Annotated in this window: 119 protein-coding genes (2 of these 119 cut by a window edge); 55 read left to right on the top strand and 64 right to left on the bottom strand. The window is 73.7% G+C overall.

Translation table 11 applies throughout. The annotated features are described in order from the left end of the window. On the bottom strand, positions 1–687 hold the 5' portion of the coding sequence (locus tag C229_RS31560; protein ID WP_018657526.1) for a hypothetical protein. It extends 282 nt beyond the left edge of the window; only the first 687 of its 969 coding nucleotides appear in the window; the start codon lies at positions 685–687; the stop codon falls past the left edge of the window. A 59-nt stretch (positions 688–746) separates the two neighbouring features. Further along, complete coding sequence (locus tag C229_RS0123295; RefSeq protein WP_018657525.1) at positions 747–2237, bottom strand: MFS transporter; 1491 nt, start codon at positions 2235–2237, stop codon at positions 747–749. Positions 2238–2308: 71 nt separating this feature from the next. On the opposite strand from C229_RS0123295, the gene C229_RS0123290 reads away from it, so the two are divergent. Next, entirely contained in the window at positions 2309–5389 is a 3081-nt protein-coding gene (locus tag C229_RS0123290) for an AfsR/SARP family transcriptional regulator (protein ID WP_051109065.1), read from the top strand. On the opposite strand, the gene C229_RS0123285 is transcribed toward C229_RS0123290, so the two are convergent. Next, complete coding sequence (locus C229_RS0123285; protein WP_018657523.1) at positions 5341–5730, bottom strand: DUF5319 domain-containing protein; 390 nt, start codon at positions 5728–5730, stop codon at positions 5341–5343. The genes C229_RS0123290 and C229_RS0123285 overlap by 49 nt on opposite strands. A 270-nt stretch (positions 5731–6000) precedes the next feature. Here C229_RS0123285 and guaB point away from each other — a divergent pair, with 270 nt between their 5' ends. Then, positions 6001–7500 (top strand): IMP dehydrogenase, encoded by a 1500-nt coding sequence (guaB, locus tag C229_RS0123280; RefSeq protein WP_026314085.1) that lies wholly within the window; start codon positions 6001–6003, stop codon positions 7498–7500. A 124-nt stretch (positions 7501–7624) separates the two neighbouring features. After that, the gene (locus C229_RS0123275; protein ID WP_018657521.1) at positions 7625–8749 is read left to right on the top strand and encodes a GuaB3 family IMP dehydrogenase-related protein; all 1125 of its coding nucleotides are present in this window, start codon (positions 7625–7627) and stop codon (positions 8747–8749) included. Between the two features lie 56 nt (positions 8750–8805). Here the strand turns inward: C229_RS0123275 and C229_RS31555 are convergent, their stop codons facing one another. The 3 genes from C229_RS31555 to C229_RS0123260 form a co-directional block, all read right to left on the bottom strand. Beyond that, entirely contained in the window at positions 8806–9021 is a 216-nt protein-coding gene (locus C229_RS31555; RefSeq protein ID WP_018657520.1) for a hypothetical protein, read from the bottom strand. Positions 9022–9052: 31 nt separating this feature from the next. Next, on the bottom strand, positions 9053–9892 hold the full coding sequence (locus C229_RS0123265; protein ID WP_018657519.1) for a hypothetical protein: 840 nt from the start codon (positions 9890–9892) through the stop codon (positions 9053–9055). Between the two features lie 118 nt (positions 9893–10010). After that, positions 10011–10505 (bottom strand): hypothetical protein, encoded by a 495-nt coding sequence (locus C229_RS0123260; RefSeq protein WP_018657518.1) that lies wholly within the window; start codon positions 10503–10505, stop codon positions 10011–10013. A 376-nt stretch (positions 10506–10881) separates the two neighbouring features. On the opposite strand from C229_RS0123260, the gene C229_RS0123255 reads away from it, so the two are divergent. After that, complete coding sequence (locus tag C229_RS0123255) at positions 10882–13833, top strand: ATP-binding protein (protein WP_018657517.1); 2952 nt, start codon at positions 10882–10884, stop codon at positions 13831–13833. On the opposite strand, the gene C229_RS0123250 is transcribed toward C229_RS0123255, so the two are convergent. Continuing rightward, a complete protein-coding gene (locus tag C229_RS0123250; protein WP_026314084.1) occupies positions 13830–14723 on the bottom strand; it encodes a hypothetical protein in 894 nt (297 codons plus the stop codon). The two genes, C229_RS0123255 and C229_RS0123250, sit on opposite strands and share 4 nt — an antisense overlap. 91 nt (positions 14724–14814) lie before the next feature. Beyond that, complete coding sequence (locus C229_RS0123245; RefSeq protein ID WP_026314083.1) at positions 14815–16089, bottom strand: hypothetical protein; 1275 nt, start codon at positions 16087–16089, stop codon at positions 14815–14817. A gap of 370 nt (positions 16090–16459) precedes the next feature. On the opposite strand from C229_RS0123245, the gene C229_RS0123240 reads away from it, so the two are divergent. Together C229_RS0123240 and C229_RS0123235 are read left to right on the top strand one after the other, a co-directional pair. Next, positions 16460–17710, top strand: a complete 1251-nt coding sequence (locus tag C229_RS0123240) for a Mur ligase family protein (protein ID WP_018657516.1) — start codon at positions 16460–16462, stop codon at positions 17708–17710. Beyond that, complete coding sequence (locus tag C229_RS0123235; protein WP_018657515.1) at positions 17700–18422, top strand: type 1 glutamine amidotransferase; 723 nt, start codon at positions 17700–17702, stop codon at positions 18420–18422. The genes C229_RS0123240 and C229_RS0123235 overlap by 11 nt, the downstream gene beginning before the upstream one ends. A gap of 37 nt (positions 18423–18459) precedes the next feature. Here C229_RS0123235 and C229_RS0123230 read toward each other — a convergent pair whose 3' ends face one another. Further along, positions 18460–18822 carry a DsrE family protein gene (locus tag C229_RS0123230; RefSeq protein ID WP_026314082.1) on the bottom strand — a complete coding sequence of 121 codons (363 nt, stop codon included), beginning with the start codon at positions 18820–18822 and terminating at the stop codon, positions 18460–18462. Positions 18823–18998: 176 nt separating this feature from the next. On the opposite strand from C229_RS0123230, the gene C229_RS0123220 reads away from it, so the two are divergent. The 4 genes from C229_RS0123220 to C229_RS0123205 all read left to right on the top strand — a co-directional run bounded on the left by C229_RS0123220 (position 18999) and on the right by C229_RS0123205 (position 21794). After that, positions 18999–19517: a heme-binding beta-barrel domain-containing protein gene (locus C229_RS0123220; RefSeq protein WP_033424696.1), complete on the top strand. Its 519-nt coding sequence runs from the start codon at positions 18999–19001 to the stop codon at positions 19515–19517. Between the two features lie 293 nt (positions 19518–19810). Next, complete coding sequence (locus C229_RS0123215) at positions 19811–20230, top strand: Fur family transcriptional regulator (RefSeq protein ID WP_018657511.1); 420 nt, start codon at positions 19811–19813, stop codon at positions 20228–20230. Positions 20231–20239: 9 nt separating this feature from the next. Further along, entirely contained in the window at positions 20240–21226 is a 987-nt protein-coding gene (ygfZ, locus tag C229_RS0123210; protein ID WP_018657510.1) for a CAF17-like 4Fe-4S cluster assembly/insertion protein YgfZ, read from the top strand. 76 nt (positions 21227–21302) lie between these two features. After that, a complete protein-coding gene (locus tag C229_RS0123205) occupies positions 21303–21794 on the top strand; it encodes a hypothetical protein (protein ID WP_018657509.1) in 492 nt (163 codons plus the stop codon). On the opposite strand, the gene C229_RS0123200 is transcribed toward C229_RS0123205, so the two are convergent. Then, positions 21787–22377 carry a TetR/AcrR family transcriptional regulator gene (locus tag C229_RS0123200; RefSeq protein WP_018657508.1) on the bottom strand — a complete coding sequence of 197 codons (591 nt, stop codon included), beginning with the start codon at positions 22375–22377 and terminating at the stop codon, positions 21787–21789. The two genes, C229_RS0123205 and C229_RS0123200, sit on opposite strands and share 8 nt — an antisense overlap. An 83-nt stretch (positions 22378–22460) precedes the next feature. Between C229_RS0123200 and C229_RS0123195 the strand changes: the two genes are divergently transcribed. Continuing rightward, positions 22461–22874, top strand: coding sequence for a VOC family protein (locus C229_RS0123195; protein WP_026314081.1), 414 nt, complete (start codon positions 22461–22463; stop codon positions 22872–22874). A 41-nt stretch (positions 22875–22915) separates the two neighbouring features. After that, the gene (locus tag C229_RS0123190; RefSeq protein WP_018657506.1) at positions 22916–24310 is read left to right on the top strand and encodes a tetratricopeptide repeat protein; all 1395 of its coding nucleotides are present in this window, start codon (positions 22916–22918) and stop codon (positions 24308–24310) included. On the opposite strand, the gene dtd is transcribed toward C229_RS0123190, so the two are convergent. Then, positions 24307–24732 (bottom strand): D-aminoacyl-tRNA deacylase, encoded by a 426-nt coding sequence (gene dtd / locus C229_RS0123185; protein WP_026314080.1) that lies wholly within the window; start codon positions 24730–24732, stop codon positions 24307–24309. The genes C229_RS0123190 and dtd overlap by 4 nt on opposite strands. Before the next feature lie 44 nt (positions 24733–24776). Between dtd and C229_RS0123180 the strand changes: the two genes are divergently transcribed. Beyond that, positions 24777–25580 (top strand): beta-keto acid cleavage family enzyme, encoded by an 804-nt coding sequence (locus tag C229_RS0123180; protein WP_018657504.1) that lies wholly within the window; start codon positions 24777–24779, stop codon positions 25578–25580. Positions 25581–25608: 28 nt separating this feature from the next. After that, positions 25609–26577: an asparaginase gene (locus C229_RS0123175; RefSeq protein ID WP_018657503.1), complete on the top strand. Its 969-nt coding sequence runs from the start codon at positions 25609–25611 to the stop codon at positions 26575–26577. 9 nt (positions 26578–26586) lie between these two features. Here C229_RS0123175 and C229_RS0123170 read toward each other — a convergent pair whose 3' ends face one another. The 4 genes from C229_RS0123170 to C229_RS0123155 form a co-directional block, all read right to left on the bottom strand. Then, positions 26587–26850, bottom strand: a complete 264-nt coding sequence (locus tag C229_RS0123170; RefSeq protein ID WP_018657502.1) for a hypothetical protein — start codon at positions 26848–26850, stop codon at positions 26587–26589. Positions 26851–26926: 76 nt separating this feature from the next. Then, a complete protein-coding gene (locus C229_RS31550) occupies positions 26927–28129 on the bottom strand; it encodes a CynX/NimT family MFS transporter (protein ID WP_081640009.1) in 1203 nt (400 codons plus the stop codon). Between the two features lie 62 nt (positions 28130–28191). Next, entirely contained in the window at positions 28192–28497 is a 306-nt protein-coding gene (locus tag C229_RS0123160; RefSeq protein ID WP_018657500.1) for a hypothetical protein, read from the bottom strand. A gap of 47 nt (positions 28498–28544) precedes the next feature. Next, positions 28545–30284, bottom strand: coding sequence for a DUF2207 domain-containing protein (locus tag C229_RS0123155; protein WP_018657499.1), 1740 nt, complete (start codon positions 30282–30284; stop codon positions 28545–28547). 63 nt (positions 30285–30347) lie between these two features. Between C229_RS0123155 and C229_RS0123150 the strand changes: the two genes are divergently transcribed. The 4 genes from C229_RS0123150 to C229_RS0123135 all read left to right on the top strand — a co-directional run bounded on the left by C229_RS0123150 (position 30348) and on the right by C229_RS0123135 (position 32898). After that, on the top strand, positions 30348–31280 hold the full coding sequence (locus C229_RS0123150; protein ID WP_018657498.1) for a neutral zinc metallopeptidase: 933 nt from the start codon (positions 30348–30350) through the stop codon (positions 31278–31280). A gap of 88 nt (positions 31281–31368) precedes the next feature. Next, on the top strand, positions 31369–31800 hold the full coding sequence (locus tag C229_RS31545) for a helix-turn-helix domain-containing protein (protein WP_018657497.1): 432 nt from the start codon (positions 31369–31371) through the stop codon (positions 31798–31800). Next, a complete protein-coding gene (locus C229_RS0123140) occupies positions 31797–32342 on the top strand; it encodes a hypothetical protein (RefSeq protein WP_018657496.1) in 546 nt (181 codons plus the stop codon). The genes C229_RS31545 and C229_RS0123140 overlap by 4 nt, the downstream gene beginning before the upstream one ends. 202 nt (positions 32343–32544) lie before the next feature. Then, complete coding sequence (locus C229_RS0123135; RefSeq protein WP_240487373.1) at positions 32545–32898, top strand: DUF2516 family protein; 354 nt, start codon at positions 32545–32547, stop codon at positions 32896–32898. 4 nt (positions 32899–32902) lie between these two features. Here C229_RS0123135 and C229_RS0123130 read toward each other — a convergent pair whose 3' ends face one another. Further along, entirely contained in the window at positions 32903–33619 is a 717-nt protein-coding gene (locus C229_RS0123130; RefSeq protein ID WP_018657494.1) for an SGNH/GDSL hydrolase family protein, read from the bottom strand. Positions 33620–33710: 91 nt separating this feature from the next. After that, complete coding sequence (locus C229_RS0123125; RefSeq protein ID WP_018657493.1) at positions 33711–34853, bottom strand: alanine racemase; 1143 nt, start codon at positions 34851–34853, stop codon at positions 33711–33713. Positions 34854–35038: 185 nt separating this feature from the next. On the opposite strand from C229_RS0123125, the gene C229_RS0123120 reads away from it, so the two are divergent. Further along, positions 35039–36412, top strand: coding sequence for a hemolysin family protein (locus tag C229_RS0123120; protein ID WP_018657492.1), 1374 nt, complete (start codon positions 35039–35041; stop codon positions 36410–36412). Beyond that, the gene (locus tag C229_RS0123115) at positions 36412–37437 is read left to right on the top strand and encodes a hemolysin family protein (RefSeq protein WP_018657491.1); all 1026 of its coding nucleotides are present in this window, start codon (positions 36412–36414) and stop codon (positions 37435–37437) included. The genes C229_RS0123120 and C229_RS0123115 overlap by 1 nt, the downstream gene beginning before the upstream one ends. 103 nt (positions 37438–37540) lie before the next feature. Here the strand turns inward: C229_RS0123115 and C229_RS0123110 are convergent, their stop codons facing one another. Then, positions 37541–38434, bottom strand: a complete 894-nt coding sequence (locus C229_RS0123110; RefSeq protein ID WP_018657490.1) for a cytochrome d ubiquinol oxidase subunit II — start codon at positions 38432–38434, stop codon at positions 37541–37543. Continuing rightward, positions 38431–39822, bottom strand: a complete 1392-nt coding sequence (locus tag C229_RS0123105; protein ID WP_026314078.1) for a cytochrome ubiquinol oxidase subunit I — start codon at positions 39820–39822, stop codon at positions 38431–38433. Before C229_RS0123105 ends, C229_RS0123110 begins: the two co-directional genes overlap by 4 nt. A 92-nt stretch (positions 39823–39914) precedes the next feature. On the opposite strand from C229_RS0123105, the gene C229_RS0123100 reads away from it, so the two are divergent. Both C229_RS0123100 and C229_RS0123095 read left to right on the top strand, forming a co-directional pair. Then, complete coding sequence (locus C229_RS0123100) at positions 39915–40298, top strand: BlaI/MecI/CopY family transcriptional regulator (RefSeq protein ID WP_205624537.1); 384 nt, start codon at positions 39915–39917, stop codon at positions 40296–40298. After that, positions 40295–41203, top strand: coding sequence for a M56 family metallopeptidase (locus C229_RS0123095; protein WP_018657487.1), 909 nt, complete (start codon positions 40295–40297; stop codon positions 41201–41203). The genes C229_RS0123100 and C229_RS0123095 overlap by 4 nt, the downstream gene beginning before the upstream one ends. Here C229_RS0123095 and C229_RS0123090 read toward each other — a convergent pair. From C229_RS0123090 to C229_RS0123080, 3 genes are all read right to left on the bottom strand, one after another. Further along, entirely contained in the window at positions 41160–42578 is a 1419-nt protein-coding gene (locus C229_RS0123090; protein WP_018657486.1) for a DHA2 family efflux MFS transporter permease subunit, read from the bottom strand. The genes C229_RS0123095 and C229_RS0123090 overlap by 44 nt on opposite strands. 73 nt (positions 42579–42651) lie before the next feature. After that, positions 42652–43131 carry a MarR family winged helix-turn-helix transcriptional regulator gene (locus C229_RS0123085; RefSeq protein WP_240487372.1) on the bottom strand — a complete coding sequence of 160 codons (480 nt, stop codon included), beginning with the start codon at positions 43129–43131 and terminating at the stop codon, positions 42652–42654. A gap of 63 nt (positions 43132–43194) precedes the next feature. Next, on the bottom strand, positions 43195–44322 hold the full coding sequence (locus tag C229_RS0123080) for an RsbRD N-terminal domain-containing protein (RefSeq protein ID WP_018657484.1): 1128 nt from the start codon (positions 44320–44322) through the stop codon (positions 43195–43197). Positions 44323–44386: 64 nt separating this feature from the next. Here C229_RS0123080 and C229_RS0123075 point away from each other — a divergent pair, with 64 nt between their 5' ends. Together C229_RS0123075 and C229_RS0123070 are read left to right on the top strand one after the other, a co-directional pair. Beyond that, positions 44387–44716, top strand: coding sequence for a hypothetical protein (locus C229_RS0123075; protein WP_018657483.1), 330 nt, complete (start codon positions 44387–44389; stop codon positions 44714–44716). Between the two features lie 125 nt (positions 44717–44841). After that, positions 44842–46614: an FAD-binding dehydrogenase gene (locus tag C229_RS0123070; RefSeq protein ID WP_018657482.1), complete on the top strand. Its 1773-nt coding sequence runs from the start codon at positions 44842–44844 to the stop codon at positions 46612–46614. A gap of 95 nt (positions 46615–46709) precedes the next feature. Here C229_RS0123070 and C229_RS35870 read toward each other — a convergent pair whose 3' ends face one another. The 6 genes from C229_RS35870 to C229_RS0123040 form a co-directional block, all read right to left on the bottom strand. Next, complete coding sequence (locus C229_RS35870) at positions 46710–46844, bottom strand: hypothetical protein (RefSeq protein WP_018657481.1); 135 nt, start codon at positions 46842–46844, stop codon at positions 46710–46712. A 26-nt stretch (positions 46845–46870) separates the two neighbouring features. Further along, positions 46871–47482: a TetR/AcrR family transcriptional regulator gene (locus C229_RS0123060; protein WP_018657480.1), complete on the bottom strand. Its 612-nt coding sequence runs from the start codon at positions 47480–47482 to the stop codon at positions 46871–46873. Then, positions 47482–47697 (bottom strand): hypothetical protein, encoded by a 216-nt coding sequence (locus tag C229_RS0123055; protein ID WP_018657479.1) that lies wholly within the window; start codon positions 47695–47697, stop codon positions 47482–47484. The genes C229_RS0123060 and C229_RS0123055 overlap by 1 nt, the downstream gene beginning before the upstream one ends. Before the next feature lie 147 nt (positions 47698–47844). Continuing rightward, positions 47845–48657 carry a class I SAM-dependent methyltransferase gene (locus C229_RS0123050; protein ID WP_018657478.1) on the bottom strand — a complete coding sequence of 271 codons (813 nt, stop codon included), beginning with the start codon at positions 48655–48657 and terminating at the stop codon, positions 47845–47847. Positions 48658–48724: 67 nt separating this feature from the next. Beyond that, positions 48725–48994: a hypothetical protein gene (locus C229_RS0123045; RefSeq protein WP_018657477.1), complete on the bottom strand. Its 270-nt coding sequence runs from the start codon at positions 48992–48994 to the stop codon at positions 48725–48727. After that, entirely contained in the window at positions 48981–49646 is a 666-nt protein-coding gene (locus C229_RS0123040) for a TNT domain-containing protein (RefSeq protein WP_018657476.1), read from the bottom strand. The genes C229_RS0123045 and C229_RS0123040 overlap by 14 nt, the downstream gene beginning before the upstream one ends. 167 nt (positions 49647–49813) lie before the next feature. Between C229_RS0123040 and C229_RS0123035 the strand changes: the two genes are divergently transcribed. Further along, a complete protein-coding gene (locus tag C229_RS0123035; protein ID WP_033424694.1) occupies positions 49814–50884 on the top strand; it encodes a winged helix DNA-binding domain-containing protein in 1071 nt (356 codons plus the stop codon). Here the strand turns inward: C229_RS0123035 and C229_RS0123030 are convergent. The 3 genes from C229_RS0123030 to C229_RS0123020 all read right to left on the bottom strand — a co-directional run bounded on the left by C229_RS0123030 (position 50881) and on the right by C229_RS0123020 (position 53834). Next, the gene (locus tag C229_RS0123030; RefSeq protein ID WP_026314073.1) at positions 50881–51717 is read right to left on the bottom strand and encodes an NAD-dependent epimerase/dehydratase family protein; all 837 of its coding nucleotides are present in this window, start codon (positions 51715–51717) and stop codon (positions 50881–50883) included. The genes C229_RS0123035 and C229_RS0123030 overlap by 4 nt on opposite strands. Positions 51718–51849: 132 nt before the next feature. After that, positions 51850–53166: a sensor histidine kinase gene (locus tag C229_RS0123025; protein ID WP_018657473.1), complete on the bottom strand. Its 1317-nt coding sequence runs from the start codon at positions 53164–53166 to the stop codon at positions 51850–51852. Beyond that, entirely contained in the window at positions 53163–53834 is a 672-nt protein-coding gene (locus tag C229_RS0123020) for a response regulator transcription factor (protein WP_018657472.1), read from the bottom strand. The genes C229_RS0123025 and C229_RS0123020 overlap by 4 nt, the downstream gene beginning before the upstream one ends. An 82-nt stretch (positions 53835–53916) precedes the next feature. Here C229_RS0123020 and C229_RS31540 point away from each other — a divergent pair, with 82 nt between their 5' ends. The 4 genes from C229_RS31540 to C229_RS0123000 all read left to right on the top strand — a co-directional run bounded on the left by C229_RS31540 (position 53917) and on the right by C229_RS0123000 (position 57754). Continuing rightward, on the top strand, positions 53917–54468 hold the full coding sequence (locus tag C229_RS31540) for a PepSY domain-containing protein (protein ID WP_018657471.1): 552 nt from the start codon (positions 53917–53919) through the stop codon (positions 54466–54468). Between the two features lie 89 nt (positions 54469–54557). After that, positions 54558–55520, top strand: coding sequence for a TIGR03885 family FMN-dependent LLM class oxidoreductase (locus C229_RS0123010; protein ID WP_018657470.1), 963 nt, complete (start codon positions 54558–54560; stop codon positions 55518–55520). Between the two features lie 2 nt (positions 55521–55522). Further along, a complete protein-coding gene (locus tag C229_RS0123005) occupies positions 55523–57178 on the top strand; it encodes an alpha-amylase family protein (protein ID WP_018657469.1) in 1656 nt (551 codons plus the stop codon). 66 nt (positions 57179–57244) lie between these two features. Then, the gene (locus C229_RS0123000; protein WP_018657468.1) at positions 57245–57754 is read left to right on the top strand and encodes an O-acetyl-ADP-ribose deacetylase; all 510 of its coding nucleotides are present in this window, start codon (positions 57245–57247) and stop codon (positions 57752–57754) included. A 4-nt stretch (positions 57755–57758) separates the two neighbouring features. On the opposite strand, the gene C229_RS0122995 is transcribed toward C229_RS0123000, so the two are convergent. From C229_RS0122995 to C229_RS0122985, 3 genes are read right to left on the bottom strand one after another with little or no spacing between them, the layout of a single operon-like run. Next, positions 57759–58223, bottom strand: coding sequence for a universal stress protein (locus tag C229_RS0122995; protein WP_018657467.1), 465 nt, complete (start codon positions 58221–58223; stop codon positions 57759–57761). A 29-nt stretch (positions 58224–58252) separates the two neighbouring features. Next, positions 58253–59029 carry a TIGR03084 family metal-binding protein gene (locus C229_RS0122990; protein ID WP_026314072.1) on the bottom strand — a complete coding sequence of 259 codons (777 nt, stop codon included), beginning with the start codon at positions 59027–59029 and terminating at the stop codon, positions 58253–58255. A gap of 10 nt (positions 59030–59039) precedes the next feature. Beyond that, on the bottom strand, positions 59040–60641 hold the full coding sequence (locus tag C229_RS0122985) for an AMP-binding protein (protein ID WP_018657465.1): 1602 nt from the start codon (positions 60639–60641) through the stop codon (positions 59040–59042). A 68-nt stretch (positions 60642–60709) separates the two neighbouring features. Here C229_RS0122985 and C229_RS0122980 point away from each other — a divergent pair, with 68 nt between their 5' ends. Next, complete coding sequence (locus C229_RS0122980; RefSeq protein WP_018657464.1) at positions 60710–61522, top strand: class I SAM-dependent methyltransferase; 813 nt, start codon at positions 60710–60712, stop codon at positions 61520–61522. On the opposite strand, the gene C229_RS35865 is transcribed toward C229_RS0122980, so the two are convergent. Further along, positions 61488–63584, bottom strand: a complete 2097-nt coding sequence (locus C229_RS35865; protein WP_018657463.1) for a PEP/pyruvate-binding domain-containing protein — start codon at positions 63582–63584, stop codon at positions 61488–61490. The genes C229_RS0122980 and C229_RS35865 overlap by 35 nt on opposite strands. Positions 63585–63698: 114 nt before the next feature. Beyond that, positions 63699–64457 (bottom strand): SDR family NAD(P)-dependent oxidoreductase, encoded by a 759-nt coding sequence (locus tag C229_RS0122970; protein WP_026314071.1) that lies wholly within the window; start codon positions 64455–64457, stop codon positions 63699–63701. 103 nt (positions 64458–64560) lie between these two features. Between C229_RS0122970 and mshA the strand changes: the two genes are divergently transcribed. The 4 genes from mshA (at position 64561) to C229_RS0122950 (ending at position 68418) form a co-directional block, all read left to right on the top strand. Then, positions 64561–65850, top strand: a complete 1290-nt coding sequence (gene mshA / locus C229_RS0122965; RefSeq protein ID WP_018657461.1) for a D-inositol-3-phosphate glycosyltransferase — start codon at positions 64561–64563, stop codon at positions 65848–65850. After that, positions 65847–66350, top strand: coding sequence for a type III secretion system chaperone family protein (locus C229_RS0122960; protein WP_018657460.1), 504 nt, complete (start codon positions 65847–65849; stop codon positions 66348–66350). Before mshA ends, C229_RS0122960 begins: the two co-directional genes overlap by 4 nt. A 35-nt stretch (positions 66351–66385) precedes the next feature. After that, positions 66386–67135 (top strand): phosphoglyceromutase, encoded by a 750-nt coding sequence (locus C229_RS0122955; RefSeq protein WP_026314070.1) that lies wholly within the window; start codon positions 66386–66388, stop codon positions 67133–67135. A gap of 182 nt (positions 67136–67317) precedes the next feature. Further along, the gene (locus tag C229_RS0122950; protein WP_018657458.1) at positions 67318–68418 is read left to right on the top strand and encodes a serine hydrolase domain-containing protein; all 1101 of its coding nucleotides are present in this window, start codon (positions 67318–67320) and stop codon (positions 68416–68418) included. On the opposite strand, the gene C229_RS31535 is transcribed toward C229_RS0122950, so the two are convergent. Genes C229_RS31535 through C229_RS31515 form a run of 7 tightly spaced genes read right to left on the bottom strand, consistent with a single transcriptional unit; the run spans position 68405 to position 74909 of the window. Beyond that, positions 68405–69205, bottom strand: a complete 801-nt coding sequence (locus C229_RS31535; RefSeq protein WP_018657457.1) for an enoyl-CoA hydratase/isomerase family protein — start codon at positions 69203–69205, stop codon at positions 68405–68407. The two genes, C229_RS0122950 and C229_RS31535, sit on opposite strands and share 14 nt — an antisense overlap. After that, positions 69202–70026 carry an alpha/beta fold hydrolase gene (locus tag C229_RS31530; protein WP_018657456.1) on the bottom strand — a complete coding sequence of 275 codons (825 nt, stop codon included), beginning with the start codon at positions 70024–70026 and terminating at the stop codon, positions 69202–69204. Before C229_RS31530 ends, C229_RS31535 begins: the two co-directional genes overlap by 4 nt. After that, positions 70023–71630, bottom strand: a complete 1608-nt coding sequence (locus tag C229_RS31525; RefSeq protein WP_018657455.1) for a CocE/NonD family hydrolase — start codon at positions 71628–71630, stop codon at positions 70023–70025. Before C229_RS31525 ends, C229_RS31530 begins: the two co-directional genes overlap by 4 nt. After that, positions 71627–72406: an SDR family NAD(P)-dependent oxidoreductase gene (locus tag C229_RS31520; RefSeq protein ID WP_018657454.1), complete on the bottom strand. Its 780-nt coding sequence runs from the start codon at positions 72404–72406 to the stop codon at positions 71627–71629. Before C229_RS31520 ends, C229_RS31525 begins: the two co-directional genes overlap by 4 nt. Before the next feature lie 9 nt (positions 72407–72415). Beyond that, positions 72416–73225, bottom strand: coding sequence for an enoyl-CoA hydratase-related protein (locus C229_RS0122925; RefSeq protein ID WP_018657453.1), 810 nt, complete (start codon positions 73223–73225; stop codon positions 72416–72418). Next, the gene (locus C229_RS0122920) at positions 73222–73953 is read right to left on the bottom strand and encodes an SDR family NAD(P)-dependent oxidoreductase (protein WP_018657452.1); all 732 of its coding nucleotides are present in this window, start codon (positions 73951–73953) and stop codon (positions 73222–73224) included. The genes C229_RS0122925 and C229_RS0122920 overlap by 4 nt, the downstream gene beginning before the upstream one ends. After that, the gene (locus tag C229_RS31515) at positions 73950–74909 is read right to left on the bottom strand and encodes an amidohydrolase family protein (protein ID WP_018657451.1); all 960 of its coding nucleotides are present in this window, start codon (positions 74907–74909) and stop codon (positions 73950–73952) included. Before C229_RS31515 ends, C229_RS0122920 begins: the two co-directional genes overlap by 4 nt. Positions 74910–75000: 91 nt before the next feature. Here C229_RS31515 and C229_RS0122910 point away from each other — a divergent pair, with 91 nt between their 5' ends. Then, positions 75001–75633 carry a TetR/AcrR family transcriptional regulator gene (locus C229_RS0122910; protein ID WP_018657450.1) on the top strand — a complete coding sequence of 211 codons (633 nt, stop codon included), beginning with the start codon at positions 75001–75003 and terminating at the stop codon, positions 75631–75633. 6 nt (positions 75634–75639) lie between these two features. On the opposite strand, the gene C229_RS0122905 is transcribed toward C229_RS0122910, so the two are convergent. From C229_RS0122905 to C229_RS0122885, 5 genes are read right to left on the bottom strand one after another with little or no spacing between them, the layout of a single operon-like run. Continuing rightward, positions 75640–77244 (bottom strand): AMP-binding protein, encoded by a 1605-nt coding sequence (locus tag C229_RS0122905; RefSeq protein ID WP_018657449.1) that lies wholly within the window; start codon positions 77242–77244, stop codon positions 75640–75642. Continuing rightward, positions 77241–77987, bottom strand: a complete 747-nt coding sequence (locus C229_RS0122900; RefSeq protein WP_018657448.1) for an ABC transporter ATP-binding protein — start codon at positions 77985–77987, stop codon at positions 77241–77243. Before C229_RS0122900 ends, C229_RS0122905 begins: the two co-directional genes overlap by 4 nt. Beyond that, positions 77984–79759, bottom strand: coding sequence for a branched-chain amino acid ABC transporter ATP-binding protein/permease (locus C229_RS0122895; protein WP_018657447.1), 1776 nt, complete (start codon positions 79757–79759; stop codon positions 77984–77986). The genes C229_RS0122900 and C229_RS0122895 overlap by 4 nt, the downstream gene beginning before the upstream one ends. Next, positions 79752–80627 (bottom strand): branched-chain amino acid ABC transporter permease, encoded by an 876-nt coding sequence (locus C229_RS33135; RefSeq protein WP_018657446.1) that lies wholly within the window; start codon positions 80625–80627, stop codon positions 79752–79754. Before C229_RS33135 ends, C229_RS0122895 begins: the two co-directional genes overlap by 8 nt. A 7-nt stretch (positions 80628–80634) precedes the next feature. Next, the gene (locus C229_RS0122885) at positions 80635–81807 is read right to left on the bottom strand and encodes an ABC transporter substrate-binding protein (RefSeq protein WP_018657445.1); all 1173 of its coding nucleotides are present in this window, start codon (positions 81805–81807) and stop codon (positions 80635–80637) included. Positions 81808–82190: 383 nt separating this feature from the next. Between C229_RS0122885 and C229_RS32370 the strand changes: the two genes are divergently transcribed. Then, entirely contained in the window at positions 82191–82670 is a 480-nt protein-coding gene (locus tag C229_RS32370; protein WP_018657444.1) for a dihydrofolate reductase family protein, read from the top strand. A gap of 88 nt (positions 82671–82758) precedes the next feature. Here C229_RS32370 and C229_RS0122875 read toward each other — a convergent pair whose 3' ends face one another. Then, positions 82759–83430, bottom strand: a complete 672-nt coding sequence (locus C229_RS0122875) for a TetR/AcrR family transcriptional regulator (protein WP_018657443.1) — start codon at positions 83428–83430, stop codon at positions 82759–82761. Positions 83431–83562: 132 nt separating this feature from the next. Here C229_RS0122875 and C229_RS0122870 point away from each other — a divergent pair, with 132 nt between their 5' ends. Continuing rightward, the gene (locus C229_RS0122870; RefSeq protein ID WP_018657442.1) at positions 83563–84804 is read left to right on the top strand and encodes an oxygenase MpaB family protein; all 1242 of its coding nucleotides are present in this window, start codon (positions 83563–83565) and stop codon (positions 84802–84804) included. Between the two features lie 208 nt (positions 84805–85012). On the opposite strand, the gene C229_RS0122865 is transcribed toward C229_RS0122870, so the two are convergent. After that, complete coding sequence (locus C229_RS0122865) at positions 85013–85489, bottom strand: MarR family winged helix-turn-helix transcriptional regulator (protein ID WP_018657441.1); 477 nt, start codon at positions 85487–85489, stop codon at positions 85013–85015. A 49-nt stretch (positions 85490–85538) separates the two neighbouring features. On the opposite strand from C229_RS0122865, the gene C229_RS0122860 reads away from it, so the two are divergent. Next, positions 85539–85955: a hypothetical protein gene (locus C229_RS0122860; RefSeq protein ID WP_018657440.1), complete on the top strand. Its 417-nt coding sequence runs from the start codon at positions 85539–85541 to the stop codon at positions 85953–85955. A 1296-nt stretch (positions 85956–87251) separates the two neighbouring features. On the opposite strand, the gene phoU is transcribed toward C229_RS0122860, so the two are convergent. Then, on the bottom strand, positions 87252–87917 hold the full coding sequence (phoU, locus tag C229_RS0122855) for a phosphate signaling complex protein PhoU (protein WP_018657439.1): 666 nt from the start codon (positions 87915–87917) through the stop codon (positions 87252–87254). A 187-nt stretch (positions 87918–88104) separates the two neighbouring features. Between phoU and C229_RS0122850 the strand changes: the two genes are divergently transcribed. Together C229_RS0122850 and C229_RS0122845 are read left to right on the top strand one after the other, a co-directional pair. Next, a complete protein-coding gene (locus C229_RS0122850; protein ID WP_018657438.1) occupies positions 88105–89301 on the top strand; it encodes a sensor histidine kinase in 1197 nt (398 codons plus the stop codon). Between the two features lie 12 nt (positions 89302–89313). Next, the gene (locus C229_RS0122845; RefSeq protein WP_018657437.1) at positions 89314–89994 is read left to right on the top strand and encodes a response regulator transcription factor; all 681 of its coding nucleotides are present in this window, start codon (positions 89314–89316) and stop codon (positions 89992–89994) included. 414 nt (positions 89995–90408) lie between these two features. On the opposite strand, the gene C229_RS33805 is transcribed toward C229_RS0122845, so the two are convergent. Together C229_RS33805 and C229_RS31500 are read right to left on the bottom strand one after the other, a co-directional pair. Continuing rightward, a complete protein-coding gene (locus C229_RS33805) occupies positions 90409–90603 on the bottom strand; it encodes a helix-turn-helix domain-containing protein (protein WP_026314069.1) in 195 nt (64 codons plus the stop codon). Next, positions 90579–91019 (bottom strand): ATP-binding protein, encoded by a 441-nt coding sequence (locus C229_RS31500; protein WP_018657435.1) that lies wholly within the window; start codon positions 91017–91019, stop codon positions 90579–90581. Before C229_RS31500 ends, C229_RS33805 begins: the two co-directional genes overlap by 25 nt. Positions 91020–91202: 183 nt before the next feature. Between C229_RS31500 and C229_RS0122830 the strand changes: the two genes are divergently transcribed. From C229_RS0122830 to C229_RS0122825, 3 genes are read left to right on the top strand one after another with little or no spacing between them, the layout of a single operon-like run. Continuing rightward, positions 91203–92033 carry a DUF5753 domain-containing protein gene (locus C229_RS0122830; RefSeq protein WP_155885006.1) on the top strand — a complete coding sequence of 277 codons (831 nt, stop codon included), beginning with the start codon at positions 91203–91205 and terminating at the stop codon, positions 92031–92033. Next, positions 92020–92214: a DUF397 domain-containing protein gene (locus C229_RS33800; RefSeq protein ID WP_081640003.1), complete on the top strand. Its 195-nt coding sequence runs from the start codon at positions 92020–92022 to the stop codon at positions 92212–92214. Before C229_RS0122830 ends, C229_RS33800 begins: the two co-directional genes overlap by 14 nt. Next, complete coding sequence (locus C229_RS0122825) at positions 92201–92383, top strand: DUF397 domain-containing protein (protein WP_018657433.1); 183 nt, start codon at positions 92201–92203, stop codon at positions 92381–92383. Before C229_RS33800 ends, C229_RS0122825 begins: the two co-directional genes overlap by 14 nt. 107 nt (positions 92384–92490) lie before the next feature. On the opposite strand, the gene C229_RS0122820 is transcribed toward C229_RS0122825, so the two are convergent. Together C229_RS0122820 and C229_RS0122815 are read right to left on the bottom strand one after the other, a co-directional pair. After that, complete coding sequence (locus C229_RS0122820) at positions 92491–93357, bottom strand: copper chaperone PCu(A)C (protein ID WP_155885005.1); 867 nt, start codon at positions 93355–93357, stop codon at positions 92491–92493. A 104-nt stretch (positions 93358–93461) separates the two neighbouring features. Beyond that, positions 93462–94217, bottom strand: coding sequence for a hypothetical protein (locus C229_RS0122815; RefSeq protein ID WP_051109061.1), 756 nt, complete (start codon positions 94215–94217; stop codon positions 93462–93464). A gap of 296 nt (positions 94218–94513) precedes the next feature. Between C229_RS0122815 and C229_RS0122810 the strand changes: the two genes are divergently transcribed. Both C229_RS0122810 and ispF read left to right on the top strand, forming a co-directional pair. After that, positions 94514–94996: a CarD family transcriptional regulator gene (locus tag C229_RS0122810; protein ID WP_018657431.1), complete on the top strand. Its 483-nt coding sequence runs from the start codon at positions 94514–94516 to the stop codon at positions 94994–94996. A 28-nt stretch (positions 94997–95024) separates the two neighbouring features. Beyond that, positions 95025–95495 (top strand): 2-C-methyl-D-erythritol 2,4-cyclodiphosphate synthase, encoded by a 471-nt coding sequence (gene ispF / locus C229_RS0122805; RefSeq protein WP_026314066.1) that lies wholly within the window; start codon positions 95025–95027, stop codon positions 95493–95495. Between the two features lie 7 nt (positions 95496–95502). On the opposite strand, the gene C229_RS0122800 is transcribed toward ispF, so the two are convergent. Continuing rightward, a complete protein-coding gene (locus C229_RS0122800; protein ID WP_018657429.1) occupies positions 95503–96468 on the bottom strand; it encodes a DUF2637 domain-containing protein in 966 nt (321 codons plus the stop codon). Positions 96469–96616: 148 nt separating this feature from the next. Between C229_RS0122800 and C229_RS0122795 the strand changes: the two genes are divergently transcribed. The 3 genes from C229_RS0122795 to rlmB all read left to right on the top strand — a co-directional run bounded on the left by C229_RS0122795 (position 96617) and on the right by rlmB (position 99802). Further along, positions 96617–97360 (top strand): DUF6585 family protein, encoded by a 744-nt coding sequence (locus C229_RS0122795; RefSeq protein ID WP_018657428.1) that lies wholly within the window; start codon positions 96617–96619, stop codon positions 97358–97360. A gap of 10 nt (positions 97361–97370) precedes the next feature. Further along, positions 97371–98765 carry a cysteine--tRNA ligase gene (gene cysS / locus C229_RS0122790; protein ID WP_018657427.1) on the top strand — a complete coding sequence of 465 codons (1395 nt, stop codon included), beginning with the start codon at positions 97371–97373 and terminating at the stop codon, positions 98763–98765. 116 nt (positions 98766–98881) lie between these two features. After that, on the top strand, positions 98882–99802 hold the full coding sequence (gene rlmB / locus C229_RS0122785) for a 23S rRNA (guanosine(2251)-2'-O)-methyltransferase RlmB (RefSeq protein WP_018657426.1): 921 nt from the start codon (positions 98882–98884) through the stop codon (positions 99800–99802). On the opposite strand, the gene C229_RS33130 is transcribed toward rlmB, so the two are convergent. Both C229_RS33130 and C229_RS0122775 read right to left on the bottom strand, forming a co-directional pair. Continuing rightward, complete coding sequence (locus C229_RS33130) at positions 99772–100917, bottom strand: hypothetical protein (protein WP_051109060.1); 1146 nt, start codon at positions 100915–100917, stop codon at positions 99772–99774. The genes rlmB and C229_RS33130 overlap by 31 nt on opposite strands. A gap of 39 nt (positions 100918–100956) precedes the next feature. Next, positions 100957–101409 (bottom strand): hypothetical protein, encoded by a 453-nt coding sequence (locus C229_RS0122775; protein WP_018657425.1) that lies wholly within the window; start codon positions 101407–101409, stop codon positions 100957–100959. A 63-nt stretch (positions 101410–101472) separates the two neighbouring features. Between C229_RS0122775 and C229_RS0122770 the strand changes: the two genes are divergently transcribed. From C229_RS0122770 to C229_RS0122755, 4 genes are read left to right on the top strand one after another with little or no spacing between them, the layout of a single operon-like run. Further along, positions 101473–101664, top strand: a complete 192-nt coding sequence (locus C229_RS0122770; protein WP_018657424.1) for a hypothetical protein — start codon at positions 101473–101475, stop codon at positions 101662–101664. Between the two features lie 32 nt (positions 101665–101696). Further along, entirely contained in the window at positions 101697–102359 is a 663-nt protein-coding gene (locus C229_RS0122765) for an HAD family hydrolase (protein WP_018657423.1), read from the top strand. Between the two features lie 10 nt (positions 102360–102369). Continuing rightward, entirely contained in the window at positions 102370–103551 is a 1182-nt protein-coding gene (locus C229_RS0122760) for a zinc-dependent alcohol dehydrogenase (RefSeq protein WP_018657422.1), read from the top strand. A gap of 40 nt (positions 103552–103591) precedes the next feature. After that, positions 103592–104257 carry a hypothetical protein gene (locus C229_RS0122755; RefSeq protein ID WP_018657421.1) on the top strand — a complete coding sequence of 222 codons (666 nt, stop codon included), beginning with the start codon at positions 103592–103594 and terminating at the stop codon, positions 104255–104257. Positions 104258–104259: 2 nt separating this feature from the next. Here C229_RS0122755 and C229_RS0122750 read toward each other — a convergent pair whose 3' ends face one another. The 5 genes from C229_RS0122750 to C229_RS0122730 all read right to left on the bottom strand — a co-directional run bounded on the left by C229_RS0122750 (position 104260) and on the right by C229_RS0122730 (position 107215). After that, a complete protein-coding gene (locus C229_RS0122750) occupies positions 104260–104604 on the bottom strand; it encodes a DUF6572 domain-containing protein (protein WP_018657420.1) in 345 nt (114 codons plus the stop codon). Between the two features lie 25 nt (positions 104605–104629). Beyond that, positions 104630–105298, bottom strand: a complete 669-nt coding sequence (locus C229_RS0122745; protein ID WP_155885004.1) for a hypothetical protein — start codon at positions 105296–105298, stop codon at positions 104630–104632. Further along, positions 105291–105785 (bottom strand): WXG100-like domain-containing protein, encoded by a 495-nt coding sequence (locus C229_RS0122740; RefSeq protein ID WP_018657418.1) that lies wholly within the window; start codon positions 105783–105785, stop codon positions 105291–105293. The genes C229_RS0122745 and C229_RS0122740 overlap by 8 nt, the downstream gene beginning before the upstream one ends. Further along, on the bottom strand, positions 105785–106108 hold the full coding sequence (locus C229_RS0122735) for a PE domain-containing protein (protein ID WP_018657417.1): 324 nt from the start codon (positions 106106–106108) through the stop codon (positions 105785–105787). The genes C229_RS0122740 and C229_RS0122735 overlap by 1 nt, the downstream gene beginning before the upstream one ends. Positions 106109–106201: 93 nt before the next feature. Beyond that, a complete protein-coding gene (locus tag C229_RS0122730; RefSeq protein ID WP_026314065.1) occupies positions 106202–107215 on the bottom strand; it encodes a DNA topoisomerase IB in 1014 nt (337 codons plus the stop codon). 317 nt (positions 107216–107532) lie between these two features. On the opposite strand from C229_RS0122730, the gene C229_RS0122725 reads away from it, so the two are divergent. Continuing rightward, positions 107533–108117 (top strand): TMEM165/GDT1 family protein, encoded by a 585-nt coding sequence (locus tag C229_RS0122725; RefSeq protein ID WP_018657415.1) that lies wholly within the window; start codon positions 107533–107535, stop codon positions 108115–108117. Positions 108118–108252: 135 nt separating this feature from the next. Then, positions 108253–108549: an STAS domain-containing protein gene (locus C229_RS0122720; RefSeq protein WP_169513862.1), complete on the top strand. Its 297-nt coding sequence runs from the start codon at positions 108253–108255 to the stop codon at positions 108547–108549. A gap of 2 nt (positions 108550–108551) precedes the next feature. Here C229_RS0122720 and C229_RS0122715 read toward each other — a convergent pair whose 3' ends face one another. Then, entirely contained in the window at positions 108552–109106 is a 555-nt protein-coding gene (locus C229_RS0122715; RefSeq protein WP_018657413.1) for a hypothetical protein, read from the bottom strand. A gap of 183 nt (positions 109107–109289) precedes the next feature. On the opposite strand from C229_RS0122715, the gene helR reads away from it, so the two are divergent. After that, a protein-coding gene (gene helR / locus C229_RS0122710; RefSeq protein WP_018657412.1) for an RNA polymerase recycling motor ATPase HelR crosses the window boundary here: on the top strand, positions 109290–109907 show its start. It continues 1530 nt past the right edge of the window; the window shows 618 of its 2148 coding nt (coding positions 1–618); its start codon is at positions 109290–109292; the stop codon falls past the right edge of the window.

Raw genomic sequence — 109907 nt, 5'->3', positions numbered from 1 at the left:
CGCGGCGCGCTGCGGCGCGACGGCCTCCCGGACGCGTTCGCCGGTCGCCCCGTCCGACACTCGCGCCACCTCCCGGGCGAGGCGGGTCAGTTCCGCGAGGGCCTGCGCGATCTCCCACTCCTGCCGGGGCAGGGCGACGGCGTTGGCGGTGTCGTCGAGCAGCCCGGCGGCGTTGACGTCCGACTCCAGGACGTCCGCGACGGCGCGCTGCGTCCGCTTCATCAGGCGTTGCAGCGAGACGCCGAACCAGGACGTCAGTGACCCGTCGGCGAAGTCGTCCGGCACGAGGTAGCGGCCGTGGTGGCGGCGGGCCAGGGCGGCGTGCTCGTCCTCGCCGGTGGCGACGCCGACGAGCACCGCGAGCAGCAGCAGTTGCAGGGCCGTGGCCGCCGCGAACATCGTGCCGATGCCGCTGAACCACCAGGCCGCGATCAGCCCGGCCTGGGCGGCGGCGCCGACGGCCAGCCCGCGTCCGCCCTGGAGCAGCGGCCCGACGGCGACCGGCAGGAAGCCGCCGATGGTCGCCATCGGCAGTGCCGCGAGCACGTCGCCGAGGGTGCGCCCGCCCCACGACGACGGGGCGGGGGCCGGGGCGGTCGCCGGGGCGAGCCGCGCCGGTTCGGCCGACAGCAGCGCCCGTTCGGACGCCGGGACGTCCGGGTCGATGACCGGCCGCAGATCGACCATCCCGCCACCCCCTCAGTGATCATCGGAAATCCTGGCATACCGGCCGGTCCGGCGACAGGTCACGCGTCGGCGGTCACCGGTTCGGGCGCGTCCCGCAGCGTGGTGAGGGCGACGACGGCCAGCGCGAGCGTGACGGCCGCGCAGATCCACGCCGCCGTGACGAGCCCGGACGTGAACGCCTCCCGGGCCGGGACGAGCACGGCGTCCCCGAGCCCGGACGCGACCGCGCCCGCCAGCCCGTCGGACGCGGGCGTCCCGGCGGGCACCTCGGACGCCATCGCCGCCCGGTACAGGGCGGTGCCGACGCTGCCGAGCACGGCGATGCCGATCGCGCCGCCGATCTCGGTGCTCGTCTCGCTGACGGCCGACGCGGCGCCCGCCCGCTCGGGGGGAGCGGCGCCGACGACGAGGTCGGTGCCGAGCGCGAGCAGCGGCCCGATGCCCGCGTACGCCAGGACCATCCCGGTCACGACCGGCGCCAGGCCGCCCGCCGGACCCGCCTGCGTCAGCACGAGGAACCCGGCGGTCATGACGACCAGCGTCACCGCCAGCACGGGCCCGGCCGCGACCCGCCGGACGACGACGGGCGCCGCCATCGACGTCGCGACGAGCGCGACGGCGGCGGGCAGCAGCCACAGCCCGGTCCGCAGCGGCGACAGCCCCTCGACCATCTGGAGGTACTGGTTGACGAACAGGTAGCTGCCGCCGATGACGGCCGTGCCGAACAGCAGCAGCACGAGCGCGCCGGTGAACCGGCGTTCGCGGAACAGCGCGAGGTCGAGCAGCGGGTCGGGGAGCCGCCGCTGCCGCCGCACGAACACGACCCCCGCCAGGACGCCGACGGCGAGCGCGGCGAGCGGCACGGCGCCGAGGCCGTGCTTGGCCGTCTCCTTGATGCCGTAGGTGGCGGGCAGCATCGCGGCGAGGGACAGCAGCACGCTGGGCAGGTCGAGCCGCCCGCCGGGGCTGCGGAACTCGGGCAGCAGGAACGGCGCGGCGACCAGCAGGACGACCATGACGGGCACGCCGAGCAGGAGCACCGACCCCCACCAGAAGTGCTCCAGCAGGACGCCGCCGACGACGGGCCCGACCGCGATCCCGGCGGAGAACATCGTCGCCCACACCCCGATCGCCAGCCCGCGCTGCTGCGGATCGCGGAACATGTTGCTGATCAGGGACAGCGTGGACGGCATGAGCGTCGCCCCGGCGATGCCGAGCAGGGTCCGCGCCGCGATGAGCATCTCCGGCGACGTCGCGTAGGCGGCCAGGGCGGAAGCGGCGCCGAACGCGGTCGCGCCGATCAGCAGCAGGCGGCGGCGGCCGATGCGGTCACCGAGCGTCCCCATCGTCACCAGGAAACCGGCGATCATGAAGGCGTAGATGTCGATCGTCCACAGGAGCTGGGTGCTGCTGGGTGCCAGCGCGGCGCTCAGGTGCGGGACCGCCAGGTGCAGGACGGTGATGTCGAGGGCGAGCAACAGCGTGGGCAGCGCGAGGACGGCCAGGCCGAGCCATTCGCGCAGCCCGGCACGGGTTTGGGTGGGGTTCATGGCTCCACGGTGCCGGGGGCCGCGCACGTTCGGCTGACGGTCCGCTGACGCCGGGCCGTAGGGTGGGCGGCGTGCGTTTCGGAGTGCTGGGGCCGCTCGCGGTGTGGACGTCGGACGGCGTTCCCGCGCCGGTGCCCGAGCCGAAGGTCCGGGCGCTGCTGGCGAGCCTGCTGGTCCGGCCGGGGCGCCCGGTCTCGGTGGACCGGCTCGCGGACGATCTCTGGGGCGCCGACCTTCCCGGCAATCCGGCCAACTCGGTGCAGTCGAAGGTGTCGCAGCTCCGCCGCGCGCTGGAACGTGCCGAGCCGGGCGGGCGCGACCTGGTGGAGCACGGCCCGGCCGGATACCGGCTCCGCGTCGAGCCCGGCGCGGTCGATGCCGGGCGTTTCGCCGTCCTGCTCGCCGAGGCGCGCGCCGCGTCCGACCCGCGCGCCCGCGCCGTCCGGCTCGCGGACGCGCTGGCGCTGTGGCGCGGCGACCCGTTCGCCGGACTGGACGACTACGCGTTCACCCGCGCCGCCGCCGAGGCGCTGACCGAGCAGCGGCTCACCGCGCTGGAGGAACAGGCCGAAACCGGGCTCGAACTGGGCGAACACGCGCGTCTCGCCGACGAGCTGGGCGCGCTCGTCGCGCGCCACCCGCTGCGCGAGCGGCTGCGCGCCGTCCACCTGCGCGCCCTGTACCGCGCCGGACGGCAGAGCGAGGCCCTCGACGGCTACACCGACCTGCGCCGCCGTCTCGCCGACGACCTCGGCCTCGACCCCGGCCCCGAGCTGACCGCGCTGCACCGGGCGATCCTCCGGCAGGACCCCGCGCTGGCCGCGCCGCGCCCGGCGCCCCGGCTGCCGCTGCCCCCCACCGAACTGATCGGCCGCGACGCCACGGTCGCGGCGGTCGGCGCCGCGCTGGGCACGTCCCGGCTCGTCACGCTGACCGGGCCGGGCGGCGTCGGGAAGACGCGCGTCGCGCTGGAGGCCGCGCGCCGGTTCCCGGGCGGTGCCCTGTTCGTCGAGCTGGCCGGACGGCGCGGCGAGGTGCCCGAGGCGGTCGCGGCCGTGCTCGGCGTCCGGGACGCGGCGCGCGCTCCGGAGACCGACCTGGTGGAGCGGCTGGCCGGGGCGCTGCGCTCGCGCCGCGCGCTGCTCGTGCTGGACAACTGCGAGCACGTGATCGAGCCCGTCGCGCGGCTGGCCGCCGCCCTGCTGGCGCGCGCCCCCGAACTGCACATCTTGGCGACGAGCCGCGAGCCGCTGGCGCTGGCGGCCGAGACGCTGGTCGCCGTCCCGCCGCTCGGCGCGGACGCCGCCGCCCGGCTGTTCGCCGCGCGGGCGTCGGCGGCGGCGCCCGGCTTCGAGCCCGACGAGGCGGGCCGCGCGGCCGTCGCCGTGATCTGCCGCCGCCTCGACGGCCTCCCGCTCGCGCTGGAACTGGCCGCGACGCGGGTCCGGGCGCTCGGCGTCCACCGGCTCGCCGAACGGCTCGACGACCGGTTCCGCCTGCTCGCTGCCGGGCACCGCGACGCCCCCGCCCGGCAGCGCACGCTGCGCGCGGTGATCGACTGGAGCTGGGAACCGCTCGGCGCGCCCGAACGCGCGGTGCTGCGCAGGCTCGCCGTCCATCCGGGCGGCTGCTCGCTGGAGGCCGCCGAGGCGGTCTGCGGCGACGACGTCCCGGACGTGTTCGACGTGCTCGCGCGGCTCGTGGACCGCTCGCTCGTCGTCGCCGTCCAGGACGCCTGCGGCGTGCGCTACCGGCTCCTGGAGTCGGTGGCGGCCTACTGCGCCGAACGACTGACCGAGGCGGGCGAGGACGCGGCCGTCCGGCGCCGCCGCGACGCCTACTACCGCGACCTCGCCGAGGAGGCCGAACCGCACCTCACCGGCCCGCGACAGCAGTGGTGGCTGGACGTGCTCGACGCCGAGGACGTCAACGTCCGCGCCGCCCTCGACCACGCCACCCGAGGCGGCGACGCCGCGACCGCGCTGCGGCTCGCCAACGCGCTGACCTGGTACTGGTTCCTGCGGGGCCGCCGCCGCGAGGCGCACCGCGCGCTCTCCGCCGCGCTCGCGCTCGACGGCCCGGCCGCGCCCCGCGCCCGCGCGGCGGCCTGGCACGCCGGGTTCGCGCTGCTCACCGGCGAGGACTCCGTGCCGCCGCCGGAGATCGACGACGGCGCGGACGCCGCCCGCGCCCGCTGGTTCCTCGGCTACGCGCACCTGTACTTCGGCACGTCGGCGGCCGCCGTCGCGCTGGTCGACCGCGCGCTCGACGGGTTCCGCGCGTCCGGCGACGCGTGGGGCGAGGCCGCCGCGCTCGCGACGCGCGCCGTCCGGTACCTGTTCGAGGGCCGCCTGGACGCCATGGCCCGCGACGCCCGCGCCGCCGCCGACGGCTTCGCCCGTCTCGGCGACCGGTGGGGACGGCTGGAGGCGGCGGGCGCGCTCGCCCTGCACGCCGAGATCCGCGGCGACTACGCCGAGGCCGCCCGGCTGCGCGAGGAGAACGTCCGGATCGCCGAGGAACTGGGGCTGTGGGGCGAGGTGTCGCACCAGACGGCGGGCGCCGGGCGCATCGCCCTGCTCACCGGCGACCTCGACCGCGCCGAGGCGCTGCACCGCGACGCGCTGCGGCTCGCCGTCGAGCACTCCGACCAGATCCACCAGGAGTACGCCGAGGTCGGGCTCGGCATGGTCGCCCGCCGCCAGGGCCGTTTCGACGCCGCCGACGACCACCTGCTGCGCTGGCTCGACTGGAACCGCCGCCTCGGCTCGGCCTACGGCATCGCGCTGATCAGCGCTCAGCTCGGCTTCACCGCCGAGCAGCGCGGCGACGCCCGCGCCGCCCTGGCCCACCACGAGACGGGCCTGACCGCCGCCCGCGCGACCGGCGACCCCCGCGCGCTCGCGCTCGCCCTGGAAGGCCGGGCGGGGGCGCTCGCGCTGGCGGGGGAGCACGTGGAGGCGGCGGAGTCGCTGGGGCGGGCCGCCGCGCTGCGCGCGTCCGTCGGCGCCCCGCTGCCGTCCGGCGAACGCCACGACGTCGACCGCATCAGCGCCCGCCTGCGCGCCGCCCTCGGCGCGGACGCCTACGCGGACGCGTTCGATCAGGGACTGTCGCGGCCCTCTTCGCTGTCGATGACGCCGTCGACGTAGCCGCGCGCGTACTCCCAGCTCACGTAGTCGACCGGGTCGGGGGAGAGGGCCGGTTCGTGGACGCGGGGCAGGCCCTCGTCGAGCAGGTGGCGCAGGTTGCCGTGCAGCAGTTCCCAGTCGATGTAGTGCAACCGGCCGCAGTCGCCGCAGTCGACGCAGAGGCCGCGCACGCCGAGCGGTTCGAGCAGGGCGCGGAAGACCTCCAGATCGGCGAGGTCGGCCAGCACGTCCTCCCGCTCGGTGACGCTGAGCGGCGCGGAGTCGTCGCCCGGGTCGCCGAGGGAGGCGGCCGGGTCTTCCGGGTCGCCGGCGAACGGGTCGGGCGGGGCGTCGTCGTGCACCCTCCCACGCTAACGCGGGTCACCCCGTGCGGTGCACCCCCGGGGGCAAGGTCCGTTCCAAGTGGCATCGCCGGATCGGGAGGAATGCGGGCGTTTCGTGACGTGTTACCGGTACCACGGTGCTGCGGCGGCGGACGGCGTCCGGGCGGGATGTCGGGAACGCCACGTCCGGGCTGTGGATAACGGGCCACCCGCCGGGCGCCTACGCCCTACCATGGGCGAAGGTCCGCTGTGACCTGGTCGGATGCCGCCACCACCGGGAAGGTCGTCATGAACCCCGCAGCCGAGCCCACCAAGATCCTCCCCCCGGGTCTGACGTTCGACGACGTCCTGCTGCTGCCGGGCTACTCCGATCTGTCGCCGGGCGAGGCCGACACCACCACCCGCCTCACCCGCGACGTCGAACTGCGCATCCCGCTCGTCTCCGCCGCCATGGACACCGTCACCGAGGCCCGCACCGCCGTCGCCATGGCCCGCCAGGGCGGCCTCGGCGTGCTGCACCGCAACATGTCCATCGAGGAGCAGGCCGCCCACGCCGACCGCGTCAAGCGCTCCGAGGCCGGCATGATCACCAACCCGGTCACCTGCCTGCCCGACGCCACCCTCGCCGACGTCGAGGAACTGTGCGCCCGGTACCGCATCTCCGGCGTCCCGGTCACCGACGTGCGGGGGCTGCTCGTCGGCATCGTCACCAACCGCGACATCCGCTTCGAGAACGACCTGACCCGCCCGGTGCGCGAGGTCATGACGAAGATGCCGCTCGTCACCGCGCCCGTGGACGTCCCCCGCGACGAGGCGTTCGCGCTGCTGGCGGGCAACAAGATCGAGAAGCTGCCCCTGGTCGACCCCGACGGGCGCCTGCGCGGCCTCATCACCGTCAAGGACTTCACCAAGTCCGAGCAGTACCCCTACTCCACCAAGGACGCCGACGGCCGCCTGCTCGTCGCCGCCGCCGTGGGCGTCGGCGACGACGCGCTCGCCCGCGCCCGCGCGCTCGTCGAGGCCGGCACCGACGTCATCATGGTCGACACCGCGCACGGCCACTCCAAGGGCGTCGCCGACACCATCGCCGCCATCAAGGCCGGGGCGAACGTGCAGGTCGTCGGCGGCAACGTCGCCACGTACGCGGGCGCCAAGGCGCTCGTCGAGGCCGGGGCCGACGCCGTCAAGGTCGGCGTGGGGCCGGGCTCCATCTGCACGACGCGGGTCATCGCGGGCGTCGGCGTCCCGCAGATCACCGCCATCCTGGAGGCGTCGCGCGCCGCCCGCGAGGGCGGGGTGCCGGTCATCGGCGACGGCGGCCTCCAGTACTCCGGCGACATCGCCAAGGCCATCGTCGCGGGCGCCGACACCGTCATGCTCGGCAGCCTGCTCGCGGGCGTCGAGGAGTCGCCCGGCGAGCTGATCTTCGTGCACGGCAAGCAGTACAAGTCGTACCGGGGCATGGGCTCGCTCGGCGCCATGCGCAACCGCGAGCGCGGCGGGCTGTCCTTCTCCAAGGACCGCTACGCCCAGGCCGACGTCGCCACCGAGGAGAAGCTGATCCCCGAGGGCATCGAGGGCCAGGTCCCCTACCGGGGCCCGCTGTCCAACATGGCCCACCAGCTCGTCGGCGGCCTCCACCAGTCGATGTGGTACGCGGGCACCCGCACCGTCCCGGAGCTGAAGGAGCGCGGCCGCCTCATGCAGATCACCACGGCCGGGCTCAAGGAGAGCCACCCCCACGACATCCAGATGACGGTCGAGGCCCCCAACTACCAGGGCCGCTGACCCGGCCGACGCCGAGGTGAGGGGGTTCTCCGGCCGCGGCCGCGGGCAGCACGTCAAGTAGGCTCTGCGGGGCGAGTTCTTCAGGGCTTGTCCGCACGCCTGAGACGAGTGAGGAAACATCGCAGTGGCTGCTGAGGTTGAGATCGGTCGGGGCAAGAGCGGTCGCCGGGCGTACGCGTTCGACGACATCGGCATCGTCCCGTCCCGCCGCACGCGCGACCCCGAGGAGGTCAGCGTCGCCTGGCAGATCGACGCCTACCGGTTCGAGATCCCGCTGCTCGTCGCCCCGATGGACAGCGTCGTCAGCCCCGCGTCCGCCATCGCCGTCGGCGGCCACGGCGGGCTCGGCGTCCTCGACCTCGAAGGGCTGTGGACGCGGTACGAGAACCCCGAGCCGCTGCTCGCCGAGATCGCGTCGCTGGACGACATCCGCGCCACCGAACGGCTCCAGGAGATCTACCGGGCGCCGATCCAGGAGGAGCTGATCGGCCGCCGCATCGAGGAGATCCGCGCGGCGGGCGTGACGGTCGCGGCGCGGCTGTCGCCGCAGCGCACGGCGCAGTTCCACAAGGCCGTCATCGACGCCGGCGTCGACCTGTTCGTCATCCGGGGCACGACGGTGTCGGCCGAGCACGTGTCGGGACGGGCCGAGCCGCTGAACCTCAAGCAGTTCATCTACGAGCTGGACGTGCCCGTCATCGTCGGCGGCTGCTCGACGTACACGGCGGCGCTGCACCTGATGCGCACCGGCGCGGCCGGGGTGCTCGTCGGGTTCGGCGGCGGCTCGGGGCACACGACCCGCACGGTCCTCGGCGTCGCGGTGCCGATGGCGACGGCCGTCGCCGACGTCGCCGCCGCCCGGCGCGACTACATGGACGAGTCCGGCGGACGGTACGTCCACGTCATCGCGGACGGCGGCATGACCAACTCGGGCGACATCGCCAAGGCGTTCGCGTGCGGCTCCGACGCCGTCATGGTCGGCTCCCCGTTCGCCCGCTCCACCGAGGCCCCCGGCCGCGGCTACCACTGGGGCAGCGAGGCCCACCACCCCGACGTCCCGCGCGGCACCCGCCTCGACCTCGGCACCATCGGCAACCTGGAGCAGATCCTGCACGGCCCGTCCCGCGTGGCCGACGGCTCCATGAACCTCATCGGCTCCCTCCGCCGCGCCATGGCCACCTCGGGCTACACCGAACTCAAGGAGTTCCAGCGCGTCCAGGTCGTCGTGGCCCCCCACGTAGGCACCTGACCCCAGCACAACGAACCCCGGGCCTCCGCGAAGGAGAACCCGGGGTTCGCCGCGTCTCAGCCGAAGATGTCCTCGGCGTCCGCCGCCGTGAACGCCCGGTCGAACCAGGTGTCGAGCTGGTCGGTGTCGTGGCAGGTGAGAATCCGCTGCCGCTGCTCCTCGGTGAGGCAGATCTCCCGCCTCTTGATGATCTTCAGCACGGTCTCCGCGATGCCCTCGGCACGAATGGCCTTGGCCTGCGGGGTGTTGGCGAGGACGGGGCGGGTCTGCATGATCTTGCTCCAGAGGGCGGGGCTGTGAAGATCAGCCGAAGATGTCGTCGGCGTTCGTCGCCGTGGAGGCGCGGTCGAGCCACGTGTCGAGCTGGTCGGTGTCGTGGCAGGTGAGGACCCGCTGCCGCTGCTCCTCGGTGAGGCAGATTCCGCGGCTCTTGATGACCTTCAGCACGGCCTGCGCGAGGCTCTGCTCGGCGATGGCCTTGGCCTGCGGGGTGTTGGCGAGGACGGGGCGGGTCTGCATGATCTTGCTCCAGAGGTGGCGGTTGCGGGGCTGGATGAAGCCGTAGACGTATTCACGATAATACGGAGCGTCGCTGTCGGGGGCGCGGAGTTCGGCGTCGGTGAAGGCTTCGACGACGGCCGGGTTGTCCTGGTGGACGACGAGGGAGATGGCGGCGAGTTCGAGGTTGCGGACGACCTGCTCGGGGTCGGTGATGGCGGGGACCTCGCGCGGGCCGAGGACGACGCACTCGCACGCGTAGGTGGGCAGGTCGGTCGGGATGGGGCGGGCGTAGTAGTCGGCGACGTCCGGCTTGGTGCACAGGACCAGCGTCGTGACGCTGCGGTCGAGGGCGAGCCACAGCGCGGCCTGGTAGCGGGGGAGCTGCTTGCGCTTGGCCTCGCTCTTCTCCTTCTGGATTTCCACGATGATGCCGTGGCGGGGGTTGTGGGGGGAGCCGACGACGATCGCCTTGTCCGGGGTGAAGTTGCGGGACGGGCGGTCGTTGAAGTCGTTGCTCGTGACGGTGGCGGCGAGGTCGGTGGGGACGTCGCGGCGGCCGAAGACGTCGGTCAGGATCTCGACGGCCAGGCGGGGGCGGGTCTCGAAGAGGCCCGTCAGGAAGTCGTGTTCCGAGGTCGGCATAGAGCGTTACGTTACTGAGAGATGGCTTTGGGTGACGGCGGGGAGATAAAGATCTACCTTTCTGTGGGCACGCCGCTACGCGGCCCCGTGCGGGTGGGGCCGCGGAAGCGGGGTCGTGTCAGCGGCCGAAGATGCCCCGGACGACGGTGAGGGCGTTGCGGATGTCCTCGGGTGAGGCGTTCGTGGTGGTCGTGTTGGTGTTGAGTTCGCACTTGCCGTTGCGGATGCTGGTGCCGCCGGTGGCGGAGTAGGTGACGGTCGACTTGGCGGTCTCGCCGTCGGACGTGGTCGTGGAGCAGATCGACTTGTAGCGGCCGTCGCTGCCCTGCCGGGTGACGAGCTGGGCGCCGCCGCCGCGCACGAGGCCGCCCTCGCTGTGGATGCAGTCGCGGGCGCGGTTCGTGCGGGCGCCGCCGGAGGCGTGCGTCCCGATGACGCAGTCGCCGGCGTCGATCACCAGTGCGTCGCCGTCGCCGAAGGCGATGCAACTGGTCGCGTCGCAGACGTCGGCGGAGGCGGGAGCGGGCGCGGCGACGAGGCCGGACACGGCCACGGCCGCCGCGACGACGGTGACCGTGCGGCGGCCGGGGATACGGGTGCGCGGTCGAATCATGAGCATCCTTTCACGGAGCGTAGCGAGTCACACAAAGTAACTTTCCGATTCCCATGAGTGACACACTGTCGCTCGGGTGAGGAAAGCGCCGGAACTACGCCAGCCATCTGTGTCCTCGCGGTTAGGTATGGACAGGAAAGAGCACGTCAGGAAGCGGCCACCGGACGCCGGGAACGGCGACCCGCGGCGGAGACGGCCCCGCATGGCGCCGCCTCACCTCGGCCCACCGCCCGGACGAAGGCGGTCACGAGATCACTTTCCGTGACCGTCCCACGCCGCGCCGGTCACCCGGCCAAGATCACGTCAAGGATCGGCGGCCGTCGGGCCCGGGCCGCCCCGGTGGCGCGACCCCGCCGTGGGCGTGAAGGATGCTGGGATGACGCAGCCGCCGGGCCACCTCCCGTCCGACCCTCCGCCCCCGGGCGTGCGCCCGAGCGTCCCGCGCCAGGCCCGGGCGGTGCTGCCCGGCCCCTGGTACCGCATCCAGGCCGTCCCCGCCCCCGACCGCCCGGCGTCGGCGGACGGCGACTTCGTCAGCGTGCTGCCCGCCGCGCTGTCGGCCGCCCGGCGGCTGGAGCCGTTCGTCGTCGGCTGGCTCAGCGCGGGCGGCGGCGCCCCGCTGGAGCTGATCACCAACGCGGGCCCGGTGGGCGAGGCGGGCCAGGCGCTGCTGTTCCCGTCCGGGGCGCGCGGCGCCCCGGTCGACGACGGCTGGCTCCAGCAGGCGCAGCGCATGGTGTGGACGCGCTGCCCGGGACGGCTGGCGCCGACGTCGCCGAACGCGCCGCAGGCGGGCGCGGGCCTGTTCGAGTCGACGCTGGCGACGCTGATGGAGCGCCCGTTCGGCTGGTTCGTCGTCGCGGAGCCGTGCGACGAACGCGTCCTGGACACCGAGATGCGCGAACTGCACCACGACCTGCACATGCTGCGGCGCGGCGAGGACGAGCGCGCCCGGCTCGCCGTCGCCCGCGCCGACCAGCGCCTCGCCGAGCTGGACGCCTACCGCGAGGCGGGCCTGTGGGAGGTGCGGGTGCTGGCGGGCGCGCGCGGCGAGGAGGAGCTGCGGCAGATCGCGCCGGTGCTCGTCGGCTCGCTGGAGCTGGGCCATCACCCGTACCGGCTGCGGTCGGGGCACGATCTGGGCACGTTCGCGGAGATGCTGCGTCCGGGCCCGGCGCCGCTGCGGCCGGGCGGCGACGAGCAGCGCCACCCGTTCACCGCGACGGCGGGCGCCCTGGCGGCGCTGGCGGGCCTGCCGCGCCGGGAGGTGCCGGGCGTCCGCGTGCTGGACGTGGGTCACTTCGACGTCACGTCCGAGACGGCCGACGACGCGTCCCCGGGCGAGCCCCGTATCGACCTCGGCGCCATCCTGGACGACCAGGACCGCCGCGTCGGCGACTTCACCGTGCCGCGCTCGACGATCAACCGGCACGTGTTCGTGACGGGTGCGACGGGTGCGGGCAAGTCGCAGACGGTCCGGCACCTGCTGGAGCAGCTCACCCGCGCGGGCGTGCCGTGGCTGGCGATCGAGCCGGCCAAGTCGGAGTACGCGGCGATGGCAGGCCGTATCCGCGACCTGGGCGGCCAGGTGACGGTGGTGAACCCGTCGGACCCGGTGGCGGTGCCGCTGTCGGTGAACCCGCTGGCCCCCGAGCCGGGCTATCCGGTGCAGGCGCACATCGACATGGTGCGGGCGCTGTTCCAGGCGGCGTTCGACGCCGAGGAGCCGTTCCCGCAGATCATGGCGCAGGCGTTGCAGCGCGTGTACGAGACGAACGGCTGGGACGTGGTGACGGGCGGCGGCGTGCCGGGGTCGCTGATCGAGCCGACGGTGCCGACGCTGGAACAGCTCCAGGACGCGGCGCTCCAGGTCATCAGGGACGTCGGCTACGGCCGCGAGCTGATGGCCGACGTGCAGGGCTTCGTGGACGTCCGGCTGCGCAGCCTGCGGATCGGGTCGGCGGGCCGGTTCTTCGAGGGCGGCCATCCGGCCGACATCGGCGGGATGCTGCGCGAGAACATCGTGCTGGCGATCGAGGACGTCGCCAACGACGAGGACAAGGCGTTCCTCATGGGCACGCTGATCATCCGCATCGTGGAGCACCTGCGGATGCGGCAGCGCGGCGGGGTCCGGGACGCGGCGCTGCGGCACGTGATCGTCATCGAGGAGGCGCACCGGTTGCTCCGGAACCGCCCCGAGCGCACCAGTTCGCACGCCGTCGAGCTGTTCGCGGGGATGCTTGCGGAGATCCGGGCGTATGGCGAGGGCATCATCGTGGCCGAGCAGATCCCGACCAAGCTCGTCCCGGACGTCATCAAGAACACGGCGCTGAAGGTCGTGCACCGGCTGCCCGCGCACGACGACCGGCACCAGGTGGGCTCGGCGATGAACCTGGACGAGGACCAGTCCCGCGAGGTCGTGTCGCTGCGGCCGGGCGTCGCGGCGGTGTTCGCGGACGGGATGGACCGCCCGCTGCGCGTCCGCGTCCCGCTGGGGGAGGGCCGCGAACAGGAGCTGGCGGGTCCACCGCCGCCGGTGGACGGCCGCCGGTCGGCGGCGTGCGGCTGCGAGTGCCGCAACGGCCGTGCCTGCACGCTGTACGAGCTGCGCGAGGCGGACCTGCTGGCCGGGCACGCCGACTGGGCGTGGCTGCGGCTGTGGACGGAGACGCTGGTGCTGGCGCACGTGGTGAACCGGCCGCTGCCGGGCGTCCCGGCGGAGCTGTTCCGGGCGTGGTCGCGGCTGCCGGTGCGGCTGCGCGAGTGCACGCTGGCGACGCTGGTGGAGCGCGCGGTGACGCGCCGGTCGCGGGCGCTGCGGACGCAGTACCCGCCGTCGGACCTGACGCTGGCCGTGGCGGGAACGGCGGAACGGCTGCTGGCCGGGAAGGGCGACGCGGACGCGGCGGCGCCGCCCGGCGCGCACTGGGTGATCCCGCAGCTCCGCTGGCTGCACGAGTTCGGCCGCATCTTCCCCTACGGTGCGGGCGACCCCGATCCCGACGCGCCCGCGCCGCCGCTGGACTACCAGCTCCCGGGCCTGCGCCAGGCGCCCGACGCCCGGCTCGGCCACCGGCTGCGCGCCCTGCGCCGCCATCCGCTGTCGATGGAGGTCGCCCGCAACCGTCCTCCGGCGATCACGGCGCTGTCCGGCGAGGACGACAACGCCGCCTACTTCGCGGACCTGTCCCTGGTGACGATCGGCGTCCCCGAGGACGAGCAGATCGCCGAGGTCGCCGCGACGATGAACGTCACCGCCTGGCTCGAACCCGTGCTGAGCTGGCCCGACCTGCTCGTCCGGCCGTTCGAGCCGCCCGCGGCGGACTAGATCGTCGCCTCCGACCGCGTCGTGAGCCCCTGTTCCTGCGCGATGGGGTTCCACAGGCCGAGGAAGGTGCGCTTGGCCGCGCTGGCGCGGTCGTTGGCGGACGCGATGACGGAGTCGCCGTCGGAGGGGCAGCCGGGCGCGTAGGTGAGGTAGCGGTCGTTGGAGTCGACGGACGCCTGGAGCGCGCTGGTGAGCGCCTCGCGGAGCGCCGTGCCCTCGGGCAGGCCGGAGACCTCCAGGGACTGGGCCCGGCCGAGCTGTTCCTGACGGGCCGAGCGGATGTCGCGCAGTTCGCCGGGAAGGCAGCCGCGCTGCACTACTCCGCCCAGGTCGGCGCGGGTCGTGGCCATCTCGGTGAGCAGGGCGTCGACGGCGCGGGCCTGCGCGGCGTCCCCGCCGGGGCTCTCCTCCGTCGACGGCTCGGGTTCGCCCGATTCGCCCGGTGACGTGGCGGGCGCGGACGCCGCGCCCGGGCTCGGCGCGGAGCGGTCCCCGGCGGGCCAGAACACGATCAGCAGCGCGACGACGGTGAGGAACGCGACGCCCGCCGCGATCAGCAGGTACGGGGGACCGCGCCGGGCGGGCGGAGGCGGCGGCTGCCAGATCGGCGGGTCGTTCCACGGTTCCTGCGACAGCGACATGGTCCGCTCGCCGGGCGTCTCGGGCGGCGCGTCCGGAACCGGGACGGAACCGGGCGCGGCGCCCCACGGCGGCGCCACGGGCTCCCACGGACGCGGCCCGGACCCCGGGTCACGCGCGGTCATCGCGCCGTCCGCGCCCCACGCCGGGGGATCGTGGCTGGTGGCGTCGTCGAGCGGCGCGCCGCAGTGCGTACACCGCGACAGCGCCGGAGTCGTCTCCCTGCCGCACGCCGGGCACCGCATCGCCACCTCCGGTCCTCCGTCCGCCGTCAACATAACGCGGCGGGCACTCCCGCGGCCGGTCGATCGACCGGCCGCAACACGCTCGTGACTCAGGCGGTCACAGGGCGTTCCAGGGCCGGGGCGGATGCCCGGTCTTGCGGGCGACGGGGTTCCACAGCGTCACGAACCGCTTCTTGGACACCGTGGCGCGCTGCTCGGCGGCGGCCCGGCCGGGCGCCTGCCCGGCGGCCGGACGCGGCTTGCCCTTGCACTTGCGGTTCTTCTGCGCCCACGCCAGCAGCGCCTGGTCGACCTCCAGGGACGCCTTGTAGGACTGCTCCAGGTACGAGCGCATCCGCTCCCCGTTGGGCAGCTTGTCCACCTTGAGGGTGCGGGTGCGGTCGAACTGGGCGCTGCGCCGCTGCGCGACCTTCTGGTAGCGGTCGATGGCGCGCGGCAGCGTCTTGCACGCGTTGCTCGCGTTGAGGCCGAGCGTGAGGTTGCGCCGCGCGTCGCCGCTGGTGTTGAGGAGCGCGTTGATCTGGGCGGCCTGCTGCCGCGTCGCGGCCGGGATCGGGTTCTTCTCCGCGACGGGCCGGCTCGGCTGCGACGTGCTCGGCTGCGCCTGCGGCGCGGCGTTGCGCTCCTTGCCGTCCGGGCGGAGGGCGATGACGACCGAGACCAGCGCGACCGTGACGAGCGCGGCCACGCCGCCGATCAGCACCTTGGGCGGCCCCTTGCGCCGCGGGGCCGCCGGTGCGCCGGGGCCGAGCGGCTCGCTCGGCCCGTAGTGCGGGTCGAACGGGTTGCCGGGCGGCGGACCCATCGGGCCGCCCATCGGCGGCGCGGCGCGGGTGACGTCGGAGGGCTGCGGCGACCAGCCGGGCGGACCCTGCGGCGGGCCCTGCGGCGCCCAGTCCTGCGGGTTCTGCGGCGTCCAGGCGGGCTGCTCGGGCGCCGGGGGAGGGACGTGCCGGGTGCGGTCGTCGTCGGCGGGGCGGCGCGGCTTGGCGTACCAGTCCTCGGGGACGATCGACTCGGTCGGGTCGGGCTCGGGTTCGGCCCAGGTGGGCGGCGGCGGGGGCGGCCCGGACGCGGCGGCGGGCATGCCGTGCAGCCCGTAGGTGCCGTTGACGGACGGCGCGGGCCCGGTCCTGCGGGTGACGTCCTCGTCCCGGTCGGCGTCGGGGTCGAACGTCCACGCGGCGGTGGACTCGGCGTCGCGCGGCGGCGCGGGCGCGGACGCCCAGGAGGGCGGTGGCGGGACGAGGACCGTCCCCTCGGCGACCGGTGCGCCGAGCGGCTGTCCCGCGGTGCCGGTGAGCCGGGTGCCGCAGGTCGAACACGTGCCGAGCGTCCCGGGCGTGTTCGTACCGCACGTCGGACACAGCATCAGTTCAGAACCTCGCCTTGGTCGCCGAGTTCGCCCGCGGTCGCGCGGCGGCCGCGGTGCTCCCCGCGAAGCAGCAGGGACCCCGACAAAGTACTGGGTGGAGCCGCTCGCGGGCGCCCCGATGGGAATCTGCCGGCCGGAGCCCCCTGGCCGATCGGAGCTTCGCACGCAATCACGAACGACCGATACAGGTCAAGAACGACATGTGTGGTTTACCCGGTCGGGCGTGACGCTCGTCGCATTTTCCCGCGATTCATGGCGAGTTGCTCGGACGCGGCGCCGCGACCTCGCGACCCGTCCGCGCGCCAGCGGCTAGGCTGCGGGAATCTGAGGCGCCCGACGCACGAAACATCCGGAGAAGACGGAGTCCATGAGCGATCTTCCGCTGCGGTCGCAGCTCGCCGTCGCCCTCGGTCGAACGGCCGCGAAGATGTCCCGCCTCGCGGGCAAGGGCGACGGCTCGGTCATCGGAGGGCGGATCGGCCTCCGCCTCGACCCCGAGCTGCTGACCCGCCTGGCCAAGGACCGCAAGCTCGTCCTCGTCAGCGCCACCAACGGCAAGACGACGACGACCCGGCTGATCACCTCGGCGATGACACCGCTGGGCGAGGTCGCCACCAACGCCTTCGGCGCGAACATGCCCACCGGGCACGTGTCCGCGCTCGCCTCCCAGCGCGGCGCCCGCTACGGCGTGCTGGAGTGCGACGAGAAGTACGTCCCGATGGTGCTCGCCGAGACCGGCGCCAACGTCGTCGCGCTGATGAACCTCAGCCGCGACCAGATGGACCGTGCCGCCGAGATCTGGCTGCTGGCGGGCAAGTGGCGGCGCGCCCTGGAGGCGTCCCCGCAGAGCCACGTCATCGCCAACTGCGACGACCCGCTCGTCACCTGGGGCGCGTCCACCGCCAAGAGCGTCACGTGGGTCGCGGCGGGCCAGCACTGGCGCGAGGACTCCTGGTGCTGCCCCGAGTGCGGCGGCCCTCTCGACCGGCAGGACACCGAGGAGAACAGCGACTGGCGCTGCCGCCAGTGCCATTTCTCCCGTCCCCGGCCCGACTGGGTGCTGCGCGGCGAGGAGATCGTCGCGCCGGACGGCCGCGCGTTCTCGCTCAACACCGTCCGGCTGCCCGGCCGCGCCAACCGCTCCAACGCGGCCATCGCGCTGGCCGTCGTCGCGCAGTTCGGCGTCCCGCCCGAGCAGGCGCTGCCGCTGCTGTCGGAGGTCACCTCCGTCGCCGGGCGCTACACCACCGTCGAGAGCCAGGGCCGCGCGATCCGGCTGCTGCTGTCGAAGAACCCGGCGGGCTGGCTGGAGGCGTTCGACGTCCTGGCGCCCGCGCCCGGCCCGGTCGCGCTGTCGATCAACGCGCAGGGCCCCGACGGCCGCGACACCTCCTGGCTGTGGGACGTCGACTTCCGCATCCTGCGCGGCCGTCCCGTGTGGGTCGCCGGAGAGCGCCGCATCGACCTGGCCGCCCGGCTGGAGGCCGCCGAGGTGCCGTTCACGCTCGTGGACGACATCGACCAGGCCGTCATGGCGGTGCCGCCCGGCAACATCGACGTGATCGCCAACTACACCGCCTTCCAGGACATCCGAACGAGGTACGGCCGTGTCGTCTGACCACATCAAGATCGTCTGGATCTACCCGGACCTGCTCAGCACCTACGGTGACCAGGGCAACACGATCATGCTGGAGCGGCGCGCGGCGCTGCGCGGCATCCCCACGCGGACCGTCCACCTCCGCTCGGACGAGCACGTCCCCGACGACGGCGACATCTACCTGCTCGGCGGCGGCGAGGACCGCCCGCAGATCCTCGCCGCGCAGCGCTTGCGCAAGGACGGCGGGCTGCACGCCGCCGTCCAGGCGGGCAAGGCGGTCTTCGCGGTGTGCGCGGGCTACCAGATCCTCGGGCACGAGTTCGGCGGCGAGGAAGGACAGCCGCTGCCCGGACTCGGCCTGCTCGACATCCGCAGCGGACGCGGCGAGCGGCGCGCCGTCGGCGAGGTCGTCGGCGACGTCGCGGCCGAGCTGAACGTCCCGCGCATCACCGGCTTCGAGAACCACCAGGGCGTCACGAGCATCGGCCCGAACGCCAAGCCGCTGGCCAAGGTCGTCGCCGGGGTCGGCAACGGCGACGGCCAGGGCTTCGAGGGCGCCTACGCCGGGCACGTCCTCGGCACCTACATGCACGGCCCGGCACTGGTCCGCAACCCGGCGCTGGCCGACCTGCTGCTCTACTGGGCCCTCGGCGTCGAGATCCCGCCGCTGGACTACTCCTGGGCGGGCCGCCTGCGCGAGGAACGCCTGAACGCGGTCCTCCCCGCGACCTGACACCGGTGGAGGCCCCGGGATTCCGGGGCCTTCGCCGTCAGTAGACGAGGGCCTGCGCGCCGTCGGCCGTGGCCTCTTCCACGAACGTCGGGGCGCCCGCGATGCGGACGCCCGGCAGGACATCGCCGGGGCCTATGTCGCGGCGGGCGGCGCACTGCGTGCACACCGTCACCGTCCCCCCGTCGAGGACGATGGCGAGCAGGTCGGACAGGGGGCTGGCGTGGGGCAGCTCGAACTGTTCCGCGCGGCCCGGCAGGCCGTACCAGGACGCCTCGCCCGTCAGCCACAGCGACACCGGCACCCCGCTCGCCACCGCCGCCGCCGCGACCGTGAACGCCTGGTTGCATCGCTCCGGGCCGTCCTCGCCCGCCGTCGCCTTGATCACCAATGCTCTCGCCATGACGGAGCACTCTACGCCGCGCCCCGCCGCGTCCGGGAGGGCCGGGGACTAGGGTGCGGGACGTGGGCATGGTGAACGCGATCCTCTTGGTCCTGGCGTGCGCGGCGGTCGTCGTCGGCGCGGCGCTGCTCGTCGTCCGGCTGTCGCGGCTGGGGTAGGCGCTACGCTCGGTGGACATGGAGCCCGAACTGCACCCCGACCTGAAACCGCTGGAATTCCTGCTCGGTACGTGGGAGGGCGCCGGCGTCGGCGACTACCCGACGATCGAGGCGTTCCAGTTCGGGCAGGAGGTCACGTTCTCCCACAACGGGAAGCCGTTCCTGATCTACCAGAGCCGCACCTGGCTGCTGGAGGAGGACGGCTCGATCGGCCGTCCGCTCGGCACTGAGACGGGTTACTGGCGGGCCCGGCCGGACAACGAGCTGGAAGTGACGCTCGCCCACCCGACCGGCATCGTGGAGATCTACGTCGGCCGCGTCGCGTTCCACCGCATCGACCTCCAGACCGACGTCGTCGCCCGGACGGAGTCGGCCAAGGAGGTCACGGCGGGCACGCGGATGTACGGGCTGCTGCCGGAGAAGAACGGGGTGCGCGACCTCGGCTGGGTGTACGAGATGGCCGCGATGGGCCAGCCCCTCCAGGTGCACCTGTCGGCGCAACTGCGCCACGTGACCCCGGTCGCCTCCGGGGAATGAGAAGTCCCCGGACGTTCCCGCGTGGGCGGGACGATGGGAGGACTCGCCCATCACGTCCGGGGACCGGTGTCTGCCTTGGATTCGCCGGTCGCGTCACGACCGGACGCCCCCTCCGACGGCTAGCACGTCAAGCGGAGGCAGTTCCCTTGGCGCACGGCGACTAGCGGACAGCCACCTCGCACAGAGTCCTACTGTCACTCATACTTAGGACCACCTCCTTTCCTGCGTGACCGCAACGTATGCGACGCGTGCGGTGCGAGGCAAACGTTTTCTCCGGGACGTACACTGCCCGCATGACCGAGACGTGGCAGGAGGAGCTGCGGGCCAAGGGATACCGGGTCACGCCGCAGCGGCAGCTCGTGCTGGAGGCGGTCACGAACCTGGAGCACGCGACGCCGGAGGAGATCTGCACCGAGGTGCAGCGCACGGCCAAGGGCGTGAACATCTCGACCGTCTACCGGACGCTCGAACTGCTCGAAGAACTCGGCCTGGTCAAGCACGCCCATCTCGGACACGGGCCGCCGAACTACCACCTGGCGTCCGACGCCGAGCACATCCATCTCGTCTGCCGCCGCTGCGGGTCCGCGCAGGACGCCGATCCGGCCGCCGCGACCGGGCTCGCCGACGAGCTGGCCGCCCGGTTCGGGTTCGTCACCGACGTGCACCACCTCACGGTGTACGGGGAGTGCCGGGAGTGCCGTCCCGGCGCATAGCCTGGGGGCATGAGCAGCCCGCTGTTGCAGACGCAAGGGGCCGTCGCGGCCGACGCGCCCGACCAGGACATCGCCCTCCACTACGGCGAACCGGCGCAGGAGCAGCGCGCGCTGGAGGCGGGCACCGCGTTCGTCGACCGGAGCAACCGGGGCGTGGTCACGGTGACGGGGCCGGACCGCCTGTCGTGGCTGCACAGCCTCCTCAGCCAGCACCTCACCGCGCTGGCCCCGCACACGCCGACGCAGGCGCTGCTGCTGGACGCCAACGGCCGCATCGAGCACCACCTGCACCTGCTGGACGACGGCGCGACCGTGTGGGCGCACGTCGAGACGGGCACCGCCCCGGCGCTGGCGGCGTTCCTCGACCGGATGCGGTTCATGCTGCGCGTCGAGGTGGCCGACGTGTCCGACGCGTACGCCGTCGTGACCGGCCCGCCGCGCGGTGAGCTGACGTTTCCCGACGTCGCCGGTCTCACCACGTCGATCATCCCGCGCGCCGACCTGCCCGCCCTCGCCGCCGAGCTGCGCCCGGCGGGCATGTGGGCGTACGAGGCGCTGCGCGTCGCCGCGCACGTCCCGCGTCTGAACCTCGACACCGACGCCCGCGCGATCCCGCACGAGATGGGGTGGATCGAGGACGCGGTGCACCTGAACAAGGGCTGCTACCGGGGCCAGGAGACGGTCGCGCGCGTGCACAACCTGGGCCGCCCGCCCCGGCGGCTGACGTTCCTGCACCTGGACGGCAGCGTCGACCGGCTGCCCGCGCCGGGCGACCCGGTGGAGATTCCCGGGGGGCGCGCGGTGGGCGTCGTGGGGTCGGCGGCGCGGCATCACGAGCTGGGGCCGATCGCGCTGGCGCTGGTGAAGCGGAACGTCCCGGTGGACGCGGAGCTGCTGGCCGGGGGCGTGGCGGCGTCCCAGGAGGTGATCGTGTCACCGGACACTGGCGCGAACGCGCAGATCGCGTTGCGGCGGCAGCCCGCAAACCGGGGGTAAAACGGGGCCGACCCGGGCAAAATCGGCGGGGAAGGATTTCTTCGTCCGCCGCCCGGGAGAGGTTGGGTCCTGACCGATGGTCGCGAACCTGGGGAACGAGGGGCCGTCGGTCGTCCGGCGCGGTGCGGCGGGCCGCCGCCGACGGCGCCGCCGGGAGTCGGCGCTCGTCTGGTGGGCGCTGTTCGCGGCCCTGGCGGGCGCGGCCGCGTGGCGGGCGTCCTGGCGGCTCGCGCTGCTGGCGCTGCTGCTGTGGTGCCTGTACGAGTTCCTCTTGGTTCCGACGATCTGCCGGGTGCTGACCCGGCAGGGCTACGCGTGCCGCGAACCCGTCCGGGGGCGGCTCTTCGCGTGCCGCGTCGAGCACCAGAGCGTGAAGGGCGACGCGCTGTGGCGGCTGGTCGGACGGCGGCGGCGCCGCCCGCCGAGTGACCCGAACCGCGACACCGGCGTCGTCGTCTACTCCCCGAAGCTGCGCGGACGCCTGGCGCGGACGGACCTGCTGCTCGTCGTGCTGGCGGGCGCGGGGACGGTGGTGCTGGTCGCCGGGGCCGTCTACGGGCTCACCTGAGCCCGCCCAGCAGCCGGTCGAGCGCGGCCGTGGTGGCGCCGACGTCGGCGGCGTCGCCCTCCTGCGCGAGCCACAGCGCGGCCTCGTTGAGCGCCCCCGAGATCAGCCGCGCCAGCGGTGCGACGGGCTGCGGCGCGATGGTGCCCGCCGCGACCAGTTCCTCCAGCGCCTCGACGAGGTGACGGCCGGACGCCGCCTCGTCCATCCGGCGCCACTCGTCCCAGCCGAGGACGGCGGGGCCGTCGATGAGCATGATGCGGCGGACGGCCGGGTCGGCGCCCGCCTCCAGGAAGGCGTGGCAGCCCGCGGTGAAGCGGTCCCACGGGTCGGTGCGGGCGTCGGCGGCGGCGGCGACGCGGGCGCCGACCTCCTCCTGGACCTGTTCGAGGATCGCGCGGAAGACCGCCGCCTTGCCCGTGAAGTGGTGGTAGATCGCGCCCTTGGTGACGTCGGCGGTGGCGGCCAGCTCACCGACGCCGACGTCGGCGTAGCCGTAGCGGGCGAACAGGCGGCGGCCGCGGTCGAGCAGGAGGCGGCGGGTCTGCTCGCGCTGGGCGATCCTGCGGGCCGTTGCGCTCTCCATGGGCCTCCTTGACGTACCGGCGGTATGCGAACTAGCGTAGTGGACATACCAGCGGTATGTGAGTCTTTCGGAGAGGTCCCGCCATGAGGTTGTCCAGCCTGTATCCCGTCATCGCCACCGACCGCGTCGCCGAGACGGCCGCGTTCTACACCGACCTGTTCGGCTTCGAGACCACCTTCGCGGCCGACTGGTACGTGAGCCTGCGCCGCACCGAGGCGCCGCACCAGGAGCTGGCGATCCTGCGCTACGACCACCCGACGGTGCCCGAGGGGTTCCGCCGCCGGGTGTCGGGCGTCCTGCTCAACTTCGAGGTGGACGACGTGGACGCGCAGTGGAGCCGTCTCGTCGAGAGGGCGGGCCTGGAGGCGCACCTGGCGATCCGCACCGAGGAGTTCGGCCAGCGCCACTTCATCGTCTCCGACCCGGCGGGCACGCTCATCGACGTCATCACCGAGGTGCCGCCCGGCGACGGCTACGCGGCGAACTTCGTCGGCTGAGTGCCTACGCTGGCAGCCGGAGCGAACCACCGGGAGGCACCATGCGGCGGGACGAACACGGCCTTGCGGTCGCGGCGGCGAGCGACGCGGCGCTCCGGCACTTCGACCAGGCGCTGCACGAGCTGCTGCACTTCCGCATCGAGGTCGACGCGCAGGCGCGGGCCGCGCTCGCGGAGGAGCCCGGCTTCCCGCTCGGCAACGTGCTCGCCGCCTATCTCGGGCTGCTGGGCACCGAGGCCGACGCGGCCCGCGAGGCGCGGGAGAACTTCGCGGTATTCCTCGACGGCGCGGACGTCACCCGGCTGCCCGAGCGGGAGCGGGCGCACGTCGAGGCCGTCCGCGCCCTGCTCGGCGGCGACTTCCTGCGCTGCGGGGCGCTGCTCGCGCTGATCACGCAGCGGTGGCCGCGCGATGTCCTGGCGCTCATCGCCGGGCACCAGATCGACTTCTTCACCGGCAACGCCGCGCTGCTGCGCGACCGGGTCGGCGGCGCGCTGTCGGCCTGGAGCGAGGACGACCGGCACTACGGCCACCTGCTCGGCATGTACGCCTTCGGGCTGGAGGAATCGGGGCACTACACCCGCTCGGAGGAGGTCGGGCTGCGCGCCGTGAGCCTGAACCCCCGCGACGTCTGGGGCATCCACGCCGTCGCCCACACCTACGAGATGCAGGGCCGGTTCCGCGACGGCCTGCGCTACCTGGACGAACGGCACGAGCACTGGTCCACCGGGACGTTCTTCAACGTCCACACCTGGTGGCACTACGCGCTCTACGCGATCGAGGCGGGCGACACCGCCCGCGCGCTGGAGATCTACGACGCCGTCCTGCACGGCCCCGAGTCGGGCGAGTCCGTCATGGAACTGCTCGACGCGGCGTCGCTGCTGTGGCGGTTCTTTCTGGAGGGCGACGACCAGCGGGGCCGCTGGTCGATGCTCGCGGACGCGTGGGCGCCCAAGGTCGAGGAGCCGTTCTACGCGTTCAACGACATGCACGCGGTGATGGCGTTCGTCGGCGCGGGCCGGTTCGGGGACGCCGACCGCCTCGTCGCCGTCCGGGAGAGGTACCTGGCGTCCGATCTGCCGGGCGTGACGAACCAGGCGATGACGGCGGACGTCGGGCTTCCCGTCTGCCGCGCGTTCATCGCCTACGGCCGCCGCGACTTCGCCGCCGCCGTCGCCCACCTGGCCCCGATCCGGCACCGCGTCAACGACTTCGGCGGCAGCCACGCCCAGCGCGACGCCGTCCAGAAGACGCTGCTGGAGGCCGCCCTGCACGCCGGCGACCACGACCTCGCCCGCACGCTCGTCAGCGAACGCCTGCACGTCCGCCCGTGCAGCCCGTTCAACTGGCTCAAGCACGGCGCCCTCACCGAGGCGATCGGTGACCGCGCCACCGCCGCGACGGCCCGCGCCCGCGCCGCGTCCCTCCGCGCCTAGATCTCGACGATCAGGGTGATGGGGCCGTCGTTGGTCAGGGAGACCTTCATGTCCGCGCCGAAGACGCCCGTCGCGACCGACGCGCCGAGGGCGCGGAGTTCGGTGACGACGGCGTCCACGAGGGGTTCGGCGACGTCGCCGGGGGCGGCGGCGATCCAGGTGGGGCGGCGGCCCTTGCGGGCGTCGCCGTAGAGGGTGAACTGGCTGATGACCAGCAGCGGGGCGTTCAGGTCGGAACAGGACCTCTCGTCCGGCAGGACGCGCAGCCCCCACAGCTTCGCGGCGAGCCGCCGCGCCTTCTCCGGGGTGTCGTCGTGGGTCACCCCGACGAGCACCATCAGCCCCGGACCGTCGATCGCGCCGGTCACCCGGCCGTCGACGGACACGCTCGCCTCACTGACACGCTGGACTACTGCACGCATGACGTTGCATTCTGCCGTGTATGGAGGCAACGACGCTTCTCACGGTGGCCCCGACGGGTGCCGAGTCCGCCAAGGCGGACGTCCCGGCCCTACCCGTCACGCTGGACGAGCTGGTGCGGACGGCGAAGGAGTGCGAGGCCGCGGGCGCGGCCGTGATCCACGTCCACATCCGCGACGGCGACGCCCGGCCCACGCTCGACGTCGGACGGCTGCGCGAGACCGTCCGGGCGCTCCGCGAGAACACCGCGCTCATCGTGCAACTGTCCACGGGAGGCGCCGTCAGCGACTCCTTCGAGGACCGGCTGGCCGTCCTGGACGCCGAGCCGGACGGCTGCTCGCTCACCTGCGGCACCGTGAACTTCGGCGACGAGGTGTTCGCGAACCCGTGGCCGTTCATGGTCGAGCTGTACGAGCGGGCGCGTGAACGCGGCGTCGTCCCGGAGTTCGAGCTGTTCGACCTCGGCCACGTCGCGGCGCTGCACCGCCTGCTCGACCGGCACGGCCCGCCGCCCGGCGGGCGCGTGCACTGCGACTTCGTGCTGGGCGTCCCGGGCGCGATGCCCGGCGACCTGCGCACGCTGGCCGCCGCCGTGGCGGCGCTGCCGGAGGGCGCGACGTGGTCGGCGACGGGCGTCGGCCGCGCGTCGCTGCCGGTGCTGTTCGCGGCGCTGGGCGGCGGCGGGCACCTGCGCGTCGGCATGGAGGACACGCTGACGATCGCCAAGGGCGAGGCGGTGACGTCCAACGCGCAGCTCGTGACGCGCGCGGCCGACGCCGCCCGGCTGGCGCGCCGTCCGCCGATGTCGCCGCAGCAGGCCCGCGGTTTCCTCGGCATCACCGCTGGCTAGGGTGAGTGGTGATCACCTAGGGGGCGGGATGCGGGTCAATCCGGTGCTGGTCGAGGTCGAGCGGTCGGGCTTCGTGGAGTCGTGGCACCGTGGGAGCGCGGTCGGGCTGGCGCCCGGCGGCGAGGTGGCCGTGGCGGCGGGCGAGCCCGACCAGCCGGTGTTCCCGCGCTCGGCGAACAAGCCGATCCAGGCGGTCGCGATGCTGCGGTCCGGGCTCGATCTGGACGGCGAGGCGCTGGCGCTCGCGGCGGGCAGCCACTCCGGCGAGGACTTCCACGTCGAGGCCGTCGAACGCGTCCTGGCGGCGGCGGGCCTCACCTCCGCCGCGCTGCGCTGCCCGGCGGCGTGGCCGCTGGACGCCGAGGCCGAGCGCAACGCCGTCCGCGCGGGCTGGCAGCGGTCGCCGCTGCGGATGAACTGCTCGGGCAAGCACGCCGGGATGCTCGCCGCGTGCGTCGCGGCGGGCTGGCCCACGGAGACCTACCTGGACGCCGACCATCCGCTCCAGCTCGCCGTGGAGGCGGCCGTCGCGGAGCTGACCGGCGAGAAGCCCGCCGCCGTGGGCGTCGACGGCTGCGGCGCGCCGTTGTTCGCGGTGTCGGTGACGGGCGTCGCCCGCGCGTTCCGCCGTCTCGTCGTGGCCGACCCGGGCACGCCGGAGCGCCGCGTCGCCGACGCGATGCGCGCCGCGCCGCAGTACACGGCGGGCACGCGCCGCGAGGAGACGCGGCTGATGGAGGCGATCCCCGGCCTGCTCGTCAAGTGCGGCGCCGAGGGCGTGGACGCGTTCGCCTACGCCGACGGCCGCGCCGGCGCCGTCAAGATCGACGACGGCGCGATGCGCGCCCGCACCCCGGTCACGGTCGCGCTGCTGCGCGCCCTGGGCGTCGCCGAGGAGACGCGGCACGACCTGGAGCGGCTGGCCGCGCCGGAACTCCTCGGCGGCACCGACCCGGTCGGCGCGGTCCGCGTCGCCCCGGGCCTGTTCGGCCGCTGAGCGCGGCGGTCACTCGCGCGGCGGCTCGGAGTGGGAGTAGATCCCGGGCGAGTAGGCGTGGAAACCGCCCTTGACCGGGCCGCGGTCGTGGCTGAGCGGCTTCCGTTCGCGGCGCAGCGCCTGGCGGACGCCCCGGGTGCCGCGCGCGGTGATCGTCATGCCCCGGGCGGTCAGGTACAGCCAGCCGATCAGGGCGAGTGCGATGAGGACGGGTCCGATGAAGCGGATCGGTCCGGTGCCGAGCATCGCGGCGTACGTGGTGGTGTCCGTCATGGTGTACTCCCCTCTGGGGGAGGGTCTGCCCGGTGAAATTGCGCAAAACTTGCGCATGTTGCTTTCTTGGCCGGGTCTAGACCGGACTTTCGGATAGAGCGGGCGCATCGTCGGGGGCGCCGACCGTCCGCGACCGCGCCGCCGCCAGTCCCGGCACCGTCAGGAACGCGACGATTCCCAGCAGCACCGCCCACGGCACGTTCCAGCCGCCCGTCGCGTCGTGCAGCGCGCCGATGCCGAGCGGTCCCAGACCCGCGATGACGTACCCGCAGCCCTGCGCCATGCCCGAGAGCCGCGCGGCCGTCCCCGCGTCGTGCGAGCGCAGCCCGATGAACGACAGCGCCGCCGCGAACGCGATGCCCTGGCCGAGGCCCAGCACCACCGCCCACGCCCACACCGACCCGAGCGGCGCCCACGCCAGCCCGGCGAACCCCGCCGCGCTGAGCCCGACGACGGCCAGCACCAGCGGACGCTGGTCGCGCGCCCGCGCCGCCACGACGGGCACGGCGAGGGCCCCGGCGGCCTGCGTCAGCGTCGACAGCGCCATCGCGAACCCCGCCGCCTGCTCCGACAGGCCGCGCTCGTGCAGGAACGTCGGCAGCCACGCGATGACGACGTAGGCGAGCAGCGACTGCGTTCCCATGAACCCCGTCACCGCCCACGCCAGCGGCGACCGCCACAGCGGCGTGCCGGTGACGACGCGGCGCGGCGCCCACGGCGACCGGACGGCGCGCGGCAGCCACGCCACCAGCGCCAGCGCCGCCGGGACGACGAGCAGCGCGAGCGCCGTCCGCCATCCGCCCACGGCCGCCGCCAGCGGCACGGCCACCGCCGTCGAACCGGCGGCGCCGAACGTGATCGCGACCGTGTACACCGACGTGACGCTCGCGATCCGCCCCGGGTGGTCGCGCTTGATGATCGCCGGGATCGCGATGTTCCCGATGCTGATGGCCAGCCCCGCGACCAGCGACCCCGCGAACAGCGGCAGCGGCGCGTCCAGCAGCCGCAGCGTCACGCCGCCGATGAGCAGCGCCATCGCCGCGACGAGCAGCGCCTCGCCGCCGGGCGTGCGCCGCAGCAGCGGCGCCAGCAGCCCGTACGCGCCGAGGAACGCCAGCGGCAGCGTCGTCAGCGCCCCCGCCGCCGTCCCCGACAGCGCCACGTCGGCCCGGATCTCCGGCAGCAGCGGCCCGACCATGGTGATCGCCGGGCGGAGGTTGAAGGCGGCCAGGATGATCAGCGCCACCCCGGTCAGGGTGGCGGCGCGCCGAGATGTCACACGACCTCCGGAAGGACGGCTTCCCGCACTCTGTCACGTCCCGGCGCGCGGTGGGGATTCGGCTAGTGGGCCGTCGGCGGGTCCTCGCGGCGCCCGTGCGCGCGGTGCGCGGCGTCGTCCTCGGCGGGGCGGCCCGACGTCGTGCCCTCCGGGTTCTCCGACCAGTCCGCCGACGGGTCGATGACGCCGCCCTGGACGGGCCCGCGATGCGGTCCGGCGTCCTCGGCGGGCAATTCGACCTTCTTGCGGGCCGCCCGGGCGGTCAGGAACATCCAGGTGGCCAGCGCGGCCACGATGAGCAGCGGTCCGACGACCAGGAGCGCGTTGGCGCCCACCGGCGACGAGTCCGCGAGCGGTGCTGCGAGCATGGGGTCCACCTCCTCACCCGGACCCCTACCCCGTGCGGACGTTCTACTCAGAGCGCCCGCGACTGGGAGATCGACCCGGACGTCGTCAGCGTGAACATCCGCACCGACTCGGCGAACTTGGCCAGGTCCCACTCGGCCGGGCCCTCGTACCAGTACAGGTTGTCGGCGCCGGGCTCGCCCGCGTCCTCGACGGTCCGCGCCCACGGCGCCACGGTGTCGAACACGACCGCGTACGGGAGGAACCGGGAGAACAGCGCGATCTTCTGCGGGGACTCCATCGTGTCGGCGTCCGGCAGCTCGCCGCGCTCCAGGTAGGCCCGGAACCCGATCATGTGGGCGAGGACGGTGGAGCCCTGCGCGGTCTTGGCGGGCATGTACTGGCCGCCGTACGCCATCGCCGCCCCCGCGATGATCACCGCGATGCCCGCGAGCGCGACCTCCGTCGTCAGCGCCAGCGCGACCGTCGCCGCGATGCCGAGCACGGTCAGCACGATGCCGGAGATCGTCCAGCGTGAGCGGGTCGTGTCGGGGCGCCGCGCGAACCAGCCCTGCTCGACCACGTCGTCGTACATCGCCGACCGGACCGCCGCGAGCTGCGCCGCGAACGTCCCGCCCAGCTCCGACAGCGGCACGCGGGGCCGCGCGGTGCCGTCCGGCGCGGTGAACAGGGCGTCCAGCAGCAGCCGCTCGTAGCGGAGCAGGTCGTCGGCCGGGCGCTCCAGCCGCGCCAGCGACCAGTCCAGGCGGCCCTTGTCGGTCCGGTCGTGCTCCTCGACGAGCAGGTAGCCGCGCACGGCGAGGTCCACGATCGTCGCGGTGACGTCGATGACGTCCGCCTGCTCGTCGATGAGCGTGCCGATCTGGCCGGGCCGCACGCCGTCCGGGGGCTCGAACTCGGCCCCGGCCAGCGGCGCGTGGTCGCCCTCGGCGGCGTGCTTGCCGACCGTCCGCACGTCCCGCCCGCGCAGCAGGTAGAGCAGCACGAAGCCGCCGACGAGCAGCGCCAGCAGCCCGAGCAGCGCCGACCCGCTGACCGCGTTGACGGCGAACGCCGTCGCGGCCGTGTGCCGCCGCTCGTACAGCGGCTCGGCGCCGGTCGCGCCCGCCGGGAGGCCCGCGACGACGGTCAGGTGCTCGCCCGGCAGGAGCTGCTGCTGGTCGTAGATGCCCTGCGTCTTGGCGTGGTCGGTGTAGTACTGCGTGCAGCCGATCGCCGACTCGATCGGCCCGGCGAAGCAGTTGACGCTGCGGATCATCGTCGCGGCGTTCACGGTGACGTGCGCCTCGGTCACCGGGACGCGCCAGCCGCCCACGGCGGCCCAGCGCAGTTCCTCGGCCGCGCCCTGCGGCGCGATGACGCCGCGCAGTTCGTAGTCGAGCACGATCGTGCGACGTCCGGTCAGCTCGGCGGGCGCGGTGAGCCGGACGACGGTGTGCTCGTCCTCGACGGCGGTGCGGGCCGTGGCGGGGCCGCCGTCCGGGCTGGACGCGCGGACGTTCTGGACGCGGTAGACGCGGTCCTCGGTGACGCTGCGGTGGGTGCGGGTGACGAACCGGCGCTCCAGGCCCCGGCCGCCCCGGAAGTCGTAGACGATCGTCTCGCGGGCGCGGGCGGTGCCGTCGGCGCCGACGGTGATCGCCACGGTGTCCTTCAGGACGCGCTCACCGGCGGGCGGGGCGGCGTGCCGCTCGGCGGCGGCGGAGGTGGCGCCGAGGGGCGTGAGGGCTGCGGCCAGCAGGATCGTCAGCGTCTTGCGCAGGCGACCCGAGGTCGCGATACCCGACATGGGCGCAAAGCGTAGCGTCAAGCCGTGGGATGATTTTCCGCTATGGCAGGTCAACGTCCTGAAGTGGCCGCGTACCGCCTGCCTGCCCGGGGGAAGGGCGGGGACGGGCCGTACCGGTACGCCCCGCCGCGCCGTCCGCCGCGCCGCACGGCCGGGGGCACCGTCGCCGGGCTCATCGGCGGCGCGGCCGCCCTGTTCGTCCTCGGCATCCTCGGCTACACCGCCTACGACGCGTTCGCCGGGCAGGAACCGCCACACGGGGTGCGCGGCACCGTCCCGCCGCGCGAGGCGGCGACCGCGAGCCGCCTGTACCGGACGGGCGAGCTGCGCCCCGTCCAGTGCCGCCTGCCCGCGCTGACCGGCGAGCCCGGCTCGATGCGCGGCTTCATGGACGAACTGTCGGACTGCCTGGACGCCTCCTGGACGGGCCAGTTCGACCGGGGCGGCCTGCGCTACGCGCCGCCCCGCCGCGTCTTCTGGGAGCAGCCGGGCCGCAGCCCGTGCGGCTCGTACCCGAGCCCGGGGGCGTCGGCGTTCTACTGCCCGGCCAACAACACGATGTACGTGGGGCTGCGGCACGTCGTGGAGGCGTCGGCGGGGGAGTCGCTGCGCAACTACGCGGTGTTCGCGCGGGTCGTCGCGCACGAGTACGGCCATCACGTGCAGGACCGGGCGGGCATCCTGGCCTACGGGCACCGGCAGATGGAGCGCGCGGCGCCCGCCGCCCGCACCGAGACCAGCCGCCGCATCGAGTTGCAGGCGCAGTGCCTGGCGGGCGCGTTCCTCGGCGCCGAGCGGGCGACGCTGCCGCTGACGCGCCGCCAGTACGCGGCGATGATGGCCGACGTCCGCAGCCGTGGCGACGACCGCAAGCCCGCCGCCGAACGCGACCACGGATCGGGCCGCAACTACGCCGGCTGGCTCGCCGAGGGGGTCAGGAGCCGGGGTCCGGCGGCGTGCAACACGTGGGTCGTGGACTCCGCCCGCGTGTCCTGACCTGCGACGACGCTCCTGTGACTCGTCTCACGGCCGAATGCTAGCTGTAGCGCTTGCAATAGCAAGCACCCTGACGCAGGGTGGAGACATGGCAAGTACGAAGGTCGGCTCCATCGGGGAGTACATCCGGGAGCAGCGGACGCGGGCGAAGATCTCGCTCCGCCAGCTCGCGGACGTCTCGGGCATCTCCAACCCGTACCTGAGCCAGATCGAGCGGGGCCTGCGCAAACCGAGCGCGGAGATCCTCGCCCAGATCGCCAAGGGCCTGCGGATCTCCGCCGACACGCTCTTCGTGCAGGCGGGGATCCTGGAGGACCGCAGCGCCGACACCGAAGTGGAGGCGGCGCTCCGGGCCGACCTGCTCCTCACGGAGCGACAGCGGCAGGTGTTGCTCGACATCTACGAATCCTTCCGCAAGGAGAACGCGGCACTGGATTCCCTCGCGCCGGTCGAGACCGGGGAAACGCAGCCGCACTCGCCATCGAGCACCCGAGCCCTGAGAAAGGATGAGGCAGGATGACCCTCGCCAGCACTCTGCGTGACAACAAGGCCGTCTACACCGTCGCCGGCGTCGGCGACCTCGCCATCGAGAAGATCCGCGAGGTGCCCGGCCAGTTCGACAAGGCCCGCGGCAACGTGGACAAGTACCGCGGCGAGGCGCGCAAGAACGCCGGCAAGTACCGCGGCCAGGTCCGCGAGACCGTCGAGCGCTACCGCGTCGAGGCGCGCAAGAACGTCGACAAGTACCGGGGCGAGGCCCGCGAGAACGTCGAGAAGATCCAGGACCGCATCGAGGTCAAGGAGATCCCGGGCGTCGCCGTCGCGTACGTGACGCACTTCTCCACCCGCACCGTCGGCTTCATCGACGAGCTGGCCGAGCGCGGCAAGAAGGTCGTGCACCGCACCGCCGCCGAGGTCGCGGAGTCGGCCGAGGGCGTGGCCGAGGTGGCCGCGGGCGACGCCCGCAAGCCCGCCTCCAAGGTCAAGGCCGGTGAGGCCAAGAAGACCGCGCGCCAGCAGTCCAAGTCGACCGCGAGCACCACGCGCAAGAGCGGCTCCTGACGCCGTAGGCGCCTGAGCGGGAACGGGGCCCGGCCGGGAACATCCGGCCGGGCCCCGTCGTCTTCCGGGCAGGACGGGTTTTCCACAGGCCGGGCGCGCGGTCGCCGGAACGGACGCGCGCTGCGTAGGGTGTGGGCACCGGTCGTTGACCTCGCGGCGCCGCGCGCGCCGCCCGAATCCAAGACGGGAGCGCTGATCGACGGTGGCCCTTGGTGTGCTGGAGTACTTCTTCTGGGCGCTGCTGATTTTCGCGTTCGCGATGGAGGCATGGGCGCTGTTCGACTCGCTGACCGTCCCCGCGAACGCCTACCAGGCGGCCAGCAAGCAGAGCAAGAAGCTGTGGACGATCCTGCTCGGCGTCGCGACCGTCCTCGGGCTGGGCTTCGCGGTGATCCCGTTGCAGGGCGTGTCACCGATCGGCGCGCTGCTCGGCATCCTGCCGGTGGCGGCGTTCATCGTCGCGGCCGTCTACCTGGCCGACGTGCGCCCGGCCGTGAAGCAGTTCAAGAACCGGGGCAACCAGGGCGGGCGGTCGGGGCCGTACGGGCCCTGGTGAGGTCTCAGCGCGGCGCCGGGCTGCGCGTGACGTGCGGCCGGTCCAGGCCGAGCGTGCGCAGTTCGGTGGCCAGGCGCCCGGCCACGTAGCGGTTGCCCGCGTAGTTGGGGTGGATGCCGTCGGCGCGGATGTACTGCACGGCGTTGCCGGTGCGCTGCTTGACGTTGCCGGTGATCCAGCGTCCGGCGAGCGGGTCGACGAACGGCACCTTCACCTCGGCCGCGGCGGCGGCGATGACGTCGCGGACGGCCAGCGCCTTGGGCCCGGGGTCGCGTCCCCACATCGGCCCGAGCATCACGATCTTCGCGCGCGGATACCGCTGCCGCACGATCGCGACGAGTTCCTTGGCCTTGGCGGCGACGGCCGGTCCGGGCAGCACGACGTCGTTGTGCCCGCCTGCGAGCAGCACCAGGTCGGGGGCGGGCCGCCAGGCGAACTGCGCCTGGAACAGCGGCCCGAACGCCTTGGCGCCTCCGGCGGCGTAGCCCGATCCGGGGTTGCCGCCGATGATGATCTGCCAGCCGAGCAGCCGCGCGGTCTCGGCGGCGTAGGCGCGGTCGGCGGGCAGCCCGTGGATGCCGGTCGTGTAGCTGTCACCGATGGCGAACACGACGGCGGGCCGGGGCGCCTCCCGGGGCGCGGCCTTCTCGTCGCCGCACGCCGCGCCGGTCAGGACGACCGCCAGCGCCGCGCCGAGCCCCGCGTACCGCGTTCGCCGCACGATGCCCGCACCCCCGAAGTCTCGCTGCCGACAACGCTCGCGAATCCTACCCGCGCGTAACGAATCACCCGACGGCACGTGCGCGGAACGCTCAGTCGTCCAGGTACACGAACCGGGGCTCGGGATGCATGAGGAACCCGTGGTGCGAGATGTTCCACGCGTACGCCCCGGCCATCGCGAACGCGACGCGGTCCCCGACGGCGACGCGCCCGGCGGCGACGCGGCGCGCGAACACGTCCTTGGGCGTGCAGAGCTGCCCGACGAACGTGACGGGCTCGCCGCCGGTCGCGGGCCCGTCGCCGCCGCGCGGCAGGACGGCGCACGGCTGGTCGTGCCCCTTGGTGACGGGCGTCCGCAGGTGCATGGTGCCGCCGCGCAGGATCGCGAACCACTCGCCGTGCGCGCGCTTCACGTCGAGCACGTCGGTGACGTACCAGCCGCAGTACACGCTGAGCGCGCGGCCGGGCTCGATCCGCAGCGTCTCGCCCGGCCGCCGCAGCCCGGCGAGGCCGCGCGCGTACGCGGCCCAGTCGAACCGGGCGGCCGGGTCGGCGTAGTCGACGGCCATCCCGCCGCCCAGGTTGATCTCGGGCGCGGTCACGCCGTGCAGGAACGGCCGCGCCCAGCCGAGGATCTCCGCCGACTGCCGCACCATCGCGGCGGCGTCCAGCCCGGACGCCAGGTGCGCGTGCACGCCGCGCAGCCGCACGTGCGGGGCCGCCGCGAGGATCGGGCGGCACGCGTCGATCGCGGCCGGGTCCATGCCGAACGGGCCCGACATGGCCAGCGCCGCGCCCGCGCGGTCACCGGCGAGGTTGACCCGGAGCAGGACGCCGGCGTCCCGGCGCAGCGCGGCCAGCCGGGCCAGCTCGTGCGGGCTCTCGACGTGCAGCCGCTCGACCCCCGCGTCCAGCGCGGCGGCCAGCTCGGCGTCGGTCTTGCCGGGGCCGCCGAACGCCAGCCGCGCGTCCGGCAGGACGGACCGGACGTGGGCCAGCTCACCCCCGGACGCGACCTCGACGCCGTCGGCGCACGGCGCCACGGCCGCGAGCACCGCCGGATCGGGGTTGGCCTTGGCCGCGTAGAAAAGCTCCGCGACGGGACGGACGTGCGCCGCGACGGCCCCCGCGTGCGCCCGCAACGCGGGCAGATCGTGCACGTAGGCGGGCAGATCGGACGGGGCCGCCGCCTCCGTCCAGGCCCGGACGCGGGGCGCGGTCAACGCGGTGATCATGGACTCTCCGATGCCGAGGGGGCGGTCGCGATGATCGCGGACCCCGGAGTCGGGTAGAACGTTACTTCCGACGGAACCCTCGCGGGGGTTCCACCGTTGTCACGGTGATCCATCCGACCAGAGAGAGACATGGACAGCGATTATCCCAAGAGGGCGCTCGCCGCCCGGCGCCGGAGCGCCGAACGGTGATCACCGCCCTCTCCCTTCTGCTGGGCGTCGCCGTGGTGTTGCTCATCACCGCCGCCACCGGCTACTTCGTCGCCCAGGAATTCGCCTACATGGCCGTGGACCGCTCACGGCTCAACGTGCGCGCCGGTGAGGGGGACGCCGCCGCGTCCCGTGCCCTCGCCGTCACCCGCCGCACCTCGTTCATGCTGTCGGGCGCCCAGCTCGGCATCACCGTCACCGGGCTGCTCGTCGGCTATGTCGCCGAGCCGCTCATCGGCCGCGCCTTCGGCACCATGCTCGGCGGCGTCGGCGTTCCCGAGGGGACGGGCGTCGTCCTCGGCACCGTCCTGGCGCTCGCCTTCTCCACCCTGGTGCAGATGCTCTTCGGGGAGCTGTTCCCGAAGAACCTGGCCATCGCGCGGCCCGAGCCGGTCGCGCGCTGGCTCTCGCGCTCCACGATCATCTACCTGAAGCTGTTCGGCTGGCTGATCTGGATCTTCGACCAGTCGTCCAACGTGCTGCTGCGCGCCTTGCGCATCGAGCCCGTGCACGACGTGGAGCACTCCGCGACCGCCGCCGACCTGGAGCACATCGTCGCGGACTCGCGGCGCAGCGGCGACCTCCCCAAGGACCTGTCGATCCTGCTCGACCGCATCCTGGACTTCCCGACCCGCGACGTCGAGCACGCGATGATCCCCCGATCCCGCACCGACGTCGTCGAGCAGGACCAGAGCATCGCGGACGTCCGGCACCTCATGGCGACCGGCCACTCCCGCTACCCCGTCCTCAACGAGGAGGACGAGATCCTCGGCGTCGTCCACCTGGACGACGTGCTCGGCGCTCCCGACAACAAGGCCCCCGCCGTGGAGATCATGCGCCCGGCGACGGTGCTGCCCACCCTCATGACCCTCCCGGACGCGCTCCGCGCCCTGTCGGAGCGGCGTGAGGAACTGGCGTGCGTCGTGGACGAGTTCGGCGGCTTCGCCGGAATCCTCACCGTCGAGGACATGGCCGAGGAACTCGTCGGTGAGATCACCGACGAGCACGACACCGACGAGCCGGACGAGTTCGCCGTCCGCGACGGCGACGACTGGATCATCCCCGGTGACGTCCACGTCGACGAGGTGGAGCGGGCGATCGACCACGACCTGCCCGAGGGCGACTACGAGACCCTGGCGGGCCTGGTCATCGCCGCCTACGGCGCGCTGCCCGACCCGGGCACCGAGCTGGACGTCGAGCTGCCCGCCGACCCGGCCGACCTCGTCCACACCGACGAGCCGCCCAAGCGGTTCGTGCACGTGACGATCCTGGAGGTCGACAACCACGTGCCGTCCTCGATCCGGCTGCGGGTCGTCGAGCCCGAACCCGGCGACGCGGAGGAGGAGGACTGATGGACAACCCCGGATTCGTCCTCACCGCGACCGTCCTGATCATCGCGGCGAGTGCGTTCTTCGTCGCGATCGAGTTCGCGCTGATCGCCGCCCGCCGGCACCGGCTGGAGGACGCCGCGCCGACGAGCCGGTCGGCCCGCGCGGCGCTGCGCAGCGCGTCGGAGCTGACCGTGCTGCTGGCGGGCGCGCAGCTCGGCATCACCGTCTGCACGCTGGCGCTCGGCGCGATCACCAAACCGGCCGTGCACCACTGGCTGACGCCGCTGATGGAGTCGGCGGGCCTGCCGCTGTGGCTGGCGGACGCGGGCGGCTTCGTGCTGGCCCTCGTCATCGTCACGTTCCTGCACCTGGTGGTGGGGGAGATGGCGCCCAAGTCGTGGGCCATCGCCCATCCGGAGCGGTCGGCGACGCTGCTGTCGCTGCCGATGCGGGCGTTCATGTGGCTGACGCGGCCGCTGCTGCGCGGCCTGAACCGGGCGGCGAACCGCTGCCTGCGCTGGGTGGGCGTGCAGGCCGCTGACCAGGTCGCCTCGGGGCAGAACCCCGACGACCTGCGGCACCTGGTGGAGTACTCGGCGAACGTCGGCGCGCTGGACGAGCGGTACTCGGCGCAGCTCTCGGGCGCGCTCGACCTGCGCACGCTGACCCTGCGCGACCTCGTCGTCGCGGGCGCGACGCTCACCACGGTTCCGTCCGACGCGACGGCCGCCGACGTGCAGGAGTCCAGCCGCGTGTCGGGCCACCTGCGCATCCTGGTGGCGGGCCGGGCGGGGGCGTGGGGCGTCGTGCACGTCCGCGACACGCTCGACCTGGCCGACGACGCGCCGATCACGGCGCTGACGCGCCCGGCGAACAAGCTGCCGGGCGACACCACGGTGTACTCGGCGCTGGCGCAGATGCGCGAGACGAGCAACCAGCTCGCGCTCGTCATGGACGAGGACGCGGTGACGGGCGTGGTGACGATCACCGACGTGCTGCACCGGCTGTTCCCGCGCGCGGAGGAGGAGCCCGCGCCCACGGTGTGAAACGGGGGCGGGACACCGGGCTGTGGCTATGGCGCCCGGTGTCCCGCCCTCGGTGCGTCCGGGAGGGGGCTGGTTGCCGACCGTGGCCCCTCCCGTCCGCGGGTCATCGTCCAGGGGCGCCCTCCCGCTGGAAGAGGACGTACAGCCAGACCATGGACGGCACGAGGATCACCGCGCCGGCCCCGAGCGCGACGAACACCACCTGAAGGACGGCGTCGTGCGCGGCGGAGGCGTGCAGGTCGAGGCCCGCCATCGCCACGCCGCCCCACAGGACGGTGACGACGGCGAGCGCTCCGGTGACCCGCACGGCGAGCAGGTGGTGCCGGGCGACCAGGACCAGCGACACGATCCCGGCGACGGCCGACACCGCGATGAGCGGTGAGCCGACGCCGAGCAGCGCGGCGCCCGGCAGGGCGAGCAGCCCGACGGCGGCGCCGGAGATCAGCGCGTAGCCGCGGAACCGCAGCGCGGTGTCGCGGTCGGCGAGGCGCCGGGCGTCCCACAGCAGGTAGACGGCGGCCAGGTAGGCGCACAGCGCGGTGGTGAGGACGCCGCCGTACAGGCCGTGGCCGCCGAGCCAGGACGTGCCGCCGGTGGCCAGGACGGTCGCGACGGCGCCGAAGCAGAACGGCGTCAGCACCGAGGAGACCCCGAAGATCCAGGCGTACCACCCCTGGTCGGGCACGGCCTTGGCGAACACGAACGTGGAGCCGCGCGCGACGATGCCGAGCGCGGCCAGCGACAGCGGCACCCAGTGCGTGGACATGATGTCGGCGAAGACGGGCGGGAACGCCGTCCACGTCATCACCATGACGAAGATCAGCCAGACGTGGTTGGCCTCCCACAGCGGGCCCATGGCGTGTTCGATGACGTCCCGGTCGGCGCGGCGGCGGGCGACCAGGTGCCAGAGCCCGGCGCCGAAGTCGGCGCCGCCGAACAGCAGGTAGGCGGACAGGCCCAGCAGGATGAGGGCGACGGCGGCGTCGGCGTAGGTCATCGGACGGGCTCCGGCTCACGGTCGTCGGCGGGTGCGGCGGTCTCCTCGGGGCGGCGGCGCATCCGCCGCAGCACGCTGACGGTCGCGACGGCCAGCAGCGTGTAGACGACGAGGACGATGTACAGCCCGAACCGCAGCCCGGGGTTGGGGTTGACGGCCTCCTCGGTCCGCATGACGCCGTAGACGATCCACGGCTGCCGCCCGACCTCGGTCACGGTCCATCCGGCCTCCATGGCGACGCACGCGGCGACGCCGGCGACGAGGGCGGCGCGCAGGAACCACGGGTGCCAGGGCAGGTCGCGCCCGGCGCCGAGCCGTCCGGCGCGTCCGGCGGCGCGGCGGCGGCGCAGCCAGGCCAGGCCCCAGAAGGCGGCCAGGGCCAGCAGGAACATCCCGATCGTGATCATCACTTCGAAGCCGAACTTGACCACTTCGGCGGGCGGGTGCTGGTCCTCGGGGAAGGCGTCCAGGCCGCGCAGCGTGGCGTGCGCGTCGAACTTGAGCAGCAGCGACAGCGCGTTGGGGATCTCGAACACCGCGAACTTGAACGGGACGCCCGCCTGCGTGTGCTCGATGCCCTCCATGGCGGCGAACTTGATCGGCTGGTTGTCGGCGACGAACCGCGACGCCCAGTCGCCGACGAGCACCTGGAGCGGCGCGCAGACGGCGCCGAGCGTGAACGGGATCGCGAAGCCGAGCCGGTGGTAGCGGTCGACGCGTCCGGCGCGGCGGTCGCGCAGCAGCGCGAACGCGTACACCGACGCGACCGTGAACCCGCACACCATGAGCGAGGCGAGGATGAGGTGGACGGCCTGCACGGGCGTGGCCGGGTTGAACATGGCGGCGAGCGGGTCCACGTCGGTGACCTCGCCGTCCACGAGGCGGAAGCCGCGCGGCTGGTTCATCCACGAGTTGACGGTGACGACGAACGACGCCGACAGGATGCCGCCGACCACGACCGGGATGCCGGTGAGGAAGTGGACCTTGGGCGGCAGCCGGTCGAACCCGTACAGGTAGATGCCCATGAAGATCGCCTCGATGAAGAAGGCGATGCCCTCCAGCGCGAACGCGGCGCCGAACACCTGCCCGTACTTGTCCATGAAGCCGGGCCACAGCGTGCCCATCTCGAAGGACAGGACGGTCCCGGAGACGGCGCCGACCGCGAACAGGACGCCCGCGGCCTTCATCCAGCGGCGGGCCAGTTCGGTGTAGACGGGGTCGCCGGTGCGCAGGGAGCGCCAGTGGGCGAGGAGGGTCAGCGCCGGGAGCCCGATGCCGATGGACGCCAGGATGATGTGGAATCCGAGCGTGAACGCCATCTGCTGCCGGGCGGCCATGAAGTCGGCCGGAGTGGCGGCGCCGTCCGCGAGAACCTGTAGTGTGCTCACGCCACGGACTGTAGTACTACGAGTCGTAGTACTACAGCTCGTACTACTACCTCGTGTGGTGACATCGCTCTCAGTCGGTTAACCTGGACGTCGTGAAGGGTCTAGGAGAGCTTGAACGCACGGTCATGGAGGTCATCTGGGCGCGGGAGGACGCCTCCGGAGCCACCGCGCGCGACGTCAGCCGCGCGCTCTCCGCCGACCGCGACCTCGCGCACACCACCGTCATGACCGTCCTCGACCGGCTGGCCAAGAAGGGCTTCCTGCGCCGTGAGCGCGACGGCCGCGCCTGGCGCTACCGTCCCGCCGCCAGCCGCGAGGGCTACGTCGCCGAACTGATGCTCGGCGCCCTCAACGAGACCGGCGACCGCGACGCCGCGCTCGCGCACTTCGTCCGGTCCGTGTCCAGCGACGAGATCGACGTGCTCCGCCAGGCCCTCGACGGACTCACCTCCTCCGGCAAGGAGCCACCGTCATGACCGGCGCGGCCCTGCTCGCCCTGCTCGCGGTCGGCACCGTCGGCGGCGCCCACCTGCTCGCCCGCGCCCGCTGGACGTGGCGCGCCCCGCGCCTCGGCATCGCGCTCTGGCAGGCCCTCGGGCTGAGCTGGGGCGTCGCCACGATCGGCGCGCTGCTCGGCTTCGCGCTGCTGCCCTACCGGCGCGGCATCGCCTACGGCGTCCCCGGCCTCATCGGCGACCAGGCCGCCCGGATGGGCGCCCCGCACGTCGCGGCGCTGCTCGCCGCCATCGGGCTGACGGTCGTCCTGGTCGTCATGCTCGTGTTCGCGATCGTGCGCGTCGTGCGGGCGCGGCGGCGGCACCGGGCGCTGCTGTCGCTGGTGTCCCGGCGCGACTCGGCCGTGCCCGGCACGCTCGTCCTCGACCACCCGGGCGCCGCCGCGTACTGCGTGCCCGGGGTGCGCTCGTCGAAGGTCGTCGTCAGCGCGGGCACGCTCGCCCTGCTCGACGCCGACGAGCTGGCCGCCGTCCTCGCGCACGAGCGCGCGCACGCGCGCGAGCGGCACGACCTCGTCCTGCTGCCGTTCGCGTCGCTGCGGCAGGTGTTCCCGCAGATCGGCCTGGTCGGCCGCTGCCTGGACGCCGTCGAACTGCTCATCGAGATGGCCGCCGACGACCGCGCCCGCCGCCACCGCCCGCCCCGCGAGCTGGCGACGGCGCTGCTGCGCTTCGCCGCCGCCCGCCCGGGCCCGGCGCCGTCGGGCACGCTCGGCGTCGCCTCACCCGACGACATGCCGGTCATGGCCCGGGTGAACCGGCTGATCACCCCGAACCCGGTCGGCCGCCCCGCCCGTTTCGCGGCGGGCCTGGCCGTCCCGGTCATCGCGACACTGCCGCTCTTCCTGTACGTCCTGCCGCACTAGCGGCGGCGCGGGGGCTGCGGAGCAGGGCGAGGGCGAGCAGGAGGGCCAGGCCGAGCAGGACGGCGCCGCCGTTGAAGCCCCAGCGGTAGCCGGTGTTCAGGGCCTCGGCGCCCGGCCCGCCGTGCGCCGCCGCCAGGGACGTGAAGGCGGCGACGCCGAGCGCCGCGCCGACCTGTTGGGTGGTGTTGAACAGGCCCGAGGCGACGCCCGCGTCCTCCGGGCGGGCGGCCGACATGGCCAGGCCCGTCAGCGCGGGCATCGCCAGCCCGAACCCGGCGGACAGCAGCATCAGCGGCAGGACGTCGACGACGTAGGTCGCGTCCACCGGGAGGCGGGCCAGGAAGACGCGGGCGGCCAGCAGCAGCACCAGCCCCGTGACGAGCATGGCGCGCTCCCCGAACCGGGTGATGAGCCGCGCCGACAGCAGCAGGGAGCCCGCGCCGATCGCGACGGCCGCCGGGAGCATCGCCAGGCCCGTCCGGAGCGCGGAGTAGCCGAGGACGTTCTGGAGATACAGCGCGATCAGCACCTGGAAGCTGAACAGCGCCCCGAGCATGAGCATCTGGACGAGGTTCGCGGCCCACACGTTCCGGACGCGGACCAGGCGCGGCGGCAGCAGCGGCGCGGCGGCCCGCGTCTGGCGGACGGCGAACGCGGCGACGAGCAGCGCCGCGAGCCCGCCCGCGCCGAGCGTGCCGGGGGCCGTCCAGCCCGCGTGCCCGGCCTGCCCGATCGCGTACACGCCGAGCATGAGCCCGCCGGTGATCAGCACGGCGCCGAGCGCGTCGGCGCCCGCCCGCAGCCCGGTGCCCTTGTCGGCGGGCAGCGCCCGCAGCGCGAGGACGATCGCGGCGGCGCCGATCGGCAGGTTGATCAGGAACACCGCCTCCCAGCCGAGCCCGTCGGTGAGGAACCCGCCGAGCACCTGCCCGATCGACGCCCCGGCCGCGCCGGTGAACGCGAACGCCCCGAACGCCCTGGCGCGCTCGGCGGGCGCGGGGAACAGCACGCTGATCATGCCGAGGGAGACGGCCGACGCCAGCGCGCCGCCCGCGCCCTGGAGGAACCGCGCGGCGACGAGCATGCCCGGGTTCACCGCGAGCCCGCACAGCAGGGAGGCGGCGGTGAACACGGCGAGGCCGGCGAGGAAGACGGCGCGGCGGCCGAGCAGGTCCCCGAGGCGGCCCGCGAAGAGCATGAGGCCGCCGAAGGCGATGACGTAGGCGGTGACCGTCCAGCTCAGACCGGCGGGGGAGAAGCCGAGGTCGGCCTGGACGGCGGGCAGCGCCACGGTGACGATGCTGCCGTCGAGGACGACCATGAGCGACGCCGCGCACAGCACGGCGAGGGCGAGGGTTCGGGATGGGGCGGACATCGGGCGTCCTCCTGTCATTGGGAACAGGAAGAACGCTAGTGGATCATCCGCTAAAAAACCATCTGCTACAAAACTATTTCTGACGTTCCCGGGCCCGGCGCACCCCGCGCGGCGCCTCGGCGGGCGTCGCGAGATGCCCCTCGGCCAGCCGCTTCATCGCCCGCACGAACACCTCCCGCTCGTCCTCGGCCAGCGCCCCGAGCACCGCGTCGTGCACCCCGTCCACGATCTTCTGGCTGCGCTCGGCGACCTTCGCGCCCGCCGCCGTCACCGAGATGATCCGCGCCCGCCGGTCGGTGCTGGACGGCCGCCGCTCGGCGTACCCGGCCTTCTCCAGCGCGTCCACGGTCGCGACCATGGTCGTCTTGTCCATGTCGCCGATCTCCGCGAGCTGGATCTGCGTCCGCTCCTCCTCCAGCGCGTGCACCAGCACGCAGTGCATCCGCGCCGTCAGCCCGATCTCGTCGAGCGCCGCCGCCATCTGCGTCCGCAGCACGTGCGTCGTGTGGTCGAACAGGAACGAGAGATCCACCGCGGCACGTGCCGGAGCCATCGACGTCATCCCTCCACCCTAACCGTTAGGTCCGTACCAGATAATCCAAATCCTTCCCAAGCCTCACGCCGTGGTCAGCCACGTGTGCAGCGACCACCACCAGCGCAGCGTGTCGAGGACCGTGGTGGGCGCGAGCGGCGTGCCGGTGAGCCGGTGGAAGCGAGTCAGGCGGTAGCGGATCGTGTTGGGGTGGGCGTGCAGCGCGGCGGCGGTCTGGTCGAGGCGCTGGCCGTGGTCCAGGAACGTCAGGGCCGTCTGGGCGATCTCGCGGTGGAACGTGTCGGCGCGGTCCAGGCCCGCCAGCAGCGTGCCGCACAGGACGGCCGCCAGCACCGGCTGCGCGGCGAGCGCCGTCTCGCCCGCCAGGTCGGCCAGCGTGTGGACGCCGGTCGCGCCGCGCTGCTCGGCCGTGCGGACGGCCGCGCTGAGCGCGCCGTGCAGCGGACGGATGTCCGCGAGCGGCGCGGCGGGCGTCGTGACGATCAGCGCGTCGGCGCGCAGCGACGCCGGAAGACGCGGCGTCAACCCCGTCAGACGGCCCTCGACCAGCCCGAACACGCCGCCCGCGCCCGACAGGCGCTGCTCCAGGACGCGCGCCAGCACCGGGTCGCTCACCGTGGACAGCACGCAGTGGTGCGGCAGGTCCGGGTCGAGGCCCGCGCGGGCGACCTCGTCGGCGGGCGGCGGCGGACCGTCCGCCAGCAGCAGGCGGCGCAGCACCTGCGTGCGGACGTCGCGCGCCGTGCGGGACAGCGCCAGCTCCGCCGTGTGGTAGCCGTTGATCACGTGGCGTTCGAGCGTGTCGGTGTAGTGCTTGCCCGCCAGCACCGAATCCAGCACCACGTCGTCCGGGACGCCCGCCGCGCGGGCCCGCGCCACGACGATCTCGATCGCGCGGGACCGGCCCGCCTGCACGCCCTGGATCAGCGACGTGATCGGCACGCCCTGCGCCGCCCGGTCCGAGCCGAGCGCCGCCGCCGCGTCGAACTCGGCGGCGTCCTCGTCCTCGAACCAGCCGTGCGCGGCGCCGAGCATCGCCACGATGTGCCGCCGCGTCTCGGCGACCGGCAGCCGCGCCACCCCGGGCGAGTGCTCCCGCGCCGTCGCGACGACGTCCGCGATCACGTCCTCGTCCTCGGCCATCGACCGCAGGATTCCGGCGAGCAGCCCGCGGTTCACCTCGGCGGCCATCGGCTCCGCCCTTCCGCCTGTGATACCCGGCACAGTAACAGGCGACCTCCCGGCCGGTGCTAGCGTGATCTTCGTGCTGAGCGCGGACGAGGACTTTCGGCGGGTCGGGGCGGAACTGGCCGACCTGGGGGTGGGCATCTCCCGGATGATGGGCAGCCCCGCCCTCAAGGACCGCAACGGGAAGGTGTTCGCGAGTCTCCAGCGCGACGGCGCGATGGTGTTCCGGCTCGTCCGCGACACCGCCGAGCACGCCGAGGCGCTCGGCCTGCCCGGGGCGGCGCTGTTCGACCCGTCCGGGATGGGCCGCGAGATGCGCGACTGGGTCGTCGTGCCCCACGCGTCGGCCGCCCGGTGGACCGACCTCGCCGAGGCCGCGCTGAGCCGCCCGCGCTGATCCCGCCCGTTGTGGGCGGCCTCCAACGGGGTGCGGCGGGCGTTGGGGATCGCGGACTACCGCTCGGTAGGGCCCGGCTGGTTGCCTGTGAGGTCCCCGCCCCCCTCGTCGGAAGGCCCACCCCCATGGACGAGAACCCCACCACCCTCACCCGCCGCGGCGCGCTCGTCGCGGGCGGCACGCTCGCCGCGACCGCGGCGCTGCCGCTGCACCACGCCGCCGGAGCGCCCGCGCAGGACGCCGACGCGATCGTCGTCGGCGGCGGCCTGGCCGGGCTCGTCGCCGCCGCCGAACTCGCCGACGCCGGGCGCAAGGTCCTGCTGCTCGACCAGGAGCCCGAGCAGAGCCTCGGCGGGCAGGCGTTCTGGTCGTTCGGCGGCCTGTTCTTCGTCGACTCGCCCGAGCAGCGGTTCATGGGCGTCAAGGACTCCCGCGACCTGGCCTGGGCCGACTGGCGCGGCACCGCCGGGTTCGACCGGGGCGTCACCGACCCCGCCGGACAGGACCACTGGGCCTACAAGTGGGCCGAGGCGTACGTGAACTTCGCGTCCGGGGAGAAGCGGGCATGGCTCAGCAAGATGGGCATGCAGTGGTTCCCGATCCCCGGCTGGGCCGAGCGCGGCGGCTACCTCGCCGACGGGCACGGCAACTCCGTGCCGCGCTTCCACATCACGTGGGGCACCGGGCCCGGCGTCGTCGAGCCGTTCGAGAAGCGGGTGCGGGACGCGGTGAAGAAGGGCCGCGTCGAGTTCCGGTTCCGGCACCGCGTGGACGGGCTGACCATCACCAACGGCGCCGTGGACGGGGTGCGCGGCGCCGTCCTGGAGCCGAGCGACGCCAAGCGCGGGACGAAGTCGTCGCGCACGGTCGTCGGGGAGTTCGAGCTGCACGCGCCCGTCGTCATCGTGACGTCCGGCGGGATCGGCGCGAACTTCGACCTCGTCCGGCAGAACTGGCCGTCGCGGCTCGGGACGCCGCCCGAGCGGATGATCGCGGGCGTGCCCGAGCACGTGGACGGCCGGATGCTCGGCATCACCGAGGCGGCGGGCGGCCGGGTGGTGAACCGCGACCGGATGTGGCACTACACCGAGGGCATCCAGAACTACGACCCGATCTGGGCGCGGCACGGCATCCGCATCCTGCCGGGGCCCTCGTCGCTGTGGCTGGACGCGCGCGGCAAGCGCTTCCCGGTGCCGAACCTGCCCGGGTTCGACACGCTCGGCACCCTCGGCACGATCATGCAGTCCGGGTACGACTACTCCTGGTTCGTCGCCACCCAGAAGATCATCGAGAAGGAGTTCGCGCTGTCGGGCTCCGAGCAGAACCCCGACCTGACGAACAAGGACATTCCGCTCACGCTGTCGCGGATCTGGCAGAGTCCCGAGCCGGTCGAGCGGTTCAAGAAGCGCGGCGCGGACTTCGTCGTCGCGAACACCCTGCCCGATCTGGTCGCGGGCATGAACCGGCTGACGGGCACGAACCTCATCGACCTGGCCGACCTGCGCCGCCAGATCGAGGACCGCGACCGGCAGATCGACAACCCGTTCGGCAAGGACCTCCAGGTCATGGCGATCCATAACGCCCGCGAGTACCGGGGCGACCAGCTCTCCCGCACCGCGAGCCCGCACAAGATCCTCGACCCGAAGAACGGCCCGCTCATCGCCGTCCGGCTCAACATCCTCACCCGCAAGACGCTCGGCGGCCTCCAGACGGACCTGTCCGGCCGCGTCCTCGGCGCGAACGGCTCCCCGATCCCCGGCCTCTACGCGGCGGGCGAGGTCGCCGGGTTCGGCGGCGGCGGCGTCCACGGCTACCGCTCCCTGGAGGGCACCTTCCTCGGCGGCTGCCTCTTCTCCGGCCGCACCGCCGGCCGCGCCGCCGCCACGGCAACCGCCTGACCCACCCGCCGCCCCGACCACCACCGGGGCGCCGCGCACGAAGATGTACGGCGACCGCCTGATGCCGTCCGGCGCGACGTCCCCGGTAGCCGCCTTCAGGCGTCTCGCGGACGCAGGCCGTCGAGGATCGCCGCCACGAGGGCGGCCCCGTCCGGCGGTGGCGGCCGGGGCGCCGCTTCCGGCGAGGCGGGGAGTAGCCCGGCGATGATCGTCGCCACGAGGACGTCCACTTTGGGCTCCGGCGGCGGCGCCGGTTTCAGGTGGGGCGGGGGCGTAGGCCGGTGAGGATCGTCGTTACGAGGGTGTCCACGTTCGGTGGGGGCGGGGATGGGGCTCCCAGGAGGGTCGCTACGACGGGTTCGTGGCAGGCGCCGACGATCAGTGTCGTGGCGGCCGTGACGTCGACGTCCGGGGCGATGCGGCCGAGGTCGCGGGCGGCGGCGAGGTCGGCCGCCAGGCGGTGCCGCCAGTCCGGGTCGGGCGACGGGAGCGCCGCCAGGCGGCGCAGGACCTCGGGCTGCGTCGTCAGGCCCGCGAGTGCCGGGAGGATCGCCGCGTGCAGGGCCGTGCCGTGGGCGATGTGGGCGCGGAGCAGGTCGTCGAGGGGGACGTCGGCCGGGGCGGGGAGCGGCGGCAGGGACCGCTGGGCCGACGTCAGGTAGGCGCGCATCGCCAGCGCGAGGAGTTCTTCCTTGTCCTCGAAGTGGTTGTAGAGCAGGCCGACGGCGACGTTCGCCTCGCGGGCGATGGCGCGGACCGTCAGGCCCGTCGTGCCCCGGGCCGTGATGAGGCGTTCGGCCGTCGCGATGAGGTGGTCGCGGAGGGAGCGGCCGTCGCGGTGCAGGGACGTGGCGGTTCGTGGGGGCATCACCGCTCATCGTAGGAGAGGGCGGCGGTGAAGCCGTGCCCCGCCAGCACCTCCAGGAAAGGCCGCGGGGCGATGACCTCGTCCGCGTACGCGATCCCGCGTTCCAGGCACGCCCGCGCCAGCGCGGTGTTCCGGCGGTCGGCGCACATGAGCACCGCGTCCACGCCGTCGAGCGCGTCCGCGACGGCCCCGGCGTCACCGACGTCGAGCCGCACCGCCCGCACCCCCGGCAGCGCCCCGCCCCGCCGCGACGACCTCGCCCGCGCGCCCGACCAGTGCCCGGGCCGCGACCCGCCCCGCGGCCCCGAACCCGCCAACGACGAGCACCCGCCCGAGCCGGGCCCCGGCCGTGTTCTCGGGGGTCATGGGCGGGTCGCCGTGATCAGCCAGGCGGCGCCCGTCAGGCGGACGGCGCCGTTGCTCTCGTAGCGGCCGAGTGCCTCCGTCGCCGCTCGGCGGGCTTCGGCGGTCGCCTCGGGGGACGCGTCGCGGAGTGCGTGGCGGACGGGGCCCCACTCCAGGAAGAAGGCCGCCGCGTCGGCGGCGTCGCGGCCCCAGACCTGCTCGGCGTCCACGCGGGCGCAGGCCGGCGCGTCGAAGCCCGCCGCCGTGAGGAGGGCGTGGACGCGGGCGGGGTCGGACAGGGACGTCGGGCCGGTGCCGTCCGCGCCGGTCGGGGCGGGGGTGCCGAGAGACGCGAAGACGTCGGCTAGGTCGTGGTCGGAGATGGCGGCCATCGCGACGAACGCGACGCGTCCGCCGGGCCGCAGGGCGCGGCCGATGTTGGCGAAGGCGGAGACCGGGTCGACGAAGAACATCACGCCGAACCGGCTGATCGCGACGTCGAACGCCCCGGCGGGCAGCGGGTGCACCTGCGCGTCGCCCTGCTCGAACGTGACGTTCGGGACGTCCTCGGCCTCGGCGCGCGTCCGGGCGCGGGCCAGCATCGGCGCGGACAGGTCGAGGCCGGTCGCGTGCGCGGTGCGCCCGGCGGCGAGCCGGGTGAGCTGCCCCGCGCCGCAGCCGACGTCGAGCACCCGGTCGCCCGGGCGCAGCAGGTCCAGAACGTGGTGGTTGAACCCGCCGTTCACCGCGTCGAACCGGTCGTACCGCTCCGCCCAGTGCCGCCCCTCGTACCCGTTCCACGCCTCGTGCTGATGAGTGTTGACGATCATCCGACCCTCCATGAACATGTGTTCATGAACCATCGTTCACGCATCCGCCGCTGTCAAGGGCGGCCGGTTACTCGCGGTGGGGGAGGGCGAGGGCGAGCAGGCGGTTGCAGGCGCTCGGTTCGGTGGGGTGCGGGGGGTCGGCTCTCCACTCGCCGCGTTCGTAGATGCCCGTCTCCCAGAGGCCGGGTGACGACGGGGAGCGGCGCAGGTAGACGAAGTCGACGGGGAGCGGGGACGGCTCGTGCTCGCCCTCGATGAAGTAGAGGTCGTCCGGGACGGCCGCCGCGCGCAGCAGCGAGTGCAGCGCGCGGCGGTCGGACGGGTCAGGCGCGGGCAAGGTAGCCGTTCGCGACGAGCCAGCCGACGTTGAGCCGCTGGTCGGGCCCGGGCGACAGCAGCGCCGGGTCGAGCATGATCTGGCGGCCGCCGCCGGGCTGCGCGAACCACGGCGCGATCCGGCCCTGCCACACGGGGAACGCCTTGCGGACGCGGTACCGGTGGTAGTCGCACGGGTACGCCTGCTCGCGCGTGTTGAGGTTCTGCGGCGGCAGCGACCGCTTGGCGTAGGCGTCACCGGCGGGGGCGAGGAACGAGCCGTACTCGGAGCCGAACCGGTCGAGCGTCAGGCCCGGACGCAGCGTGACGCGGTTCTTGTCGAGGCGGTCCCGGACGGTCGCGAACCCGTCGTTCGGCGGGTACTTCCAGCCTGCCGGGGACTGCGGCGTCTCCGCCCGCCAGTACCGGGCGAAGAACGCCGCCGGAGCGAGGTTCCCGGTGCGCTTCCAGCCCTCCAGCAACGGTCCGACGGGGCGCTCCTTACGGTTCGGCAGGCGCTTGGGCCCGAGCCGCGCGTCGCCCCGGAACTCGCCCGTGCACGTCCCGGGACGTTCGGCGGCCCGGGGCGGTGGCGCCGCGCTCGCGGGAGCGGGAACGACCAGGAAGCCGACGCTCAGGACGAGCGCGGACACGACGGCACGCAGACGGGACACGCGAAGCCTCCAGGGAGAACGACGTAGCCGGTTCGTCGCTCATCGTGTCAGACCACGCACGAACGGTGAGCCCGTTCGGCGACAATCTCACCTTCCCGCCACGTCCCCCTGACCCCACCCGCACCGCCGCCGGGGTCTGTCGGTGGCGGCCGGTATCGTCCGGACGCGTGACGGTGCCCGTGCTCGGCCGAAGGTCCCTCAACCGCGCCTACCTGGCGCGGCAGCTCCTGCTGGAGCGCCACGCGATGCCGGTGCTGGACGCGCTGGAACACCTCGTCGGCCTCCAGGCGCAGGCGCCCGCCCCGCCCTACCTCGGCCTGTGGTCCCGGCTGGACGGCTTCGCGTTCGACGACCTGGCGGGCGCGCTGGAGCGCCGCGACGCCGTCCGCCTGATCCTGATGCGCGGCACGATCCACCTGGTGAGCGCCCGCGACGCCGCGATCCGCGCCCTCGTCCAGCCGCTGCTGACCCGCGCGATCGCCCCCGCGCTCACCGCCCACCTCCCGGACGCGCTCGACGCCGCCCGCGCGTTCTTCGCCGAAGCGCCGCGCACCGACAAGGAGGTCCGCGAGCTGATCGCCGGGCGCTGGCCCGACCGCGACGCCGCCGAACTCGCCCGCGCCGTCCGCTACACGCTGCCGCTCGTCCAGACGCCGCCGCGCGGCCTATGGGGCAAATCGGGCCTGGCGCGGCACACCACGCTGGACACCTGGCTGGACGCCGAGCCCCCCGCCCCGACGATCGACGCGCTCGTCCTGCGCTACCTGGGCGCGTTCGGCCCGGCGTCGGTCCGCGACGTCCAGCAGTGGTCGGGCCTGACCGACCTGGGCGAGATCGTCGCCCGCCTCGCCCCGGGCCTGCGCGAGTTCCGCGACGAGGACGGCCGCGTCCTCTACGACCTCCCGGACGCCCCGCGCCCCGACGCCGACACCCCCGCGCCGGTCCGCCTGGTCCCCGAGTTCGACAACCTGACGCTGTCCCACGCCGACCGCGCCCGCGTCGTCTCCGACGCGCACCGCAGGGAGATCTTCACCGTCAACGGCATCATCCGCGCGACGCTGCTCGTGGACGGCTTCGTGCACGGACGGTGGAAGCTGGAGCACAAGAACGGCACCGCGACAGTGACGATCCACCCGTTCGCCCCCATCCCCGACGAACAGGCCGTCGCGGACGAGGCCGGACGTCTCGCCTCCGCCGCCCACCCGAAGGCGGACGTCCGGGTGGAGATCGCGGGTTAGGCGTTCAGATCGCGGAAGCCCTCGCGCCACGACGGCACGGCGGGCCGCCAGCCCAGCTCGCGCGCCCGCGCGTTCGACACCGGACGCGCCAGCGGCGCCGCGTGCCGCGCCGTCGGCGGCGACGGGAGGCCGAGGGACGCGGTGTAGACGGGCAGCCAGTCGCCGGTGCGGGCGGGCTCGTCGTCCACGATGTTGACCGGCCCGGACGGCCAGTCGAGCGCGGCGACGGCCGCCGCGGCGGCGTCGTCCACGTGCACGAACGACGTCCACGTCGGGTTGGACTTCTGCTCACCGGCGCGGGCCTGCTCGGCGAAGAACCCGTCCGGCGCGTACCAGGTGCCCGGCCCGTACAACGCTCCATAGCGCAGCACGACGCCGCGCGGCATCTGCGCGACGGCCGACTCCAGCGACACGACGCCCTCGTAGGGCTGCGGCGCGGGGTCGAGCGCGTCGGTCTCGACGGCGGGCGTGGTGCCCGGCACGTACAGCCACGCGATGCTCTGCGCGACCATCGTCTCGACACCGGCGGCGAGCGCGGCGTCGACGAGGTTGCGGGTGCCGGCGATGCGCAACCGGGAGTTGGCCTCGAAGTCGCGGCCGGCGAGGTCGGTGAGCTGGTGGACGATCGCGTCGGGCGCGAACCCGGCGACGGCCTCACGGGTGGCGTCGGCGTCGAACACGTCGAGGACGAGCGGGGTCGCCTTCTGGTCTTCGATGGACCGGGCGCGCTCGGGGCTCCGCGTCGTGCCGGCGACCTCATGGCCGGCCTCGACCAGTGCCGGGATCATCCGGCGGCCGACGACTCCGGTCGCACCGGCAACGAGAATCTTCAAGGGGGGAACCTCCACGACTTACACGTCATTGTGGTCGTCCTGACGGCAGTCTAGCCCCGCGTCCACCCACGTTTCCCTCCCTGACCGGGTGGTTCCGACCACTGATCGTCCGCCGCGACCGCCGCCGCGCGGTCAGGGAACCGCGACCGGGAGCGTGATCGTCAGCAGGGCGCCGCCCTCCGTAGCGGCCCCTGTCGTGAGAGTACCGCCGGAGGCAAGGACGAGGTCGCGCGAGATCGCCAGTCCGAGCCCGGCGCCGCCCGCGTCGCGGCTGCGCGCGTCGTCCAGCCGGACGAACCGCTCGAAGACCCTTTCGCGGTCTGCCGGGGGGATTCCGGGCCCGTCGTCGGCCACGTCGATGATCGCCCGGCCGTCCTGTTCGCGCAGAGAGATGAGAATTTCTGACTCGGCGTGTCGCGCCGCGTTGTCGAGCAGGTTGCCGACCGCGCGGGTCAGCCGCCCGGCGTGCCCGGACACGGTGGGCGCCGCCCGGACGTCGACCCTAACCGGCGGTCCGGGCCGGGGCCGGGCGCCCTCCTCCCGGACCAGGTCCGCGAGGTCGACGCGCGCGGCGGGCGTGGTGTCCCCGGCGTCCAGCCGGGCCAGCAGCAGCAGGTCGGCGGCGAGGTGCTGGAGCCGGACGACGTCCTCGACGAGCCCGTCCACGTCGAGCAGCGCCGGATGCGCCTGCGCCACCTCGACCTGCGTGCGCAGCGACGCGATCGGGCTGCGCAGCTCGTGCGAGGCGTCCGCGACGAACGCGCGCTGCCGCGCCACGGCCTCCTCCAGCGCGGCGAGCGTGGCGTTGGTCGTGGTCGCGAGCCGCCGCACCTCGTCGCGCGTGCGCGGCACCGGGACGCGCCGCGCCAGGTCGCCGGACGCGGTGATCGCCGCCATCTCGGCGCGGATGCCCTCCACGGGCCGCAGCGCCCGCCGCGTGACGAGCCAGGTGACGGCGGCGACGACGGCCAGCAGCGGCGGCAGGCCGGCCAGCAGCGCCGTCGCGACGGTGCGGGCGCCCTCGCGCTCGGCGGCGAGCGAGACGCCCGCGACGACCACGGCGTCCCGGCCGTCCGCCGCCCGGACGGGGACGGCGGCGAACCGGTAGTCGCCGGTCTCGCCGTCCACGCGGGCGGTGCCGGTGGCGAAGGAGGCGTCCTCGTCGTCGGGTTCGGGCAGGCCGGTCATCGCCTCCAGGTCCTCGCTCTGCGCGACGACGCGTCCGGCGACGAGCACCCGCACCGGGACGTCGTCGGAGAGGTCCAGGTCGGACGCGCCCGCCGCGACCCGCGCCGCGACGTCCCGCGCCTCCAGCTCGGCCTCCAGCGACGCCTGCCCGCGCAGCTCGGCGCGCAGCAGCAGCACGGTCACGACCCCGGCGAGCGCGAGCGCGACGGCGACGACGCCGGTCGCCGCCAGCGTCGCCCGCGCCCGGACCGACCCCGTCACCGGGCCGTCAGCCGGTATCCGGCGCCCCGGACGGTCCGCAGCGACGTCCGCCCGAACGGCGCGTCGATCTTGCGGCGCAGCGCGGACACGTACACCTCGACGATGTTGGGGTCGCCGTCGTAGGCGACGTCCCACACGTGCTCGATGATCCGCGTCTTGGACACGACCGTCTCGGCGTTCACCGCCAGGTACTCCAACACGGCGAACTCCTTGGCCGTCAGCGCGACCTCGGCGTCCCCGCGCCAGACCCGCTGCGCGCCGGGGTCCACGACGAGGTCGCCGACGGTGACGCGCGGCAGCCCGCCCGCCGCGCGGCGCCGCAGCAGCGCGCGGACGCGGGCGAGCAGCACCACGTAGGAGAACGGCTTGGTGAGGTAGTCGTCGGCGCCGGTGTCGAGCCCCTCGGCCTCGTCGTACTCGCCGTCCTTGGCGGTGAGCATGAGGATCGGCGTCGCGACCCCGGCGGCGCGCAGGTCGGCGCAGACGCGGTAGCCGTTGCGGCCGGGCAGCATGATGTCGAGGACGATGAGGTCGTGCTCGCCGCCGAGCGCCAGGTCGAGCCCGGTGTCGCCGTCGTGCGCGAGGTCGACGGCGTAGCCCTCGGCGGTGAGCCCGCGGGCGAGGGACACCGCGAGCCGGCGTTCGTCCTCGACGATCAGCAGGCGCATGCGTCCAGGCTGCCAGACGGCGCCTGAAGCGGGCTTCAGGAAGCTTCAGGGGAGCCTCAGCCGCGCCCTCCACGCTGGAGCCATGAACACACGGACGAAGAAGGTCGTCATCATCAGCGCCCTCGCGGGCGGAGTCCTCGCCGCGGGCGGCGCGACCGCCGCCGTGGCCGCCGATCGCGGCACCGAGCCCGCGCCGAAGGACGTCAGGCTGACGGCCGCGCAGGCCGCGCAGACGGCCCTGCGCGCGGCCCCCGGCCACGTCGCGGAGCTGGAGCTGGACGACGGCGTCTGGGAGGTCACGGTCGTCGGTGCGGACGGCGCCTGGCGCGAACTGGAGATCGCGGGCGACTCCGGCAAGGTCGCCCGCAACGCCGTGGACCAGGACGACGACGACCGCGCCACCCGCGACGCCGAGGCCAAGGCGCTGCGCGCGAGCAAGGTCACCGCCGAGGCGGCCGCCGCGACGGCGCTGCGCACCGCGCAGGGCACCGTCACCGGCGCCGAGTTCACCGGCACCGGCTGGGAGGTCGAGGTCACCGACGCCAAGGGCGCCGAACGCGACCTCACCTTCGACGGCAACGGCCAGGTGACCGCCAACGCCCCCGACACCGACGACGACGCCGACGACGACTGACCTCGCCCCCTCCGGACCCCGCCCGCAGGTAGGGCGGGGTTCGGGGCGAAGATGGAGTTTCTTCGGATTCGGTGGGTACTGCGCCGCGCATGACCGTCTACGGAATCCACGCCTCGCACGAACAGATCGCCCCCGGCGCCCTGCTGGACGCCGTCGTGCGCGCCGAGCGGGCGGGGTTCGGCGCGGCCATGTGCTCCGACCACTTCGCGCCGTGGAGCGAGCGGCAGGGCGAGTCCGGGTTCGCCTGGGCGTGGCTCGGCGCCGCGCTCCAGGCGACCGAGCTGCCGTTCGGCGTCGTCAACGCCCCCGGCCAGCGCTACCACCCGGCGATCATCGCGCAGGCGATCGGGACGCTCGGGTCGATGTTCCCCGGCCGGTTCTGGGCGGCGCTCGGCACCGGCGAGGCGTCCAACGAGCACATCACCGGCGACCGCTGGCCGCGCAAGGAGCTGCGCACCCGCCGCCTCCGCGAGTGCGTGGACGTGATCCGCGCGCTGCTCGCCGGTGAGGAGGTCAGCCACGACGGCCTGGTCACCGTGGACCGTGCCCGGCTGTGGACGCTGCCGGAGACGCCGCCCGCGCTCGTCGGCGCGGCCGTCAGCGTCGAGACGGCCCGCTGGTGCGCCGAGTGGGCCGACGGCCTCATCACCGTCAACGCCCCCGACGACCACCTGCGCGCGATGATCGCCGCCTACCGCGACGCGGGCGGGCGCGGCCCCCTCTACCTCCAGGTCCACCTGAGCTGGGCGCCGGACGAGGACGAGGCCGCCCGGATCGCCCACGACCAGTGGCGCAGCAACGTGTTCCCGCCCCCGGTCTGCTGGGACCTGGAGACGCCCGAGCACTTCGACCGCGTCTCCGAGCACGTCACCCCCGAGCAGGTCGGGCGGACGGTGAACGTGTCGTCCGACCTCGCCCGCCACACCGCCCGCCTCCGCGCTTACGCCGACCTCGGCTTCGACGGGATTCAGCTCCACCACGTCGGCCAGGACCTGGCCCCGTTCATCGACGCCTTCGGTGCGAAGGTCCTCCCGCAGCTCAAGGACGCGTGACCATGAAGATCAGCCGGACCGCCGACCTGTGGTGGAAGAACGCCGTCGTCTACTGCCTGGACGTCGAGACGTTCCAGGACGGGAACGGCGACGGGATCGGGGACTTCCGCGGCCTCACCCAGCGCATCGACCATCTGGATCGGCTCGGCGTGACGTGCATCTGGCTGATGCCGTTCTATCCGACGCCCGACCGCGACGACGGCTACGACATCACCGACTTCTACGGCGTCGACCCTCGCCTCGGCACGCACGGGGACGTCGTGGAGTTCCTGCGCACCGCGCGCGACCGGGGCATCCGGGTCATCGCGGACCTGGTCGTCAACCACACGTCTGACCAGCACCCCTGGTTCAAGGAGGCCCGCCGCTCGCGGAACTCCAAGTACCGCGACTGGTACGTCTGGGCGGACAAGCCGCCCAAGGACGGCCCGAAGGGCGTGATCTTCCCCGACAAGGAGAAGGGTCTCTGGACGTACGACCGTAAGACCCGGCAGTACTACCTTCACCGCTTCTACCGGCACCAGCCCGATCTGAACATCACCAACCCGGAGGTCCGGGACGAGATAGCGCGGATCATGGGGTTCTGGACGGAACTCGGCCTGTCGGGCTTCCGGGTGGACGCCGTCCCGTTCATGCTCGAAACGACCGGCCAGGCCGACGCCGTCAAGCTCCCCGACCCGCACGACTACCTCGCGGACCTGCGCGCCTTCCTCGACCGCCGGGGCGAGCAGGCCATCCTGCTCGGTGAGGTCAACCTGCCGTATCCGGACGCGATGGAGTTCTTCGGAGACGAGGCCCCCGAGCTGACGCTGAGCTTCGACTTCCCCGGCATGCAGGCGATGTACCTCGGCCTGGCGCGCGGCGACGCCCGCCCGCTCGCCGCGACGCTGCGCGAACGCCCCCTGCCGCCCAAGGACGGCCACTGGGCGACGTTCGTCCGCAACCACGACGAACTGACCCTCGACAAGCTGAGCGAGGCCGAGAAGCAGGAGGTCTTCGCCGCGTTCGGCCCCGAGGAGGACATGCGCCTGTACGACCGGGGCCTGCGCCGCCGCCTGCCGCCGATGCTCGGCGGCGACCTGCCGCGCGTGAAGATGGTCTACAGCCTGCTGTTCGCGCTGCCCGGCACGCCCGTCCTGTTCTACGGCGAGGAGATCGGGATGGGGGAGAACCTGGCCGAGGAGGCGCGCGCGGCGGTCCGCACGCCGATGCAGTGGCGTCCCGGGCCGGGCGCGGGCTTCTCCACCGCCGACCCGAAGACGTTCCCGGCGCGGCTCGCGGAGGGCGAGTTCGGGCCCGACCGCGTCAACGTGGCGTCCCAGCGCAACGACGCCGACTCGCTGCTGTCGTGGATACGGCTGCTCGTCGAGCGGTACCGGGAGACGCCCGAGCTGGCGTTCGGTGACGTCGAGGTGCTCGACGCCGGGGCCGACGCCGTCCTGGCGCACCGCGCGTCCGTCGACGGCCGCGCGGTCGTCACCGTGCACAACTTCGCCGGGACCGAGGCGGACTGCACGATCGCGGGCCTGCCCGACGGCGTCTGGCACGACCTGCTCGACGACGGCGACACCGAGGTCACCGGCGGTGAGATGACGCTGCGGCTGCCCCCGTACGGCTGCCGCTGGCTGCGCTCGGACGGCGCGCGCCGCTCGCCCGTCTGACCCGCCGCGTCCGGTTAGGGTCGGGGAGGGGGCGCATCCGGACGGGGTCGGTGGAAGGCAGAGGTCATGCGGATCACGCTGGTACAGGGCGACATCACCGAGCAGGCGGTGGACGCCGTCGTCAACGCGGCCAACTCCTCGCTGCTGGGCGGCAGCGGCGTGGACGGCGCCATCCACCGGCGCGGCGGCGCGGCGATCCTGGAGGAATGCCGCGCGCTGCGCGCCGCCCAGTACGGCGCGGGCCTGGCGACCGGCGCGGCCGTCGCGACGACCGCCGGCGACCTGCCCGCCCGCTGGGTCATCCACACGGTCGGCCCCGTCTTCTCGGCGCAGACCGACCGCTCCGACCAGCTCGCGTCCTGCTACCGCGAGTCGCTGCGCGTCGCGGACGACCTGGGCGTGACGTCGGTGGCGTTCCCGGCCGTGTCGGCGGGCATCTACGGCTGGCCCGTCGACGACGCCGCGCGCATCGCGGTGGGCACGGTCCGCGCCACCCCCACCCAGGTCGACGAGGCCCGTTTCGTGCTCTTCACGCCCGATGTCTACGCGGCGTTCGAGAAGGCCCTGACGGGCTGAACGCTCAGTCCGCCGGGCGGTTGGGCACGATGAGCATCGGCCGGTTCGCGTGGTGCAGGACGCGGTCGGAGACGCTGCCCAGCAGCACCGAGCGGGCCGCCGACAGGCCGCGCGAGCCCATCACGATGACCGAGGCGTCGACTTCGGCGGCGACGTCCACGATCGCGGCCCACGTCGGGCCGTTGGAGCGTTCCGAGACCGGGCGGACCTCCAGGAACCCGGCCTCGCGCGCCAGCGCCGCGCCCTGCTCGGCCAGCCGCTCGGCCTCGGTCTCCTCGGAGTACTTCCCGGCGTCCTCGTCGGCGGGCGGCATCGCCCCGGCCGCCGCCATCGGCGCCCACGCGAGCTGCGCCAGCAGCGGCTCCCACACCGTGAGCACGACCGCCGGTTCGGGCTTGAGGTGGGCGCCCGCGTAGGCGATGGCCGTCTGCGCGTCCGCGGAACCGTCATAGGCGATCAGAAGGGTCATACCGTCGATCTGTCCAGCGTGCGGTGGTTCTAACCTGCGCGGCGCGGGTCGTCGCCGGGCGGTCCGGCGAACGCCTGCGCGATCGTCAGCCAGTGTTGGGAGTCCGGGCCGTCCGCCCGCACGGCGAGGTCGGCGGGGTGGCGGCGGCGCGTCACCAGCAGCGCGAAGTCGAGCGCGGGTCCGCGCACGGACTGCGCGGCGTCGTCCGGCCCCCACGTCCACACGGCGCCGGACGGGGCGTCGATCGTGATCCGGAACGGCTCGGCGGGCGGGGTGAGGCCCCGGTTGAGGTAGGCGAAGTCGCGGGCGCGGACGCCGATGTGCGCGACGTGCCGCAGCCGGTCGGTCGGCGCGACGACGGCGCCGAGCGCGTCGGCGACGTCCAGGCCGTGCGCCCACGTCTCCATCAGCCGCGCGGTCGCCATCGACGCGGCGCCCATCGGCGGCCCGTACCAGGGCACCCGCGTCCCGGCGGGGACGGCGGCGAGCGCGGCGACGACGTCGCGGCGGCTCTGCCGCCAGGACGCGAGCAGGTCGGCCGGGTCGCGGCGGGCGCCCTCCTCGGCGCCGCGTTCGACCAGGTCGAGGGTGGCGCCCTCCAGGCTCTTGGCGAAGCCGTCGGCGTCGGTGGCGGCGAGCACGGACATCTCGTCCGTCCACAGCAGGTGGGCGATCTGGTGCGCGATCGTCCATCCGGCGGCCGGGGTCGGGGTGGCCCACGCCTCCGGTGCGAGCGGTCCGACGAGGGCGTCCAGGGCCTCGCCCTCGGCGGCGAGGTCGGTGAGCAGGCTGTCCAGATCCGGCATGCCCGTCATGCTAGCCGAACGTGATTCGGTCCACGAGGGCGCGGGCGGCGGCGTAGTCGGCCTTGCCGTTGGGCAGGCGCAGCCCCGCGTCGGTGCGGACGAACGCCTTGGGGATCTTGTAGCGGGCCAGGCGCGCGGCGCAGGCGTCGCGGAGCGCGGCGTCGCCGGGCTCGGCCCCGGCGCGCAGGACGGCGACGATCTCGGTGCCCCAGCGCTCGCTCGGACGCCCGACGACCAGCGCGTCCGCCACCCCCGGGACCGCCCGGAGCACGCCCTCCACCTCCTCCGCGAACACCTTCTCGCCGCCGGTGTTGATCGTCGTGGCCTCGCGTCCCAGCACCTCGACCGTGCCGTCCGCGCACAGCCGCGCCCGGTCGCCCGCGACGACGACGCGGCGGCCCGCCACGACCGGGAACGTCGCCGCCGTGCGCGCCGGGTCGCCCAGGTAGCCGAGCGGGAGCCGGCCGCCCGTGGCGAGCCAGCCGGTCTCGTCCTCGCCGGGCGACAGGCGGCGGGTGCGGTCGGCGCTGAGCACCCACGTGCCCGGCGACGGGACGAACGGCGCGTCCCCCACCCGGGTGACGGCGAAGCCCGACTCCGACGAGCCGAGCACGTCCACGACGCGGACGTGCGGCAGCAGCGCGGCCAGCTCCGCGCGGACGTCGGCGCCGAGCCCGGCGGCCGAGTTCAGCAGGGTCCGCAGCGCGGGAAGCCCGCGCGGGCGGGCTTTGAGGGCCGCCAGGAGGGGCCGGGCGAAGGCGTCCCCGACGAGCGGAATCCGGGTCACGGCGTGCCTCTCGGCCGTGTCGAGCAGGTCGTCGGCGTCGAGCCCGTCCACCCGGTCCGGCAGGACGACCGGCGCCCCGCCGCACCAGGCGCCGAGCGCCGACCAGGTTCCCGCACCGTGCATCATCGGCGGCGCGACCAGCACCCGCGCCGTCGAGCGGACGGCCCGCTCGACCGCCTCGTCCAGCTCTTCGACCGGGGTTCCGTCGCGGCGGACGAGCGCGAGCGGCCCGGCGATCAGGTCCCCGATCCGCCACAGCACGCCCTTGGGCAGCCCGGTCGTGCCACCGGTGTAGAGGATCTGGAGATCGCCCGGGGAGGCGTCCAGGGTGATCGGGGCGGCGTCGGCCAGGGCCTGTTCGTAGTCGAGCGCGTCCGGGAGCAGATCGGCGCCGGAGCCGTCCGCCACCTGGAGCAGCAGCGGGCGCGTGTCCAGCTTCGGCAGGACGCGGGCCAGCGTCGCGGCGAAACGTGCGTGGAAGAGCAGTGCGGCGGGTCTCGCGTCGGTGCAGAGCTGGACGAGCTCTTCGTCCACGTACCGGTAGTTGATGTTGAACGGGGCGACGCGTGCTTTGTGCGCCCCGACGAGCCCTTCGAGGTACTCCGGGCCGTTGTGCAGGTAAAGGCCGAGATGGTCGTGCGGGGAGCGCCACGGGTCGGGGGCGTCGTGGCGGCGGCCGAGGCCGTGCGCGTGCAGGACGCCCGCCAGCCGCCGCGTCCGGTCGGCGGTCTCGCGCCAGGTCCGGGTCCGCGCGCCCCACAGCAGGCTCGGCCGGTCGGGGACGGCGGCGGCGATGGCGTCGTGCAGCGTGGCCAGGTCCAGCATCGGCGCTCCTCGGCGACGGTGTCCGGCCCCCACCGTAACTGAACACTTATCACTACGCTGGAGGGGTCATGACCCGCACGCAGCGACCGCAGGGCGAGATCACCCGCGGTACCACCGCCCCCAACCGCCTGCGCCGTATCGACCGCTGGATCGCCGCCACCCAGCGGCAGGCCCTGCGCGCCGTCCCCGGCCCGCTCGCCGTGGACCTCGGCTACGGGGCGTCCCCGATCACCACGGTCGAGCTGTACGAGCGGCTACGGGCCGTTTCGCCCGACCTGGACGTCACCGGCATCGAGATCGACCCCGACCGCGTGGCGCGCGGCGTCGCCCACCTGGCCGCCCACCCGCGACCGGGGCTGACGTTCCGGCGCGGCGGCTTCGAGCTGCCGGTGGACCGTCCGCCCGTCCTGATCCGCGCCCTGAACGTCCTGCGCCAGTACGACGAGCCCGCCGCCTGGCGGGCGTGGGACGGCCTCCGCGCGCGGCTGCACCCGGCGGGCGTCCTGGTCGAGGGCACCTGCGACGAGATCGGCCGCCGCGCTACCTGGACCACCCTCGGCCCCGAAGGCCCCCGCACCCTCACCCTGGCCGCGCACCTCCCGACCCTGGAGCGCCCGTCCGACCTGGCCGAACGCCTCCCCAAGACCCTGATCCACCGCAACGTCCCCGGCGAGAGGATTCACGCCTTCCTCACGGCCTTCGACCACGCCTGGGCCACCACGTCCCCCTACTCGGCCTTCGGCCCCCGCTCCCACTGGATCGCGGCGGTCCGCCTCCTCGCCACCACCCACCCCGTCCACACCCACCCACCCCACGGAGCCCACCCCCGCTGGCGCCTCGGCGAAATCACCGTCCCATGGCCAACCGTGGCCCCGCGCTGACGACCGGCTCGGCGGGCGGGGACGGGTGGCGGGCGTCGTGGTGGTCGGTGCGGCGGGTGGGGTCGGCGGCCCAGAGGAAGGGGTCGAAGGGGCCTTGGATCGTCGTCGGGTAGGCGGGGAGGACGCGGTAGCGGTCGTAGGTGCGGCGGCGGACGTCGACCCGCGTCAGCGGGGCGTGCTCGCCGTCCAGGACGGCGAGGAGTTCGTCCAGCGCGAGCAGGAACAGGTCGCCGCCGTGGCCGGTCAGCTCCCCGGCGCGCAGCACGAACGTCCGCACCACCCAGAACGCCCGGACCACCTCGGACCGGGCGGCCTCGCGGCGGAACGCGTCCCGCGCCCAATGCGCCACCTTGGCCCGCATCCGGTCGGCGTGGCCGGGCTTGCGCGCGTGGAAACGCCGCCACGCCTCGGCGCGCGCCGCTTCGCGCTCGTCCAGCCGCCCGGCCGCGTCCGGCTCCGGCGCGGCGGGCCAGTTCGGGTCCTCGGCGGGACGGGGCGCGGCCAGCTCGAACTCCGCCGCGCCCCGGTGCCCCCACGCCAGGACGTAGTCGGCGCGGTCCACGTCGCCGCGCGCGTACCGGGCGTACGCGGTGGCCGGATCGAGCGACGCGCCCTTCGGCGAGCACAGCCCGGTGAGCAACGCGTCGGCGTCGTCCGCCCCGACGAGCCCGGCCAGCTCCCCGTGCAGCTCGGCGCGGGTGTCGCCGTCCGCGCGCGCCGCCGCCGCGACCATCCGCGACGCCTCCAGCACGTACGGCAGCACCGCCTCGTGCCAGACGTCGATCAGGCCCGACCCGGTCGACGTGCGGTCGACGCGGGCCCGCAGCGCCGCCGCCCGGCCCGGCGACCCGGCGAGGAAGTCCGGCAGCCGCCGCCGGTCGTACGCGACCCGCGCCGCCGTCCGCGCGGCGACCGGCAGCAGCGCCCGCAGCACGTCCCGGCGCGGCAGCGGCGCGGGCCGCACCTCGACGCCCGCCGGAACCCGCCCGAACACCCGCTCCGCCGAGCCGAGCCGCGTCGCGCCCGGGAACGCCCGGGCGAGCGCCCGGCCGACGCTCATATTCCGGTACGCGCGCCCGCCGATCCGCCCGTACGCCCGGAAACCGGGCACCGACATCATCGGCATCGCCGCGTTCATGAAGATCTGCACCAGTGACCACGTCGCGGGCGTCATGACGTCCGGCACGGCCCCGGCGACGCCCTCGTTCGTCCAGACGTCGTCGCGGCCGAGCCCGTCGTTCCACGTCTCGGTCTCCGCGCCGAGCCGCACCGCCGCCGCGCCGAGCAGCCACGGCCGGTCGTCCCGCGCCCACTCGACCGCGACGGGACGCCCGTACAGCTCCTCGACGCGGCTCCCGAGCCGGGCCAGCTCCCCGGCCTGCTCCGCCGTCAGCACGGGCTCGCCGGGGGAGCGGCGGCCGAGCGTCCGCCCGGTGGCCCGCTCGACGACGGTCACCTCGGGCTCGCCGTCCCCGCGCGCCGCCCGCACCGCGATCTCGGCGGGCGCCGACGCCGCGAGCGTCCCGGACGTCCGCGCCGCCACCATCGTCTGCACGAGGACGGCGAGCGCCGCGTCCCGGTGCGCGATCCCGAGCCGTTCCCGGTGCGCGATCGCCCCGGCCGACCACAGCGACGCCCACACCCGGCGGATCGCCCGCAGCACGGCGGCCTCCTGCCGGACGCCCAGCTCCGTCCGGTGCAGTCCGGAGACCCGGATGCCGTGGTCGGGCGCGGACGCCCGCACGGCGACGGGATGGTCCCGGTCGCCGAGCGCCGCGTACGCCCAGCGGATCGGGCCCGCGACGTCGGTGTGCTGCTCGTGCCGCTCGAACAGCGCGGCGATCCGCCGTTCGGCCTCGGCGGGCGCGTGGTCGGCGACGGCGGCGAGGATCGCGTCGCCGATCCCGGCGCGCGCCACGTAGTCGCGGTAGGCGTCCGTCGTCACGACGAACCCGTCCGGCACCGGCAGCCCGCCGGCGGCGATCCGCGCGAGGTCGCGCGCCTTGCCGCCCACGGTCTCCATCGCCATGCGCGCGTCCCGCAACGCCACCGCCACCGCCATGAGAACCCCCCGATGCTCACGTCACCGGGGGTCGTACCCGCGAATGCCCGGATGGACGCACTCCTCGCCGCGCTCCGCCAGCCGCAGACCTACGACCGCGCCCGCTGACGCGTTTCAGACGCGGTGCAGTTTGTACGGCGTCGCCTGGACGCGGGGCTGCACGTCGATGCGGTCGATGTTGACGTGCTCGGGCCGCGTGACGGCCCAGGCGACGCAGTCCGCGACGTCCTCCGCGACGAGGGGGTCCGGGACGCCCCGGTACGGCGCCTCGGCCTTCTCGGCGTCGCCCTTGAAGCGCACCAGGCTGAACTCGTCGGTCCTGACCAGCCCCGGCGCCACCTCGGTCACCCGCACCGGCTCGGCCACCAGCTCCAGCCGGAGCACCTCGTTCACCGCCACGGCGGCTGATTTCGCCGCGTTGTACCCCGCACCGCCCTCGTACGGCACGTGCCCGGCGATGCTCGTGATGTTGACCACGTGCCCCGCCCCGCTCCCGGCCAGCTTCGGCAGCAGCGCCTTCGTCACCCGCAGCAGCCCGAGCACGTTCGTCTCGTACATCGTCCGCCAGTCGGCCGGGTCGGCCTCGGCCACCGGTTCCAGGCCGACCGCGCCGCCCGCGTTGTTCACCAGCACGTGACACGTCCCGACGGCCGCCGCCAGCGCGTCCACGGACGCCTGGTCCGTCACGTCCAGCGTCACCGCCGCGACCTTCCCCGCCCCCGGCACCGACCCGGTGATCTCCTCGGCGAGGGCGTCCAGCCGGTCCCGCCGCCGCGCCGCCAGCACCACGTGGAAACCCTCCGCCGCCAGCCGCCGGGCCGTCGCCGCGCCGATACCGCTGCTCGCACCCGTCACTACCGCAGTTTTACGCATGGGGGCCAGCTTTCCAGGTCGCCCGGGACCGCCGATGGTTGACGCCCTGCGTGCGGGAACACCGCAAGCCACGGATAGGTTGCACAGTCGGAGGTGGTGCCTGGTGTCGGGTCGGATCGGCCGGATCGCGACGATCAGCGTGCACACGTCCCCGCTGGACCAGCCCGGGACGGGCGACGCGGGTGGCATGAACGTGCTCATCGTCGAGACGGCCAAGCGCCTCGCGGCGCGGGGCGTGGCCGTGGACATCTTCACCCGCGCCACGTCGCGCGCGCTGCCGCCGGTGGTGGAGATGGCCCCCGGAGTGCTCGTCCGGCACGTCGTCGCCGGTCCGTTCGAGGAGCTGGACAAGGGCGAGCTGCCCCGCCAGCTCTGCGGTTTCACCTCCGGCGTGCTGCGCACCGAGGCGTCCTTCGACCCCGGCCACTACGACCTGCTGCACTCGCACTACTGGCTGTCCGGCCAGCCAGGATGGGCCGCCAAGACGCGCTGGGGCGTGCCGCTCGTCCACTCGATGCACACGCTCGCGAAGGTGAAGAACGCCGCGCTGGCCGAGGGCGACAAGCCCGAACCGGCCGCCCGCGTCCTCGGTGAGGAACAGGTGGTCGACTCGTCCGACCGGCTCGTCGCCAACACCGCCGAGGAGGCCCGCGACCTCGTCGAGCTGTACGGCGCCGACCCCGCCCGCGTCACCACCGTCAACCCCGGCGTCGACCTGTCCCGGTTCGCCCCGGAGTCGCCGCTGACGCTGCGTCCCGCGCGCCGCCGCCTCGGCCTGCCCCGCGACGCCTACGTGCTGCTCTTCGTCGGACGCATCCAGCCCCTCAAGGCACCGGACGTCCTGCTGCGCGCCGCCGCCCGCATGCTCCGCGACGACCCGGCGCTGCGGTCCCGGCTCGTCGTCGCCGTCGTCGGCGGCCCGTCCGGCAGCGGACGGTCCCGTCCCGAGGGCCTGCAACGCCTCGCCGCCGAACTCGGCATCTCCGACGTCGTCCGGTTCGAGCCGCCCTGCCCGCAGGGCGAGCTGGCCGACTGGTACCGCGCCGCCGACGTCACCGTCGTCCCCTCGCACAACGAGTCGTTCGGCCTGGTCGCCGTCGAGTCGCAGGCGTGCGGGACGCCCGTCGTCGCCGCCTCGGTCGGGGGGCTGCGCACCGCCGTCCGCGACGGGGAGAGCGGCGTCCTCGTCCGGGGCCACGACCCGGCCGACTACGCCGCCGTCCTGCGCGGCCTCGCCGCCGACCCGTCCCGCCGCGCCCGGCTGGCGCGCGGCGCCCGCCGACACGCGCAGTCGTTCGGCTGGGACGCCACCGTCGACCGGCTGCTCCAGGTGTATACCGGTGCGGTCAACGCCCGCACGCCCGCCCACGTCGCCGCGGAGGTGACCGCATGACCCGCTCGTCCGGTGAGATCGTCGCGACCATCGAGGAGACGCTGCGCGCCGCGGAGCTGGAGTTCGACCGGCCGCGCGACGGCGCGTTCTTCGTCAAGCTGCCCGGCGAGCGCAAGCTCGCGACGATGACCTGGCTCATCGTCGGTGACCACAGCCTGCACATCGAGGCGTTCTTCTGCCGCCGTCCCGACGAGAACCACGCCGACTTCTACCGGTTCCTGCTGGAGCGCAACGGCCGCCAGTACGGCGTCGCGTTCACGCTGGACGAGGTCGGTGACGTCTACCTCGTCGGCCGCGTCTCCCTGGAGTCGATCACCGCCGACGAGATCGACCGCCTCCTCGGCTGCGTCCTCACCTACTCCGACGAGAACTTCGACAAGGCCCTGGAACGCGGCTTCAAGAGCTCCATCCAGAAGGAGTGGGACTGGCGCGTCAAGCGCGGCGAGAGCCTCCGGAACCTCCAGGCTTTCGCGAGCTTCGCGGACCCCGCCAACCGCTGAGAGGCGCGCGCGGCCCCGCCGGTAAGCTCTGCGGCATGGCGACCTTGGTACTGCTGCGGCATGGCGAGAGTGTGTGGAACGCGGAGGGCCTGTTCACCGGCTGGGTGGACGTGGACCTGTCGGCGAAGGGCGAGAGCGAGGCGACGCGCGGCGGCGACCTGCTGCTCGACGCGAACATCACGCCGGACGTCGTCCACACGTCCCTGCTGAAGCGCGCCATCCGCACGGCGGAGATCGCGCTGGACGTGGCCGACCTGTCCTGGATTCAGGTGCGCCGCTCGTGGCGCCTGAACGAGCGCCACTACGGCGCGCTCCAGGGCAAGAACAAGGCGCAGACCCGCGAGGAGTTCGGCGAGGACCAGTTCAAGATCTGGCGCCGCTCGTTCGACGTCCCGCCGCCTCCCATCAAGGACGACGACCCGCTGTCCCAGGTCAACGACCTGCGCTACGCGTCGCTGCCGTCGGAGCTGATCCCGCGCACCGAGTGCCTGGCCGACGTCATCGACCGCATGCTCCCGTACTGGTACGACTCGGTCGTTCCCGACCTCGCCGCGGGCCACACGGTGCTGATCGCCGCGCACGGCAACTCCCTGCGCGCCCTCGTCAAGCACCTCGACGGCATCTCCGACGACGACATCGCGGGCCTCAACATCCCGACCGGCATCCCGCTCGTCTACGAGCTGGACGACGACTTCGCCCCCCTCAAGCGCGGCGGCGACTACCTCGACCCGGCCGCCGCCAAGGCCGCCGCCGAAGCCGTGGCCAACCAGGGCAAGAAGAAGTAACCCCCGCCGGGGCTCCGGCCCGGACACCCGGAGCCCCGGCGCCGGACTCCCGCTGATCGCAGCGTGCGTCATGCTCGGATTCTTCGCAATTCGTGCGAACGGCGACACTTCCCGTCAAGGCGCCGTTAGGGTTCACGCGGCACGTCGTGTCACCGGTCACGGCGGTTCAGTTCGGAGCCCCCATGCGCCGCAGTCTCGCCGCTCTCGCCGTCGCCCTTCCGCTGCTGGCCGGGGCGGTGCCCGCGCAGGCCGCGGAGGCGCCGCCGCCCGGGGTCATGGCGTTGCAGTTGCCGAACTTCGACGCGCTGTTGCCGTCCGGGGCGCCGGTGGTGCTCAGGGACGCGCCGCGTGCGCTGGACGTGCGGTACACGCTCGACGGGCGGACGCGGAATCTGGACGAGTTCCTCGCGCGGACCGCCACGCAGGGGTTCGTCGCGCTGGACGGGGACCAGGTCGTCGCCGAACGGTACGCGGCCGCCGACCGGACGACGCTGTTCCAGTCGTGGTCGATGGGCAAGTCGTTCACCTCGGCCGTCATCGGCATCGCGGTGGGCGAGGGGAAGATCCGGTCGATCGACGATCCGGTCCGCGCGTACGTGCCGGAGCTGGCGGCCACGACGTACGCCGACGTGACGGTGCGGAACCTGCTCGGGATGTCGTCCGGGCACACGTGGAACGACCAGGTCGACAACATCCCGCTGCACGTGCTCGCCAGCCTCGGTGTGCCGACCACGTCGCTGGCCTCGCAGCTCAAGCGCGGGTGGGAGCCGGGTAGCAGGTTCAACTACAACAGCGTGGACACCGCCGTGCTCGCGCTCGTCCTGGCGCGGGCGACCGGGACGCCGTACCACCGGTACGTGCAGGAGAAGCTGTGGCGGCCCGCCGGGATGGAGTCCACGGCCTACGTCGGCAACGACTCGCGGGGCAACGCGCTCGGCTACTGCTGCTTCTACGCCACCGCGCGCGACTTCGCCCGGTTCGGGCTGCTGTACCTCAACGGCGGCCGGGCCGGCGGGCGCCAGGTCGTCCCGCGCGCGTGGGTGGACGCGTCCGTCAGCCCGTCCACGTCGCCCCGGTACGGGTTCCAGTGGTGGATCGACGGCGACGACGGCTTCTTCGCCAACGGCCTCGGCGGCCAGCGCATCTACGTCTCCCGCAAGCACCGCGCCGTCGTCGTGAAGAACACCCTCTACAGCCTCAACGAGGCCGACTCCCTCCCGGCCCTGCGCGCCATCGCCGCCGAGATCGCCCGCACCCGCGCGGGCGCGCTCACGCCGGGGTGAGGTCGTCCAGCGTGACGCGTTCGTGGTCGGCGGCTCGGGCGTAGCGGTCGCGGGCCGTTGCCTGGAGGGCGGCCGACTCGGGGGTGGACAGGGTCTCGGCGAAGAGGGCGGCCTCCAGGCGCAGGCCCTCCGCGACGGGGAGGCGGGTGCCGTCGAGGAGGGCGCGTTTCGCGGCGGCCAGGGCCGGGGCGGGCCGGGACGCGATCCGGCGGGCCAGGCGCAGGACGTGGGCGGTGAAGTCCTCGGCGGGCAGGACGCGTTCGACGACGCCCAGCGCGTGGGCCCGGTCGGCGGTGAGGACGTCACCGGTCAGGACGAGGTCGGCGGCCCGTCCGGTCCCGATCAGCCGCGCCAGGCGCTGGGTGCCGCCCGCGCCGGGGATGATGCCGAGCGCGGTCTCGGGGAGGCTGAAGTGCGCGTCCGACGCGGCCCAGCGCAGCGTGCAGGCGAGCGACAGTTCCAGGCCACCGCCCCACGCCTGGCCGCTGATCGCCGCGATGACGGGTTGCGGGATCGTCTCGGCCCGCCGCATCGCGGTGTACCACGCCTTCGCGCGGGGCACCGGGCCACGGGACAGTTCGGCCAGTTCGTCCAGGTCCGCGTGCGCGACGAAGTACCCCGCGACGCCGCTCGTCAGCACGACGACCCGCACGTCCGGGGCCTCCGCCAGTTCGGCCAGGACGGCGTCGAGTTCGGCGAGCGCGGCGAAGGTGAGGAAGTTGCGGGGCGGGTTGCGGTACGTGAGGACGGCGACGCCGTCGTCGTCCGCGCGGGTCCACAGCGTCATGATCGGTCCTCCGAGGGGCCGAGGCCGTGTTCGGCGAGGAAGCCCAGCACGGTCTCATTGAAGAAGACGGGATTGTCCTGGTTGGCGAGGTGGGCCGCGTCCGGGACGACGACGTACCGCGCCAGCGGATCGCGCTCCGCCCACACGGGCATCATCCGGCGGGCGTTGCCGAGCCGGTCGTGCTCGCCGCGCAGCAGCAGCTCGGGCAGCTCGATCCGGTAGCCGGGCTCGGGGTGCAGCGCGCCGACCAGGCTCGCCATGACCGCGACCATGTCGCGGTGCTCCATCCGGCCCGCCGCGTCCCGCACGTAGGCGCGGACGCCGGCGTCCCGCGCCGACGCGCGCACCTGCTGGCTCATCAGCAGGCCGCGCGGGAACAGCGGCAGCGTGCGGAGCACCGCGCGGATCTGGAGCCGCTCCCAGCGGCTGATCGGCAGCGTGTTCCCCGCGCAGCCCAGCGCCACGAGCGCCGCCGCCCGCTCGGGGTGGCGGAAGACGATCTCCTGGGAGAGGTTGCCCCCCATCGACTGCCCGACGAGCACCGCGCGCTCGATCCCTTCGTGGTCCAGGAGCGCGAGCAGGTCGTCCGCGGCCGCCGCCAGCGTCCACGGGTCGCGGTTGGGCGTCGAGTCGCCGTGCCCCCGGACGTCCCACACCAGCACGCGGTACCGCGCGGCGAACACCTCGGCCTGCGGTTCCCAGGTGCGGTGGTCCATCGTGGCGCCGTGGCTGAAGACGACGGGCACGCCGTCGCGCGGGCCGCCGATCCGGTAGTGGAGCGTGCAGCCGGGCCGGTCGAGCGTCCGATGCGTGAGCGTCATGGTTCTCCCCGTCGGAGGGTCAGCGTGCCGCCGCGCACGACCTGGGTGGACGGACGTCCCAGCGCGGCGGTGGCGGGGGACTCGCCCGTCCCCTGGTTGCGGTCGAAATGGGGGAAGCTGCTGCCCGCGAGCAGCACCCCGATCCGGTGCCCGGCCCGGAAGCGCTGCGCGGTGTGGCCGAGGTCGATCTCGACGCGAGGTCCCGTCGCGCGGCCGAACCGCACCACGCCCTCGCAGACCGGCAGGATGCGCCCGTCCGGCCACCGGTCCACCAGGCGGGCGACGACGTCGGCGCTCGCCGCGTCGCTGACGACGTCCAGCTCCAGCCGGACGGGCCCGATCACGTCCATGTCGTCGTCGAGCGGGTCACCTAGGTAGAGCAGGACGTCGGGCCGCGCCGCCACGGCCCGCAGGTCGAGCGGGCCGGGGACGAGGCGTCCGAGGTGCAGGACGCGTCCGCCGTGGCTCGGCACGGGATCGCCCGGATCGTGCCGGAGGCGCGCCGTCGCCCCCTCGGCGGGCGGTTCGGGGGTGAGCCGTCCGGGCTCGCCGTCCGCCAGGTGCAGGACGTACGGGTCACCGGGCGGCGGCCACCGCTCGGCGGTGCGCCAGGCGTCCGCGCCCATGAGGAAGTACCGGACGGGCGCGTCGTCGCCGCCGCCGTCGAGGCACCGGCGGAAGAACTCCAGGTGCCGCCCCGGCAGCCGGGCCGCCGCCGCCGAGGCCGCGACGCCGAAGTTCACCTCGCCCTGGAGGTGGGTGAGCGCGCCGGTGTGCGCCCAGGGCCCGACGATCAGTTCGTGCCGCAGTTCCGGGTGTTCCCGCCGCATCGCGAGGTGGCCCTCGATCGTCGCGGTCGCGTACACGTCGTACCAGCCGGTCACGGACAGGGTGGGGACCTCGACGTCGGCGTGGTCCCAGTCGGGCAGGGCGCGGACGCGTCCGTCCAGCACGTCCGCGATCCGCAGCGGGAACCCCGGCAGGTCCAGTTCCGGCATCGTCCCCAGCGGCAGCCGCCGCATCGCCGCCTCCGGGTCGTGGATCAGCGCGGCGACCCGCGCGGCGAGCGCGGGGTCGGCGTCGGCGCCCTGCCGGGCGAGCCAGTCGGCGGCCATGTACGCCAGCCAGCCGACGAGGTGGTCCAGCCGCAGCGCGCCGCCGGTGTCGCGCGCGTCCGCGGCCGCCGTGGTCGTCATGGCGGGGGCGATGCCGCGCAGGTGCGGCGGGCGCAGCGCGGCGCCGAGCCAGGCGACGATGCCGACGTACGACGTCCCCGCGAGGAACACGTTCCCGTCGCACCAGGGCTGCGCCGCCGCCCACTCCACGGTGTCGTGGGTGTCCTCGGCCTCCTGCTCCCACATCACCGGACGCCACGCGCCGCCGGACGCGAAGCGGCCCCGCGTGTCCTGGACGAGCGCGGCGAAGCCCGCCTCCGGGCAGTGCCGGGGCCGGAGCGTGTCCGAGCTGATCAGGCGGCGCCCGTACGGCGTCCGGAACACCACGACCGGCGCCGGGTCCGGCGGGCGCCACAGGTCGCCGCGCAGGACGACGCCGTCGCGCATCGGCGTCTCCACGTCGGCGTCGACGTACGCGGACCCGGTCACGTCGCGGCCTTCAACGTGAGCATCGACCGCGCCATCTCGTTCCAGCCCGCCGTCGCGCCGCCGTCCACCGTGAGGCAGGCGCCGGTGAGGAACGAGCTGCCGGGCAGGGCCGCGAAGACGGCGGCGCGGGCGATCTCCTCGGGCGTCCCGAGCCGTCCGACGGCGGTGCTCGCGATCAGCGAGTCGCGCAGCGGGCCGGGCGGCCACAGCTCGTCCACCATGCCGGTGTGCGTCGGGCCGGTGACGAGCGCGACCGCGCGGATGCCCTGCGCACCGTAGTCGACGGCGACCGAGCGGGCGAGGCCGACGAGCGCGTGCTTGGCCATGTTGTAGACGGGGGAGCGGGGCGTCGCCGCCACCCCGCACATCGACGACGTGAACACGAACACGCCGCCGTCCCGGCGCATGTGCGGCACGGCCGACCGCACCAGGTAGAAGTTGGCGTCGCAGCAGACGCCCATCACTGTGCGGTAGTCGTCGTCGGTGATGCTGTGCGGGCGGCCCGGGACGTTGACGCCCGCGTTGCCGTGCACGACGTCCAGGCGTCCGTGCCGGGCGACGACGATCTCCACGAGTTCGGCGACCTGCTCGGGGTCGGAGACGTCGGCGGGCAGGATGCCGTCGCCGGGCGTCAGGTCGGCGCCGACGACGGTGGCGCCCATGGCGCGGAACAGCCGGGCGGAGGCCGCGCCGATGCCGCTCGCCGCGCCGGTCACGAGGACGACCCGGCCGTCGAGCCCGCCGAACACCTCGTCACGGGTCATGGTGTCGTTCATGATGCCTCCTCAGCGGCCGGTGAACTCGGGGTCGCGCTTCTCGACGAAGGCGCGGGCGCCCTCGACGGCGTCCGCGACCTCCCGGTTGTTGCGGATGTGGGCGGCGTTCTGGAGCCGCAGCGCCTGTTCCAGCGGCTGGCCGTACACGCGTTCGCGCAGCTCCTTGTAGAGCCCGATCGCGCGGGTCGGCGCCGCCGCGAGCCGCCGCGCCTCCGCGAGCACGACCGCTTCGAGGTCGTCAGGGGGGACGACGCGTCCGTAGATGCCGAGGCGTTCGGCCTCGGCGGCGTCGAGCAGCCCGCCGGACAGGAAGATCTCCGTCGCGCGCACCGCGCCGACGACGCGGGCGAGCATCACCGCCGTCCCGGCCTGCGCGACGTTCAGCAGGCAACTGCCGATGCGGGCGGTGCTCGCGGCGATGCGCAGGTCGGCGGCGCACACCAGTTCCGTCCCGGCCCCGGCGGCGGCGCCGTTGACGGCCGCGATCACGGGCTGCGGCGCGGTGACGATCGCCTCGACGATCCGCAGGTAGATCGGGTCGGCGGTGTCGCCGAGCACCGGTGAGCGGGTGCGGTCCCCGGCCAGGTGCTCGGCGACGGCGTCCAGGTCGTCGCCGCCGCAGAACGCGGTGCCCGCGCCCGTCAGGACGACGACCCGCGCGGACGGGTCGGTCCCGGCGCGTTCCAGGGCGTGCAGCAGTTCCTCTCCGAGCGCCCGGTCCAGCGCGTTGCGCCGGTGCGGGCGGTTCAGCGTCAGCCACAGCACGCCCGGCGCGGGCCGGGTGACCAGCAGCGGTGTGTTCTCCTGTCGGTCCGTCACGCTCTGACCATCCCTCCGTCGACGAACAGTGCCTGGCCGGTGATGTAGCCCGCCTCCGCGCGCAGCAGCCAGCCGACCGCCGCCGCGACGTCCTCCGGATGCCCGCACCGGCCGAGCGGCAGCCGGGCGGCGACCTTCTCCGCCAGCTCCCGCAGCCCGCCCGCGTCGAGCATCGGCGTGTCGATGAACCCGGGGCAGACGGCGTTGGCGCGGACGCCGCGCGGCCCCAGCTCGACGGCCAGCGCCCGGGTCAGGCTGAGCAGCCCGCCCTTGCTGGCGTCGTAGGCGGCCTGCCCGGCGAAGCCGGTCACCGCGATCGAGCACACGTTCACGATCGCCGCGCCCGGCTGCCCGGCCAGGACGGGCGCCGCCGCGCGGGCCAGCCGGAACGGCGCGGTGAGGTTGATGTCGTGGACGCGGGCCCAGTCGGCGGTGCTGTGCTCGTCCAGCGGGGCGCGGTGCTCGACGCCGGCGTTGTTGACGAGCCCGTCGAGGCCGCCCAGCCGGTCGGCGGCCTCCGCGACGAGGCGGCGGGGCGCCCCGGGGGCGGTGAGGTCGAGCGGCACGACGTGGATCGGCTCGCCGGGGAACCGGCCGCGCAGCCGTGCGCACCCGTCGGCGTCGACGTCGGTGGCCAGCACCGCCGCGCCCCGCAGCAGCAGGTCCGCGACGATGGCCCGCCCGATGCCGCCCGCCGCTCCGGTGACGAGGACCCGGCGCCCGTTCACGCGGCCCGTCCCGTGCCGAGGAGGCGCGCGGCGTTGTCGTGGAGCCAGGCGCCGACGACGTCGTCGGGGAGGCCCAGTCCGGCGACCTCGGCGGCCAGGTCGGCGGGTCCGGCGGCCTGGGTCCAGCTCGTCGAGCCGAACAGGACGCGGGAGCGGGCGATGGTGCCGCCGAGCGCCAGCAGGGGTTCCCAGCCCGAGCCCGGGACGGCCATGCGGGCGGGCCGGTGGGACGAGAACTCCAGGTAGACGCGGGGGTGCCGCTGGACGACGGCGAGCATTTCCGCGACCCAAGGCCAGCCGCCGTGGCCCGCGACGAGCGTGAGGCCGGGGTGCGCTCCGGCGACGCGGTCGAGGACGCGGGGCGCGGACACGTCGAAGGGGACGTCGCGGCGGAAGTGCTGCCCGCAGTGCACCCAGACCGGGACGTCCCGGTCGGCGGCCAGGCGCCACAGCCGGTCGTGCTCGGGAGCGGAGGGGTCGGCGCCGTCCAGGAAGGGGATCACCGACAGCCCGGACGCGCCGGAGACGTCGAGCGCGCGGCGGGCCTCGGTGAGCGCGGCGTCGGGGTCGGCCAGGGAGATCCCCGCCCACAGGCCGAGCCGGTCGGGGTGGCGGGCCACGAGCGCGGCGACGCGGTCGTTGACCGTGCCGCCCGCGACGGGCCACGGGCCGCCGTGCAGGATCTGGCGCGTCACGCCGCTCGCGGCGCGGGCCTCGACGTGGCGGTCGATGTCGAAGTCGCGTCCGAGGGCGGCGGCGAGGCGGTCGGCCGTGGCGGCCGGGTCGCGTACCGCTCCGGCGGCGACCTCGGCGGCGGAGCCTGCGGTGAGCGCGGCGAGGCGTCCGGCGAACAGCACGAGGTAGCGCGGCGCCCGCGCGGCCAGCGCGCCCAGGTATGCGCGCCAGCACTCGGTGTCGTAGGCGACCTCGCAGACGTCGATGACCGGTCTGCCCATGCGCGCCCCCTTCAGGTGTGTACAAACGTTTGTTTATCAGAGCGCGTCGTTTCAGGTCAATGAACGTTCATCGCGGTGATAGCGTCGAAGCGTGACCAGCACACGATCCCGGACGACCGCCGACGGCACCGCGATGCGCCGCCGCATCCTCGACGAGGCCGCCCGCCTCTTCTACGAGGAGGGCTTCCCCGCCAGCAGCGTCCGCAAGATCACCGCCGCGTGCGGGGTCACGGCGGGCTCGCTGTACAACCACTACGCGTCCAAGGAGGAAGTCCTCTACGCGATCCTGACCCGCGCCCACGAGGACTCCGAACGCGCCCTGGAGGACGCGCTGCTGGGCGCCGGGGACCGTCCCGAACGCCAGCTCGCCGAACTGGTCCGCGCCGTCACCCGCTTCCACACCGAGCGCCGCGTCGAGGGCATCGTCGCCCGCACCGAGTGGCGCCACCTGCCGCCCGAGCAGGCCCGCGAAGTGCTCGACGCGCAGCGCCGCGTCCGCCGCCTCTTCGAGCGCACGCTGGAACGCGGCCTGGCCACCGGCGCCTTCCGGCTGGACGACCGGCCCGCGCCGGTCCCCGTCGACATCGTGGCCAAGGCCATCCTCGACATGTGCATCAACGCCGGGCAGTGGTTCCGTCCCGCGCGCTCCCTCAGCGCCGCGCAGCTCGCCGACCACTACGCCTTCCTCGCGCTCCAGCTCGCCGGCGCCGACCCCCGGCCCTGACTCCGATCAGGGGCCGATGCGGTCGCGGCGGACGCGGACGCCCAGGGCCTCGCGGTCGACCGTGCCGGGGGTGACGCCCTCGGCACGGAGCCGGTGCTTCTCGACCTTGTTGGTCGGGGTGTGCGGCAGCTCGGGGACGACGCGGACGTACCGGGGCACCATGAAGTGCGCCATGCGGGGGATCAGGAACCGCAGCAGCTCGGCCGGGTCGATCGTGGCGCCCTCGACCGGCGCCGCGACCGCCAGGACGTCGTCCTCGCCCAGCGGGCTCGGCACCGCGACGACGGCGGCCTCCCGCACCGCCGGATGCGCGAGCAGCTCGGCCTCGACCTCGGCCGAGGAGATGTTCTCGCCGCGCCGCCGGATCGTGTCGCCCATGCGGTCGACGAAGAAGTACTCGCCGTCCACCGTGCGGAACGCGTCGCCGGTGTGGAACCAGCCGTTGCGCCACGCGCGGGCCGTCGCCTCGGGCATGCCGAGGTAGCCGGAGTTCAGCGCCCACGGCTGGTCGGTGCGCAGCACGAGTTCGCCGACGCGGCCGTCCGGCACCGGGCGGTCGTGCTCGTCCACGACGCGGGCCTCGACGCCTGGACGCAGCCGCCCGGACGTGCCCGGAACGCCGGGATCGGGGCCCGAGATGATCGGAATGGACACCTCGGTCATGTTGAACATCGCGACGACCTCGACGCCGAAGCGCGCGGCGAACTCCGCCGCGTCGTCCACGAGCGGCACCATGAACACGCGCCGGAGCGGATGCGCGCGGTCGGCCGGGGACGGCGGGCGCTTCGCCAGGAACGTCGCCACCACGCCGAGCAGCGTGACGTGCGTGGTGCCGGTGGCGCGGACGGCGGGCCAGAACCGCTCGGTGTCGAACGCGCCCACCAGGCTGATCCCGCCGCCCAGCAGCAACGCCGCGTACGTGCCGATCGTGCCGCCCGCGTGGAACAGCGGCAGATTCACCATGTACCGGTCGCCGGGCCCGAAACAGTCTCCGAACGCCGCCCGCGCGCACGCCGCGAGCTGCACGTACGAGCACACCACGCCCTTCGACGGGCCCGTCGTCCCGGACGTCAGGATCACCGCGTACGCGTCCCACGGCTCCGGCGTCTCCCCACGGAACCCCGGCGCGGGCGCGGCCAGCATCTCCGGCCCCGACACGGCGACGCCCGGCACCGGGGACGCGTCGCCGCCGAGCACCACGACATGCTCCAGGGCACCCGTGGACACGTCGGCCAGGCGCCCGGCCAGGTCGGCGTGCACGACCGCCACCCGCGCCCCCGACAGCCCGACCGCGTGCTCCAGCAGCCGTCCCCGGTACGCGGTGTTCAGCGGCACCAGCGTCGCCCCGGCGAGGTTCGCGCCGAACCAGACGCGCAGCGCGTCCGGCCCGTTCGGCAGCCACGCCACCACCCGGTCGCCCGGGCGCACCCCGAGCGCGTGCAGCCCCGCCGCGACGCGTTCGGCCTCGGCCAGCGTCGCGGCGTAGGTCCACTCCGACCCGTCCTCGAAGACCGCGTAGACGCGGTCGGGATGCTCGGCCGCCCGGCGGGTCAGCAGTTCCGCGAGCACGCAGTCGGCCGCCTCCGGCACCTCCGGACCCCACCAGCTCATCGCCCCTCCTCGGTCGTCCGCCCGGCCGCCGCGCCCAGGTACGCCGTGCGCAGCGCGGAACCGTCCGCCAGCTCGGCGGGCGTGCCCGTCGCCGCCACCCGGCCGTGCCGCAGCACGAGACCCCGGTCGGCCAGCTCCAGCGCCTGCCCGACCCGCTGCTCCACGAGCACCACCGCCAGCCCCTCGGCGCGCAGCCGGTCCACCGCCGCGAACACCCGCCGGACGATCACCGGCGCGAGCCCGATCGACGGCTCGTCCAGCAGCAGCACCCGAGGCTCGCGCATCAGCGCCTGCCCGATCGCCAGCATCTGCTGTTCCCCGCCGCTCAGCACCTCGGCGTAGGCGTCCATCCTCTCGCCCAGCACCGGGAACAGGTCCACGACCCGTTCGGTGCGCGCCCGCTCGACGGAACGCCCGCCCGGGACGTTCCACAGCCCGAGCCGCAGATGCTCCGCCACCGTCAGCCCGGTGAACAGCCGCCGTCCCTCGGGGATGTGCACGAGCCCGAGCGGCACGATCCGCTCCGGCGCCCACCCCGTGACGTCGGTCCCCGCGAGCCGCACCGACCCGGCCGTCGGCCGCAGCAGGCCGGAGACCGTGCTGAGGAGCGTCGTCTTTCCGGCGCCGTTGCCGCCGACGATCGCGAACACCTCGCCCGCGTGGACGGTGAAGTCCACCGACCGCACGACCGGCACCGCCCCGTACCCCGAACTCAGATCCGTGACGGTGAGCAGTTCCTTCATTGCGCCACTCCCAGATACACCTCGACGACCCGCTCGTCGCCCAGCGCCTCGTCCGGCGCCGCCGACGTCACCACCGACCCCTGGTCCAGCACGGTCACCCGGTCCGCGACGCTCGCGACCAGCTCGATGTGGTGCTCCACCAGCACCACCGTCGTGCCCGCGTCGCGGATCGCGCGGATCAGCGCGCCCAGCGCCGTCAGCTCGCGCGGGGTCAGCCCGGCGGCGGGCTCGTCCATCAGCAGCAGGCGCGGCCGGGCCATCAGCGCCCGCGCGACCTCCAGCAGGCGGCGTTCGCCGTGCGGCAGCTCGGCCGCCGGGGCGTCCGCCCGTCCGGCCAGGCCGTGCGCGGCGAGCAGCCGGTCGGCCTCGGCGCGCAGCCCGGCGCGTTCGCGGCGCGCCCACGGCAGCCGCAGCACGGTCGCCGCGCCGCCCGCCCGCTCCCGCGCGTACGCCCCGAGCAGGACGTTCTCCCGCAGCGTGGACGCGTCCAGCAGGCGCGGCGTCTGGAACACGCGGGCCACGCCGCGCCGCGCGAGCCGTTCGGCCGGGGCGCGGCTGACGTCGGCGTCGCCGAGCACGACCCGTCCGTCGTCCTGCCGGAGCAGCCGGCTGATCACGTTGAGCAGCGTCGTCTTGCCCGACCCGTTCGGCCCGACGATCGCGTGCACCTGGCCCGCCTCGACGGTGAGATCGACGCCCCGCAGCGCGTGCACCCCGCCGAACGACTTCCGGACACCGGTCAGCTCGACGCCGAGCGCGTCACCCAGCGGCGTCTCCACGCGCGCCGCCCCCGTCGTGCCGGGCTCGGCGGGCGGGGGAGCGGGACGGCTCCGGCGCAGGCGCCGCAGCACGCCGGGCCACGACCCGGCGACGCCCTGCGGGAGGTAGACCATGAGCACGAGCAGCGCGACGCCGTAGATGAGCCCGCGCCACTCGGCCAGCCCGGTCAGCAACTCGGGCAGGGCGAAGAACAGCAGCGTGCCGATGATCGGGCCGGAGAGCCGGGCCGCGCCACCGATGATCACGACCAGGAGGAACAGGATCGAGAAGTCGAGCGTGAAGTCGTCGGGTGTCACCAGGCCGTGGTGGACCGCCAGCAGCGCCCCGCCCAGCCCGGCCGACGCGCCGCCGCACGCGAACGCGAACAGCTTCGCCCGCGCCGGGGCGACGCCGACGCTCCGCGCCATCTCCGGCGCGTCGCGGACGGCCATCATGCCGCGCCCGAGCCGCGAGTCCACGATGTTGCGCACCACGACCAGCACCACGACGTTCACGCCGAGCACCAGCCACAGCAAATCCCGTTCCCCGAACTCGAACGACCCGACCGCCGGACGCGGCACCCCCACCAGCCCGGACCAGCCGCCCGTCACCCCCTCGAACTCCACGAGCAGGCTCCGCACCGCCATCGCGACGCCGAGCGTCACGAGCGCGATGTACCAGGACGAGAGCCGGAACGCGGGCAGCGCCATCAGCGTCCCCGCCCCGCCCGCGACCAGCACCGCCACCGGCGCCGCCGCCCAGAACGACCAGCCGTGGCTCACCATGAGGACGGCCGTCGCGTACGCGCCGACCGCCACCAGCGCGCCCTGCCCGAGCGAGACCTGCCCGGTGTAGCCGAACATGACGTTCAGGCCGGTCGCCACCAGCACGTAGATCGCGGCGGTCGTGGCGAGATAGGTGACCGTCGGGTCACCGCTGACGAGCGGCAGCGCCGCCGCCACCGCGAGCAGGACGAGCCAGGGCAGCCTGCGCCGCGCGAACAGATCAGACATGGCGCTGTACCGCCAGCCCCCGCAGCCCGTGCGGACGGATCACCAGGATCAGCAGCATCGCCCCGAACAGCACCACCGACTGCGATCCCGGCGACGCGTACGCGGCGCCCGCCGCCTCGACGGTGCCGAGCAGCCAGCCCGCCACCAGCACGCCCCGGTTATCACCGATGCCGCCGACCGCCAGGGCCGCGAAGCCCTTGATCAGCAGCCCGAGACCCATCGTCACCGACGCCAGCAGCAGCGGCGCCGCCAGCACCCCGGTGAACCCGGCCAGCGCACCGCCGAGCAGGAACGAGCGGCGGGTCAGCGACGTCGGGTCGATGCCGCGCAGCCGGGCACCGTCCCGGTCGGCCGCGACGGCCCGCAGCGCGGTGCCCATCCGCGACCGGTCGAGTCGGCCGAGCAGCAGCACGACCGCGATCGCCGTGCCCACCACCGCGACCTGGTAGCTGGAGAAACGGACGCCCGCGACCTCGTGGACGTCCAGCGACAGCGGCCACGGCGGCGCGACGGCACCGGGCTGGTCGTCCCACAGCCGCCCGGCGGCCTCGGCGAGCAGCAGCGAGAACGCCAGCGTGGTGATCACCCAGCCCGCCGCGTGCGCCGACCTGCGCAGCACGGGCGTCACCGCCACCCGCTCCTCGACCAGCGCCACCAGCGCGACGATCGCCATCGCCCCGGCGGCGGCCAGCCCCCAGGGCAGCCGCCCGATCGGGGACAGCGCCATCACCATCGCGCCGATCATGATCAGCTCGCCCTGCGCGAAGTTCACGACGTTCGTCGGCCGGTGCAGGACGTTGAAGCCCATCGCCACCAGCCCGTACAGGCTCCCGAAGGCCAGTCCGGGGACCAGGATCTCGGCGATCATCGCGGGGTCACGCCCCGTCCGCGCGGCGCCGCAGGACGCCGCCCATGCTCTGCGGCTCCGTCGCGGACATGAGCGTGCCGATCGTGACGTCCGCGTCCGCGATGCCCGAGTGGCGTTTCGCGGTGAACGACACCTTCGCCCGGGTGCCCTCGAAGCCGTCGATCCGGTCCAGCGCGGCCTTCAGCCGGGCGGGGTCGGCGCTGCCGGTCTCCTTGACGACCTGCGCCATCAGCATCAGGTAGTCGTAGTACGGGCTGGTCACCGCCGAGTAGCCGAGCCCGGCCGTGTCGGGGTGGGCGTTGATGCGCTCGACCAGCGCGCGCACGCGCTCGGACGGCCGCTCGCCGTCGGTGTAGGTCAGGCCCCGGTAGGTGGTGCCGTGGAACTTGTCGAGCAGCGGGCGCGGGAACTCCTCCAGCGCCTTGATGTAGTTGAGGTCGTGGGACACGATCAGCGGGTGGAAGCCGGTCGCGGCCATCGCCCGCAGGATCAGCACCGTCGCCTGCGGCTGCCCGGTGAACAGGCCGAGCCCGTCCACCCTGGCACGTTCCAGGTTGCGGACGAACGGCGTCATGTCCGCGGCGTCCACCTCGAACACCTCGACGGCGACGGGCGCGGCGCGGTAGGCGTCCCGCAGGGTCGCGGTGACCGCGTCGCGGATCGACGTCCCGAACTCGGAGTTCTCCACGATGATGCCGATCCTGCGCAGGCCCCGCACCTCGTACAGGAACCGCGCGGCGGCCCGCGCCTGCTGCGTCGTGTTGTAGACGAGCTGGTAGTGGAACGGGAACTGGTCGCCGTCCCCGAGCCGCTCCGAGCCGCCCCACGCGGACTGGACGAGCTTCGCGCGGGCGAGCGCCGACACCGACGCCAGCACCTGTGAGCTGCCGGTCGGCCCGACCACGAAGGCGGGCTCGTCCCGGATGAGCCGCTGCGCGACGGCGGGCTGGCTGGCCGGGCTGCCCTTGTCGTCGTGCTCGTCGACCCGGACGGCCGCGCCCAGCATCCCGCCCGCCTTGCCGATGTCCTCCAGCGCGAGCCGCGCCCCGACGTAGATCGGCTTGTACGCGGCGGCAAGGCGGCCGGTCTTCGGCTCGACCCACCCGATCCGCACGGCTCCGGTGCCGCCGCCCGACCCGCCGCTGCCGCAGGCCGCCGCCCCCAGTCCCAGTGCCGCCATGGACCCGGCCCCCACCAGGAACCCTCTCCGGGACACCTCACCCGCTCGGTATGTGACCAAGACCGCCTCCTCATGAGCACCAGGGCTGTATGAACGTTTGTATACTTCGCGACCTAGCACGTCAAGGACGGCAAACGGGCTGAACCGGTCACCGTGCGTGAGCGAGGCGGACGTCTGGGCCGCTTCTTCGGGATCTACGCCTTGAGGATGCCGCCGCGACCGATGAGTCCTGTTCCTGCGTGGAGTCGACCTTGTAAGTACACAGATGGGAGCAGCACATGGGGAAGCTGGCCGTGGTCAACTTCGTCTCGTTGGACGGCGTCATGCAGTAGGTCCTCTCGACCGACGAGGACCGGGACAGCGGGTTCGATCAAGGCGGCTGGGTGCTGCCCTACGTCGACGAGGCGGTGGAGCGGTTCATGAGCGAGGCCACGGCCGGCGCCGGCGGCCTGCTCCTGGGCCGCCGAACCTACGAGATCTTCGCCGCCGTCTGGCCGTACGCCGACATGAACGACCCTGCGGTGGCCGCGATGAACGCGATGCCCAAGTACGTGGCCTCCCGCACGCTCAAGGACCCGGGATGGGCCAACACCACCGTGCTCGGCGCGGATCTCGCGGCGGAGGTCAGGCGCGTCAAGGCCGCGTCCGAGGGCGAGACGGTGGTGCTGGGCAGCGGAGGGTTGCTCGAAACCCTCATCGAGGCCGATCTCGTCGACGAGTACCGGCTGCTGGTCTTCCCCCTCATCCTGGGGAGCGGGAAGCGGCTCTTCACCGACGGCACGAGGTCGCGCGACCTGACGCTCACCGCCACAGAACCGACACCGTCCGGCGTATTGATCAACACCTACCGGGCCGGAGACTGAGGTTTCCGTCCGGCAGTAGGGGCTCGATCCTCGCTCATCGGGCGGTCAGTCGACGACACGCGTGAACCGATGATCCGAAGGAAACGGCCTAGGGGGCGTCGGGCGTTCGCGGGTTCAGCATGGGGACGAGGAAGTGGCGGGCTATTTCGGCGAGGCGGGACTCGTCGTCCAGGTCGACCAGGGGGCTCGGGATCGCCAGGAACGACGCCGAGACGCGGACCATCATCTCCGCGACCAGGTCGGTGTCGAGGCCGGGGGCGACGTGGCCCGCGCTCTGCTCGCGGCGGAGCTGGCCCGCGACGAACTGGCGGACGCTGGCGAGCGTGCGGCCGTCGTCGCTGATCATCGTAGGGACCAGGAAGTCCGGCTCGGTGGCGATGAGGCCGCCGATGAGCGGGTTGGCGCGGATGGCGCGCAGCGAGCTGACGAAACCCAGGACGACACGGTCGGCCGCCGTCTCGGCCCGCTCGATCTCCACCAGGAAACGGTCGAAGTAGCGGCGGAACTCGCGCCGGACGACCTGCTCGACCAGGGCGTCCTTCGTGGTGAAACGGCGGTAGACGGTGATGCGGGAAACGCCCGCGCGGCGGGCGACGTCCTCCATGGTCGAGCGCTGGATGCCCATCCGGCAGAACTGCTCGTGGGCGGCGTCGAGAATGCGGGCGCGCGCCGCGTCGGTGTCGTCCACGCCCTCGACGGCGTCGCTGAAGGCGCGCTCCAGCAGCGAATCGGCGCCGGACGTCGGCGGTGCAGATTCCACGGTTCCCTCCCGGGCGGCGCTTCCACGATAGGTCTTGTGACCGCCGACACAGTGTGCTTCATTGAGTGATACGCGGATGCAGTCTACGTATCAACGTATCAACTGCTCCGTCCCCCGAGGAGGAGTCCAGGCATGGAGAAGCCCAGCAGACGCAACGTGCTGGTGGCGGGCGGGACGCTCGGCGCCGTCGGCGCGCTCAGCGCGGCGGTGCCCGCGCAGGCGAACGCCCTGTGGACGTGGTCGCCGCAAGGCTCGGTGGCCGGGACGGGCGCGGGCGCCGACCCCCGCACGGTCTGGGATCGGGAGGCCGACGAGCTGGTCGCCGCGCTGCTCGCGCGCGGCGACGTCCCCAAGGTCAACGCCGAGCTGCGGAAATGGACGAAGAACGGCCAGCCGCTCCCGTCCGGGCTGCCCGCCGACCTGCGCGGCTTCATGGAGAAGGCGCGGCGGCTGCCGTCCTGGGCCGATCAGGGAAAGCTCGCCACCGCCGTCCACTTCAACGAGAAACGCGGCCTCTATCTCGGCGTCACCTACGGGTTCGCCAGCGGGATGATGAGTACCGTCATTCCCCGGGAGGCCCGCGCGGTCTACTACTCCAAGGGCGGCGCCGACATGCGCGACCGCATCACCAAGACCGCGAAACTCGGCTACGACATCGGCACGTCCAACGCGTTCAAGCCGGACGGCGAAATGGTGGTGACCTGCGTCAAGACGCGGCTGGCGCACGCGGGGGTGCGCAATCTGCTGCCGAAGTCGGCGCACTGGTCGAAGGTCGCGGACGAGAAGGTCCCGATCAGCCAGGCCGACCTGATGGTCACCTGGCACAGCCTGCCGACGACCGTCATGCAGAACCTCGTCAAATGGAAGGTGCCGATCCCGGCCGCCGAATCCGATGCGTTCCTGCACTCCTGGCAGCTCACCGCGCACCTGCTCGGCATCCGGGACGAGTACATTCCGGTGTCCTGGGCCGAGGCGGACGCGCAGGCCGCGCAGGTGCTCGGCCCGATCCTCGCGCCGACGCCCGAGGGCGTGAAGCTCGCCGACATGCTGCTCAACCTCGGCGCCACCATCGACGGCGGCCTGCTCAGCAAGCCGATCCTCGGCTCCCTGACCCGCTACGTCCTGGGCGACGAGATCGCCGGCTGGCTCAAAATCCGCCGCGACCCCCTGTGGGATCCGATCTTCCAGCACGCCTGGGAACCGTTCATCGCCGTCCGCGAGGGCCTGCTCTCCCTGGAAAAGGCACCGGGCGCCCTGCAAAAGGCGTACTGGGCCTTCGACGAAATCCTCCGCCTCGGCGCCCTCCTCGTCCTCTCCGAAGGCAACCTCCCCATCAGCATCGAAATCCCCCACACCAACAACCCGAACTACTGAACCGGCTGCCCGGATCGGGGCGTCACGCTGGGCTACGTCTGAATCGGCTCGTTCGGGTCGCGGCGCTCGCGCTGGGCTACGTCTGAGCTGGCCCGTCCGGGTCGCGGCGCTCGCGCTGGACTACGTCTGAATCGGCTCGTTCGGGTCGCGGCGCTCGCGCTGGGCTACGTCTGAGCTGGCCCGTTCGGGTCGCGGTGCTCGCGCTGGATTACGTCTGGACCGGCCCGTCCGGGTCACGGCGCTCGCGTTGGACTACGTCGGTGAAGGAGGTGACGAAGTCGGTGAGGAGGCGGGCGAAGGTGGCGCGGTCGGTCTCTGGCCAGGCTGCCATGGCCGCGCCGAACACGGCGCGGCGTTGGGCGCGGGCGTGGGCGAGGCGGTCGCGGGCCAGGGTGGTGAGGGCGACGGGGGAGCGGCGGCCGTCCGAGTGGTCGGCGTGCCGGGTGAGCAGGCCGTCCGCGAGGCAGCGTGCGACGAGTCGGCTCGCGCGGGGCTGGTCGACGTGCAGGTCGGCGGCGATCTCGGTGACGGTGCAGGGCCGCCCCCGTCCCTCGATCGCGTCCAGCACGCCGAGCAGCGTCGGGTCGATGCCGTCCGCGTCGGCGAGCCGCGCCAGCGTCCGGCGGCTCTGACTCCGGCGGATCGCGACCATGGCCCGCTCCACGGCGTCTTCCGGCGTCTCCATGCATGTTAGGTTACAACTACATGTAAAAGAACATGCATAGAGAGGTGTCATGTCACAGCAACCGTTCGGCTACTGGCTCAAGACCATCGACTCCCGCTTGGAGGCCGCCTTCGCGCAGGCCCTGTCCGACGAGGGCATCGACCGCCGCGACTGGCAGATGCTCAACATCCTGTCCGAGGCCCCGACGCCCCCCGACGCCATGGACGAAGCACTCCGCCCCTTCCTCGGCCCGTCCGAGCCCACCCTCCGCCCCCGCCTGGAGACCTTCGCCACCCGAGGCTGGACCACCGAGACCCCCGAGGGCGTCACCCTCACCGACACGGGCCGCACCGTCCACACCCGCATCACCACCACGGTCCACACCCTCCGCACCACCGTCACCAAGGGCCTCTCGCCCACCGACTACACCACCCTCACCACCCTCCTAGAACGCATAGCCACCAACCTCGAACCCACCACCCCCTGACCCAAAACCACAACCCCCACCCACCCACCAAACCCCAACCCCACGCAAGCCAAACCCCACTCACCCGAGCGAACCCAGCCCCACCCGAACCCAGCCCCACCCGAGGCGAACCCCGCTCGCCCGAGGCCAGCCCCGCCCCGCCCGAGCCAGCCCCGCCCGAGCCAGCCCCGCCCCGCCCCGCCCCGCCCCGCCCGAGCGAACCTCGCGCGGGCGAGCGAACCCCGCCCCGCCCGAGCGAACCCCGCGCGGGCGAGCGAACCCCGGCCCGCCCGAGGCGAACCCCGCTCGCCCGAGGCGAACCCCGCTCGCCCGAGGCGAACCCCGCTCGCCCGAGCGGATCCCGCACGCGCGAGCGGATTCCGCACGCGCGTGGCGAACCCCGAGCGGATCCCGCACGCGCGAGCGGATTCCGCACGCGCGTGGCGAACCCTGCTCGCGCGAGGCGGACCCCGCGCGGGCAAGCGAACTCGCGCGGGCGAGTGAACTCCGCGCGGGCGAGTGGGGTTCGCTCGCGCGAGGTGAACCCCACTCGCCCGAGCGAAACCCCGGCCCGCCCGAGGTGACCCCGCTCGCCCGAGCGGATTTCGCACGGGCGAGCGAACTCCACCCGTCCAAGACCAACACCGGCCCGCCCGAGGTGAACCCCGCTCGCCCGAGCGAAACCCCGGCCCGCCCGAGGTGAACCCCGCTCGCCCGAGTGAATCCCGCGCGGGTGAGCGAACCTCGGCCTGCCGAGGTGAACCCCGTTCGCCCGAGCGGATTCCGCCCACGCGAGGCGAACCCGGCCTGCGCGAGGCGAACCCCGCGCGGGCGAGGCGAAGCCGCCTCGGGCCGTGCGGGCCGGGGAATCTTCATCCCCGGGGTCGCGTGGGGCGCGGACCGCCGTTCCGGGGGTCGGATGGAGCGCGGGAGCCCTGTTCGGGGGCCGCGCGGGGCCATCGGACCCCCGTCTCGGTCGTCGTATGAGGCCCGCGAGTCTCGCCCGGGGCGCGAGAGTCCAGTCCGGGGGCACGGGGAAGCCCCGTCCGGCGGTGTGCCGGGCGGGGAACTCCGTCCGGCAGTCGTGCGGGGCGGGTAGGAGGACCGCCGGGCAGTCGGGCTCGGAGCCGACGGACACCGGGCCAACCGGTAGTGGTACGACCGGTTTCGGTGCTGACGGGTGGTGCAGACCGGTAGTGGTGCCGACGGGCTCGGAGTTGACGAGTCCGGTGTTGACGGGCCTGGTGGTGACGGGTGCCGTGGTGACGGGTGCTGTGGTGACGGGTGCTGTGGTGGGTCGGTGTTGGGCGTGGTGGGTTAGGACGGGTCGTCGGAGATTTCCTCGGGGCGTTGGCCGGTGACGAGGTAGACGACGTTCTCCGCGACGATGACCGCGTGGTCGGCGAAGCGCTCGAAGTAGCGGCCCGCCAGGGTGATGTCGACGGCCGGTTCGACGCCGTGCTTCCACTTGGGCGACAGGAGGATGTCGAAGACCTTGCGGTGCAGGCGGTCCATCTCGTCGTCGTCGGCGTCGAGTTCCAGGCCGAGTTCGACGTCCTTGGAGGCGATGACGGAGCCCGCCTTGGCGACCATGCGCTCCGCGATCTGGCCCATTTGCAGGATCGTCGCCTGGAGGACCGGCGGCACCGCCGACTCGGGGTGGCGGCGGCGGGCCGTCTTGGCGATGTGGACGGCGAGGTCGCCCATGCGCTCCAGGTCGTTGCTCATCCGCAGCGCCGTGATCACCTGGCGGAGGTCGCCGGCGACGGGCTGCTGGCGCGCCATCAGCTCGAAGACCGTCTCCTCCAGCTCCAGGTCGATCTTGTTGATGTGCTCGTCCCCGCTGATGACCTCCTCGGCCAGCCGCAGGTCGGCGTCGAGCAGGGCCGTCACCGCGCGCGTCATCGCGGAGCGGACCAGCCGGGTCATCTCCACGAGACGGTCGGAGAGGGAGTCGAGTTCCTCGTGGTAGGCGTCGCGCACGTCGTCTCAATCCTGAAGGGTCGGGGGCGCGGCCCGGGTGCGGGCCACCGGGGCGGACTCGCCCACGCCACAGCCTTACCTCCCCGAATGAATGCACCCGAAGGGAAAGGTGAACTTTGGGGGAACGTCGCCCCAGGTTCCGTCCCGGTGTGCGGCGGCCCGCGCCGGGCCGCTTACGATCCGAAGTGTGCAGGTGGAGATAGTCGCGGCCCTCACGGGCCTGGCCGGGCTCGCGATCGGGCTCGCCACCGGACTCGCGGTCCGGGCCAGCGAACGCGCGCAGAAGGCGCCGCCCGCGTCGGCGAACCCGGGCGGTGTGCCGCCCGGGGTGGCGTCGGTGCTGAGCGTGCTGCGCTCGTCGGCCGTGGTCGTCGACGGTGAGGACCGCGTGGTCCGCGCCAGCCCCGCCGCGCGGGCCTTCGGGCTCGTCGGTGACGACCGGCTCGGCGTGGACGAACTGGTCGCGATGGCGCGGCTCGTCCGCCGCGACGGGGAGATCCGCGAGACCGAACTCCAGCTCGGCGGCAACGCCCGGACGCGCGCCGAGGGCCGCTGGTACGCGGTCCGGGTGGCGCCGCTCGGCAGCTCGGGGCTGGTGCTGGTCCTCGCTGAGGACCTGACCGAGACCCGGCACGTCGAGGCCGTCCGGCGGGACTTCGTCGCCAACGTCAGCCACGAGCTGAAGACGCCCGTGGGCGCGCTGGCGCTGCTCGCGGAGACCGTGCAGGGCGCCGCCGACGATCCCGAGGCCGTCCGCCGCTTCACCGGGCGGATGCAGCACGAGTCGGTGCGGCTCACCAGCCTCGTGCAGGACCTCATGACGCTGTCGAACGTGCAGGGTGAGGAGCCGCTGCCCGAGCTGCGGCCCGTCGCGCTGGACGACGTCGTCGCGGAGGCCGTCGACCGGGCGCAGATCCGGGCGGGCTCCAAGCACATCGAGCTGACGACCGGCGGCGCCGCCGGGCTCAAGGTGCGCGGCGACGAGGAACTGCTGGTGACCGCGCTGCGCAACCTCGTCGACAACGCCGTCGCCTACAGCCCCGAGAACACGCGCGTCGCCGTGGTCGTGGAGCCAGGCGGGGACACCGTGGGCATCGCCGTCACCGACCAGGGCATCGGCATCCCGACCACCGAGCTGCCGCGCATCTTCGAGCGGTTCTACCGCGTCGACCCGGCCCGCTCCCGCCAGACCGGCGGCACCGGGCTCGGCCTGGCCATCGTCAAGCACGTCGCGACCAAGCACCACGGTGAGGTCACCGTGTGGAGCGAGGAGGGCTCCGGTTCCACGTTCACGATCAAGCTTCCGCTGCTGTCGCCCTCCGGCGGGCCGACCCCGCCGGACGGTCCCGTCCCTCCCGCCACGCCCCGTGACCCGTCCCGCTAGGAGGCACCTGCCGTGACCCGCGTGCTCGTCGTCGAAGACGAGGAGTCGTTCAGCGACGCCCTGTCCTACAACCTGCGCAAGGAGGGGTTCGAGGTGGCGATCGCCGCCACCGGCCCCGACGCGCTGGACCAGTTCGACCAGGCCGGCGCCGACCTCGTCCTGCTGGACCTCATGCTGCCGGGCCTGCCCGGCACGGAGGTGTGCCGGGAACTGCGCTCGCGCTCCAACGTGCCGGTCATCATGCTCACCGCCAAGGACAGCGAGGTCGACAAGGTGGTCGGCCTGGAGCTGGGCGCCGACGATTACGTGACCAAGCCGTTCTCGACCCGGGAGCTGATCGCGCGGATGCGCGCGGTGCTGCGCCGCCGGGGCGAGACCGGGGAGCCGATCGTCGCGACGCTGGAGGCGGGGCCCGTCCGGATGGACGTCGAGCGGCACGTCGTCAGCGTCGGCGGCGACTCGGTGGCGCTTCCGCTGAAGGAGTTCGAGCTGCTGGAGGTGCTGCTGCGCAACGCCGGGCGCGTCCTGACGCGGATGCAGCTCATCGACCGGGTGTGGGGCGCCGACTACGTGGGCGACACCAAGACCCTCGACGTGCACATCAAGCGGCTGCGCGCCAAGGTCGAGGCGACGCCTTCGGCGCCGAAGCACATCATCACCGTGCGCGGCCTGGGCTACAAGTTCGAGCCCTGATCGCAGCCGCCTGACCAGCCCCCGGCCCGCACGGTTCGCCCGTGCGGGCCATGACGTCGTTCCTCGCATGATCCGGCCCTCCTCTGATCCCTTCGGAGACCAGCCAAGCAGGCCCGATCACACTCCGCGACCGGCCGTCGCAGCCTGTGGATAACTTTCTCGCCGGGGTCGGCGGAGCGCCCCCGTGCCGCGTTCTCCCCTCCGGATCGCGGCACGGGGGCCGTTGGCGGGGGCACGGGACGCAAGGGGCGGTACGTCTCGTGCCCCCGGTCTAGAGGCGTGCTGTGCCGAGGCGTTCGGACCGCGTGTCCGCGACCTTGCCCGGATCACCGCACGAGCACGGTCATCTCCCGGGCCAGGACCGACGTGGCCGCCGCGCCCGGGCGAACCACGTGGCCCGGGCTTTGAGGCCGGTCATTCGTCGGTCATTCCGCGCCGGTACAGCTCCATGACCTCGGCGCGGTCGAACCGCAGGTGCCCGGAGGGGGTGCTTCCCGCCGCCAGGAGGTTCCGGCGCTTCCACCGGATGACCGTGTAGGGGGTGACGCCGAAGAGGCGCGCGACCTCGCGCGTCTTCATGGTGTTCATGTGCATGGAATTGCCGCCCATACTGTTTTTCCTTTGTTGTAGGCGAGGAGTTGGGCGCCCCAGAGGCCGCCCGTCAGGTTGTTCACGATGAACAGGCCGCGGCCGGACTCGGCGGCGAAGTCGGGCTCCTGCTGTTCCGGCATGTGCTCGGGGTCGGCGTCCCAGATCTCGACGCAGACACCCGCCGCTCCGGACGGGAGCTCGACCGGGTAGACCAGGGCCGCGAAGCCCGCCGCGCCCGCGACGCACCGGAGCGCGTTCGTGCACAACTCGGTGATGACGAGCGCCACGGAATCGACCACGCCGGACGGGTAACCCTCGCCGCCCGCCCAATCCTCGGCCGCCGCACGGGCACGCCGCACATCGGTGAGCGCACCGCCCGGATAGGGCCGGAAGATGCCCGGGGCGATCTTCTTGGGCTTCTCCATTGTGATCATGACCGATACCTCCGCTACGCGCTCCCCGCGTGATCATGAATGTGTCTCGAAGCACAACCATTGCCGCGTGCGGGAGCCGAAGGAAGGTAAGTAAGACACAACCGCCACGCCAGGTACTTTGCCGCTAGCATCTACTCTCGCGACCACGGAACGGGAGGTCCGAGGATGCCAAATCCCCCCAGAGTGCCCGAATCGATTGCTTTCGGACAGGTGGCGCGGCGGTTGCGTCAAGAGATGCCCGGACGTGTGACCCAAGGCGAAGTCGGTGCGATGGTCACTGTCGGGCGCGTGTACATCTCGCAAGTCGAAGCCGGTTCGACGCTGTGCCGGGGTGACTTCGCCGCACGACTGGGCAAGGCGCTCGAAGGCATCACGGACGAGGAGAACGACGGAACCCAGACCGAGCTGTACAAGGCGTGGGTCGAGTACATCAAGCCGCTCAAGGACCGCAAGAAGGAGAGCCAGGCCGGACTCCTGGTGACGTACCGGAACTACCCCCGGTTCGAGTACACCTCCTCCCAGGTCCGTAGCTTCTGCTCAATGATCGTCGGCGGACTGTTTCAGACGCGCGAGTATGCCAGCCACATCGTGCCTGACGAGAAAGTGCTCGAAGCCCGTGTGGCCCGGCAGGCGATCTTTCATCAGACGCCGCGCCCGATGATTTCTACGATCATCAAAGAGGACGCTCTCTACAACTGTGTCGGGCCTCCGGACGTGATGTGTGGGCAGATGGATCACCTGGTCGATGTGTCCGAACGGGGTTTGGCGGTGGTCCAGATTCTCCCGAAGTGGGCTCACCTTGCCGAATTGCGGGGCGACTTTGATATCGCAACCAAAGCGGACGGTCGCCAGATGGCGTACATCACGCATCAGGTGGGCGGCTTGACCACCACGGACCCGCACCAGGTAGAGTCCTGTACCGCGCTGTACGCCCAAATGCAGGGGAAGGCGCTCAACGTGGCCGACTCTCTTGCGTTCCTCAGAAAGGTGCGGAAGGAACATGAATCTCGCTAACGCGGCGTGGCGTAAGGCTTCGCGTAGTCATGCGAACGACGCGTGCATTGAGCTGGCCAGCGTCGTCGGCACCGTCGCCATTCGTGACACCAAGGACCGCGATGGCGGAACCCTCCTGGTCGGTCGTTCCGAGTTCCGTGCCTTCGTCGGGCGGGTACGCAAGGAACATGAATCTCAGTAACGCGACGTGGCGCAAGGCTACCCACAGCCACCCGCAGGATGACTGCATCGAGCTGGCCAGCGTCTCCGGCACCGTCGCCATTCGTGACACCAAGGACCGCGACGGCGACATGGTCCTTGTGAGCCGGGCCGACTTCCGTCGATTCTCCGGTGTCGTCAAGGCCCTTTAGGTAACGCGAGACCCCTCGATCGTGGACGACCGGCCGGTGCGTGCCGGGAACGTGAGAAGGCCCGCTCGGACTGGTCCGGGCGGGCCTTCTGGATGCGTGGCGGCGGCCTAGTGGGCGCCTTCCTCCGGGGCGTGGGTGGCGGTTTCCGTGGGGCGGGGGAGGGGGACGCCCGCGGTGACGGCGGTGTAGTGCGCGTACTCGTGCTGCTGCGGGACGACCGGGACGGACACCGTGACCTCGCCCGCGCGCTCGAAGACGAGCGTGATGCGGACGGACTCGCCGCCGACGACGTCGCGGGAGAGACCGCCGAGGACGACGAGCGGCTGCTTCGCGCCGGCCGTCGGAGCCGGGGTCTGCGACGGGCGAGCCGTCTCACCGGTCGTCGCCGCGTGGCTGCCGCCGGGCGGGGACGGCTGGGCCGTCGGCTGCTCGGTGGGGCGCTCGGTCTGCTGCTCGGCGGGCTGCTCGCTCTCCTCGCCGGTGGGGCGCGGAGACGGCTCCCTGGCCTCGCCGGAGGCGCGCGGCGTCGGCGACTGGGCCTCGCCGGGACGGCGCGGGCTCGGGCTCGCGGACTCCTCGGCCTCGCCCGCCAGCGACGTCAGCGTGCCGGTGCCGTCGGCGGACGCGGGCGGCAGCGTGACGGCGCCGCCCTGGATGCGCAGCGAACTGAAGCTGCCCGGCGCGCGCACGGCGGTGAGCCGGTCGGGCTGCGACGCGCGGTTCACGATCGAGGCGTACAGCGGGACGCGGGCGCCCGCGGTCAGCTTCTCGTCCGGCTTGGGGCCGAGCAGGAACATGTTGCGGACGTCGACCTGCGGGGCGTTCCGCGGCACCGAGACGTTGACGCCCTCGGTGAGCTGGGACGGCATGGCACTGCCGGGTTCCATGCCGGCGCCGCAGCCGGAGATCACCGGCGCGATGGCGACGGCACCCGCGACGGCGAGTGTCGCCACTCGTCGGCTGTTTCGGATCACGGCGTCGATCTCCTCGCGAGGGGCCTGGTAGGGGTGCGGACAAAGCGTAGCGAGGCCGGGGCGGTCTTCCGCCGCCGGGGTGGGAAAGACGGGGAAAGACTCCGTCAGCGCAGAACCTTGATCTTCTCAGTGAGCTCGGCGTCGAGCCGCGCGGCCGGACGCACCTCGGTGACGGTGCCGTCGGCGCGGACGAGGACGGCGGTGAGGCCCGCGTCGCGGGTGCCCTCGGCGGGCGCGTAGGTGCGGGCGAGAAGGCCGGAGTTGTCCTCGACGAAGTGCGGTGGTTCGCCGGGTCCGTCGCCCGCGAGGGCGCGCAGCTCGTCGCGGACCTGGACGTGCGAGACGGTGCGCCCGCGCGTGTCCGCGACGAGCCACAGGGTCAGCCGGTTCTCGCGGGCGCGGGTGGCCAGTTCGGCCACCACCGCGCGGCACCGGCAGCCGGGGCCCGCCACGGCGATGATGCCGGGCCGCAGGTCGGCGAGGGCGCGGGCCCGGCGGCCGTCGTTGACGACGGCGACGTTCCCGCGCGGCAGCAGCCCGCCGACCTCCCCGGGACGGGCCGTGGGGGACGGGTTGAGCAGGGGACCGGCCGGACGCGGCGCGGACCGGGAGCCGAGCATGGTGAGCAGGGTGCCGCTGACGATCGCGACGAGCAGCGCGAGCGTGATCACCGGGACGGCGAGGCCGAAGCGGGTGGCGGGGCGCAGCAGGCGGCGCAGCCGGGTGCGGCGGCGTTCGCGCTTGCGTTCGCGGTGGTAGGCGGTGACGTCGCCGGCGAGTTCGCGCGCGTCGTCGGGCACCACGACGTCGACAGGGGGAAGTCCGTAATCGTCGGGTTCGTGGTCGCCGCCTGGCCGCACGCCGCACCTCACCTCCGGGGACTCCGCCGGGGTCCACAGAGCCCTTTTCTTACCCATTCGCGAGGTTTCGTACCCTGGAAAGAACCCGGCTTCCGTCTCCCAGTATGCGGCGCCTTCGTGCCGCCGACAGGGGGCGCGGCTGATCCTCGCGCGGGTCGACCTGGTGCCGCACGCACCGATCGCCGCCTTTGTCAAGGCCCCAATAAGGGGGTTGACCTGCGCATTTGTCGTGAACGCCGGTGCGGCCACTGTGCGGCGCGTGCTAAACTGGTTCCAGCGGAAGGGGTACTTGTCACATGACTTTCCAGGTCGGCGACACCGTCGTCTACCCCCATCACGGGGCTGCTCGGATCGAGGCCATCGAGACCCGCACCATCAAGGACCAGGAGAGGATCTACCTGGTTCTCAAGGTCGACAAGGGCGACCTCACGGTGCGCGTCCCGGTCGAGAACGTCGAAGAAGTGGGCGTCCGGGACGTCGTCGGCCAGGAGGGGCTGGAGAAGGTGTTCGAGGTGCTTCGCGCACCCTACACCGAAGAGCCCACGAACTGGTCGCGCCGGTACAAGGCGAACCTGGAGAAGCTTGCGTCCGGCGACGTCAACAAGGTCGCCGAGGTCGTCCGCGACCTCTGGCGCCGCGACAAGGAACGCGGGCTCTCCGCAGGCGAGAAGCGCATGCTGGCCAAGGCCCGCCAGATTCTGGTGAGCGAGCTGGCGCTGGCCGAGAAGACCAACGAGGACAAGGCCGAAGCCCTCCTCGACGAGGTCCTGGCCAGCTAATCCATCCATGGGCGAGCAGCTTCCGCGGGTGGGCGTCGGAACCGACGTCCACCCGTTCTCCGTCGAGGACAGGCCCCTGCACGTCGCCGGGCTGCACTGGCCGGGCGAGGGCACCGGCCTGGCCGGGCACTCCGACGGCGACGTCGCCGCGCACGCGGCGTGCGACGCGCTGCTGTCGGCCTGCGGCCTCGGTGACCTCGGCGCGGTGTTCGGCACCGCCGACCCGCGCTGGTCCGGCGCGTCCGGCACGACGCTCCTCGCGGAGGTCGCCCGGCTCGTCACCGAAGCGGGCTTCACCATCGGCAACGTGGCGATCCAGGTCATCGGCAACCGCCCCAAGATCGGCAAACGCCGCGCCGAGGCCGAGAAGACCCTCTCCGCCGCGCTGAACGGCGCCGCCGTCTCGGTCTCCGCCACCACGACGGACGGCCTCGGCCTCACCGGCCGCGGCGAGGGCCTGGCCGCCATCGCCAACGCGCTCGTCTACCCGTCCCGCTGACCCCGCGTCACTCCGAGGGCGGCGTCGGCCCGCTGCGAAGAGAGCCGGACGGCGGCGGGTTCCAGCCCCACAGCGGCAGATCGTCCCGGGTGGTCGACGCCTGCGGTGCCTCGTCGGCGTCGGCCGGCCGCGAGCGGACCAGTTCGACGTCGGTCGGCAGGGACGCCGGAGGCCGCTCGTGCTCGGGCTCCCTCGGCTCCAGGACGGGCAGCGGCGGCTCGTCGGTGGGCTCGGGTTCCGGCAGCGGCGGCGCCTCGTCCGGGGACGGGTGCGCGGCCAGCTCCTCCTCGCGCTCCCGGGCCGCCGCCTGCACCACGGTCGGCGCCGGGCCGCGCGTGGTGACGGGCTCCCAGTCGTCCACCGGCGCGGCGGGGAAGTCGGGGAGGACGGGCGGTTCCTCGACGGCCGGACGCGGCTCGTCGTCCGCGACGGGCTCCACGACGGGCGGTTCCGCAGGCTCGTCCGCCGCGACGGTCTCCGCGCGGTCGTCCTCGCGCGGCGCCTCCTCCACCGGCTCGGCGTCCTGCGGCGGTGCCGTCACCAGCGGCTCCGGCACGCGGCGCCGCTGCTTCACCAGCGTCAGCCACAGCAGCACCACCACGACCAGCGCGACGTGCGGCGCCACCGCGACGCCCGCGCGGACGGCGTCGTCCGGCAGCGACGCGTACCCCCACACCGCGTGCTGCACGCTCAGCGCCGCGCCGCCCGCGAGCAGCGCCAGCAGCAGCGCCCACCGCCACAGCCGCGTCCACCAGCGGGTCCGGCGCGCGACCATGACGGCGAGGATCGCGACGGCCAGCAGCGTGTCCGCGATGACCGGATAGGCGGGCGCCCAGCGCGCGTCCACGCCGCCCGCGCGGGCCAGCAGCCGCAGCGGCTCGTAGGTGACGGTGAACGCGGCGGCGGCCAGCACCACCACGGCGAGCGCGGCGGCGACGGTGAAGGCGCGGCCGGGACGGCGGTCGGGGGACATCGGGGCTCTTTCCGGGGACGGTCGGGGCGCGGGTGATCTTCCCTTTCCGGGGGACGATATCCCCTTCAGGGTGAGTTCCTCCTGTCGCTTGCGCCGACTCGTCCTGCTCGTGGATTTTCTGCGGGCGCGGTGGGGTAGACGATGATTCATGCCGCCCGCTCCCTCCGCCGCGCTCGGCCCGCCCGACCGCGTCTTCGACGCCCGTCCGGGACGCCGCCGCATCCTCGCCCTGCTCGCCGTCGTCCTCGTCGTCGGGCTCCTGCTGGCGCTGGCCGCCTGGGCGCAGTTCCGGCGCGGCCACCCCGGGCTCGGCACGCTCACGGCCCTGCTCTGTGCGGGGTATCTGGCGGGCGCGGCCGGATACGCGGCCAAGGCCCGGCTGCGCGAGCGGGGACGCGTCGTCGTCCTGCACCCCGGCGGGCTGAGCGCCGCCGGGGTGCAGTGGCCGTGGGACGCGATCGACGCGGTCACGGTCGCGGGCGTCCGCACCGGCGCGCGCACCCGCTGGCGGTACACCGTCCGCGCGTCCGGCCGCACGCTGACGTTCGGCGACGAACTCCCCGGCGTCGAGGACCTGGGTCACGCGGTCACCGTCGAGGTCACCGCGCGCGTGGTGCGGCGTGCCCGGGACGAGCTGGAACGCGGCGGAACCGTCCGCTTCGGCCCGTTCACCGCCGGTCCCGGCGGCATCGCCAAGGACGGCACCGAACTGCCCTGGGAGCGCGTCCGGTCCATCGACATCGCGGACGGCCTGGTGACGGTCCGCGCCCGCCCCGGCGACCCCGATCTCACCGCGCTGGCCGCCGCGACGCCGAACGCGTGCGCGCTCGCCGTCCTGCGCGCGCCGGACGCGCTGCGCAACTCACCCACGGGGGATGCGGCGATCCAATAACCTGGGGCGCGTGAGCCTGCGCCTTTACGACACCAGCACCCGGACCGTCCGCGCGTTCGAGCCCCTCGCCGAGGGTCGCGTCGGGATGTACGTCTGTGGCGCCACTCCGCAGGCTTCGCCGCACATCGGGCATCTGCGGTCGGGTGTCATCTACGACGTGCTGCTGCGCTGGCTGCGGCAGTCGGGGTACGCCGTCACGTTCGTCCGGAACGTGACCGACATCGACGACAAGATCCTCGCCGTCGCCGCCGCGTCCGACACGCCCTGGTTCGCCGTCGCCGAGGGCAACCAGCGCGTGTTCAACCGGGGCTACGACACCCTCGGCTGCCTCCCGCCCACGATCGAGCCGCGCGCCACCGGGCACGTCCCGGAGATGATCCGCCTCATCCGGCGGCTGATCGAGAACGGCCACGCCTACGCGGCCGGGGGCGACGTCTACTTCGACGTGCTGTCGTGGGCCGAGCACTACGGCGCGCTGTCGAACCAGCGGCTGGAGAACATGCGGTCGGCGGGCGACACCCCCAACGAGGACGCCAAGCGCGACGCCCGCGACTTCGCGCTGTGGAAGGGCGCCAAGCCCGGCGAGCCGTCGTGGGAGACGCCGTGGGGGGAGGGGCGGCCCGGCTGGCATCTGGAGTGCTCGGCGATGGCCACCCGCTACCTCGGCGCCGCGTTCGACATCCACGGCGGCGGGATGGACCTCATCTTCCCCCACCACGAGAACGAGATCGCCCAGTCCAACGCCGCGGGCGACCCGTTCGCCCGCTACTGGCTGCACAACGGGCTGCTCACGGTCGACGGCGAGAAGATGAGCAAGTCCGTCGGCAACGTCGTGCTGCTGCCCGACCTGCTCGGCCGCGCGCGGCCCGTCGAGGTGCGGTACTACCTGGCGTCGGCGCACTACCGGTCGCTGCTCGACTTCACGCACGCCTCGCTCGGCGAGGCCGTCGCCGCCTACCAGCGCATCGAGGGGTTCGTGACGCGGGCCGCCGAGGTCGCGGGGGCGGGGGCGCCCGCCGCCGCGCTGCCCGAGGCGTTCGTCGCCGCGATGGACGACGACCTCGCCGTCCCGCAGGCGCTCGCCGTCGTCCACGAGCGGGTCCGCGAGGGCAACAGCGCGCTGGCCGCCGGGGACGTCGTCGCCGCCGCCGAGCACCTGGCTGCCGTCCGGGCGATGACGGCCGTGCTCGGCCTCGACCCGCTCGACCCCGAGTGGACGGGCGCCGACGACGACCTGCGTCCCGTCGTGGACGCGCTCGTCGGTGTCGCGCTGGAGCAGCGGCAGGCCGCCCGCACCCGCAAGGACTACGCCGCCGCCGACGCCATCCGCGACGGCCTGACGGCGGCGGGCGTGCTCGTCGAGGACACCCCGCACGGCCCCCGCTGGGAGCTGAAGCGGGCCTGAACAGGCGCGGACACCCGCCCAGGCCGCCTAAACTCGGGGGTTTGGGGCGGGTGCCCCATGACCGCCGTACGGGACACCGCGGCGCACCGTAGATCGTCGCGAGGGACGTAGAGCAGATGCCGAAGCGCAAGGGCAAGGGACCGACTCCGAAGGCCGAGGACCGGCACTGGCACGGCAAGCGGCAGAAGGCGCGGGCCGTGAAGAACGCGCGGCGCACCGGCACGCCGACCGCCGGGCCGGGCGCGTCCCGCGCCAAGACCGGCGACGAGCCCGCGCGGACGAGCCGTCCGGCGGGCGCCCGGCGCGCCAACGGCGAGGTGCCCGAGCTGGTCACCGGCCGCAACCCGGTCGTGGAGGCGCTGCGCGCCGGGGTGCCCGGCAGCGCGCTCTACGTCTCCGACGGGCGCGACGACCGCGTCCGCGAGGCCATCCAGCTCGCCGCCGACCGGCGCATCCCGCTGCTGGAGGCGGGCCGCGCCGAACTCGACCGGCTCACCGACGGCGCCGTCCACCAGGGCATCGCGCTCCAGGTCAAGCCCTACCGGTACGCGCACGCCGACGACCTGCTGCGCGGCACGCGGCCGCTCATCGTCGCCGTGGACGGCATCACCGACCCCCGCAACCTCGGCGCGATCGTCCGGTCGGCGGCGGCGTTCGGCGCGTCCGGCGTCGTCGTCCCCGAGCGGCGCGCGGCGGGCGTCACGGCGGGCACGTGGAAGGCGTCGGCGGGCACGCTGGCCTCCCTGCCGGTCGCGCAGGTGACGAACCTGTCCCGGCAGCTCAAGGCATACCAGAAGGCGGGCTGCTTCGTCGCCGGGCTGGACGCCTCCGGCGGCACCGCCGTCGGTGACCTGGAGGTCGCGGGCGGGCCGTTCGTGCTCGTCGTCGGGTCGGAGGGCAAGGGCCTCGGGCGGCTCGTCGCCGACACCTGCGACCTGCTGGTCACGATCCCGATGCCGGGGGCGGCCGAGTCGCTGAACGCGGGCGTCGCGGCGGGCATCGCGCTCTACGAGGTCTCCCGGCTGCGCGCGTCCTGACCGCCGACGTCCCAGAACGTCCCCGCCGGGGTGTCGCGGAGGTGGACGCCGCCGGAGGCCAGGGCGTCGCGGACGCGGTCCGCGAGCGGGTAGAGCCCGGCGGCCCGTAGCTCGTCCCGCACGGCGACCAGTGCGGGGACGGCCCCGTTGAGCGCCGCCGACGCGCCCAGCCGGGTGACGAGCGAGCGCAGCACGGCGCGGGCCCAGTCGGTGCCCTCGTCCTCCTCGGTGTCGTCGGTCCAGTCCGCGATGGCGGCCTCCAGGCCGAGGATCAGCCGGACGCGCTCGGCGGGTTCGGCGGCGGCGAAGCGGGCGCGGGCGTCCAGGACGGTCTGCTTGAGCGTCGGACGGGGCGGTTCGGCGGGCGCGGCCGTCCGCGCCGGGGTCCGCCGGACGGCGCCGCCGCGCGTCAGCGCGCGCAGCTCGTCCAGCGTCAGCGTCTCGCCCGCCGGGACGACGGTGCTCGCCCCGGCGCGGCGGACGGTCAGGCCGCCGCGTCCCCGCACCCGGACGCGGTCGTCGATGAGGACGGCGGTGTGCTCGTCCACGCCGAGCACGGCCGTGCCGTCCGGCAGGGCGGCCTCCATGCGCCGCAGCCGCCGCTCGCCCAGGTAGGCGAAGCGGGTGTCGTGCGTGCCGCCCTCGGCGTTGTCGTAGTGCGGGACGACCGCGACGTTCAGGCCGAGGTCACCGAGTAGATCCAGGCCGTCGTGCCAGCACGGGTCGGCGCCGACCTTGTAGATCTCGTAGACGGGTACGGCGACGCGGCCGAGCACGCACGCGGCGGCCGACGCGAACACCAGCGTCGCCGCGCTCTGCCGGAGGGTTTCTGCGACCGGGCCGCGCCATCGCTCCAGCGCGTAGGTGGGGCTGCCCGGCCCGGAGAAGATCCATCCGGCGGTCTCCAGGTCCTCCGGTTTCGCCGCGACCTCGACCGGCAACCCGACGCTGCGCGCGAAGTACGCGCAGGCCCGCCGGGAGATGTCCGCCGCGTTCTCCTGGAACGCGTAGGGGGTGTCGAGGAGGACGGCCGGGCGCCGCGCCGCCTCCTTGTGGACCCCCACCATCGTCGGGCTCGTCTCGCCCGACCCCATGATCACCAAGAGTTCCCGCATTCCCCACGACACCACGTTCCGCGCCGTGCGGCCAGAGATTCAGGCGGGGACGCGTCCGGCGGGCTCGGGGGAGCAGGCGGCGAGCGCGGCCGTCAGCGCCGTGTCGGCGGCGAGCGCCGCGCGGGCCTGCTCGTCGCGGGTGAGCAGGAAGGCCAGGTGGCGGGCGGCGTGCGCGGCGACCTCGGCGTGGGTCGGCGCCTCGGGCGACGGACGGTCCGGACGCGGGCCGTGCGCCAGACGGGTGCCGCGCAGCGGGACCGCCGCGTGCCACGGCTGCGGATCGGGCGCGACGGCGTAGGTGAGGACGAGACGGTCGCCGTCGGTGCGCCAGCTCGTCGAGTGCAGCAGCGTCGCGGGGGTGACGCCGGGGACGAGCCGGCGGGCGGCGGCGTCGGGGTCCTCGCGGTCGCGCAGCAGCCCGGCGCGGCGCCGGAACGCGACGTCGCCGCCGGTTCCGCGCAGCGGCAGGACCTCGACCACCACCGGACGCATGGAACGCAACGTTAGCGCTGTTGCACATGGGAGGCAGGAAGAACCGCCGGGTACGCTGAGGGCATGGCACTGCGTCGCTTCTTCCCCTCCCTGGACTCCCTGGAGGACCAGGTGACGGACCGCGCCGCGCGACCGGCGGCGCGCACGTCCAACTTCGACCACCCCACCGCGCGGCTCATGTTCCACCTGTCGCTCGCGCTGACCGTCGTGGCGCACGTCGCCGCGCTGGTGTACTTCCTCGTCAAGGGCCACTGATTCGCCCAGGTCACGCCGGGTAGGGGCCGGGCGTGACCGAAGTCGTGATCTTCGACGTCGACGGGACGCTCGTCGACACCAACTACCTGCACGCCGTCTGCTGGTGGCAGGCGTTCCGCCAGTACGAGCAGGTCGTGCCGATGGCCGCCGTCCACCGGGCCGTCGGGATGGGCTCGGACAAACTGCTCGACCACGTGCTGCCCGACGACCGCGACCGCGCCGCCGACGACGCCATGCGCGACGCCCACCTCGCCCTCTACGCCCAGTACTGGGACCGGCTGGAGGCGTTCGGGGGCGCGGGCGACCTGCTGCGGCGCTGCGCGCGCAGCGGACGGCGCGTCCTGCTCGCCAGCTCCGCCGGGTCCACCGAGATGCGGGCGCTGCGCCGCGCGCTCGACGCCGACGACGCCATCGACGGCGCCACCTCGTCGTCGGAGGTCGAGCAGAGCAAGCCCGCGCCCGACCTCGTCCGGGCGGCGCTGGACGACGCCGGCGCCGAGCCGCAGAACGCCGTGTTCGTCGGGGACGCCGTGTGGGACGTGGAGGCGTGCGTGCGCGCCGGTGTGCCCTGCGTCGGCGTCCTGACCGGCGGGTTCTCGCGCGCCGAACTGCTCGACGCCGGGGCCGCCGCCGTCTACGCGAGCGTCGGCGAGATCCTCGGCGCCTTCCCCGAAACGCCGCTCAACGGACACTGAGAGGAGAGCCGTGAAGGCGCTCACCTGGCATGGCAAACGCGACGTCCGGGTCGAATCGGTCCCGGACCCGGTGCTCAAGGAGCCCACCGACGCGATCATCAAGGTGACCTCGTCGGGCATCTGCGGCTCGGACCTGCACCTGTACGAGGTGCTCGGCCCGTTCCTCGGCGCGGGCGACATCCTCGGCCACGAGCCGATGGGGATCGTCGAGGAGGTCGGGTCGGCGGTGAGCCACATCGCGCCCGGCGACCGCGTCGTGATCCCGTTCAACATCTCCTGCGGGCACTGCTACATGTGCAACCGCAAGCTGTTCGCGCAGTGCGAGACGACGCAGAACCGCGAGCGCGGCACCGGCGCGTCCCTGTTCGGCTACACCAAGCTGTACGGCCAGGTGCCGGGCGGGCAGGCCGAGTACCTGCGCGTCCCGCAGGCCCAGTTCGGGCCGGTCAAGGTGCCCGAGGGGCCGCCGGACGAGCGGTTCGTGTACCTGTCCGACGTGCTGCCCACCGCGCGGCAGGGCGTCCACTGGGCCGACATTCCGGAAGGCGGGTCGGTCACCGTCCTCGGCCTCGGGCCGATCGGGCAGATGGCCGCCCGGATCGCCCGCCACCGGGGGCACCGCGTCATCGGCGTCGACCTCGTCCCCGAGCGGCTGGAGATGGCCCGGCGGCACGGGATCGAGGTCGTCGACCGGGCCAAGTCCCGGCAGGTCGGAGACGTCGTCCGGGACATGACGGACGGGCGCGGCACCGACTCGGTCATCGAGGCCGTCGGCATGGAGGCGCACGGCTCGCCCGCCGGTGCCGCCGCGCAGGCCGCCGCCGGGCTCATTCCGGACAAGATCGCCCAGAAGGTCATTCCCAAGGCGGGTGTGGACCGGATGGCGGCGCTCACCGAGGCCATCGACATCGTCCGGCGCGGCGGTACCATCTCCGTCCTCGGCGTCTACGGCGGCAACCTCGACCCGATGCCGATGATGACCATGTTCGACAAGGGCATCGCGCTGCGCATGGGCCAGGCGCACGTCCGGCAGTGGACCGACGAGCTGCTGCCGCTCGTCACCGACGACGCCGACCCGCTCGGCGTCATGGACCTCGCCACCCACCGCATCCCGCTGGACGAGGCTCCGCACGGCTACGAGATCTTCCAGAAGAAGCAGGACGGCGCCATCAAGGTCCTCGTCCAGCCCTGACCACTTTGCCGCCGGACGCGCGTTTCGCGAAACTGGGAGCATGACGATGGCCGAGACGGGCGCCGCGCTGAAGAAGGAATGGGTGCGGGCCGAGAAGAAGGCGCTGGCCCCGCACGGCTTCCGCGCCGCGGCGGGCGGGCGCTACGTCGTCGCGCTCGGCGACGACTGGACCGGCGGCCTCACCCTGCCCAAGCGGGCGGGCGGCGCCGGTACGACGACGGTCCACTTCGACCCGCCGAACTGCTCGGTCACGCACGTGCCGACGCAGCGGCTGATCCGCGAGCTGAGCGGGTTCGGGCCCAAGGCGCCCGAGTATCCGACGCTGCCGGGAGCGTGGCGGGGCGTCCCGCCCGCCGACGTGGTGGACGCGCTGCGCGCGAGCGCCCCGTCCGACCCGGACGGCGTGGCGAAGGCCGTGGCGGGCACCGATGATCTCGTCCGCGACCACGTCCTGCCGTGGATGCGGGCGCACGCCGACCTGGACGCGCTGGCGGCGGCGCTGGACGCGCCGCTCACCGCACCCGACTCCGAGGCGCAGCGGCTCCAGTCGCTCGCCGTCGTCAGCCACTGGCGCGGCGACGACGCGCGGGCGCGGGCGCTGACCGACGAGTTCGCCGAGCGGTTCGGCGCCACGGGCATCGCCCCGATCGACGAGCCGCGCGGCCGGTTCGCGGCGGGCTTCCGCGACCTGCTCGGCGGCGCCTGACGTCAGTTCTCGACGAACTCGCGGGGAATGACCTCGACCGCGAAGTCGACGCCGTGCTTGGCGAACAGCCCGGTACCGGCGGTCAGCAACTGGACGAGCCGGTCGTCGGCGGGCTCGTCGGTGCAGACGAGGCGGACCCGCAGTTCCTTGCCCCGGATGTCGGGGAACTGCTCGTAGAGCTGCCCGGTCTGGATGACTTCGAGATACAGGTTGATCTTTTCGGCGATCTGTTCCCGCTGCGCTTCGGAATCGGTGAAAGGTCGCGTCTCGACCATGTCCAGCGTGTACACCGACTTTTCGTTGTTGACGGTGATCTGGTCGATGCTGTCGGGGTTTTCGACGGTCACGAGGACCCTTTCGTCGCGCGCACGGTCACGTCCAGACCTTATCAATCCTGACGCTGCTTCCCCGCGCCATCCACTCCTCCAGCGCCTGCTTCTGCGCCGGTCCCGCGTCGCCCTTGAGGATGGCCTGGACCGTGTGCTGTTCCAGCGCGGTCTTGGTGCCCATCGGCAGCGAGTCGATGTCCCAGCGCTCGACGCGCATCGAGGCGACCTGCCCCGGTCCGAGCACGTGCCCGCGCGGCATCCCGACGTCGCCGAGGGCGTGTGAGCCGACCTCCAGCCCGCCCTGCGGAACGAGCGGATAGTGCTCCTCCTGCGCCTTGCGCAGCTTTCCCTCACCGGCCTTGACCTCCAGGCCGTGATAGTCGCCGCCCGGCCCGCGCAGGAGATGGTCGACGTTGCTGCTGCCCTTGAGCGGCGTGCCCGGCTTGCGGATGTTGATCTCCGAGCCGACGATCTCGTCACCGCGTTTCCGGGCCGCCGCGGTGGCGAGGTCGTTGCCGATCTGGCCGCGCAGCGCGTTGGTCGACGGCGTCTTGCCCGGCTGGCTCGACACCTTTCCGGGATACTTCTTCGGCACCCATTTCTTGGGTTTGGGGAAACTGCCGGCCCGGTTGACGGCGTTCACGATCACCGACGTGCCGGGGACCTGGCCGTTCCGCCGTCCGCCGCCTCCGCCGCCTCTGCGATTACCCACCGAGCAGCGCTCCGATCGCCTGGTCGATGACGATGTCGATCAGCAGGCCGGTCGCGATCTTCATGAGCGGGATCAGCGTGAGGGACGCGCCGAACGTCGGGATCGCGGCCGCGATCGCCTGGGCGATCTGGATCGCGAGCATGACGAGCTGGACGATCACGTTGATCTTCAGCGCGAGCACCACGCCGGCCGCCAGGAACAGCCCGCACCCCGCCGCCAGGCAGCTCATCGCGGCCGTTCCGAGGCTGTCGGACGGCGACTCCTCGCCCGTCCACCGCTCCTGGAACGCGGCGAAGTCCTCGCCCTTGTTCTGCGTCCACACCCGCTGCGCCGCCGTGTCGGCGGCCTGGACCGTGCCACGCAGGGTGGAGCCGAACTCGGTCCACACCGTGCCGAGCTGGAACAGCTTCGTCTCGTCGGCCTCGGGCCAGCTATAGCCGAGCATTCCGAGGAGTCCGGTCAGTTCGCCGGGCAGTTGCAGGCCCATCAGAGGATCTCGCCGATCCGGTTGACGTACAGGGTGTTCGTCTCTTCCATCCGCTCGTAGTTCGCGGCGATCTCCGTGACGGCCTGCGCCGCCGCGCCCATCTCCTCCGCGCCCGCCTCGAAGCACTCCATGGCGGCCTGGAAGATCGCGCCGTGCGCGGCCCCGACGATCATCCCCACGTCGTCGCCGCCCCAGGGCTCCCCGTAGCCCTGCACCTCGGCGGAGAAGGTCCGGACGGCCGCCGCGAGCCGATCCGCCACGGCCCGCATCTCGTTTCCGGCGGACCGCACCCCCTCGACCGAGACCTCGAACCCGTGCGTCACCGAAGACCTCGCCCCTGTCCGGTCAGTAGAACATCGCCCCTTTTGGGGACGAAGGCATGTTTATCGGGTTCTACCGGTGTCCTTCAACCTTGATCAGGATGACGCGAGCATCCTGCGGACGGCCGCCTCGACCGGTCCCCGGGTGGCCAGCTCGCCGGGCCCGGTGCCGTGCCCCAGCTCCTTGAGGGCCGGGGCGATCGTGGTGCCGCGCTCGTAGAGGTCGATGACGCGCGGGTCGATGTAGGACGCGCGCGCCACCGCCGGGGTGTTGCCCAGGTACGCGGCGACCTCCGCGACGACGCGGGCGACCGCGCGCTTGCGGGCGCTCTCCGACGTGCCCGCGTCCGCCGAGACCGCCAGGCCGACGGCGGCCAGGACCGTCGCGTGCCAGGTGCGGAAGTCCTTGGCGGTGAAGTCGCCGCCGGAGATCTCGCGCAGGTACTCGTTGATGTCGGCCGAACGCACCTCGTGCCAGACGCGGCCGACGCTGTAGCCGAGAAGCTGCTCGCCGTCGCGCGTGCGGCGGCGCAGCCCCGACACGACGCGGCACACCGACTCCTCGGTCACCGCCTGGTGCCGCTCCTTCGCACCCTTGGCCAGGTACTCGAACGTGACGACGCCGCGCCCGCACGAGACGTGCTCGCGCAGCACCGTCGCCAGGCCGTACGTGCCGTTCTCCTCGGCGTACTCCTCGCCGCCGATCCGGAAGAAGCCGAGGTCGATGAGGCGGACCGCCGCCGCCAGCACGCGTGCGCGGGTGAAGCCGCGGCCCGCCAGATCCTTCTCGGCGCGCTCGCGGATCGTGCCCAGCTCGGCGCCGAAGCGCAGCACGCGGTCGAACTTCTCGCGGTCGCGCTGGAGGCGCCACTCGGGGTGGTAGAGGTACTGGCGGCGCCCGGCGTCGTCGGTGCCGAGGGCCTGGAGATGGCCGTCCGGCTCGGCGCAGATCCACACGTCCGTCCAGGCGGGCGGGATGACGAGGGCCTTCACGCGGGCGAGGTCGTCCGGGCTCGGCGGCTCGCCGTCCGGGCCGACGTAGCGGAACCCGCGCCCGTGCCGCATCCGCCGGATGCCCGGTGCCGCGGGGTCGCTTCGCTGGAGTCGCATGGCTCTTGCCCGTTACCCGGCGGGCATGCGCCGAAACGAGCGGCCGGTGCCCCGACCTGCTCCTTCGCGCGTGGGGTAGGCTGCCTGGCAGCGAAGGGGAGTAGTCCCGAAACACCGGTGGGTCGACACACTGGGCGTCCGCTGCGGCGGTCGCCCCGGTCCCCGGGCCGCCTCGGCGGTGGACGAGACCTTCGGCCAGGCACCAGCGCGCCCGTCGTCGTGACGGGTGCGTCCGTCGTGCCGGGCCGAGTGGTCGCGTCCGGGTTTCGGCGGGCGTCGCGCGCGGAGCCCGGTGCCCGAACAGGAAGCCCCCTCGCGTGAACCTCGATCTCGTCGCCCTCGGCACCGCCTTCGGGCTGATCTTCCTCGCCGAACTGCCGGACAAGACCATGTTCGCCTCGCTGGCCATGGGCACCCGGATGCGTCCGCTCTACGTGTGGTTCGGCACGTCCACCGCGTTCCTCCTGCATGTCGCGATCGCCGTCGGGGCGGGGAGCCTGCTCGGGCTGCTGCCGGACTGGAGCGTCAAGCTGGTGTCCGCCGCGCTGTTCGGTTTCGGTGCCTTCGTCCTGCTGCGCGGCGGTGATGACGACGACACCGAGGAGTCCGGCGGCGCGGTCGTCCGCGGCTTCTGGCCCGTCTACGCGACGGCGTTCACGGCCGTGTTCGTCAGCGAATGGGGCGACCTCACCCAGATCACCACCGCGAACCTCGCCGCCACCCAGAGCACCCTGTCCGTGGCGATCGGCGCGGCGGCGGCCCTCATGACCGTCTCCGCCCTGGCCCTGGTGGCGGGCCGCTTCATCGCCCGGCGAGTCCCCCTGAAGACCGTCCAGCGCATCGGCGGCCTCTGCATGCTGGCCCTGGCCCTCTGGTCCCTGACCGAAGCGATCCTCCCCTGACGACCACAGCGGTGGTTCGGGGGAAAGGCGGCGGGGGGTGGGGGTCTGGTCGTAGGCTCGGCGGCGGTCGGGTGATGTGGAGGCAGGATGCGGGCGAACGCCGGGTTCGATGACGGGTGTTTGAAGATCGTCGGGATGTTCGCTCCGCACGGGCTGCGCATCGAGGGGGAGGCCGACGTCGTGCGGCACGACGTGCTCGCCGCGCACCTCCGCGCCGCCTGCGCGGGCCGCGCGGAGGTTCACCTGGATCTGGCGGACCTGGCGTTCATGGACTTCAAGGCCCTGAACGTCCTCGGTGACCAGGCCCGCGCCGTCTCGCCCGGGACCACGATCGTCCTGGACAACCTTCCGCGCCACCTCGAACTCGTCCTCGACGAACTCGGATGGCACCGGTTCCCGGGCCTCACCCGGGGCCACGACAGCCGGAGCTGACGTCAGACGCGGGGCGTGCCGTTGAGCTGGCTGGTGTAGTCGCCCTTGCCGTCGTTGTTGTAGTTGTAGATGATCGTGCCGTCGGCGGTCCAGGTCTTGGCGCTGCCCTTGGACGCGCTGATGGGGCGGCAGTAGAGGGCCCAGCCCTCGGGGGGAATCGCGTGGCTGTCGCGGCGCTCGTTGATGTTCTTGGTGGTGGTGCACGTCGCGGTCTTGATGTCGGCGTCGTTGCGCTCCAGGCGCATCTTCAGGGCGAACCGGTCGAAGCCGTCCCCCATCGAGCCGGTGCCCCGCTCCCAGTGCACGGTGCCCCGCGCGTAGACGAGGTCGCCGCTGGCCGTCACGCACAGGTTGACCGTCACGTCGACCGGGATGGCGAACCATCCCTCGGGCTGGTAGCGCAGATAGGTCTTCTTGCACTTCTCGGTGTACGCCTGCGCGGGCTGGGCCACGGTCGTGGCCAGGCCGGCGGCCAGCGCCCCCGCGGTCATGGTGGCGCCCAGCCGGGCGGCGATCCGGCGCGTGTTCGCGGTGCCCGAAGGCGGTTTGAAGATCATTTCGCGGAGTATGCCGACCCATGATCGTTTTGGGAAGAGATCCCGCACGCGCGCAACGGCGGTGGAAAAGGGAGGCGTTCTCACTCCCCTCCACTCTCAACTTATAGCCGACCCCGGGGCTTGCGGCAAGGCCCCCGTCGTGACGGACAATCGTCCGCCTGAGCTGGAACAAGGGGGCGCGGAATGGACGTGGGGACGGCGCGCGGGAGCGTGTTCGAGCTGCCGGAACGACTGGCGGCCAAAGCCGATCCGGCGCTGATCGGGGACGACGAGCGGCACTTCGCCGCGATCGGGGAGAGCCTGGAGCGGTCGATCGCGGACCTGTCCGCGCGGCTCGACGCCGCGCGGAAGGAGCCCGGCGGGAGCAGCCCGGCGGCGGTGCAGCGCGACATGGAGATCCACCGGCTGACCGCCCGGCTGCGGACGCTGCGCCGGTTCGGGCTCGACCTGTGCCTCGGCCGGATCGTCGCGGCCGACGAGACCGGGCCCGTGTACGTCGGGCGCCTCGGCCTCACCGACGGCGACGGGCGGCGCCTGCTGCTCGACTGGCGGTCCCCGGCGGCCGAGCCGTTCTTCGCCGCCACGCACGGAAACCCGATGGGCCTGGCGAGCCGCCGCCGGTACCGCTGGACGCGCGGGCGGATCAGCGACTACTGGGACGAGGTGTTCACCCCCGGCGGCCTGGAGGGGCACGCCGCGCTCGACGACCAGTCCGCGTTCATCGCGAGCCTCGGCGGCGACCGGTCGGCGCGGATGCGGGACGTCCTCGGCACCATCCAGGCCGACCAGGACGCCATCGTC

The organism is Actinomadura flavalba DSM 45200, assembly GCF_000374305.1.
Classification (GTDB): Bacteria; Actinomycetota; Actinomycetes; order Streptosporangiales; family Streptosporangiaceae; genus Spirillospora; species Spirillospora flavalba.
This window is presented reverse-complemented; position numbering and strand designations above follow the sequence as displayed.

Excerpts from the sequence above, each read along its gene's own strand:
- C229_RS0123295 (WP_018657525.1), bottom strand. The coding sequence starts at position 2,237 with ATGAACCCCACCCAAACCCGTGCCGGGCTGCGCGAATGGCTCGGCCTG.
- guaB (WP_026314085.1), top strand. The coding sequence starts at position 6,001 with ATGAACCCCGCAGCCGAGCCCACCAAGATCCTCCCCCCGGGTCTGACG.
- C229_RS31555 (WP_018657520.1), bottom strand. The coding sequence starts at position 9,021 with ATGCAGACCCGCCCCGTCCTCGCCAACACCCCGCAGGCCAAGGCCATT.
- C229_RS0123265 (WP_018657519.1), bottom strand. The coding sequence starts at position 9,892 with ATGCCGACCTCGGAACACGACTTCCTGACGGGCCTCTTCGAGACCCGC.
- C229_RS0123260 (WP_018657518.1), bottom strand. The coding sequence starts at position 10,505 with ATGATTCGACCGCGCACCCGTATCCCCGGCCGCCGCACGGTCACCGTC.
- C229_RS0123255 (WP_018657517.1), top strand. The coding sequence starts at position 10,882 with ATGACGCAGCCGCCGGGCCACCTCCCGTCCGACCCTCCGCCCCCGGGC.
- C229_RS0123245 (WP_026314083.1), bottom strand. The coding sequence starts at position 16,089 with ATGCTGTGTCCGACGTGCGGTACGAACACGCCCGGGACGCTCGGCACG.
- C229_RS0123240 (WP_018657516.1), top strand. The coding sequence starts at position 16,460 with ATGAGCGATCTTCCGCTGCGGTCGCAGCTCGCCGTCGCCCTCGGTCGA.
- C229_RS0123230 (WP_026314082.1), bottom strand. The coding sequence starts at position 18,822 with ATGGCGAGAGCATTGGTGATCAAGGCGACGGCGGGCGAGGACGGCCCG.
- C229_RS0123220 (WP_033424696.1), top strand. The coding sequence starts at position 18,999 with ATGGAGCCCGAACTGCACCCCGACCTGAAACCGCTGGAATTCCTGCTC.
- C229_RS0123215 (WP_018657511.1), top strand. The coding sequence starts at position 19,811 with ATGACCGAGACGTGGCAGGAGGAGCTGCGGGCCAAGGGATACCGGGTC.
- ygfZ (WP_018657510.1), top strand. The coding sequence starts at position 20,240 with ATGAGCAGCCCGCTGTTGCAGACGCAAGGGGCCGTCGCGGCCGACGCG.
- C229_RS0123205 (WP_018657509.1), top strand. The coding sequence starts at position 21,303 with ATGGTCGCGAACCTGGGGAACGAGGGGCCGTCGGTCGTCCGGCGCGGT.
- C229_RS0123200 (WP_018657508.1), bottom strand. The coding sequence starts at position 22,377 with ATGGAGAGCGCAACGGCCCGCAGGATCGCCCAGCGCGAGCAGACCCGC.
- C229_RS0123195 (WP_026314081.1), top strand. The coding sequence starts at position 22,461 with ATGAGGTTGTCCAGCCTGTATCCCGTCATCGCCACCGACCGCGTCGCC.
- C229_RS0123190 (WP_018657506.1), top strand. The coding sequence starts at position 22,916 with ATGCGGCGGGACGAACACGGCCTTGCGGTCGCGGCGGCGAGCGACGCG.
- dtd (WP_026314080.1), bottom strand. The coding sequence starts at position 24,732 with ATGCGTGCAGTAGTCCAGCGTGTCAGTGAGGCGAGCGTGTCCGTCGAC.
- C229_RS0123175 (WP_018657503.1), top strand. The coding sequence starts at position 25,609 with ATGCGGGTCAATCCGGTGCTGGTCGAGGTCGAGCGGTCGGGCTTCGTG.
- C229_RS0123170 (WP_018657502.1), bottom strand. The coding sequence starts at position 26,850 with ATGACGGACACCACCACGTACGCCGCGATGCTCGGCACCGGACCGATC.
- C229_RS0123160 (WP_018657500.1), bottom strand. The coding sequence starts at position 28,497 with ATGCTCGCAGCACCGCTCGCGGACTCGTCGCCGGTGGGCGCCAACGCG.
- C229_RS0123155 (WP_018657499.1), bottom strand. The coding sequence starts at position 30,284 with ATGTCGGGTATCGCGACCTCGGGTCGCCTGCGCAAGACGCTGACGATC.
- C229_RS31545 (WP_018657497.1), top strand. The coding sequence starts at position 31,369 with ATGGCAAGTACGAAGGTCGGCTCCATCGGGGAGTACATCCGGGAGCAG.
- C229_RS0123140 (WP_018657496.1), top strand. The coding sequence starts at position 31,797 with ATGACCCTCGCCAGCACTCTGCGTGACAACAAGGCCGTCTACACCGTC.
- C229_RS0123125 (WP_018657493.1), bottom strand. The coding sequence starts at position 34,853 with ATGATCACCGCGTTGACCGCGCCCCGCGTCCGGGCCTGGACGGAGGCG.
- C229_RS0123115 (WP_018657491.1), top strand. The coding sequence starts at position 36,412 with ATGGACAACCCCGGATTCGTCCTCACCGCGACCGTCCTGATCATCGCG.
- C229_RS0123110 (WP_018657490.1), bottom strand. The coding sequence starts at position 38,434 with ATGACCTACGCCGACGCCGCCGTCGCCCTCATCCTGCTGGGCCTGTCC.
- C229_RS0123095 (WP_018657487.1), top strand. The coding sequence starts at position 40,295 with ATGACCGGCGCGGCCCTGCTCGCCCTGCTCGCGGTCGGCACCGTCGGC.
- C229_RS0123090 (WP_018657486.1), bottom strand. The coding sequence starts at position 42,578 with ATGTCCGCCCCATCCCGAACCCTCGCCCTCGCCGTGCTGTGCGCGGCG.
- C229_RS0123085 (WP_240487372.1), bottom strand. The coding sequence starts at position 43,131 with ATGGCTCCGGCACGTGCCGCGGTGGATCTCTCGTTCCTGTTCGACCAC.
- C229_RS0123080 (WP_018657484.1), bottom strand. The coding sequence starts at position 44,322 with ATGGCCGCCGAGGTGAACCGCGGGCTGCTCGCCGGAATCCTGCGGTCG.
- C229_RS0123070 (WP_018657482.1), top strand. The coding sequence starts at position 44,842 with ATGGACGAGAACCCCACCACCCTCACCCGCCGCGGCGCGCTCGTCGCG.
- C229_RS0123060 (WP_018657480.1), bottom strand. The coding sequence starts at position 47,482 with ATGCCCCCACGAACCGCCACGTCCCTGCACCGCGACGGCCGCTCCCTC.
- C229_RS0123050 (WP_018657478.1), bottom strand. The coding sequence starts at position 48,657 with ATGATCGTCAACACTCATCAGCACGAGGCGTGGAACGGGTACGAGGGG.
- C229_RS0123020 (WP_018657472.1), bottom strand. The coding sequence starts at position 53,834 with ATGCGCCTGCTGATCGTCGAGGACGAACGCCGGCTCGCGGTGTCCCTC.
- C229_RS31540 (WP_018657471.1), top strand. The coding sequence starts at position 53,917 with ATGAACACACGGACGAAGAAGGTCGTCATCATCAGCGCCCTCGCGGGC.
- C229_RS0123010 (WP_018657470.1), top strand. The coding sequence starts at position 54,558 with ATGACCGTCTACGGAATCCACGCCTCGCACGAACAGATCGCCCCCGGC.
- C229_RS0123005 (WP_018657469.1), top strand. The coding sequence starts at position 55,523 with ATGAAGATCAGCCGGACCGCCGACCTGTGGTGGAAGAACGCCGTCGTC.
- C229_RS0123000 (WP_018657468.1), top strand. The coding sequence starts at position 57,245 with ATGCGGATCACGCTGGTACAGGGCGACATCACCGAGCAGGCGGTGGAC.
- C229_RS0122995 (WP_018657467.1), bottom strand. The coding sequence starts at position 58,223 with ATGACCCTTCTGATCGCCTATGACGGTTCCGCGGACGCGCAGACGGCC.
- C229_RS0122990 (WP_026314072.1), bottom strand. The coding sequence starts at position 59,029 with ATGCCGGATCTGGACAGCCTGCTCACCGACCTCGCCGCCGAGGGCGAG.
- C229_RS0122985 (WP_018657465.1), bottom strand. The coding sequence starts at position 60,641 with ATGCTGGACCTGGCCACGCTGCACGACGCCATCGCCGCCGCCGTCCCC.
- C229_RS0122980 (WP_018657464.1), top strand. The coding sequence starts at position 60,710 with ATGACCCGCACGCAGCGACCGCAGGGCGAGATCACCCGCGGTACCACC.
- C229_RS35865 (WP_018657463.1), bottom strand. The coding sequence starts at position 63,584 with ATGGCGGTGGCGGTGGCGTTGCGGGACGCGCGCATGGCGATGGAGACC.
- C229_RS0122970 (WP_026314071.1), bottom strand. The coding sequence starts at position 64,457 with ATGCGTAAAACTGCGGTAGTGACGGGTGCGAGCAGCGGTATCGGCGCG.
- C229_RS0122960 (WP_018657460.1), top strand. The coding sequence starts at position 65,847 with ATGACCCGCTCGTCCGGTGAGATCGTCGCGACCATCGAGGAGACGCTG.
- C229_RS0122955 (WP_026314070.1), top strand. The coding sequence starts at position 66,386 with ATGGCGACCTTGGTACTGCTGCGGCATGGCGAGAGTGTGTGGAACGCG.
- C229_RS0122950 (WP_018657458.1), top strand. The coding sequence starts at position 67,318 with ATGCGCCGCAGTCTCGCCGCTCTCGCCGTCGCCCTTCCGCTGCTGGCC.
- C229_RS31535 (WP_018657457.1), bottom strand. The coding sequence starts at position 69,205 with ATGACGCTGTGGACCCGCGCGGACGACGACGGCGTCGCCGTCCTCACG.
- C229_RS31530 (WP_018657456.1), bottom strand. The coding sequence starts at position 70,026 with ATGACGCTCACGCATCGGACGCTCGACCGGCCCGGCTGCACGCTCCAC.
- C229_RS31520 (WP_018657454.1), bottom strand. The coding sequence starts at position 72,406 with ATGAACGACACCATGACCCGTGACGAGGTGTTCGGCGGGCTCGACGGC.
- C229_RS31515 (WP_018657451.1), bottom strand. The coding sequence starts at position 74,909 with ATGGGCAGACCGGTCATCGACGTCTGCGAGGTCGCCTACGACACCGAG.
- C229_RS0122905 (WP_018657449.1), bottom strand. The coding sequence starts at position 77,244 with ATGAGCTGGTGGGGTCCGGAGGTGCCGGAGGCGGCCGACTGCGTGCTC.
- C229_RS0122900 (WP_018657448.1), bottom strand. The coding sequence starts at position 77,987 with ATGAAGGAACTGCTCACCGTCACGGATCTGAGTTCGGGGTACGGGGCG.
- C229_RS0122895 (WP_018657447.1), bottom strand. The coding sequence starts at position 79,759 with ATGTCTGATCTGTTCGCGCGGCGCAGGCTGCCCTGGCTCGTCCTGCTC.
- C229_RS33135 (WP_018657446.1), bottom strand. The coding sequence starts at position 80,627 with ATGATCGCCGAGATCCTGGTCCCCGGACTGGCCTTCGGGAGCCTGTAC.
- C229_RS0122885 (WP_018657445.1), bottom strand. The coding sequence starts at position 81,807 with ATGGCGGCACTGGGACTGGGGGCGGCGGCCTGCGGCAGCGGCGGGTCG.
- C229_RS0122870 (WP_018657442.1), top strand. The coding sequence starts at position 83,563 with ATGGAGAAGCCCAGCAGACGCAACGTGCTGGTGGCGGGCGGGACGCTC.
- C229_RS0122865 (WP_018657441.1), bottom strand. The coding sequence starts at position 85,489 with ATGGAGACGCCGGAAGACGCCGTGGAGCGGGCCATGGTCGCGATCCGC.
- C229_RS0122860 (WP_018657440.1), top strand. The coding sequence starts at position 85,539 with ATGTCACAGCAACCGTTCGGCTACTGGCTCAAGACCATCGACTCCCGC.
- C229_RS33805 (WP_026314069.1), bottom strand. The coding sequence starts at position 90,603 with ATGGGCGGCAATTCCATGCACATGAACACCATGAAGACGCGCGAGGTC.
- C229_RS31500 (WP_018657435.1), bottom strand. The coding sequence starts at position 91,019 with ATGATCACAATGGAGAAGCCCAAGAAGATCGCCCCGGGCATCTTCCGG.
- C229_RS33800 (WP_081640003.1), top strand. The coding sequence starts at position 92,020 with ATGAATCTCGCTAACGCGGCGTGGCGTAAGGCTTCGCGTAGTCATGCG.
- C229_RS0122825 (WP_018657433.1), top strand. The coding sequence starts at position 92,201 with ATGAATCTCAGTAACGCGACGTGGCGCAAGGCTACCCACAGCCACCCG.
- C229_RS0122810 (WP_018657431.1), top strand. The coding sequence starts at position 94,514 with ATGACTTTCCAGGTCGGCGACACCGTCGTCTACCCCCATCACGGGGCT.
- C229_RS0122800 (WP_018657429.1), bottom strand. The coding sequence starts at position 96,468 with ATGTCCCCCGACCGCCGTCCCGGCCGCGCCTTCACCGTCGCCGCCGCG.
- C229_RS0122795 (WP_018657428.1), top strand. The coding sequence starts at position 96,617 with ATGCCGCCCGCTCCCTCCGCCGCGCTCGGCCCGCCCGACCGCGTCTTC.
- rlmB (WP_018657426.1), top strand. The coding sequence starts at position 98,882 with ATGCCGAAGCGCAAGGGCAAGGGACCGACTCCGAAGGCCGAGGACCGG.
- C229_RS33130 (WP_051109060.1), bottom strand. The coding sequence starts at position 100,917 with ATGCGGGAACTCTTGGTGATCATGGGGTCGGGCGAGACGAGCCCGACG.
- C229_RS0122775 (WP_018657425.1), bottom strand. The coding sequence starts at position 101,409 with ATGCGTCCGGTGGTGGTCGAGGTCCTGCCGCTGCGCGGAACCGGCGGC.
- C229_RS0122770 (WP_018657424.1), top strand. The coding sequence starts at position 101,473 with ATGGCACTGCGTCGCTTCTTCCCCTCCCTGGACTCCCTGGAGGACCAG.
- C229_RS0122755 (WP_018657421.1), top strand. The coding sequence starts at position 103,592 with ATGACGATGGCCGAGACGGGCGCCGCGCTGAAGAAGGAATGGGTGCGG.
- C229_RS0122740 (WP_018657418.1), bottom strand. The coding sequence starts at position 105,785 with ATGGGCCTGCAACTGCCCGGCGAACTGACCGGACTCCTCGGAATGCTC.
- C229_RS0122730 (WP_026314065.1), bottom strand. The coding sequence starts at position 107,215 with ATGCGACTCCAGCGAAGCGACCCCGCGGCACCGGGCATCCGGCGGATG.
- C229_RS0122720 (WP_169513862.1), top strand. The coding sequence starts at position 108,253 with ATGTTCGCTCCGCACGGGCTGCGCATCGAGGGGGAGGCCGACGTCGTG.
- C229_RS0122715 (WP_018657413.1), bottom strand. The coding sequence starts at position 109,106 with ATGATCTTCAAACCGCCTTCGGGCACCGCGAACACGCGCCGGATCGCC.